Origin of the sequence: Streptomyces sp. NBC_00510 (genome assembly GCA_036013505.1) — a bacterium.
Lineage (GTDB): Bacteria > Actinomycetota > Actinomycetes > Streptomycetales > Streptomycetaceae > Actinacidiphila.
The window spans coordinates 1,207,482-1,320,593 of record CP107851.1 but is presented as its reverse complement, the minus strand read 5'-3'; the positions used below and the strand labels follow the sequence as shown (position 1 = coordinate 1,320,593).

Sequence of the window (113,112 nt, the reverse complement as noted above, 5' to 3'; positions counted from 1 at the left end):
GATCCCCGTCCGGGCCGGAACCGCCGATGATCCGCAGAAGTACCTCAAGGCCTGGCGGGCCAGCGACATGGGCGTGGACACCAAGAAGTCCATGGAAGAGGTCTTCTCCCCGCAGCTGCTCGACGAACTCGCCGCCGGCGTCGGCAACATGAAGCGCTGGGGCATCACCCAGGGCCAGGGCGCACTCGTGGGCGCCACCATCGGCGAACTGCCCATCCCCAAGGCGGTGGGTGACATGACCACCGGCCAGACCTCCCCCCAGGAGGCGGCCGAGGAGGCCGACGAGGAAGTCGCGTCCCTGCAGAAGTCCCTCCAGTGAGCCGCCCCCGGCCTCGTCCTTCAAGGAAGCAGTGATGAGCACCGCACAGAGCACACAGCAGCGGAGAACGCCGGAGGCGGACACCGCGAACACCAAGTCCCAGCGCCCGCTGACCCTGGCCCAGCGGGAGAACCGCGCCGGACTCGCCTTCGTCTCGCCCACCCTCCTGGTGGTCCTGGTCGTCGTGGTCCTGCCGATCGCCTGGACCGTCCTGCTGGCCTTCCAGCACGCCCGGCTGGTCGACATCCAGGGCATGGGCTTCCTGTCCAACTGGACCTGGGGCAACTTCGGCGAGGTCTTCACCTCGCCCGGCTTCTGGACCTCGCTGTGGACCACCCTGGTCTACACCGTCGGCGCCACCGCCGGCTCCATCGTCCTCGGCCTGATCGCGGCGCTCGCGCTGCGCCGCCCCTTCCGCGGCCGGGCCCTGCTGCGCGGCACCATGCTGCTGCCCTACGTCGCGCCCGTCGTCGCCGTGACCTTCGTCTGGGAGATCGCGCTCAGCCCGCAGTTCGGCATCGTGAACGAGGTCGGCACCAAGCTGTTCGGCTGGGACGAGCCGGTCGCCTTCCTGTCCACCAGGTCCCAGGAGATCTCGCTCCTCGGGTGGCACGTGCACGTGCCGCTGGCCCTGCTCACCGTGATCGCCTTCGAGACCTGGCGCTACTTCCCGTTCGCGTTCCTGTTCCTGATGGCCCGTCTGCAGGCGGTCCCGGAGGGGCTGGAGGAGGCCGCCGTCGTCGACGGTGCCACCATCACGCAGCGGTTCCGCCACATCCTCCTGCCCCAGCTGATGCCGGTCATCGCCCTGCTGTCGGTGCTGCGCTTCATCCTCACCTTCAACAAGTTCGACGACATCTACCTGCTCACGGGCGGCGGCTCGGGCACCGACGTGGTCGCGGTACGCGTCTACGACTTCCTCACCGCCCGCTACGACGTGGGCGCCGCCGCGGCCCAAGCCCTCGTCCTCGCCGCGATCCTCGCCGTGCTGCTCGGCATCTACTTCAAGTTCTTCGCCAAGAAGGTTCAGGAGGAGGCGTGATGGCCAGTCGCGCACAGATCGAGGACCGCACCTTCGGGGTCCTTCGCTGGGTGGTGATCGCCGGACTCGCGGTCATCACGATCTTCCCCTTCTACTACATGCTGCTGCTCTCGGTGAAGCCGATCGACCAGCTGCTGCTCGACCCCGGCAAGCTCTGGGTCGGCACCTCCGAGCTCACGCTCGACACCTACCGCACCGTCCTCAAGTCGGTCGACGACGGTGGCCAGGGCTTCCTGCGGATGCTCGGCAACTCCGCCCTGGTGGCGCTCGGCACCATGCTGCTGACCCTGCTGGTGTCGGTCCCGGGCGCCTACGCCATCACCCGCCTGAAGTTCTTCGGCGGCCGGCAGGTGAGCGCGCTGTTCCTGGCCGTCTACCTCTTCCCGGCGACGCTGCTCGCGGTGCCGCTGTTCGTCATCTTCGCCCGGATCGGCCTGCAGGGCAGCCTGTTCGGCCTCGCGATCGTCTACATCGCGCAGACCGTGCCGGTGTCCATCTACATGCTGAAGAACTACTTCATCACCATCCCGGAGAGCATCGAGGAGGCCGCCGCCCTCGACGGCGCCTCGCGGCTGCAGACCGTGCGCAAGGTCGTCCTGCCGCTGGCCGCCCCGTCGTTGATGGCCACCGGGCTGTACGTCTTCATGATCGCCTGGAACGAGTTCCTCTTCGCGCTGCTGTTCCTCGCCGCCGAACCCGGTAAGTGGACGGTCTCCCTGGGACTGCAGCAACTGGCCAACGGCATCGAGGTGCCGAAGACCGTCCTCATGGCAGGCTCCGTCGTGCTGACGCTTCCCGTGGTACTCCTTTTCTACGCGGCCGAACGGCTCCTCACCGAGGGCCTGACCAGCGGCGCGGACAAGAGCTGAGCACCATGGCCCGACACGAGGGGGAGCGAGGACGGATGGCTACGCCCTGGAGCACCGCCGGACACCTGCTGGAACTGATCAGGACCGGGCAGGCGACCACCCGTGGGGAACTCCAGCGCGTGACGGGCCTGTCCCGCTCCACCGTCGGCCAGCGGCTGGACCAGCTCTTCGCCGCGGGCTGGCTGCGCACCGTACCCGGCGGGCAGTCCACCGGCGGACGGCCCTCCACGCACCTGCAGTTCGACTCCGGGCACGCCGCCGTGCTCGCCGCCGACCTGGACACCACCAGCGCCCGCGCCGCGGTGCTGGACCTGTCCGGCCGGGTACTCGCCGAGCACACCGGGGAGTTGCTGCTCGACCAGGGCCCGGAGCGGGTGCTGGACGAACTCGGCCGGTGGTTCGCCAAGCTCCTCGTGGCCGCCGGCGTCCCGGCGGCCACGGTGTGCGGCGTCGGCCTGTCGGTGCCCGGCCCCGTCGACTGGACCACCGGCGTGGTGGTCCGGCCGCCGATCATGCCCGGCTGGGACGGCTACCCCGTCCCGGCCCGGATGCAGGAGGCGCTCGCCCGCCACGCCGGACTGCCCGCCTCGGTGCCGGTCCTCGTCGACAACGACGCCAACCTGATGGCCCTGGGCGAGCAGCGCGACTCCTGGCGCGACTGCTCGGCCTTCGTCCTGGTCAAGGTGTCCACCGGCATCGGCGCGGGCGTCGTCATCGACGGCAGCGCCTTTCGCGGGATCGACGGCGGCGCGGGCGACCTCGGGCACATCCGCCTGCACGACGCGTCCGACGCCCTGTGCATGTGCGGCTCCCACGGCTGCCTCGCCGCCGTCGCCAGCGGCCGCGCGCTGGCCGGGCAGCTCAGCGCCCTCGGCGTGCCGGCCGGCTCCGCCGCGCAGGTACGCGAGCACCTCGACGCCGGCCACCCCGGCGCGGTGCGCCTGGCCCGCGAGGCCGGCCGGCGCTGCGGCGAGGTGCTGGTCACGGTCGTGACCCTGCTCAACCCCGGGGTCCTGATGATCGCCGGAGACCTCGCCGAGACCCACTTCGTCACCGGGGTGCGCGAACTGCTCTACCAGCGCGCGCTGCCCCGGGCCACCCGCAACCTGCAGGTCGTGACCTCCCGGCTCGGTGACCGCGCCGCCCTCGCCGGCGCCACCGCCATGGTGGTCGAGCACCTCTACGCCCCGGACCAGGCCAACGAACGCCTGACCGCCGCGGCCCCCAACTGACCCTGGAGCACCACCGTGAACACCCCTGCCCCCGTCGAGGTCGGGCTCATCGGCGCCGGCCCCTGGGCCCGCGCCATGCACGCGCGGATCCTGGCCGCCGGGCCCGAGACGCGGCTCACCGCCGTCTGGGCCCGCCGGACCGAGGCCGCCCGCGAGATCGCCGACACCTACGGCGCGGCGACGGCCGGCAGCCCGGAGGAACTCTTCGACCGCTGCGAGGCCGTGGCCTTCGCCGTGCCGCCCGCCGTCCAGGCCGAACTGGCCGTACGGGCCGCCAAGGCCGGCAAGGCCCTGCTGCTGGAGAAGCCGCTCGGGCCCGACCTGGCCTCGGCACGCGCGGTCGCCGAAGCCGTCGCCGAGGCCGGTGTCGTCTCCCAGATGGTGCTGACCAAGCGCTACCAGGCCGAGACCCGCGCCTTCCTGCGGCGCGCACGGGAGGCCGAGGTCACCGGCGCCCGGTCCTGCTACCTGCACGGGGCCTTCCTCGGTGGGGAGTTCGCCACCGGCTGGCGCCTGGAACAGGGCGCCCTGCTCGACCTCGGTCCGCACCTCATCGACCTCCTCGACGCGGCCGTCGGCCCCATCACCTCGATCCGCGCCACCGGCGACCCCCGGCGATGGGTCGAGGTCACCTGCGAGCACGAGAACGGGGCGGTCAGCCAGGCCTCCCTCTCCGGCAGCGTCCGGCTGGCCAAGCCGCGCACCCGGATCGAACTCCTCGGCCCCGGCGGAGAGCTCGTCTACGACACCTCCGCCATCGACCACGAGGAGGGCTGGCCCGTCCTGCGCGCCGAGTTCGCCGCCGCCGTGCGCTCCGGCCGCGCGGGCGAGCTCGACGCGCGACGGGGACTGCGCCTGCAGGAGCTCATCGACGCCGCCCTGCGCTGATACCCGGGGGGTATCACAGGGCGGGGAACAGGTCTTGGACGCGGTGCCCGCCCCGCCCGAAGACTCGGAGGTGTCACAGGACACCACGAGAGAGGCGAGCGTCATGAAGGTCTTCCTCACCGGAGGCTCCGGTTACATCGGACGGGCCACCATCGAGGCCCTGGTGCGCCGGGGGATCCAGGTCGTCGCCCTGGTGCGCAGCGAGGACTCGTCCCGGGTCGTCGGCGACCTCGGGGCCGCCCCCGTGCGGGGGGAGCTGACCGATACGGACGTGCTGCGGGCCGCCGCGCGCGCCGCCGACGGGGTCATCCACCTGGGTCAGCACTACGGTCCCGGCACCGCCGAGGTCGACCGGGCGGCGGCCGAGGCGCTGCAGGACGGCGCCGGGCCTCGGCCCTACGTGCACACCGGCGGGGCGTGGGTATACGGCGACACCGACGGCGTGGCCGACGAGGACGCCCCGCTGTCCCCGCCGCGCCTGACCGCCTGGCGGCTGGAGAACGAGAAGCGCGTCCTGGCCCGGGCCGCGACCGGCGAACGGCCGGTCGTGGTCATGCCCGGCCTGGTCCACGGCCGCGGCGGCGGACTGGTCGAGGCCTTCTACGCGGCTCCGGGCCGGGAGACCGGCTCCGTGCCCTGCGTGGGCGACGGCGCCAACCACTGGTCGACCGTGCACGTCGACGACGTCGCCGAGCTCTACGCGCTGGCGCTGAACGCCGCGCCCGGCTCGGTGTACGCCGGGGTCGGCGACCTCCACCCGACCCAGGCGGAGATCGCCCACGCGGTGAGCCGGGCGATCGGCCACCCCGGGTCGGTCCGGCACCTGACCGAGGCGGAGGCCGAGGAGCGGATGGGCCCCATCGCGGAGGCCTTCGCCCTCGACCAGCGGCTCACCGGCGCCCGGGCCCGCCGGGAGCTGGGCTGGCGTCCCTCCCGGCTCGACCTCGCGGCCGACCTCGCCCGCCCCTGAGCCTCCCCGCTGAGGAGTGCGGGCCGGGCGGATACGCTCGGATGTGTCCGTCCCGGTGAGCAGGCGAGGAGGGGCCGTGGATCTGGATCTGCGCAAGCTGCGGTACTTCGTCGCGGTGGCCGAGGAGTTGCACTTCGGGAGGGCGGCGCAGCGCCTGCACATCGCGCAGCCCGTGCTGTCGCGGCAGATCAGGGCGCTGGAGAACGAACTCAAGGTGCGGTTGTTCTCCCGCGACCGCCGCAGCACCGAGCTCACCCCGGCCGGCACGCAACTCCTCGCCGACGCCGGACCGCTCCTGGCGGCCGCCGACGCCACCCGCCGGCGCGCCGTCCGGGCGGCCCGCGGCCTCGCCTCCTTCACCGTGGGCTTCATGCCCGGACTGATCGTCACGAGTGCCGTGCGGGAACTCTCCCGCCGGCACCCGGACCTTTCGGTCGACGTCGTCAGGACGAATTGGGACGACCAGACGGAGGTGATCCTCGACGGACGCGTCGACATCGGCTACGTCAGGATGCCCGTCGACACCCGCGGCCTGGCGACCCGCAGCCTCCTCGCCGAACCCCGCGTCGCCGTCCTGCCCGCGGACCACCCCTACGCGGGCAAACCCGCCCTGCGCATCGCGGACCTCGCCGGCGAGCACCTCCTCCAGGACCCCGCCGCCGTCCCCGAGTGGCGGGACATCGCGCGCGAGCTCGCCGACCCGCAGCAGCGGTCGGCCGTCTCGGGCTTCCGTTCCGTCGAGGAGAAGCTGGAGAGCGTGGCGGCGGGCCGCGGCCTCGTCGTGCTGCCGCTCTCCACCGCGACGTACTACACCCGCGCCGACATCGCCCACGTCGCGATCGAGGACATCGGTCCCAACCGCGTGTTCCTGGCGTGGGACGGCACCCGGCACGACCCGCTCATCGAGGAGTTCGCCGACATCGCCGTCGCCCGCGCCGACTCGTCCGCCTGACCGCTGAACGGTTTCCGCACCCGCTCCGTACTGAGGGCACGGGGACGAGAGGAGAAGCCCCGCGCGAAGGCGCGACAGGGCGGCGGAGCGGGAGAGAGACGCCGATGAAGCTTGACGTGGTGGGGGAGCCGGGGCCGACGGGCCTCGCGGGCGAGTCCGACGTCTGGGTGGAGAACTGGGGAGCGCAGGCCATGTGCCGGATGGAGGACCCGGACGTGCTGTTCGTCCAGGGCGCCGCCCAAAAGCGCGTCAAGGCCGTGTGCGGCGGATGCCCCGTGCGCACCGAATGCCTGGCCGACGCCCTCGACAACCGTACCGAGTTCGGGATCTGGGGCGGTATGACGGAGCGTGAGCGCCGCGCCCTGCTGCGCCGCCGCCCCACCGTGACCTCCTGGCGCACCCTGCTGCGGACGGCGCGGCAGGCCTACGAGCGGGGTCCGCAGCAGGCCTCGGCCTGAACACCGGAGCAGGGGGGCCGGGCCCGTCGGGCTCGGCCCGTCGGCCTCGCGGCGACCGGAGGGCCGCCCCTCAGGCCGGAGCCCCGTCGCCCTTGGTCGCCGCGGTGACGGGCCGGTCCTCGACGTAGGCGTCGAACCCGACGATCCTGCCCTCCTCGACGGTGAAGACGTGCACGACCGCGGAGTCGAAGGCCTGGCCGGTGTCGCGTCCGGTGCCCTGGGTCCGCCCCACGGCGACGACCTGGCCGCCGGCATCGAAGAGCCGCTCGATCTCGATGCGGCTCTCGATCAGGTCGAAGGTCTTCCTGAAGAACGCGGCGAAACCGGCGAGTCCGGAATACGTGCCGCCGTAGGGCAGGGCCTCGGTCACCCGGATCCGGATCTCGGGGGAGGCGATGGCCGTCAGCGTGTCGCGGTCGGAGCGCAGCATCGCGTCGTACATCGCCTCGGCGACCTCGCGTGGGGCCGAGGTCCCGGATCCGGGTGTCTCGGGCATGGCGATCTCCTGAGGTGATTCAAGGATCAACTGTTGGGAAGGTTGTCGGATCGTAGGCGAGCATAGGGGAGTCGTGGACCCGCTCGCCGGGCTGTCCGCGGACTGTCCAACGGCGCGGGCCTCAGAGGGTCTTGATCAGGCCGCCGTCGATGGTGAAGTCCGCTCCCGTGACGTTCCCGGTGCGGTCGCTGGCGAGCATGAGGACGAGGTCCGCCACCTCCTCCGGCGTGGTGAGGCGTCCCGTGGCGAGACCGCCGAGGCCCGCGAGGAGTTCCGCGACCGCGCTGTCGAGGTCCTTGCCCATGGCCTGGGCCACCTGGTCGGCCATCCCGTTCTCGCCGGTCCAGATGTCGGTGGACACCGGCCCCGGGGCGATCGAGTTGACCCGGACCCCGAGCGGGCCGACCTCCTTGGACAGCGCCTTGGAGAAGTTGGTCAGGGCCGCCTTGGACGCGGTGTAGTCGATCACGCCGGGGTCGGGCAGGAAGGCGTTCACCGAGCTGACCGTGACGACGGCCCCGCGGGATTCCAGCAGTCCGGGCAGCGCGGCGCGGCAGGCCCGCACCGCGCTCATGAGGTTGAGGTTCATGGTCGCCAGCCACTCCTCGTCGGTGACCGACAGGAAGCCGCCGAGCCGCGGCTGGACGGCGCCGACGTTGTTGACCAGGACGTCGATCCCGCCGAACCGCTCCACCGCGGTCGCGACCAGCCGCTGGACGCCTTCCTGGGTCGCGAGGTCCCCGGCCACCGGCACGACGTCGTACGACCCGGCGAGCTGGGCCAGGCCCGCCCCCGGCGTGCGGGCGCCGGCGACCACGCGCGCGCCCTCCTCCGCGAAGGCGCGGACGGTGGCGAGCCCGATGCCCCGGCTGGCTCCGGTGACGACGACGGTCTTGTCCTTGAGGTGCAGGTCCATGGCGAGCCTTTCTTGATTGATTGATACAGATCTCGGGCCCGGTCGCGGGTGGTGCGTTCCGGGTCGCTGGTTGAAGGCTAAACCAATCTGGATTGTCCGATCAAGTAATTCCCGCCCGGCGTGACGCGCCCCACGTGGACGTCAGCTCGGGGCGTGCCACAGGTCCGGACCGAACACCTCGTAGCGGATCGCCGCGGGGGCCACCCCGGCGTGCACCAGCCTCGGCCGCAGTGTCCTGGTGAAGGACGTCGGTCCGCACAGGTAGGCGCGCGTTCCGGGCGCCACCTCCACCTGCGACAGGTCGGGCGCCCCCTGGCGGGCGTGGGGCAGTGCCCCCGCCGGGTCCTCGTACCAGACGTGCAGACGGCCGCCGAGCCGCCGTACGCACTCCTCCACCTCGAAGCGCAGTGGATGCGTCCACGGTGTGCGGTCGTGGTGGAGCACGGTGACCGGACGGCGCGATCCGGTGGCGCTCAGTTGCCGCAGCATGCTGACCAGCGGCGTGACGCCGATGCCGGAGGAGGCGAGGAGGAGCGGGGCGTCGGATGCGTCCAGGACCACCTCGCCGTACGGCGGCGACACCTGGACGGTGGCCCCGAGGCCCAGGTGCTCGTGGAGGAAGGTCGACACCTCTCCGGCCGGGCGCGCCCCGTCGCCGCGGTGCCTGCGCACCGTGATCCGCCACAGGGGGTCCTGCGGCGCCGACGACAGGCTGAACTGGCGCAGTTGGAAGGCCCCGTCCGGCAGCGCCGCGGCCACGGTGACGTACTGCCCGGCCAGGAACGGCTCGGCGGGGGCGCCGTCCACCGGCTGCAGGTGCAGGGAGACGACGTCGAAGGCCTCCTCGGCGCGCTTGACGACCTGCCAGTACCGCCACGCCTCGCCCGGTTCGGCGCCCACCGACGCGTAGAGCTCCCGCTCGGCGCCCGCGAGGCCCGTTCGCCATCAGCCAGTACGCCTCCTCCCAGGCCGCCGCGGCCTCGGGGGAGAGCGCGCCGCCGAGCACGTCGGAGAAGGCCCGCATCAGGTGGTGGTGCACCAGCGCGTACTGCTCCGGTGTGACCCCCACCGAGGCGTGCTTGTGCGCGATCCTCCGTACGACGTCCTCGGGCCGGATGTACGGCCGGTGCGCCAGCAGCGACGCGAAGCCGACGAGGGCGGAGGCGACGGCGTTCTGCTGCTCCCCGTTCGCCTGGTTGCCGCGGTTGAACATGCGGTGCAGGAGGTCGGGGTGCTCGTCGAAGAGCGACCGGTAGAAGTGCCGGGTGATGTCGGTGATGACCGGGCCCACCGACGGCAGGCTCTCGGCGGTCAGGTCGCGGGACCGCTCGGACAGCATGGGGTTCCCCAACTCGGACGTGGTGCGGGCATGCCGCGGCGAACCGGCGTCGCGTCGCGCTGCGCGCGGGGCGGCACGACGCAAGCGGCTTAACTTGCATCCGATACTTATCGCGTGCAGGGGTGACGCACCGGGCCGCCCGCTCCCGTCAGGCGGGCCGCGTCATCCGAGCCCGTCGAGGAAGGCGGTCATCGCCTGGCGCAGCGCGTCAGGGCGCTCCAGATGGAGGTCGTGGCCCGTCCCGGGAACGCCGACGGCCACCGCCCGCGGCTGCCGACGGCACATCTCCTCGGCCTCCTCGGCCCCGATGATCCCCTTCTCGGCCAGGACGACCAGCGTCGGGCACCGCAGCGCCTCCCACTCCGCCCAGAAGTCCCGCTCCGCGTTCTCCCGCAGGGACGCGACCATGACGTCCCGCTCGAAGCGCGGCCACCAGCCGTCCTCGCGCCGCTCCAGGCCCTCCGCCCAGCCCCTGCCGACCGGGCCTCCGCCGAGGAAGGCCGCGGCGGACTCCACCGAGGGGAACGGCACCGGCCAGGAATCCAGCCACGCTCCGATGTCCCCGGGAACGTCCGGGTTCGGGCCGCCGGGACCCGCCTCGACCAGCACCAGGGCCCGGACCAGGTCCGGACGGGCCGCGGCGGTCAGCATGGCGGTGTGGCCGCCGAGCGACTGGCCCACCAGGATCGCCGGCCCGGTCCCCGACTCCGCGATGACGGCGGCGGTGTCGGCGACGTAGGCCGCGCGGGAGACGTCCCCGGGATGCCGCTCGGAGGCGCCGTGCCCCCGCTGGTCCACGGCGACCACGCGATGACGGTGGCTCAGCCACTGCGCCGTGTGGTCCCATTCGCCCGCATGGCCGGCCAGGCCGTGCAGCAGGACCGCCGACGGCCCCGGACCGGGCAGGTCCCGGCACTCCAGCCGTACGCCGTCACGGACCACGGTCATCCGGGACCACGTCATCACGAACCCCTTCCCCCTCCCGGCGCGGGCAGCCGCGCCGCGTGCTGTCGCCCCGCACCCTGCCGGACGCGGCGGGCGCCCGCAAACAGCCCCCCCCGGTGCGCCCGGAGAAGCGGCCTCCGGGTGCCTTTCGGCGGTTTCTTCCCGGCCGCCCACCCCGGTGGTACGGTCCGGTCCAGTCGTGGCCCCGTCCGGAGGGTGACGAGACGCACCCGAGGATGACCGGCGAGGGAGAGGCGCGACGTGAGACGGATGACGGCCCGTCCGGCGAACGGGCACCAGGCGCGAGTACTGCGCCTGTTGCGCGACGCGGGCCCGCAGTCGCGGGCCGTACTCGGCGACCAGGTGGAACTCTCCCGGTCCAAGCTGGCGGTCGAGGTCGACCGCCTCCTGGAGACGGGCCTCGTGGTCCCCGACGGCCTCGCCGCCTCCCGCGGCGGACGGCCCTCCCACAACGTGCGCCTCGCGCCCTCGCTGCGCTTCCTGGGCGTGGACATCGGCGCCACCTCGGTCGACGTCGCCGTCACCAACGCCGAGCTGGAGGTGCTCGGCCACCGTGCCGCGCGGTTCGACGTGCGCGAGGGGCCGGTCGCCGTGTTCGAGCAGGTGCTGGCGATGGCGGCCGAGCTGCGCGCCACCGGCGCCGCGGAGAGCTTCGACGGGGCGGGGATCGGGGTGCCCGGGCCGGTGCGGTTCCCCGACGGCGTGCCGGTCGCCCCGCCGATCATGCCCGGCTGGGACGGGTTCCCCGTCCGTGAGGCCATGAGCCAGGAACTCGGCTGTCCCGTCCTGGTCGACAACGACGTGAACCTCATGGCGCTGGGGGAGCAGCACGCCGGGGTCGCCCGCTCCGTGCGGGACTTCCTCTTCGTCAAGATCGGGACCGGCATCGGCTGCGGCATCGTCGTGGGCGGGCAGGTCTACCGCGGGGTCACCGGCAGCGCCGGGGACATCGGTCACATCCAGGTGGTGCCGGGCGGCATCTCGTGCGCCTGCGGCAACCACGGCTGTCTCGAGGCCTACTTCGGCGGGAGTGCCCTGGCCCGGGACGCGGCCGCCACGGCGGCCGCCGGGGAATCCGCGGCGCTCGCCGGCCGGCTGGCCGCTGCGGGGAAGCTCACCTCCGCCGACGTGGCGGCCGCCGCGGCGGGCGGGGACGGTGCGGCGCTCGACCTCATCCGGCAGGGCGGCAACCGCACGGGCCAGGTCATCGCCGGCCTGGTGAGCTTCTTCAACCCCGGACTCGTCGTGATCGGCGGCGGTCTCACCGGTCTGGGGCACACCCTCCTGGCGAGCATCCGCAGCCAGGTGTACGGCCAGTCGCTGCCGCTGGCCACCGGCAACCTGCCGATCGTCCTCAGTGAACTCGGCCCGACCGCGGGCGTGGTCGGGGCCACCCGCCTGATCAGCGACCACGTCTTCTCGCCGGTGTGACCCACGGCTGGCACCGCCCGCCGTGGCGGACCCGCCCCTCCCCCCGGTTCGCCACGTCGCCTCCATGCGTGCCGTTCCGGGCGCGCCCACGCCCCCTGCCCCGCAGGTGAGTTGACCTCTTCCGGACTTTGTCCTGGAACCGGAAAAAGACCTTGCTGATTCCTGCGCAACTTCTTCCCCCGCTGGGCAGGCGCTGCTACTTTCCCATCGAAAGCCTGACGGAGCGGGACCGGCCGACGCCGGTCCGGTATCCCCATGCCGACGGCCGGGGGAGGTGAGGGGCACATGAGACGCATGACAGCTCGACCCGCCAACGCGCATCAGGCGCGGCTCCTGCGGCTGCTCCGTGACGGCGGTCCCAACTCCCGTGCCCAGATGGGGGACCAGATCGACCTGTCCCGTTCCAAGCTCGCCGTCGAGGTCGACCGGCTGCTGGAGACGGGTCTGGTCGTCGCGGACGGCCTGGCCGCATCGCGCGGCGGGCGGCGTTCGCACAACATCAGGCTCGCCCCGGGCCTGCGCTTCCTCGGCGTCGACATCGGCGCCACCTCGGTCGACGTCGCCGTCACCAACGCCGAGCTGGAGGTGCTCGGCCACCTCAACCACCCGATGGACGTCCGTGAGGGACCGGTCGCCGTATTCGAGCGGATCCTCGAAATGGCCGCCAAACTCAAGGCCGCCGGCCTCGCCGAGGGCTTCGACGGCGCGGGCATCGGGGTACCGGGACCGGTGCGGTTCCCCGAGGGCGTCCCCGTCGCGCCGCCGATCATGCCCGGCTGGGACGGCTTCCCGGTCCGCGAGGCACTCAGCCAGGAACTGGGCTGCCCCGTCATGGTCGACAACGACGTGAACCTGATGGCGATGGGGGAGCAGCACGCCGGGGTCGCCCGCTCCGTCGGTGACTTCCTCTGCGTCAAGATCGGCACCGGCATCGGCTGCGGCATCGTCGTCGGCGGAGAGGTGCACCGCGGTGTGACGGGCAGCGCCGGCGACATCGGCCACATCCGGGTCGAGGCCGACGGACGCGCCTGCGCCTGCGGCAACAAGGGCTGCCTGGAAGCCCACTTCAGCGGCGCCGCGCTCGTCCAGGACGCCCTGGAGGCGGCCAGGTCAGGCCGGTCCGCCGCCCTCGCTGCCCGGCTCGAGGCGGTCGGTCGGCTGTCCGCCGTCGACGTCGCCGCGGCGGCCGCGGTCGGTGACGCGGCGGCACTCGAACTCATCCGCGAGGGGGGCAACCGCGTCGGGCAGGTCATCGCCGGGCTCGTCAGCTTCTTCAACCCCGCACTGGTCGTGATCGGCGGCGGCGTCACCGGCCTCGGCCACACGCTGCTCGCCAGCATCCGCAGCCAGGTCTACCGCCAGTCGCTGCCCCTGGCGACCGGCAACCTCCCCATCGTCCTGGGTGAACTGGGCCCCACCGCCGGCGTGATCGGCGCGGCCCGGCTCATCAGCGACCACGTGTTCTCCCCGGCCTGATCCCCCCACCGGCCAAGGCTCCACCGACACCACGGCACCACCGGCTCCACTGCACGCTCCGCACGCGCACGTGTCACCCGCACCCGCCGAGGGGATCGTCATGGCACCACAACCACCGGCACCGCCGCCCCCGACAGCAGCGCCGCTGCTCACCATGTCCGGCATCACCAAGTCCTTCCCCGGCGTCCGCGCCCTGGACGGCGTCGACCTGGACGTCCAGGCCGGCGAGGTGCACTGCCTCCTCGGCCAGAACGGCGCGGGGAAGTCCACCCTCATCAAGGTGCTCGCCGGGGCCCACCAGCCCGACGGCGGGGAGATCACCTGGCGCGGGGAACCGGTGTCGCTGAAGTCGCCGATCGCCGCCATGAGGCTCGGCATCGCGACCATCTACCAGGAACTCGACCTGGTCGAGGGGCTGTCCGTGGCCGAGAACGTCTTCCTCGGCCACGAACCGACCACCGCCGGCTTCGTCGTGCGCGGACGCGACGCGCGCCGCGAGGCGGCCGTCCTGCTGCGCCGGCTCGGCCACCCCGAGGTCGACCCCGCCCGCCGCGTCGGTGACCTTTCGGCCGCACAGCAGCAGATCGTCTCGATGGCCCGGGCGCTCTCCCACGACGTGCGCCTCATCGTCATGGACGAGCCGTCCGCCGCGCTGGACCCCGAGGAGACCGACAACCTGCTGCGCATCGTCGGGCAGTTGACCGCCGACGGCGTCGCGGTCGTCTACATCTCCCACCGGCTGGAGGAGATCCGCCGCGTCGGTGACCGGGTCACCGTCCTGAAGGACGGCCGCGCCGTCGCCGGCGGACTCCCCGCCAAGTCCATGCCCACGCGCGACATCGTCGCCCTCATGACGGGCCGTGACGTCGAGTACGTCTTCCCGCCGCGTCCTGCGGGACCGCGCTCCGGCGACCCCGTCCTGCGGGTCGAAGGGCTCGCCCGCGACGGCGAGTTCGCCGCCGTGGACCTGGAAGTGCGCCCGGGGGAGATCGTCGGGCTCGCCGGACTCGTGGGCTCCGGACGGTCGGAGATCCTCGAGACGCTCTACGGCGCCAGGAAGCCCACCGCCGGCCGGGTGACCGTCGACGGCCGGCCCCTCAAACCCGGCAGCGTCCGCTCCGCCGTCCGCGCCGGTCTGGGACTGGCGCCGGAGGAGCGCAAGGCGCAGGCACTGCTGATGCTGGAGTCCGTCACGCGCAACGTGTCGGTGTCCACGCTCGCCCGCTTCTCCCGGGCCGGCTGGCTCGACCGCAGGGAGGAACGACGGGCCGCCCGGGAGTCCACCCGGTCGCTGTCGCTGCGGCCCGACAACCCCGACGCACGGGTGCGCACCCTGTCCGGCGGCAACCAGCAGAAGGCCGTCCTGGCCCGCTGGCTGCTGCGCGGCTGCCGCGTCCTGCTGCTGGACGAGCCGACCCGCGGCGTCGACGTGGGCGCCCGCGCCGAGCTGTACGCGGTGATCCGCCGGCTCGCCGACGACGGGCTCGCCGTACTCCTCGTCTCCAGCGAGGTCCCCGAAGTCCTGGGGCTCGCGGACCGGGTGCTGGTGCTCCGTGAGGGACGCGTCGTGCACACGGCGCCCGCGACGGAGCTGGACGAACACCGCGTACTCGACCTCGTCATGGAAGGGAGCCCGAGCTGATGACACAGCCCGCTTCCCAGGCCCCGCAGGCACCGACGCCGCCCGCGGACGCGTCCCCCGTCACGAAGGGCGGCGGCCGGCGTCCGGCGCTGGGGCTCCACGCCGACGTCCGCAACCTGTCCCTGCTCGGCGTCCTCGCCGCCCTCGTCCTCGTCGGGGGCATCACGCAGCCCGACGCCTTCCTGGACGTCTCCAACCTCCAACTGGTGCTCACCCAGGCGTCCGTCATCGGTGTCGTCACCGTCGGCATGACCTTCGTGATCACCAGCGGCGGCATCGACCTGTCCGTCGGCGCGATCGTCGCGCTCTCCTCCGTATGGGCGACGACCCTCGCCACCCAGGAATACGGCTTCGCGGGCATCCTCTTCACCGCGGTCGTCGTCGGCGTCGGCTGCGGGCTGGTCAACGGGGTGCTCATCGCCTACGGCGGCATGGTGCCGTTCATCGCGACCCTCGCCATGCTCGCCTCGGCACGCGGGCTCGCCCTGTACCTCACCGACGGCAAGACGCAGATCGTCACCGTGAACTCGGTGCTCGACCTCGGCCTTCCCGCCAGCTACGTCCTCGGCATCCCGCCGCTGGTGCTGGTCTTCGCCGGGGTCACCGTCATCGGCTGGCTGGTGCTGAACCGGACGACGTTCGGGCGCCGGACCGTGGCCGTCGGCGGCAACGCGGAGGCGGCCCGCCTCGCCGGCATCGACGTCCGCCGGCAGCGGCTCTACCTCTACCTGCTGTCCGGGCTGTGCTGCGGCATCGCGGCCTTCATGCTGATCATCCTGTCCGGCTCGGGCCAGAACACCAACGGCAACCTCTACGAGCTCGACGCCATCGCCGCGGCGATCATCGGCGGCACGCTGCTCAGCGGCGGCCGCGGCACGATCGTCGGCTCCGTCCTGGGCGTCCTGGTGTTCATCACCATCCAGAACATCTTCGCCCTCAACAACCTGGAGAGCGCCGTCCAGCAGATCGCCAAGGGAGCGATCATCGTGGCCGCCGTCCTGGTCCAGCGCAGCACCGTGCGCAACGGCGACGGCTGACACAGCCCGTCGCCCCCGCTCCACCCGACAACCCGCACGCGCCCCGCACCGCCCTATCCCGGAGGGTTTCACCGCCATGCCACGAATCCCGGTCACCAGCCGCAGAGGACTGCTCTTCGGCGCCGCCGCCGTCTCCGCCGGAGCGGCCCTCACCGCCTGCACCAGCAACGAGCCGAAGAAGGCCGGCACGGCCGCCACCACGGCGGCCGCCGCCGACGACAAGCCCGGCACGCCGGTCACGATCGGCTTCGCCGGCCCGCAGGCCGACCACGGCTGGCTCAACGCCATCAACCAGAACGCCAAGGACCGCGCCGCGAAGTACTCCGAGGTGACGCTGGAGATCACCGAGGGCTCCAACGACACCGCCGCCCAGATCGGGCAGATCCAGACGCTGATCAACAAGAAGGTCGACGTCCTGGTCATCCTGCCGGCCGACGGCAAGGCCCTCACCCAGGTGGGCCTGCAGGCCATGAAGGCCGGCATCCCGGTGATCAACCTGGACCGGGTCTTCGCCTCCCCGCAGGCGTACCGCTGCTGGATCGGCGGCGACAACTACGGCATGGGGCTCAACGCCGGCCGCTACATCGGCGAGCAGCTCAAGGACAAGCCGGACGCCAAGGTCGTCGAGCTCGCCGGCATCGACAACCTGGAGCTGACCCGGCAGCGTACCCAGGGCTTCGACGACGCCCTGAAGAACTACCCCAACATCAGGAAGGTGGCCCGGCAGGCCGCCGAGTTCACCGTCGAGACCGGCCAGGCCAAGATGGCCCAGCTGCTGCAGGCGCAGAAGCAGTTCGACGCGCTGTGGAACCACGACGACGACCAGGGTGTCGGTGCCCTGCGCGCGATCGCGCAGGCGGGCCGTGACGAGTTCTTCATGGTCGGCGGTGCCGGGTCCAAGTCGGCGATGGACGCCATCAAGGCCGACAACGGCGTGCTGAAGGCGACCGTCCTGTACCCGCCCACCATGGCCGCCTCCGCCATCGACCTGGCCCGTGCGCTCGGACAGAAGAAGGGCGTCGGCGGGTTGTCGGAGCTGGAGATCCCCGCGTCGATCACCCTGTACTCGGCCGTCGTCACCAAGGAGAACGTCGACGAGTACCTGCCGACGGGCTTCATCTAACAGATCCGCCCCGCCCGTCCGAACCGAGCAACCGACGAGGAGCAACGGCATGGCTGATATGGCCGGCAAGGAAGACAGTGAGGCAGGGGCCGCTTCGCCGGCGCTCGGCATCGGCATGGTCGGCTACGCCTTCATGGGCGCCACCCACTCCCACGCGTGGCGCACCGTGGGCCGCGTGTTCGACCTGCCGATGAGGCCCGTCCTGGCCGCGATCGGCGGCCGGGACGAGGGGGCGGTGCGGGCCGCGGCCGCCCGGCACGGCTGGGCCGCCGCGGAGACGGACTGGCGGGCACTGGTGGACCGGGACGACGTCCAGCTGGTGGACGTGTGCACCCCCGGGGACAGCCACGCCGAGATCGCCGTCGCGGCGCTCGAGGCGGGCAAGCACGTCCTGTGCGAGAAGCCGCTGGCCAACTCGGTCGCCGAGGCAGAGGCCATGGCCGCGGCGGCCGAGCGGGCCGCCGCCCGCGGCCAGGTGGCCATGGTCGGCTTCAACTACCGGCGGGTGCCGGCGGTCGCCTACGCCCGCCGGCTCATCGCGGACGGGAGGGTGGGCACCATCCGCCACGTGCGGGTGACCTACCTCCAGGACTGGCTCGTCGACCCCGACTTCCCGCTGACCTGGCGGCTGAAGCGCGAGTACGCGGGCTCCGGGGCGCTCGGTGACCTCGGCGCGCACGCCGTCGACCTCGCGCAGTACCTGGCGGGGGAGCCCCTGGTGGGCGTCTCGGCGCTCACCGAGACGTTCGTACGGGAGCGGCCCGAGCTGGCCGGCACGTCGTCGGGGCTGTCGGGCTCCGGGAGCACGCGGCGGGGGCCGGTCACCGTCGACGACGCGGCGCTGTTCACCGGGCGGCTGGCCTCGGGGGCGCTCGCCTCCTTCGAGGCCACCCGGATGGCCTCGGGGCGCAAGAACGCCCTGCGGCTGGAGATCAACGGCGAGCGCGGCTCACTCGCCTTCGACCTGGAGCGGCTGAACGAGCTGTCGTTCCACGACCACACCGAACCCGCCGACTCGGCCGGCTTCCGGCGGATCCTGGTGACCGAGCCGGGCCATCCGTACCTGGAGGCGTGGTGGCCGCCCGGCCACGCGCTCGGCTACGAGCACACCTTCACCCACCAGGCGCGCGACCTCGTCCTCGGGATCGCCGAAGGGGTCACCCCGGCACCGTCGTTCGCCGACGGCCTGCAGGTGCAGCGGGTCCTGGCGGCGGTGGAGGAGAGCGCCGAGAAGAACGCCGTCTACACCCCCGTCCCCGCCTGACCACGCCCGTATCGAGGAGGCCCTCGCCGTGCCACGACCCTTCACCCTCTTCACCGGCCAGTGGGCCGACCTGCCCCTGGAGGAGGTCTGCCGGCTCGCCCGCGACTTCGGTTACGACGGGCTCGAACTCGCCTGCTGGGGCGACCACTTCGAGGTCGACAAGGCCCTGGCCGACCCCGCCTACCTGGACGGGCGGCGGGCGCTGCTCGACAAGTACGGCCTGAAGTGCTGGGCGGTCTCCAACCACCTGGTCGGACAGGCCGTCTGCGACAACCCGATCGACGAGCGCCACAAAGGGATCCTGCCCGCCCGGATCTGGGGCGACGGTGAGCCGGAGGGCGTGCGGCAGCGGGCCGCGCGCGAGCTGGCCGACACCGCGCGCGCCGCGGCCGCCTTCGGGGTGCGCACCGTCATCGGCTTCACCGGCTCGTCGATCTGGCACCTGGTCGCCATGTTCCCGCCGGTCCCGGAGCGGATGATCGAGCGCGGCTTCGAGGACTTCGCCGAGCGGTGGAACCCGATCCTGGACGTCTACGACGCCGAGGGGGTCCGCTTCGCCCACGAGGTCCACCCGGCCGAGATCGCCTACGACTACTGGACCACGCACCGCGCGCTGGAGGCCGTCGGCCACCGGCCGGCCTTCGGGCTGAACTTCGACCCGAGCCACTTCGTGTGGCAGGACCTCGACCCCGTCGGGTTCCTGTGGGACTTCAAGGACCGCATCTACCACGTCGACTGCAAGGAGGCCCGCAAGCGCCTCGACGGCCGCAACGGGCGCATGGGCTCCCACCTGCCGTGGGGCGACCCGCGGCGCGGCTGGGACTTCGTCTCGGCCGGGCACGGCGACGTGCCGTGGGAGGACGTGTTCCGGATGCTCCGGTCGATCGGATACGACGGCCCGATCTCCGTCGAGTGGGAGGACGCCGGGATGGACCGCCTCGCGGGCGCCCCGGAAGCGCTTTCCCTCCTGAAGCGGTACGACTTCGACCCGCCTGCGGCGTCCTTCGACGCCGCGTTCGGAGGCAACGACTAGGCGTCACCGCAGGTCACAGCGCACATCCCGCAGCCCGGCGGCCACCGCCGCCGGGCCCGTCGGGCTGCCCGGGCCCAGCTTTGTCCTGACGCTGGAGAAAGTTCAACTTATTCACCGCGCAAGGCCTTTCGGTCCCGGACGAACCCGGCTACCGTCCCTGAGGTGTACAGGACACAGGCCGGAAACACGAGGCCGGTCCTGAGCGGCACCCGACCAGCGTGACGGCGCACGCCGGTCCCCGGATCTTCCGCACGGCAGCTGCATCCGCCCGTACGACCTTCCCGGAGGACACACGTGCACAGAAAACGGCCCGGAGCATCCAGAACCCGATTCCGGCAGGGACTCGCGCTCCTCACCGGCGGCCTCCTCGCCGCCACGTCCCTCGTCATCTCCGCCCCCTTAGGTGCCTCGGCCCGGCCCCTCGATACGGAGCCCGCGGCCGCGGCGGCGGAGGAGTTCCAGCAGGTCACCCTCGCTAAGGGGGAGCCCGAGACGGGCGAGCCCATGTCCCTCGCGGTCCTGCCCGACCGCAGCGTGCTGCACACCTCGCGCGACGGCGAGCTGCGCAGGACCGACGCCGCCGGCACCACCACCGTGATCGGCACGGTCCCCGTCTACACGCACGACGAGGAGGGCCTCCAGGGCGTCGGCATCGACCCGGACTTCAGCGAGAACCGGGCGATCTTCCTCTACTACGCTCCCCCGCTCGACACCCCCGCAGGCGACGCCCCCGACCAGGGGACGGCCGAGGACTTCGCCAAGTTCGACGGCGTCAACCGGCTCTCGCGCTTCACGCTGAACGCCGACTGGACCCTCGACAACGCCAGCGAGAAGAAGGTCCTCGACGTCGCCACGACCCGCGGCATCTGCTGCCACGTCGGCGGTGACATCGACTTCGACGCCCAGGGCAACCTGTACCTGTCGACCGGCGACGACTCCAACCCCTTCGCCTCCGACGGCTACGCGCCCATCGACGACCGCCCGGGCCGCAACCCCGCCTACGACGCCCGCCGCACCTCCGGCAACACCAACGACCTGCGCGGCAAGCTGCTGCGGATCAAGGTCGCCGGCGACGGTTCGTACACGATCCCCGAGGGCAACCTCTTCGCCCCGGGCACGGACAGGACCCGGCCCGAGATCTACGCCATGGGCTTCCGCAACCCGTTCCGCTTCAGCGTCGACAAGAAGACCGGCATCGCCTACGTCGGCGACTACGGACCCGACGCCGGCGCGGCCGACCCCAAGCGCGGCCCCGGCGGCCAGGTCGAGTTCGCCCGTGTGACGAAGGCCGGCAACTTCGGCTGGCCCTTCTGCACTGGCGACAACGACCCTTATGTCGACTACGACTTCGCGACCGGGCAGTCCGGCGCGACCTTCGACTGCGCCGCGCCGAAGAACGAGTCGCCGTACAACACGGGCCTGACCGACCTGCCGCCCGCGCAGGCCGCGTGGATCCCCTACGACGGCGGTTCCGTGCCCGAGTTCGGCTCCGGCTCCGAGTCCCCGATGGGCGGCCCGGTCTACCGGTACGACCCCGAACTGGACTCGCCAGTGAAGTTCCCCGAGGCCTACGACGGCGACTTCTTCGCCGGCGAGTTCGGGCGCCGCTGGATCAAGCGCATCGACCAGGGCGAGGACGGCACGGTCCAGTCCATCAACGACGTGCCCTGGACCGGCACGCAGATCATGGACATGGCCTTCGGCCCGGACGGCGCGCTGTACGTCCTCGACTACGGCACGGCCTGGTTCGGCGGTGACGAGCACTCAGCCCTCTACCGGATCGAGAACGCCACCGACGGCCGCTCCCCGAGCGCCGAGGCGTCCGCGAACAAGACCTCGGGCACCGCACCGCTTAAGGTCACCTTCTCCTCGGCCGGCACCACCGACCCCGACGGCGACACGCTCGCCTACAGCTGGGACTTCGGGGACGGCGGCACCTCCACCGCGGCCGACCCCGCGCACACCTACCGCACGAACGGCACCTACACCGCGACCCTCAACGTGAAGGACCCGACCGGCCGCACCGCGTCCGCGAGCGTCCAGGTCGTCGTCGGCAACACCGCGCCCAAGGTGACCCTGGACCTGCCCGCCGAGGGAGCCCTGTTCAGCTTCGGCGACGACATCCCGTTCAAGGTGACCGTCACCGACCCCGAGGACGGGACCGTCGACTGCTCCAAGGTCAAGGTCACCTACATCCTCGGCCACGACAGCCACGGCCACCCCGTGACCTCGGTCAACGGCTGCTCCGGCACGATCAAGACCTCCGCCGACGGCGGCCACGACCCCAACGCCAACATCTTCGGCGTCATCGACGCCGAATACACCGACGGCGGGGGCGGCGGCCAGGAGCCGCTCGCCGGCCACGACCAGGCGCAGCTGCAGCCGCGCCACCGGCAGGCCGAGCACTTCACGGGCTCGTCCGGGGTCGACCTGTTCGACAAGGCCGAGGCCCACGGCGGCCGCACCGTCGGCAACATCGACGACAGCGACTGGATCTCCTTCAAGCCCTACAACCTCACCGGCTCCGTCCGGCTGACCGCCCGCGTCTCCTCCGGCGGCTCCGGCGGCTTCCTCGAGGTGCGCACCGGCTCGGCGACCGGCCCGATCCTGGGCTCCGCCCCCGTCCCGGTGACCGGCAGCTGGGAGACCTTCCAGGAGATCGACGTACCGCTGCGCGCCGTGCCGAAGAAGACCACCGAGCTGTTCCTGGTCTTCAAGGGCGGCTCCGGGGCGCTCTACGACCTCGACGACTTCGAGCTCTCCAACGTGCCGGCCGACCGCGCCGCCAAGCGCGTCCTGGTTTTCTCCAGGACCGCAGGGTTCCGCCACGACTCCATCCCCACCGGCGTCGCCGCGCTGAAGGAGCTCGGTGCCACCGCCAACATCACCGTCGACGCCACCGAGGAGCCGCGTCAGTTCACCAGCAACAACCTGGCGCGCTACGACGCGGTGGTGTTCCTGTCGACCACCGGTGACGTCCTCAACGCCGATCAGCAGCAGGCGTTCGAGAACTACGTCAAGGGCGGGGGCGCCTACATGGGCGTCCACGCCGCCGCCGACACCGAGTACGACTGGCCCTTCTACGGCGGCCTCGTCGGCGCCTACTTCCAGGGGCACCCGCAGATCCAGAAGGCCACCGTCCGTGCCGAGGACCACACGCACCCCGCCACCGCGCACCTCGACGAGGCCGGCTGGGAGCGCACCGACGAGTGGTACAACTACCGCACCAACCCGCGCGGCCAGGCCCGCGTCCTCGCCACCCTGGACGAGACCACCTACCAGGGCGGCACGATGAAGGGCGACCACCCGATCGCGTGGTGCCAGACCTACCAGTCCGGCCGCTCTTTCTACACCGGTCTCGGGCACACCAAGGAGTCCTACGCCGAGCCGGCCTTCCGCCAGCACCTCCTGGGCGGACTGCGCTACGCCGTCGGACAGGTCAAGGCCGACTGCAAGCCGCAGACGGGCTACCGCGACCTGTTCAACGGGCACACCTCGGAGGGCTGGAAGCAGGCGGGCCCCGGCAAGTTCAACGTCGTCGACGGTGAACTGCGCACCGAGGGCGGCATGGGCCTGCTGTGGTACCAGGCCAAGCAGTACGGCGCGTACTCCCTGAAGCTCGACTGGAAGATGGACGGCGACGACAACTCCGGTGTCTTCGTGGGCTTCCCGGCCTCCGACGACCCCTGGTCCGCGGTCGACAAGGGCTACGAGATCCAGATCGACGCATCCGACGCCCCCGACCGCACCACCGGCTCCGTCTACAGCTTCAAGTCGGCCAACCTCAAGGCCCGCGACCAGGTGCTGCGTCCCCCGGGCCAGTGGAACAGCTACGAGATCAAGGTCCAGGGTGAACGGCTCCAGGTCTTCCTCAACGGAGTCAAGATCAACGACTTCACCAACACCGACCCCGCCCGCAGCCTGAAGGACGGCTACATCGGCCTGCAGAACCACGGGGCCGACGACCAGGTGTCCTTCCGGAACGTACAGATCAAGGAACTTCCCTCCTCGTAGGGCAGTCCCTGCCGGCACCCACGAGCCGGCGGCGGGCGGGGAGACGCCGTGCCCCCGCCCGCCGCCCCCACCACTCGCACCAGGGAGGCAGCCGTGACGAACCCCCCGGCACCGGCACCGGCATCGGACCACCAGTCACCCGCGCGCACCGGAGTGTGGCTCATCGGAGCCCGCGGCTCCGTCGCCACCACCGCCGTCGCGGGATGCGCGGCGATCACCGCCGGGCTCCACCCCGCGACGGGCATGGTGAGCGAGACCGCTCCCTTCGCCGCGGCCGGCCTCCCACCGCTTCCTTCCCTGGTCTTCGGCGGCCACGACACGGCCGCCTGCCCGCTGGGCAAGCGGGCCGAACAGCTCGCGGAGGGCGGCGTGCTGCCGTACGGCCTGCCGGCCGCGCTCCGCGCCGAACTCGCCGCCGCCGACGCCGAGATCCGCACCGGCGGCCCGCTCCCCGGCGACACCCGCGGTGACGAGGAGCTGATCGCGGCGTTCGCGGCGGACATCACCGCCTTCACCCACCGCCACGACCTGGCGCGGACCGTCGTCGTCAACGTCGCCTCCACCGAGCCCGTTCCCGAGCCCGGGAGCGACCGCCTTCCGGCGAGCTCCCTCTACGCGGCGGCGGCGATCGAGGCCGGATGCGCCTACGTGAACTTCACCCCCTCCACCGGGATACGGACCCGGGACCTCGCCGAGGCGGCCTCCGCCCGCGGCCTGCCTCACGCGGGACGGGACGGCAAGACGGGGCAGACCCTGCTCCGCTCCGTCCTCGCCCCGATGTTCGTGCAACGCGCCCTGTCGGTGCGGGCCTGGTCCGGCACCAACCTGCTCGGCGGCGGCGACGGGGCGGTCCTCGCCGACCCCGCGGCGGCCGCGGCGAAGAACGCCGGCAAGGAGCGCGTCCTCGCCGACGCCCTCGGTGCCGCCCCCGAGGGCGAGGTGCACATCGACGACGTCCCCGCCCTCGGCGACTGGAAGACGGCCTGGGACCACATCGCCTTCGACGGCTTCCTCGGCACCCGCATGGTCCTCCAGACCACCTGGCAGGGATGCGACTCCGCGCTGGCCGCCCCGCTCGTCCTCGACCTCGCCCGCTTCGCGGCCCGCGCCCAGGAGGCCGGTCTGAGCGGACCCCTCCCCGAGCTGGGCTTCTACTTCAAGGACCCCGACCCGGGCGCCCCCGCGGCGCTCTCCGAGCAGTACGGGGAGCTGCTGGCCCTCGCCGTGAGGCTGGGGGAGTCCCGGTGAGGGCACCGGGAGCGGGGCGGCTGCGGACCCTGGCCTTCGTGGCGGCCCTCGGCGTCGTGACGGCGTTCGCCGCGCGCCGCCCACCGCGCGGCACGGTGCACGACACCGTCCCGCGGGCCGGGGCGGCGCGCGGCACCCACCGGCCCGGGGCGGAGGAGGGGGCCGCCCCGGGCGGGTGCGGCGACGTCCGGCCCGCCGGGCCCGGGAAGGCCGACGGCGCCGAGGCCGGACGGCCCGCACCGGCCGCACGGCTGTGGGACTGGGCCGAACTCCTGCGCGTCTCCGCCCTGTTCACCGTCCCGGGCGACGCCCTCGCGGGCGCCGCCGCGACCGGACGCGGTCCCCGTCGCGGCACGTTCCTCGCCATCGGCAGCTCGCTGTGCCTCTACCACGCGGGCATGGCGCTCAACGACTGGGCCGACCGCGACGAGGACGCCGTCGACCGCCCCCACCGCCCCCTCCCCTCGGGCCGGATCAGCCCGGCCGCCGCCCTGACGGCCGCCGGGGCGCTCACCGCGGCCGGCCTGGCGCTCGCGGCCCGCGCGGGACGCGCCCCACTCGCCCTCGCCACCACCCTCGCGGCGACGGTCTGGGCCTACGACCTGCGCCTGAAGCACACGGCGGCGGGACCGGCCGCCATGGCCACGGCACGCGCCCTCGACCTCGTGCTCGGCGCGACGGCCACCCGTCCCCGGGCGCTCGCCGCCGCGCTGCCCCACGCCGCCCTGCTCGGCGCGCACACCTACGCGGTCACCACCGTCTCCCGCAACGAGACGCGGGGCGGCTCCAGCGGGGCACCGCTCGCCGCGCTGGTCACGACCACGGCGATCGCCGCCGTCACGGCCGACGCCGCCCGGACGCTGCACCGGCTGCGCGCCTCGGCACGCCCGCCGTCGGCCACCGCCCGGCACGGGGCGGGCGGTGGCCGACGCGGGCGACCGGCCCCGAGGACGGAGCAACCACCGTCCCTGCCCCCCGTCATGACGGCACTGGCCTCCGCCGCCTACGCCGGCACCGCGCTCACCCCCTTCCTGCACGCGGCTCTCAACCCGTCACCACAGCTCACCCAGCGCGCGGTCGGCGGCGGGATCCGCGCCATGATCCCGTTGCAGGCCGCCCTGGCGGCCCGCTCCGGTTCGGGAGCGTCCGCGGCGGCCGTCCTCGCACTCGGCCCCGTCGCCCGCCGGGTCGCCAGGAAGGTGAGCCCCACATGAGCCTGCGCCTCGGCTACGGAACCAACGGCCTCACCGACCTCCGCCTCGACGACGCCCTCGCACTCCTCGCCGACCTGGGCTACGACGGCGTCGGACTCACCCTCGACCACATGCACCTCGACCCGCTGGCACCCGACCTCGCCGCCCGCACCCGCCGCCTCGCGGGACGGCTGACCGCCCTCGGCCTCGAGGTCACCGTCGAGACCGGCGCCCGCTACGTCCTCGACCCGCGGCGCAAGCACGGTCCCTCCCTCCTCGACCCGGACCCCGACGCCCGCGCCGCCCGTACCCGGCTGCTCATCCGCGCCCTCCAGGTCGCCGCCGACCTCGGGGCCCATGCCGTGCACTGCTTCAGCGGGATCACGCCCGCCGGCACGTCGTCCGCCGCCGCCTGGCAGCGGCTCGAAGGCGCCCTCGCACCCGTCCTGGACGCGGCGTCCACCGCCGGGATCCCGCTCGCGGTCGAGCCCGAGCCCGGTCACCTCCTCGCGTGCCTCGACGACTTCCACCACCTGCGCGGCCTGCTCGGCGACCCCGAACCCCTCGGGCTCACCCTCGACATCGGCCACTGCCAGTGCCTGGAACCGGCGCCCCCCGCCGACTGCGTCAAGCAGGCCGCCCCCTGGCTCCGCCACGTCCAGATCGAGGACATGCGCCGCGGCGTCCACGAACACCTCCCCTTCGGCGACGGGGAGATCGACTTCCCGCCCGTCCTCCAGGCCCTGGCGGACACCGGCTACGAGGGCCTGACCGTCGTCGAACTTCCCCGCCACTCCCACGCCGGACCCGAACTCGCCCGCACCTCCCTCGACTTCCTGCGCTCCCACACCCCCACGAACGGAGCCACGGCATGACGACACCCACCCGCGAGGGCCTCCACGGCCGGCTCGGCGACGCCGCCGGTGCCTGGCTCGACACGGCCCTCGCCGAAGCCGGAGCCGCCCGCGACGGCGCCGCGGACGACGACACCCCCACCACACCCTCCTCCGTGCCCGCCTGGGAACAGCGCTTCGCCTCCGCGGGCCGCCACTGCGGCCAGGAGCACGCCGACGCCGCCCGCGTGCTGCTCCTACGGGAGGCCCGCGCCGACGCCGCCACCCTGACCCGCCTGTACCGGCAGGGCACCGCCGCGGAGCGCCGCGCCGTCCTCCTCGTGCTGCCGCACCTCGCGCCGGCCCCCGCCGACGGGGTGCCCCTCGTCGAGGACGCCCTGCGCACCAACGACACGCGGCTCGTCGCCGCCGCCGTCGGCCCCTACGCCGCGGAGCACCTCGACCCGCACACCTGGCGCCACGCCCTCCTCAAGTGCCTGTTCACCGGGGTGCCGGTGGACGCGGCCGCCCGGCTCGAGCACCGGGCACGCGGCGACGCGGAACTGGCCCGCATGCTCGGCGACTACGCGGCCGAACGCACCGCCGCGGGCCGGCCCGTCCCCGCGGACCTCCACCGTGTCCTCGCCCTGACGTCCCGGACGGAGGAGTCCTGATGCGCATCTTCGACCCCCACATCCACATGACCTCCCGCACCACGGACGACTACGAGGCCATGTACGCCGCCGGTGTCCGCGCCCTGGTCGAACCCTCCTTCTGGCTCGGTCAGCCCCGCACCTGCCCCGAGTCCTTCTTCGACTACTTCGACTCCCTCCTGGGGTGGGAACCCTTCCGCGCCGCGCAGTACGGCATCGCCCACCACTGCACCGTCGCCCTGAACCCCAAGGAGGCGAACGACCCGCGCTGCCTCCCCGTCCTCGACGCGCTGCCCCGCTTCCTCGTCAAGGACAACGTCGTCGCCGTCGGCGAGATCGGGTACGACTCGATGACCCCCGCCGAGGACACCGCCCTCGCCACCCAGCTCCAGCTCGCCGCCGACCACGGACTGCCCGCCCTCGTCCACACCCCGCACCGCGACAAGCTCACCGGGATGCGCCGCACCATCGACGTCGTCCGCGAGTCCGCGCTCGACCCCGAGCACGTCCTGCTCGACCACCTGAACGAGACCACGGTGAAGGAGGCCGCCGACAGCGGCTGCTGGCTGGGCTTCTCCATCTACCCCGACACCAAGATGGACGAGGACCGCATGGTCGCCGTGCTGAAGGCCTACGGCACCGAGAAGACACTGGTCAACTCCGCGGCCGACTGGGGGAAGAGCGACCCCCTCAAGACCCGCAGGACCGCGGACGCGATGCTCGCCGCCGGCTTCACCGACGACGACGTCGACCAGGTCCTGTGGCGCAACCCCGTCGCCTTCTACGGCCGCAGCGGCAAGCTGCAGCTCGACGTCCCCGCCCCCGCGGACCTGCACGAGGGCAACTCCATCCTCCGCGGCGGGGAATGAGGAGGCGGTACCCATGCGCTTCCGGCACCCCGACGGCTCCGTCGTCCACCTGGCCTACTGCACCAACGTCCATCCCGCGGAGACGCTCGACGGAGTCCTCTCGCAGCTCCGCGACCACTGCGAACCCGTCCGCAAACGGCTGGGCCGGGACCGCCTCGGCATCGGTCTGTGGCTCGCCAAGGACGCCGCGCGCGCCCTCCACACCGATCCGGCGGCCCTGCGCGGGCTGCGCACCGCACTCGACCGCCGCGGCCTCGAGGTCGTCACCCTCAACGGCTTCCCCTACCAGGGCTTCGGCGCCGCCGAGGTCAAGTACCGGGTCTACCGGCCGGACTGGACCGAGCCCGAGCGGCTCGCCTACACCAGCGGCCTCGCCGACCTCCTCGCCGCCCTGCTCCCCGCCGACGTCACCGAAGGATCGATCTCCACCCTCCCGCTCGCCTGGCGCACCCTCTGGGACGACCGCGCCGCACGGAGCGCCAGGACCGCCCTCACCACCCTCGCCGGACGGCTCGACGCGCTGGCCGAACTCACCGGCAAGTCCATCAGGATCGCCCTGGAACCCGAACCGGGTTGCATCGTCGAGACCACCGCGGACGCGATAGAGCCCCTCACGGCGATCGCCCACCCCCGCATCGGCGTGTGCGTCGACACCTGCCATCTCGCCACCTCCTTCGAAGAGCCCGCCGCCGCGCTGGACGCGCTGACCGCGGCGGGCATCACCATCCCCAAGGTCCAACTCTCCGCCGCCCTGCACGCCGAACACCCGCACCTGCAGGACGTACGCGACGCGCTCGCCGCCTTCTCCGAACCCCGTTTCCTCCACCAGACGCGCGCCCGCACCGCCGGCGGCCTGCACGGCACCGACGACCTCCACCAGGCGCTCACCGAGGGGCCGCTCCCCACCGGCGCACCCTGGCGCGCCCACTTCCACGTGCCGCTGCACGCACCGCCGGCGCCTCCGCTCACCTCCACCGTCCCCGTCCTGAAGGACGCCCTCGCCCGCCTCGTCGGCGGCCCGTCCCCGCTGACCCACCACCTCGAGGTCGAGACCTACACCTGGCAGGCCCTCCCCGCCGAGCTGCGCCCACGCACCCGCGCCCAGCTCGCCGACGGCATCGCCGCGGAACTCGGTCTGGCCCGCGACCTCCTCCACGACCTCGGCCTGAAGGAACTCCCATGACCGACACCGCCGGGCCGGCCCCCCTCCTCGTCCTCGACGTCGTCGGCCTCACCCCCCGGCTCCTGGATCACATGCCGCATCTGAAGCGGCTCGCCGACAGCGGCTCACAGGCCCCGCTCGGCACCGTCCTGCCCGCCGTGACCTGCGCCGCCCAGTCCACCTTCCTCACCGGTGCGCCGCCCGCCGGGCACGGCATCGTCGGCAACGGCTGGTACTTCCGCGAACTCGGCGACGTCCTGCTGTGGCGCCAGCACAACGGTCTCGTCGCGGGCGACAAGCTGTGGGACGCCGCCCGCCGTGCCCACCCGGGCTACACCGTGGCCAACATCTGCTGGTGGTACGCCATGGGCGCCGACACCGATGTCACGGTCACCCCACGCCCCGTCTACTACGCGGACGGCCGCAAGGAGCCCGACTGCTACACCCGGCCCCCCGAGCTCCACGACGAGCTCACCGACGCCTTCGGAACCTTCCCCCTCTTCCACTTCTGGGGCCCCGGCGCCGACATCGTTTCCAGCCGCTGGATCATCGACGCCACCCGGCACATCCTGCGCACCCGCACACCCGACCTCGCCCTCTGCTACCTCCCGCACCTCGACTACGACCTGCAGCGGTTCGGCCCGGACGACCCCCGCTCCCGCCGTGCGGCCACCGAGCTGGACGAGGCCCTGGCCCCGCTCCTCGACGACGCACGCCAGGAGGGCCGCACGGTGGTGGCGCTCTCCGAGTACGCCATCACGCCGGTCAGCCGGCCCGTCGACATCAACCGCGAGCTGCGGCGCGCCGGGCTGCTGGAGGTCCACACCCAGGACGGGATGGAGTACCTCGACGCGATGGCCTCCCGCGCGTTCGCGGTCGCCGACCATCAGATCGCCCACGTGTACGTGCGCCGTCCCGAGGACCTCGAAGCCACCCGCAAGGTCCTCGCCGCCCTGCCGGGCGTCGCCGAACTCCTCGACGACGAGGGCAAGAAGCGCCACGGTCTGGACCATCCGCGCTCCGGCGAGCTCGTCGCCGTGGCGGACCCGGACGCCTGGTTCACGTACTACTACTGGCTCGACGACGACAGGGCACCCGACTTCGCCCGGCTCGTCGAGATCCACCGCAAACCCGGCTACGACCCCGTCGAGCTGTTCATGGACCCCGCGGACCCCTACGTCCGCGTCAAGGCTGCCACCGCACTGGCCCGCAAGAAGCTCGGCATGCGCTACCGCATGGCGGTCGTGCCGCTCGACCCCTCGCCTATTCGCGGCAGCCACGGCCGCCTCCCGACGAGCGACGAAGAAGGTCCGCTCATCCTCTGCTCCATCCCCCGTGCCGTCGACGGCCGCGTCGCGGCCACCGAAGTGAAGTCCCTGCTCCTGCGCCTGGCAGGACTCCACTGAACCACACATCACCGACGCCAAGGAGTTATCCACAATGACCAGCACGCGTCGTAACAGCACCCCCGACCCGGAGCTCAGCCGCAAGCTCAGCAGACGCGGCATGCTCGGCGTCGCCGCGGGGGCCACCGCCGCCGCGCTGCTCGGCGTGACCGCCCCCACGGCCGGCGCCCACGACAAGGCACACGACAAGGCACACGGCAAGGGCCACGGCCGCCCCGTCCTGCCTCCGGGCCGCCTCGGCATCCAGCTGTACTCGCTGCGCGACAAGGTCTCCACCCTCGGCTTCGCCCCCGTTTTCGCCGAACTCCAGAAGTACGGGTACGACGAGATCGAGTACGCCGGCTACACCCAGGGCTCCGCGGGCGCCATCACGCTCGCCCAGCTGCGCCGGCTCGCCCGTGACCACGGACTGCGCGCCATCGGCAGCCATGTCGGCTACTACAACGACGGCGACCCGGGCGCCTACACCTTCGCCCAGAACCTGACCAAGGTCCTCGACGACGCCGAGGCCCTCGGGTTGAAGCACATCGGCACCGCCTCCGGCCCCTGGCGGTACGGCAGCACCGTCGACGGCTGGAAGCGCTGCGCCGAGGAGTTCAACGCGTACGGCGCCGCCGCCAAGGCCCGCGGCATGAAGTTCTACCAGCACAACCACGCGGACGAGTTCTCCTTCGCGACCGACCGCCCGAACGTGCGGCTGTACGACGTCCTGCTCGCCGAGACCGACCCCGACCTGGTCTACCTGGAGATGGACATCTACTGGGCCTACGCCGGCCAGTTCCGCTTCTCCAAGCGGGCCGACGGCACCCCCGCCCCCTTCGACCCGCTGCGCTACGTCCTCAAGCAGCCCGACCGCTACCCGCTCTTCCACGTCAAGGACGGTGAGCGCGACGACACCGTCGGCGACGGCTACCGCATGGTCGACGTCGGCGACGGCGACATCGACTACCAGCGGTTCATCTCGGCGGTGACGCGCACGCACGGCGGCCGTCTCGACCACCACTGGCAGACGGAGCACGACACGCCGGCCGATTCCTTCAGCTTCGCCCGCAGGTCGAGCGCGTACCTGCACTCGCTGCGCGAGAAGGACTGCTGACGTCGCGTCGGTCCCGATCTGACGCTCCGTCTGGGTCCCGTGCCCGCCGCCCGGGCGGGCCGGGGCCCTTCGTCTTCCGGCGAGGGGCCGGGCTTGCGCGTCGCCGCGACTTCGGGCAGTCCCGCGGCGGCAGCGGCGCGCGAGCCTGTGACCAGGGACGGAGCGGTTCCCTACCGCTCCGTCCCCGCTGTCGGCGCGGTCGCCCCGGAGGGCGGGTGGCCGTGTTGGCGTACGTTGTCGGTGACGAGGATTCACCCGTCGGGAGGTCCGGACGTGACGGTTCGTGATTACGGTGCGTGGTGGAACGGTTGAGGTCCCGTCGGACCCGTGATCATCAGGCATTCGGCGTTGTGCGCGCTGTCCCGTGTCCACCGTTCGCCGTACCTGACGCCGCGTCGCGTGACGGAGCGTGACGGAATTCCGTCGTGCGGCGCGGATGTCCTCGACGCAGGCTCTTCCATGTCGGAACCCTGCGGACACCGCCCCGGTGCCCGCCGAGACAGGAGAGTCAGTATGCGCGTTTCCCGTTTTGTGGCCGCTGTCGGCGTGGCCTCTGTCGTTCTGCTGGGTGGTGCCACTGCTGCCGGCGCCGCCACCCCGGACCTCGCCAGCACCAAGGGAACCCACGTCACGGGCGACCACGGTCGCGGCGGCTACGACCGTGGTCACGGCGGCCGCGGCCACCACCGTGACTCCTACCGCTTCGACCGCGGCTTCTTCGGCTCGTACCTCTTCGGGCCCTACCTCTTCGACCCCTTCTTCTTCGGTGGTCGCTACCGCTGACCTCCGGTCGGCCTGAACGCCCACGCGTGACGGCCGTCGGTTCTCCGGGCCGCCGCCCCCGCACAGGGGCGGCGGCCCCCGTGCGTGTGGGGCGGTGCACGGCCGAGGACTCCCATGTGAACGGCGATAACAAGTCGGCGTTATCGCCGCTTGCGTTTCCGTCGATAACGTGGCACTGTTATCAGCGGAAGCGGGGCGACGGAAGGAGTCGCCCCCCTCTCGTGATCAGGAGACCGCCATGACCGAGACCACCACCACCCGCCGCGTCGCGATCGTCACGGGCGGCTCCCGCGGCATCGGCCGAGAGGTCGCGCTGCGCCTGGCCGCCGACGGCCAGGCGGTCGTCGTCGCCTACGCCGGCAACCAGGCCGACGCCGACGCGACCGTCACCCAGATCGCGGCCATCGGCGGTTCCGGTCTCGCGGTACGGGCCGACGTCGCCGACGAGAAGGCGGTCCAGGAGCTCTTCGACGCCGCGGAGCGGGAGTTCGGCGGTGTGGACGTCGTGGTCAACTCGGCCGGCCTCATGATCCTTAACACGGTGGCGGACTTCGACCTCGACGCCCTCGACCGCATGCACCGCACCAACATCCGCGGCACCTTCGTGGTCAACCAGCAGGCCGCCCGCAGGCTCCGCGAGGGCGGCGCCGTGATCAACGTGTCCTCGTCCCAGACCCGGATCGCCACGCCGACCTACGCGGCGTACGCCGCGTCGAAGGGGGCGGTCGAGGCCATCAGCCTGATCCTGGCCCGGGAGCTGCGCGGCCGCGACATCACCGTGAACGCCGTCGCGCCCGGCCCGGTCGCCACCGACCTGTTCCTCAACGGCAAGGACGAGGCGACGATAGAGCGGTTCGCGAAGCTGAACCCCCTCGAGCGCCTCGGCTCCCCGCAGGACATCGCCGAGATCGTCTCCTTCCTGGCCGGCCCCGGTCGCTGGATCAACGGTCAGACGATCTTCGCCAACGGCGGAGCGGCCTGACCCGCCGGCAGCGCCCCTGCGCGCGGCCCCTCCGGGCACCGCACCGCGGGTCCGTCCGCCGGACGCCGGGTCCTCGACCCGCCCGGGACCCCGCACCTCGACCGCATCCTGCCCCCGGCAGATCCCCACCTCGCGCCACCCCACCCCGACCCGGGACCCGGACGCCACAGCCGCCGGGACCGGTCCCCATCAGCCCAAGGAGATCCGTCATGTCCCCCGTGTCCTCCGTCGTCCTGGTCACCGGTGCGAGCTCCGGATTCGGCGCGCTGGCCGCCCACGCACTGGCCTCCGCGGGCCACACGGTCTACGCGAGCATGCGCGACATATCCGGCCGCAACGCCGAGCGTGCGGCGGAGGTACGTGAACGGGCCGCCCGCGAGGGCATCGACCTGCGGATCGTCGAACTCGACGTGCTGTCCCAGGACAGCGCGGACCGCGCCGTCGCCACCGTCCTGAGCGAGGCCGGCCGGCTGGACGTCCTGGTCCACAACGCGGGCCACATGGTGCTCGGCCCCACCGAGGCCTTCACCCCGGAGGAGATGGCCGCGGTCTACGACACCAATGTGCTGGGCACCCAGCGGGTGAACCGCGCCGCACTACCCCACCTGCGGGCGCAGGGACACGGTCTGCTGCTCTGGGTCGGATCCAGCAGCACCCGCGGCGGCACTCCGCCCTACCTGGCCCCGTACTTCGCAGCGAAGGCCGCCATGGACGCCGTCGCCGTCAGCTACGCCGCCGAGGTCGCCCGCTTCGGCATCGACACCTCCATCGTCGTCCCCGGCGCCTTCACCTCCGGCACGAACCACTTCGCCAACGCGGGCCACCCCGCCGACACCGGCACCGTCGCGGCCTACGAGACACGCTACGAGGGCCTGACCGAGCAGGTCGGCCGCGCCCTGGCCGCCATCACCCCGGCCGACGCCGACGTGGCGGAGGTGGCGCGCGAGATCGTCCGCGTCGTCGGGCTCCCCGCCGGCAAGCGGCCGTTCCGTACCCACATCGACCCCGCCGACGACGGCTCGGAGGCCGTCTCCGTGGTCGCCGACCGCATCCGCCAGGACTTCTACCACCGGATCGGCCTGGACGATCTGCTCAGCCCCCGCGCCGAAGCCTGACGGCCCCGCAGTCGACCGGCCCCACAGTCGACCGATCCCGCAGCCACCCGCCCCGGCCTCCCGGCGCACCGGACCCTTCGGGGGCCGGTGCGCCGGGAGGTACCGAGAAGGAGAACCGTCATGACCACCTCCGAGTTTCCCGAGCTTCCCGAGCCCGTTCGGCGTGCCGTCGCCGCGGCGAACGCCCATGACACCGAGGCCTTCCTCGACCAGTTCACCGAGCACGGCGCGGTGGACGACTGGGGCCGCCGCTTCGAGGGCCGTGAAGCGGTCGAGGGATGGAGCGACCGCGAGTTCATCGGCGTCAAGGTCTCCCTGAAGGTCACCGCGGTGACCCGGCGGGGGGACCAGGTGATCGTCTCCGCCCAGGTCGGCGGCGACGGATTCAATGGCCCGTCGGACTTCGCCTTCACCGTCGAGGACGACAGGGTCGCCCTGATGAGGATCACCGGCTGACCGGCAGGTGCCGGCTCGCGCGAACGCCCGGTGGGGAACCGTCATCTGACGGTTCCCCACCGGGCGTTCCCCTGCAGCGGGACCGGCCGCGGCGGCCTGAGCCGCCGCGCAAGGCGGCTCAGGCGGAGTGCGTGATGCGGTCCAGCAGCTCGTTCAGCAGGATGCGTTCACCGGGCGTGAGGATCTCCCCGATCTCGGGGAGCACGGCCTTGAAGGCGACGGTACGGGTGATCGACCGGCGCTCCTCCTCGGCGGCCTCCTCGGGCTCCGCGGTGGTGATGGCGGCGAGTATGGCCTCCCGCGTCCGGGGCGACAGCTCCGGGTCGCGAGCCTCGGGCACCGTGGCGATCAGCGTCAGGACGACCCCGCAGCCGGCCGAGTGGATCATCAGCATGGCGCGTTCCACGTCGACGCTCAGCCGGCCCGCCTCGGCGACCCGGGTCACCAGGCCGCGGAGGACGTTGAAGGACTCCGTCACGGCCGCCGGCTCGGCCCCGGGCCTGGGCTGACCGAACATCAGCTGGTATATCTCCGGGTTGGCCACACCGAAATCGATGTGCAGGTCCCAGCCCCAGCGCAGGTCCTCGACCGGGTCGGTGGCCCGCACCCGGTCGGTCTTGCGGTGCAGGTAGTCGGCGAAGCCCTCCGCCGCGACGGCGTCGAGCAGGCCCTGCATGTCGCCGAACTGCCGGTAGATGGTCGGCGGCTGAACGGCCGCCGCCTTGCTGACCGACCGGGTCGAGACCGCGTCGCGGCCGCCCTCGGCGAGCAGGGCAGCGGCGGCGGACATGATCCGCTCTCGGGTGGTCGCCCTTTCATCCATGAATCGATGATAACAGAAATTTGTTACCAAGGGAAACTTCTCGGCCGAAAGGCCGTGAAGGGGCGGCCGGGTGCCGGCCGCCCCTCCCCCTCCCCGTCCCGCGTGCCGGGAGGGTCACTTGGCGGGGCCGGAGTCCTCCCCGTGCAGCGCCTCGCGCAGCGCCGTGGTGGCCTCGGCCACCGCCTTCTTGTTGGACTCGGTGCCGCGCAGGGCGTTGAGCATCATGAAGTCGTGCGTGATCTCGGGGTAGTGCGTGAGCTGCACGGGCACACCGGCCTTCCGCAGCTTCTCCGCGTACGCGGTGCCCTCGTCGTGGAGCACGTCGGAATCCGTGATCATCAGCGCCGGCGGCAGGCCGCGCAGCTCGTCGACCGTGGCGCGCAGCGGGGCGGCCAGTGGGTTCTGCCGGTCCTTGAGGCGGGGGGCGTACGCGTCCCAGAACCACTTCATCGCGGGCTTGGTGAGCCAGCAGTTCTCCGCGAAGCGGTTGTACGAGGCGGTGTCGAAGTTCGCGTCCGTGACCGGGTACAGCATCACCTGGCGGCGGAAGTCGGGTCCGCCGCGCTGCTTGGCCATCATCGCCACGGCGGCGGTCATGTCACCGCCCACGGAGTCGCCGGCGACGGCCAGCCGCGAGGGGTCCACACCGATCTGGCCGCCGTGGTCGGCGACCCATTTGGCCACGGTGTACGCCTGCTCGATCGGCACGGGGAACTGGGCCTCGGGCGAGGGGGTGTAGTCGACGAAGACCACCGCCGCCTGCGCGCCGTTGGCGAGCTCGCGCACCAGGCGCTCGTGGGTCTTGAAGTTGCCCAGCACCCACCCGCCACCGTGGATGTAGACGATCCCGGGCAGGTCCCCCTTGGCGCCCTCGGGCCGTACGACGTGCACGGACACCGGGCCGGTCGGTCCGCCGGGCACGGTCCGCTCGCTGATCTGCGCAGGGAGCATGTCCACCGGGCCCGCCTGCAGCTTGTTCAGCACGTCCCGGGCGGCCGTGTAGGAGAGCGTGTACAGCGGCGGGCCGTCCGCCGCCGCCAGCTGGTCGAGGAAGTCCTGGTCCTGCGGGTCCAGCCGCACCGGCGGGTTGCCGCACGGCACCTTCGGCGCGGGCGTGTCGGCGGGCACCGCGTGGTCGACGCGCAGGGCGTTCGTCGCCCTCTCACCGCAGGCTGTGAGGCTCGCGGCCGCCGCGAGGAGGACTGCGACGGCGTAGCGTGCCTTGCGTCGCGTTATGGACCGGACGTGCGGACAGGTCATTGCGGTCTCCGAACCGTGGTCGGTCGATGGCCCCCACGTGAGCAGCCTGCGGAGGCGGTACGGTCCGGACAACCGGGGATGGGCCGGGGGAGTGGCCCGTGGGCGTCGGCGCCACGCGGCCTTCCCGGGCCCGGAGGGTCAGACCACGACGAGGTCCCAGGCGGTCATCGCGTCGGCGAGCCGCAGGTGGGGGGCCGCTTCGGCGAGCCGGCCCTGACGCTCCAGCGTGCGGCCGAGGAGGAGGTGCGCGTGCGCGTCCTGTGGCTCGGCACGCAGGAGGTCGCGCAGCTCCGCCTCGGCCCGCGACAGCTGCGCGGAGAAGTAGTACGACCGGGCCAGCAGCATGCGCACCGCCATGTTGCGGGGCGCCACGTCCACGATGGACGCGAGCGTCCGGGCCGCGGCGGCGTAGCGCTGCCGGTTGAAGAAGAGCACGGCGCGCTTGAACGTCTCCGTGGTCGGACTGCTCATGTCGGTGCCCACTGCTGCATCACCTCGGTCGAACGACGATCTCCTTGGTATGCCTTCCAACCGGGGCAAGTGTCTGATTTGTTCCACTCCGCCCCCTTGATCTGCCGGAATCTTTGCGTACCCGGCCGGTCACCGTACGTGTCGTCCGGAGTCGGAGGCGGCCCGGCCGGGTTGCGCGCCTCACCCTCCTGGAGGAACGTGACTTCGAGGCCGCATCGCCGCGCATCCGAGGATCTCCCGCCGTCCTCCGCCCCCCTCCGCTCCCGTTCTCCGCCGCACAGCGGCCCTGCTCGGGACGCCGGCAACCGTGCCCCCCCCGCATCCCGCGTCCCCCAGCGGCAACTCCGGACCGCAATCCTCGCCCACGACCGCCACCACCCCCGGCAGCGGCCAGGAAGGCAGACCGACATGCCACTCCTCCGCACCCTCGTCCTGACCGCCATGTCCGCCGCCCTCGCGACCGTGGTCGCGGCCGCCCCGGCCACGGCCGCCGCCGGCGCCCCGACCTCCCGGGCAGTCCCTGGCGGCGCCGCCCCGACCTACGCCACGGTGCTCGTCACCTGCTTCGGCCGGGGACTGGTCATGCCCCCGGACTTCCTCCTGGCCTGCGGGGACGGGAACGACCGGCTGGGCGGCCTGTACTGGTCGCACTGGGGCAGCGACTCGGCCGTGGGCACCGGTTACGAGGAGGCCAACGACTGCGACCCGTACTGTGCGGCGGGCCACTTCCACACCTTCCCGGTCAAGGTCAGGCTCTCCGAGAGCGAGCCCTGGCCCAAGGACCCGCACCTGCGGCACTTCACCAAGCTCACGATCACCTACCCCGACACCGAACCCTCCTGGCCGCACGACCCGATCCGCGAACTGTGGGACTGAGCGGGCGCGCGACGACGCAGGACGCGCCGACGGCCCCCGCGTCGCGGGGGCCGTCGGTCGTTCCTCGATGATCTTCAGTGGATGTGGCTCTCAGCGGTAGAAGCCTCCGTAGAAGCCGGTCCCGTAGAAGCCGGGGTAGAAGCCGTAGTAGCCGCCGTAGCCGCCATAACCCCCGTAGCCGCCCCAGCCGCCGTAACCGCCGTAACCGTAGCCGTTCCCCCAGCCCCAGCCGCCGTGGCCGCCGCCGTGGCCGCCGCCGTGTCCGCCGCCCCAGCCGCCGCCGTGGTCGACGACGGACTGCGCGGTGGTGGGTGCTGTCTGTGGCGTCGCCGCGCTGGCCGCGGTGGCTCCGGCGAAGGCGAGCAGGGGCGCCACCGCGGCGGCGGCGGCGATCCTGCGGATGGTAAGCGTGCGCATGACTCCCCCTTCGGGGATCTGGACTTCGGGTCGCGGTCCGCGTGGAGCGGACCGCCGTCGCGCCGGATCGTGCGCGTGATCCCGGCGCAGATGGGGGTGCGGGCGTCTGGTGCGGACGCACCTCACGGACGTGGAACGCCGGAACAGACATCTGTAGTTGAAGACGTCCCTATATGAACGGTAGGCGCGTTTTGTGCCGCCCGTCAAAGGGATCCGACAAAAAGTGCATATTGGTATCTTTTGCTCTGCCGTGACGCCCTTTCAACCGTGCGTACCGCACAGCTTCCGTTGCGTCAGCGGCCACCCAACGGGTCGTCGGAGCAGGCTGGTTGAGGCCGCGAGGCGACCCCTGCCGCAGCGAGTCCCCCGTGACCACAGGGGCTGATGTGACAAATGTGGCGGAAGGGGCGAGTGATGCCACTGGGGTGTAGGGGAAATTCACGCCGAAATCCGGAAGAGGTGAATCCGATTCGCTGTCAAGCGCTTCCGCCCCTCCGTCGACACCGCTGCGTCCCCATGTGGTCACTCCGGGCATCCGTCGCATGTCGCGCAGCTGTTGCGCGTCGGTAACGCTTCAAAAATCGCTGGTCGGCGATTTGTTAACACCATTGACATATCCGCGATCGCTGCATACGGTCCTGCGTCGAAGCGCTTCGACGCGTCGCATCGAAACCATTCGATGGACGCCTCACTCGTTCGGCCCAGGTGGAGGTCACTTCAATGTTGAAGGTGCGCAGACCGCTGGCTCTCGCAGCAGCTGCCCTTGCGGGCGCCATGCTCATCACTTCGTGCGGAAGCTCGGACGGGGGTGCGGAGGGCGACGGCAAGACGCTGAAGCTCTGGCACTACGAAGCCCCGAACAGTGCCATGGGCATCGCCTGGAACCAGGCGATAGAGGAGTTCAAGAAGACCCACCCGGGCGTCAAGGTCGAGTTCGAGGCCAAGGGCTTCGAGCAGATCCAGAAGACCGCCTCGATGGTGCTCAACTCCAGCAACGCCCCTGACCTCATGGAGTACAACAAGGGCAACGCCACGGCCGGCCTGCTGGCCAAGCAGGGCCTGCTGACCGACCTCACCCCGCAGGTCACCAAGTACGGCTGGGACAAGCTGCTCAGCCCCAGCGTCACCACCACCAGCCGCTACGACGCCAAGGGCGTCATGGGCTCCGGTAACTGGTACGGCATCCCGAACTTCGGTGAGTACACGATGGTGTACTACAACAAGGACCTCTTCGCGAAGAACGGCGTGAAGGTCCCGACCACGTTCAACGAGTTCGAGCAGGCGCTCGCCGCCTTCAAGGCCAAGGGCATCACCCCGCTCGCCAATGGCGGCGCCGAGTACCCGGCCCACCAGTACCTGTACCAGCTGGCCCTGACCAAGGCCGACCGCAGCTGGGTCGACTCCTTCGAGCTCTACAAGGGCAAGGCGGACTTCCACGACGCCGCCTGGACGTACGCCGCCAACACCCTGTCGGACTGGGTGAAGAAGGGCTACATCGCCAAGACGAGCAGCGGCGCCAAGGCCGAGGATGCCGGCGTCTCCTTCATCGGCGGCAAGTCCCCGATCTTCTTCTCGGGCAGCTGGTGGTACGGCCGCTTCCGTGACGAGAACAAGTTCCAGTGGGGCTCGTTCCTCTTCCCTGAGTCCAAGATGACCCTCGGCTCGGGCGGCAACCTCTGGGTCGTCCCGAAGAACGCCAAGAACAAGCAGCTGGCCTACGACTTCATCGACATCACGATGAAGAAGGGGATCCAGAACACCCTCGGCAACAACGGCGGCGTGCCCGTCGCGGCCGAGCCCTCGGCGATCACCGACCCCAGCTCCAAGGAGCTGATCGAGAACTTCAACAAGGTCTCGGACCAGGACGGTCTCGCCTTCTACCCCGACTGGCCGGTCCCCGGCTTCTACGACGTGCTGGTCTCGGCCACCCAGAAGCTGATCACCGGCAGCGGCACCCCGGACCAGGTCCTGGACGAGCTGCAGAAGGCCTATGACGCGGGTGCGCCCACGTCATGAGTGCCCGACCCCTCCGGCTGCGCAATCCCTACGCGCTGTACTTGATCCCGGGTGTCATCGCCTTCCTGGCGGTCGTGATCGTGCCGTTCGCGATGAACATCTACTTCAGCTTCACGCACTGGCAGGGCGTCGGCTCGCCCACCTGGGCGGGGCTGGAGAACTACCGGGAGCTGATGAAGGACTCGCGGTTCTGGGAGTCCTTCCGGCACAGCGTCGCCATGGTCCTGGCGATGGCGGTGATCCCCACCGCCGTCGGCCTGGTGGTGGCCGCGGCGCTGTTCGACTTCATCGGCAAGCACTTCGGTTCGAAGCTGGCCAGCGTGCTGCGGGCCTGCTTCTACCTCCCGCAGGTCCTGCCCATCACCGTGGCGGGCATCGTCTGGAGCTGGATCCTGGCCCCCGAGAACGGCTCGCTCAACGAGCTGCTGAAGGCGGTCGGCCTGGGCTCGCTCCAGCAGGACTGGCTGGGTGACCCGAAGTTCGCGCTCTACAGCGTGATGGCCGTCATGGTCTGGGTGCAGCTGGGGTTCCCCGTCGTGATCTTCATGGCGGGACTCCAGCGGGTCGATCCCTCGCTCTACGAGGCGGCCGAGCTGGACGGGACGAACTGGTGGCAGCGTTTCTGGCACGTGACGCTGCCCCAGATCCGCCCCGAGATCTACGTGGTGATGCTGTGGTGCACCATCGCGGCCCTCAAGGTCTTCGGCGCGGTCTACGTCCTCACCAAGGGCGGACCCGCCGACTCGACCATCGTCCCGTCCTACTTCTCCTTCTCGACCTTCTTCGAGAAGACCGACGTGGGCTACGGCTCGGCGATCGCGACGGTCCTCACCCTGATCATCCTGGCGCTGACCACGGTCGGCCTGCGCTTCCAGACCCGATCGGAGGACGCACAGTGAAGGCGCTCAAGCGCTACCCCGTGCTGGTGGCCATGATCCTCGGCGCGATCTTCATGGTGCTGCCGCTCCTGATCGTGCTCATCAACGCGCTGAAGTCGCCCGCCGACTACTCCGCGCACGGCCCGCTCTCGCTGCCCCACGGCCTCCACCTGGACGGCCTGACGGACTTCTGGACCCGGGTCAACTTCGGGCACACGCTGCTCAACTCGATCGTGATCTCGGGTTCGGTGGCCGTGTTCGGCGTCGTCCTCTCGGTGCTGAACGCCTACGCGATCGGCATCGGGAGGATCAAGGGCAAGGCGTACTTCCTCGCATTCTTCGTGCTGGCCAACGTGCTGCCGCAGGAGGCCCTGGTCTACCCGCTGTACTACCTGTCCAAGCAGGTGGGTCTGTACGACACCAGGCTGAGCCTGATCATCGTCTTCAGCGTCGTGCAGGCGGCGTTCGGCACCTACCTCCTCTCCTCCGTGCTCGGGGCCTTCCCGAAGGAGATCATCGAGGCGGCCAGGATCGACGGCGCCAACAGCTGGCAGATCCTGTGGCGGATGGTGGTCCCGGTCAGCCGGCCCACCCTGGGCGTCCTGCTGGTGTTCTTCTTCATCTGGACCTGGAACGAGTTCCTGCTGCCCCTGGTCATGCTGCCGTCGAACGACAACCAGACCGTCTCGGTCGCGCTCGGCGTGCTCCAGGGCCAGCGTCTGATGGACGCGACGATGACCAACGCGGCCGGCCTGCTCGGCGCGCTGCCCGCGATCGTCTTCTTCCTGCTCTTCCAGCGGACCCTCACCCGCGGCATCGCCGTCGGCGCCGTGAAGTGATCCGCGCCCGGACCACCGTGTCCGCGGCCCTCCACCTGGGCGGATGACCTCCCCGCGTCCCGCCCGCGGCTCTGCCTCCCCGCTTCGCGGCTGGAGGCAGAGCCGGCCCCACCTGCTCCCACACGTACCGAGAACGCCGGTGGCCGCCCACCGGGAAAGGCATCGACCATGAAGTTCACCAACGGGTACTGGCTGCTGCGCGAGGGCGTCACGGCGGCGTATCCGGCCGAGGTCCTCGATGCCGTCCCGGGCCCCGGAACGCTGCGGGTCCACGCGCCCACCCAGCACATCCGGCACCGCGGCGACCTGCTCAAGGGCCCGCTCGTCACGGTCGACTGCACCGCGCCCATGCCCGGTGTCATCGGTGTGCGCATCACCCACTTCGAGGGCGACGTCGAGACCGGGCCCCAGTTCGAGCTGCACCACGAGCCGCACGAGCCCGTCGTGACGGTCGACGAGGAGCAGGCCGTCCTGACCTCCGGCGATCTGAGCGTCCGCTTCCGCCTCGACGGCGAGTGGCGGATGGAGTTCCAGGCCGACGGACGCACCCTCACCAGCAGCGACGTCAAGGCCATGGCGCTGATGGAGACCGCCGAGGGCGAGCACCACGTCCGCGAGCAGCTCCGGCTGGCCGTCGGCACCTCCGTCTACGGGCTCGGCGAGCGCTTCGGCCCGCTGGTCAAGAACGGCCAGACCGTCGACATCTGGAACGCCGACGGCGGCACCAGCAGCGAGCAGTCCTACAAGAACATCCCGTTCTACCTGACCGACGCCGGCTACGGCGTCTTCGTCGACGACCCCGGCAAGGTCTCCTTCGAGGTCGCCTCCGAGCAGGTCTCGCGCGTCCAGTTCAGCGCCGAGCGGCAGCAGCTGCAGTACTACGTCATCCACGGCCCCACGCCGAAGGAGATCCTGCGCAAGTACACCGCGCTCACCGGCCGCCCGGCCCTGCCGCCCGCCTGGTCCTTCGGGCTGTGGCTGACCACGTCGTTCACCACCTCCTACGACGAGCAGACCGTCACCGGATTCGTCGAGGGCATGGCCGAGCGCGACCTGCCGCTGTCGGCCTTCCACTTCGACTGCTTCTGGATGCGCGAGTTCAACTGGTGCGACTTCGAGTGGGACCCGCGCGTCTTCCCCGACCCCGAGGGGATGCTGCGCCGGCTGAAGGAGCGCGACCTCCACATCTGCGTGTGGATCAACCCCTACATCGCCCAGCGCTCACCGCTGTTCGCCGAGGGCAAGGCGGCCGGCTACCTCCTCAAGCGCCCTGACGGCGGCGTGTGGCAGTGGGACCTGTGGCAGCCCGGCATGGCCCTGGTCGACTTCACCAACCCCGACGCCTGCGCCTGGTACGCGTCCAAGCTCGAGGCCCTCCTCGACATGGGCGTCGACTGCTTCAAGACCGACTTCGGCGAGCGCGTGCCCACCGACGTCGCCTGGTTCGACGGCTCCGACCCGGAGCGCATGCACAACTACTACACGCAGCTGTACAACAAGACCGTCTTCGACGTGCTGCGCAAGCACCGCGGCGAGGGCGAGGCCGTGCTCTTCGCGCGCTCGGCCACGGCCGGCGGCCAGCAGTTCCCCGTGCACTGGGGCGGCGACTGCGAGTCCACGTACGAGTCGATGGCCGAGTCGCTGCGCGGCGGCCTGTCGCTCGGCCTGTCCGGCTTCGGCTACTGGAGCCACGACATCGGCGGCTTCGAGGGGCTGCCCGACGCGGGACTGTTCAAGCGCTGGACCGCCTTCGGCATGCTCTCCTCGCACAGCCGGCTGCACGGTTCCTCGTCCTACCGCGTGCCGTGGCTGTTCGACGAGGAGGCGGTGGACGTCCTCCGCCACTTCACCAAGCTCAAGCTGAGCCTCATGCCCTACCTCTACGGTGCCGCGCACCAGGCGCACACCGAGGGCGTCCCGATGATGCGGGCCATGGTGCTGGAGTTCCCGGACGACCCGGGCTGCGCCTCGCTGGAGCGCCAGTACATGCTCGGCGGGGACCTGCTCGTCGCGCCGGTGTTCTCCGAGGACGGCGAGGTGTCGTACTACGTGCCCGAGGGCACCTGGACCCACTTCACGACCGGGGAGAAGGTCACCGGACCGCGCTGGGTGCGCGAGACCCACGACTACCTGAGCGTCCCGCTGCTGGCCCGGCCCGGCTCCGCGATCCCGGTCGGCGCGGTCACCGACCGCCCCGACTACGCGTGGGCGGACGACGTCACCGTCCGGGTCTTCGAGCCCGCCGACGGCTCCCGCACCACCGTGCGGATCCCCGGCGAGGACGGGACGGCCGCGGCCGAGATCACCGTCGTGCGCGAGGGCTCCACGCTGCGGGCCGAGACCTCCGACGCGTCCCTCCCGTGGGGCGTCGAGGTGGCCGGCGGACCCTCCGTGCGTGCGGCGGCCGGTACCGCCGTCCTCACGCTGGAGCTCGCCGGCTCCTGAGGGCGGTCCGCTTCAGCACGCACGTACGGGAAGGGAGTTGCATGGTCAAGATCACTGACGTCGCGCGGCACGCCAACGTGTCGCCGAGCACCGTCAGCTACGCCCTCAGCGGCAAGCGGCCGATCTCCCCGGAGACCCGGCGGCGCATCGAGGACAGCATCCGTGAACTGGGCTACCGGCCGCACGCCGGAGCCCGGTCCCTGGCCAGCAGCAGGTCACGGGTGCTCGGTCTCGTGCTGCCCCTCCGGAAGGGCATCCACGTTCCCGTGGTCATGCAATTCGCCACGTCCGTGCTGACCGCGGCCCGGGAGCACGACCACGATGTCCTCCTCCTCACGCAGAGCGAGGGGGAGGAGGGCATCATCCGGGTCGCCCAGAGCGCCATGGCGGACGCCTTCATCATTATGGACGTCGAGATGGACGACCGCCGGCTGCCGTTGCTGCGCACCATGGACCGGCCGTCCGTGCTGATCGGTTTCCCCTCCGACCCGGCCGGGCTGACCTGCGTCGACCTGGACTTCGCGGGTGCCGGCGAGGCGTGCGTCGAGCACCTCGCCTCGCTCGGCCACCGGACCGTGGCCCTGGTCGGCTCACCCCCCGAGGTCTACGTCCGCGGCACCGGCTTCGCCCGCCGGGTCGCGGCGGGGTTCACGGCCGCCGCCGACCGGCTCGGCCTGCGCTCGTCCGTCCACCCCTGCCCGGAGACCCCGGCCGCCGCGCGAGCCATGGCCGAGCAACTGCTGCGCGAGCAGCCGGGGCTGTCCGGGATCGTCGTCCACAACGAGCCGATCACCCAGCCCCTGATCTCCGCCTTCCAGGCCATGGGCCTGCGGGTACCGGAGGACCTGTCGGTCGCCGCGATCTGCCCCGACGAGACCGCCGAGCAGGCATCGGTGCCCATCACCTCCGTGTCGATCCCCTCGGCCGAGATCGGCACCCGCGCGGTGGACCTCCTGTTGGCCAAGCTCGCCGGCCGTGACGACGTGCCGGAGACCACCGTGCTCTCCGCGCTCCTGACGCCCCGGGCCACGACCGCCCCGCCGGCGGCCGTGGCCCCGTGACCGGCCCCGTCGCCGTCACTCCGTGCGCAGGCCGTCCGGTCGCATCATGCGGACCAGGGCAGGGAGGCTGAGCGCGGTCACCAGCAGGACGACGGCCGCGCTGACGCCGGTCATGGCGCCCACGTCGGGCCAGTCGACGGTGACGGGCGCACCGACCATGCGGAGCAGCACCGCGCCCAAGGTCAGGCCCACCGCGCACGCGAGGCTGAGGCCGAGGCCGACGGGGAGGGCGGTCTGCCACAGCACCGACAGGCTGAGGGTGCTGCGGCGGGTGCCGAAGGCGACCAGGGTGGACAGCAGCTTCTTCCGCTCGCGCAACTGCTCCAGCTGGGAGACGAGCAGGCTCGCCCCGATCAGCAGCAGGACGCAGCAGGTGCCGACGAACAACCCGGTGCGGATCGAGGAGAAACGCGCGGACTCGGTCCGGGTGACGTACTCGCGCGCGTCGGCGAGCGGGTCGATCGAGGCCACCGTGTTGCGGACGACCTCGGGCGCGTCCGGGACGGAGCGGTCGATCGAGACGTAGACCCTGCCCGTGACCGTCCCGGCGGCGGACGGGGGGAGCGCCCCGGGGGTGACGAGGACGCCGCCGCGCTCGTAGCCGCTGGGGTCGGCGCGGGTGTGGGCCTCCTTCAGGCCGGCCGGTAGGTGCCAGGCGAGTCCGCGTCCCGGCGCGCCGGCGTAGCCCGGGTCCACGTAGACGACGTGTCCGGGCCTGGCCGTGCGGATGGTGTCGTCGTCGTACTCCCGGTCCCGGACGACGAAGACGTCGCCGTCGCGGCACGCGGGGACCCTCGCCACCACGCGCAGCGCGTCGCAGGTGCCCACGGTCAGTTCGACGTACCGCTGCGGGTCCTCGGCGCGTTCGCCGAGCATCCCCACCGACAGCGGGGTCGCTTCGCGCACGGCGTCGCCCGCGGTGAGCCGCCGGGCGGCGTCCGCGGGCGAGTCGGCGGCCGGGAGGTAGACCTCCATCTGGGCCCGGGAGAGGTCGTTCCCGGTACTGCGGGTGTACGAGCCGTCGACGCCCGCGAAGAGCATCTGGAGCGCGATCGCCCCGGCGACGGCGACGGCGATGCCGTTGACCGTGCGGGCCGCGGTGCCGCTGTTCAGCTGGAGCCTGCGGACCGCGAGCTGCCAGGAGGGAGCGCCGGTGCCGAGCCGGCCGACGGCGGCCTCGACGATCCACGGCAGCAGTGCCGTGACGCCCATCAGCAGCAGGACCGTGCCGCCGACGACCAGCGCCTCGTTGAAGTTCCCCCGGTCGCGGCCCTGTCCGACCATCGGGTACAGGAGGGCGAGCCCGCCGAGCGGCAGCAGCAGCCGCCACCACAGCCGGCGGCGCGGCGGCTTGCTCGCGCGGACGACCCCGAGCGGCTCGATGACCACGCCGCGCAGCGCGAGCAGCGTCACGGCCACCGAGGCGGCCGGGACGGCGACGGCGACCAGGGCGGTGAGCGCGGGCGCGGGCGTGAGGTCGCCCGGGAAGACGCTGACGCGGTAGAAGCCGACCTGGCCCGCCAGGGCGCGCCCGGCCGCGAACAGCACGGCGCCGACGGCGAGTCCGCACACGGCGCCGGCGAGGGCCTCGCCCGCGGCGACGCGTCGCGTGGTCCCGGCGTCCGCGCCGAGCAGGCGCAACGCGGCGAGCCGGCGGTCGCGGCGGTCCCCGCCGAAGCGGACGGCGGCCGCGATGAACACGCCGACCGGCATCAGCAGCGCCACGAAGACGATGAGGACGAGCAGCACGAGGACCGGGTCCGTCGTGCTGCCCTGGTCCACCGAGCCGAAGGCTTGGATGCGCTCGACGCGGACGGTCTGCCCGGCCCCGGCGCCGGCGGTGAGCCCGGAGGTCCCCGCGTAGTAGGCGAGGTCGTCCGGTCCCACCAGCCCGTCCTGCCCGATGGTGCCCGCGACGCGGTACGGCAGCCGCTCGCTCAGCAGCCGGCCCTCCGGGGAGGCGAGCAGCCGCCGCAGGGCGGGGGAGACCACCATCGTCCCGCGGCCGGGCAGCCGGCCGACGCCGGGCGGCAGCGGTGGACGCCGGCCCTCGGGCTGCAGCAGGCGGCCCCGTACCTCCTGGTCGCGGTAGGTGGTGTCCACCGTGGCGATCAGCATGGTGTCGTCGGCCCGGTGCTTGACGACCGAGGTGTACGTCATGTCGTTGCGGGCGCGTTCACGGTCGTGACGCTGCGTCAGGGCGTTCGGCAGGGCGGCGGTGAGCAGCAGCAGGGCCACTCCCAGGCCGACCCCGACGGCGGTCAGGAGGGTGCGCACCCAGCCCTCGCGGCCACCGGTGACGGCGAACCGGACACCCATCGCCAGGTCCTGGATCCGGCTCCCGCGGGTGGTGCCGGGGGTGTCACCCGAGCTCATGCCACGCGCGCCGTGTCGCGGGCCTTCCCGTCGCGTACGACGACCTCGCGGTCGGAGTACGCGGCGACCCTCGCCTCGTGGGTGACCAGGACGACCGCGGCGTCGGTCTCGCGGGCGGCGGAGCTGAGCAACTGCATCACGCGTTCGCCGTTGAGGGAGTCCAGCGCTCCGGTTGGTTCGTCGGCGAACAGCACGCGGGGGCCGGTGACCAGGGCACGGGCGACGGCCACCCGCTGCCCCTGCCCGCCGGAGATCGCCCCGGGCCGCTGGCCGGCGACGTCCTCTACCTCCAGCCTGCGCAGCCACTCCAGGGCGGTGCGCGTCGCCTCCTTGCGGGAGGTGCCGCCCAGCCGGAGCGGCAGCGCCACGTTCTCCGCGCAGGTGAGCTCGGGGACGAGCTGCCCGAACTGGAAGACGAAGCCGAACTCGCTGCGCCGCAGGGCGCTGCGTCGGGCGTCGTTCATCGCGGACAGCTCACGACCGCGGTAGGTGATGGTGCCGGCGTCCGGGACGACGATCCCGGCGAGGCAGTGCAGCAGGGTGGACTTGCCGGAGCCGGAGGGGCCCATCACGGCGACGACCTCGCCGGGGCGTATGGAGAAGTCCGCGCCGTCGAGGGCCGGCGTCCGGCCGTAGCTCTTGTGCAGGCCGTCGGCGGTGAGCAGGGGCTCGGCGGGCGTCACGCGCTCACCTCCCGGGCGAGCCCGTCGAGCCGCGCCGCGGTCAGCTCCAGCCAGCGCAGGTCGGCTTCGAGGTGGAACAGGGCGTGGTCGCAGATCAACTGGTCGGCCAGGTCCCCGGTGCGCTTGCGTTCGGTCAGGTCGCGCATCAGCCGCAGGTGCTCGGCGCGCTGCACGTCCAGGATGTCGGCCGCGTCGCGCCGGGTGAGCAGCGCGAGGACGACCTTGGTGTAGAGCGTCGACTGCAGGTACGGCTCGGGCTTCTCCGGGGTCGCGAGCCACCGTGCGACGTCGGTGACGCCGGCCTCCGTGATGGCGTACCGCTTCCGCTCGGGGCCTTCGCCGGGCTCTATGGCCTCGACCTCGACCAGACCGTGCTTCAGCAGCCTCGACATCGTGGAGTAGACCTGCCCGTAGTGCAGCGGCCGGTCGTGGCCGAATCGCTCGTCGAAGGCGCGCTTGAGGTCGTAGCCGTGGCGCGGCCCGGATTCGAGGAGGCCCAGGAGGGTGTGACCGATGGACATGCGCGTCAATATACACATGAGGTATACACGTCATGTAGACGCGATGTCGTGATCGTGTGCAGCCGAGGGCACCCCCGCTATGAATTGCGTGTATACCCCCTGTGTAGAGTCGCGGCCATGCGAACTACCCGGCTCCGAAGCCTCCTGCCCGCCCGACGTGACGCCGCCTCCGCCCGGACCGCCCGCGGATGGGCGGTGCTTCCCGCGGCCGCCCTGGCCCTCGCGCTCGCGCTCACCGGTTGCACCCGCGTGGAGACCACCTCCCCGGGCACCGTGCGGCAGGAGGCCGGCAAGACCGGCACGGGCACCTTCGGCAGCGTCGACTGCCGCAAGGCCAAGTGCATCGCGCTCACCTTCGACGCGGGGCCGAGCAAGCACACGGCGCAGCTGCTGGACGTCCTCAAGGAGAAGCAGGTGCCCGCCACCTTCTTCCTCCTCGGCCGGAAGCACATCGACCGCTACCCGGACATGGTCAAGCGCATGGTCGCCGAGGGGCACGAGGTCGCCAGCCACACCTGGACGCACAAGATCCTCACGCAGATCGAGCCCGAGGAGATACGCGAGGAGCTGAGCCGTCCCAACGAGGCGATAGAGCGGATAACGGGCCGCCGCCCCACCCTCATGCGCCCGCCGCAGGGACGCACCAACGACACCGTCCAGGGCATCGCCCGTGAGATGGGCCTCTCCGAGGTGCTGTGGAGCGTCACGGCCAAGGACTACGAGACCAACGACCCCGACCTGATCACCAAGCGCGTCCTGGACCAGGCCGACCGTGACGGCATCATCCTGCTCCACGACGTCGTCCCCGGCCCGGCCGCCAAGGGCTACCGGGGCACCCTGCCGGCCGTGCCCGGCATCATCGACGCGCTCAAGAAGCGGGGCTTCACCTTCGTGACCGTTCCGCAGCTGCTCGCCCCCGGCACCCCGCAGCCCGGGGCGGTCTACCGCCCCTGACCGGATCCGAGGGGGACGCGGCCGGATGGAGGTGGCCCCGCCGGCGGCTTCGGCGGCACCGTGGATGACCGGAGCAGGGAGCGCGTGGCGGGAGCGAGACATGACGGACACCCACCCTCACAACGGTGACGAGGACGGTGTGGTCTGGCTGGTCGGGCTGCGTCATCGCGGCGGTTCGGGGGCGCTGGTCCGCCACTACTACGTGGTGGCCGGGACGGTCGCCGGGATCGACGCGCTGCGCCACGCCCGCTGGTGCGCGGCCCGGCCCACGGAGCGCCTGCTGCGCGGCGACGCGGCGGTCGACGGCACGTGGGCCGAGGTGCGCCGGCTGATGCAGGACACCCTCGGCCGGTTCCGTCTGGCGGGCCGGGCGGCCTGAGCGCGCGCGGTGCTCCCGCCCGTCACTCCCCGGGCACCGGGCCCACCAGCAGCAGGGCGATGTCGTCGCGGCCCCCGGAGGTCCGCCGGGCCTCCCGCAGGAGATCGTCGGCCAGGTCGTCCAGCGAACGGACGGGCGCGGCGGCGAGCCGGCCGGCGAGTTCCCCGAGCGCCGTCTCCAGATCGGTGCCGGGACGTTCGATCAGGCCGTCGGTGAACAGGGTGAGCACGCATCCCGGCGGCATGGACACCTCCGCGGCCCGGTAGTCCGCGGCCACGTCGACCCCGAGCAGGAGCCCGGGCGGTACGTCGAGGATCTCCGTGCGACCGGACCGGTGGCGCAGCAGCGCCGGCAGATGGCCGGCGCTCGCCAGCAGCGCGCGGTGCCCGGGCACGTCCAGCTGTGCGTAGAGGCAACTGGTGAACAGGTCGGTGTCGAGGTCGTTGAACAGGCGGTTGATCCGGGTCAGCACGTCGTCCGGGGCCGCGCCCGTGCTCGCGTGGGTGTGCACCGCCGTGCGGATCTGGCCCATCAGCGCCGCCGCGTTGACGCTGTGCCCCTGGACGTCGCCGATGACCGCGGCCGCCGCCCCGGCGCCGTCGAGGCGGATCAGGTCGTAGAAGTCACCGCCGATGTCCATGCCGCTGGTCGCCGGGAGGTAGCGGGCGGCGACGCGCAGGCCGGGCACGTGCGGCAGGGAGTGCGGCAGCAGCGCGGTCTGGAGGGTGCGGGCGACCTGGCTCTTGGTGTCGAACAGCCGGGCACGTTCCAATGCCTGGGCGATCATGCCGGCCAGCGAGGTCAGGGCGGCACGCTCGTCGGGCGGGAAGGCGCGGGGGAGGGCGAAGGCCAGGACGCAGCAGCCGATCGTGCGGCCCGAGGCGTTCAGCGGGAGGAACGCCCAGGCGCCCATCCGCGTGTAGGGGGTGACGAGGGGGAAGGCCTGCCGTATCGCGTCGACGTCGCTGAAGAAGAGCGGCGCACCCGTGGCGACGGCGCGGGAGCCCGCGGTGTCGACCGTCAGCGACAGACCGCGGAAGAAGTCCTTGTGGGTCCGGGGGAAGCCACGGGAGGCGACGTCCTGGAACCGCCCCTCGTCCGCGATCAGCAACGACAGGCCGTCGGCCCCGAGGACGGGCATGATCTGCTCGGTGACGGCGGTCGCCACGTCCTGGACGCCGACCGCCTCGGTGAGGGACGAGGCGATGTACAGCAGGTGGTACAGCGCGCCGGCGCGGGTCGGCGCGGTCCCGGAGGGTGTGGCGGGCGGGAGCCGGTCGCCCGCCGGGGCCGGGGCGGTCCGCAGCCGGATGCTGATCCCGGTGGTGTCGGGGTAGAGCCGGAAGGAAAGCCAGTCGTCCGGGGGGCGCAGCGCGGTGAAGTCCGTGGGGAGCCGGCTGAACAGCGCGGCCAGGTACGGGTCTTCGTAGGCCGGGTCGATCAGCCAGGGCAGGGACTCCCAGAGGCGGGTGTGCATCAGCTCGGCCTTGCCGCGGCCGAGCAGCTCGGCGGCCGTGGCGTTCAGGAAGGTCACCCGCCCCTCCAGGTCCAGCGCGAGCACCCCGTCGTCCAGGCGCTCCGTCAGTTCCGCCGCGGCTTGGGCCTCGGCGGGCGGCAGGGGCGGCGGAGGGTCCGGCGCGAGCACCCGGGGCATGGCGCCCGGCCGCAGCGGCCTCCCCCGGGCGGCGGCCCGGGTGAGCAGCGCGCTCATCCGGTCGGCGGCGTGGGTCACGGCGGCCCGTTCCTCCTGGGCGAGCCGGTCGGGACGGGTGTCGGGCCACAGCAGTTGCAGCACGCCCGACACCGTGGTGCCCGTGTGCAACGGCACGACGTACATCGCCAGCCGGTAGGGCAGCGCGAAGGCGGTGCGCGGGAACCGGCGGGCGAGCTCGTCGTGGCCGTGCACCCAGACCGGACGCCCATCGCGCGCGACCGTGGAGACGGGCGCGGGCGTCGCGAGCGCCAGCCGCGACCACGGCCGCACCACTCCGGCCGACAGGCCCGTCACCACCGCCAGGCGCAGCGCCTGGGCGTGCGGCACCAGCAGGAAGACACCTGCAGCGTGGGACGCGGTGATTCTCGCCACCTCCGCCAGAGCCTGGTCGAGTGCGGCCTCTTCCTCCGGCGCGGCGCCGGGCGCTGCGCTCCCGCTCATCACCCACCGGCCCCGCGCGGTGCCCAACGGGCCGTTCGCCGCCGGGGAACGCCGTTTCGGCGCGGCCGGGGCGCTCCCATATGTGGACGATAGTCCCCGCCGACAGGTGGGGGCATCTCGGCCGGGGCCGCCCCGGGCCCGGTCCGGGTCACGATCCCGGATTCCCCACGGGGGCGGGAAGGGCTCGCCGACGTCTGGTTTAAAGTTGAAACCACTTGCCCGCCGCGCCCCTCTGCGGCGCCGGACCCCCGAGGAGAAGCACCGCATGCAGTCGGCCGTACTCGACGCACCCGTGACCGTCACGCCCCCGGACGACTCGTCGGGGCCCGCGCACGCCGCAGCCGGGGACGGCGGAGGCGCCCGGCGCGCCACCCACATCGCAATGATGTCGGTCTCCCTCGGCACGGCGGGTCTGGGCGGGCTCTGGCAGTCGGCATCGGCCACGGTGGCCGCGCCCATCGGGGTCAGCGACGCCCTGTTCGTGGTCAGCGGACTGCTGTGGGTGGTGCTGCTGGCGCAGTACGTGCGGCACGGCGGAGCACGCCGGCGCAACGTCCTGGAGGACCTCCACCACCCCGGTCAGGGCTTCGCGCTCGCGTACGTCCCGATCATCGGCATGCTGGCCACCGGCCACTTCGCCCGCTTCGGGGTCGACGGCGCCCGCTGGTTCTACGCGCTGTTCGCCCTCGCCTCCGCCGTCCTCGCCGCCCGGCTGCTCGCCCACTGGGTGACCGGCGGCCTCGGCTCGGCCCCGCTGCACCCCGGCTACCTGCTGCCGGTGGTCTCCGGACCCTTCATCGCCAGCACCACCGGCACCGCGGTCGCGCTCCCCCACGCGGCCTCGGCCGCCTTCGCGGTGGGCGTCCTGTACTGGCTCGCCTTCGGCACCGTGGTCCTCGGCCGCCTCGTCGCGGACGGCCTGCCCGCACCCGCGCGCCCCACGCTGACCGTCCTCACGATCCCGCCGGCCGTCGGCGGCCTCGCCTGGACCGCCGCGCACGGCGGACGGGTCGACGCCGTGGGGTACGGCTTCGCCGGGCTGGTGCTCTTCACCGTCCTGATCGTCCTGTTCCTGGTGCCGCACGTCCGCCAGAAGGGGTTCCACACCGGCTACTGGGTCTTCTCCTTCCCCGCGGCGGCCACCGGCAACTTCCTCGTCCGCTGGCTGCACGGCGCCGCCGTCCCCGGTTGGCAGGGCCTGACCTGGCTGGTGATCGTCCTGGTCGGCGGGGCATTCCTCGTCCTGTACGCGGCGACCGTCCGGTACGCCGTCCGCGCCGTGGGCCGGCACCGGGCGGTCGCGGGAGCGTAGCGACGGCGGGCCCGCCACGAGGTCAGGTGAAGGGGACGTCGCTGTCGAGGAAGCGGGCGACGTGGGCGCAGAACAGCCGGGGGTACTGGAAGAGCGCCCCGTGGCCCGCGTCCGGGTAGATGACGAGCTGCGCGTGGGGGATGTGCTGCGCGAGGATCCACGAATTGAGGGTCGGGACCATGATGTCGTTGCTGCCGTTGACGACGAGCGTCGGCTGGGTGATGCGCCGCAGCTCCGCGAACCGCTCGCCCCGTCCGGTGTTCCAGTCGGCGCGCAGCGCCTGCTGTGCGCGGACGCTGTCGGGGCCGGATTCGGCGTCGGCGTCCACGGTCCGCTCGTGGCGGCGCAGCCAGAACTCCCGGCCGGCCCGGCGTCCGCCGGGGGAGCCGTCGAAGAAGAGGTACAGGTAGTCCTCCTCGGTGAGGACCTCGTGTGCGGCCACCTCCGCGACCCGTTCGCCGACGCCCGCCATCTCGCCGGCGCGCGGCTTCGTCCCGACCAGGACAAGGCGGCGCACCCGTTCGGGATGGGCCAGGACGAGGGCCTGGCTGACGTACCCGCCCACCGAGAAGCCCAGCAGGTCGACCTCGGGAACGCCGAGCGCCCGCAGGAACGCGACGGCGTTCTCGGCGAAACCCTCCGCCGATTCCGGCGTCCGGCCGCCCGAGTTCCCCACCCCGGCGTTGTCGAAGAGGATCACCGGCCGGTTCTCGGCGAGGCCGTCCGTGACGAGCGGATCCCAGTGGTCCATGCCCGCGCGGAAATGCGGGAGCATCAGGAGCGGCGTCCCGGAATCCGCCCCGAAACGGCGATGGGCGTAACGGTCGCCGTCCACCTCGATGTACCGGGTCGGTGCCGTGCTGTGCGCGTACGAAGGCATGATGCCGTCCTGCGATGGGTGAGCCCCCGCCGTCGACGGTGTGCGTTCCGCCTTTGTCAATATTGTCCGGCAATGTTCGGTTCGGCTCACAAGGCGACGGCGACGGCAGGGCCTCACCGGGCCCACCACCGGACGGTGGCCGGCACCTCTGAGTTCCTGATGCGGCTGCGCATGCTCCTCGCGCTCCTCGCGGCGGAACAGCTCACGGAGTCCGAGCAGCCGGTCGCCGCCGTCGCCGCCGTGGGATACCCGGTCAGCGGCGACGCCGCAGGCGGCGGACCCACGTGCGCGGCCCCCGCGCGGAGCGTACGGCCGGGCGGGCCGGGACCGTCGCGCGGGCCGGGCGCCAGGGCTCGTCCGGCGACTCGAAGGGCAGCCTGCGTCCGGCCTGGGTGCGGATCTCCTGGTGCGCCTCGTAGGACGTGACGCGGAACGCCTCCTCATAGGAGGCCAGGGCGGCGGCGACCGCATGGCCGGCGACACCACGGCGCCGGATCACCCGCGCCAGCCAGGCGAACGCGCCCATGACCCCGGCCAGTACGGCAGCGAGGATCAGACAGCCCATGAGGTCGGTCACGGACCACACCCTACGGCGGACGTCCCGCCGGGCGCCTCGGTGTCCACGGGCCGCTTTATCGGCCGATAAAGTCCGTCGTTACGGGCTTGGAACGGGTCCGGGGCCGGACGGAGCGGCGGAGGGAGGGCCGGAGATGCTGGCGGTGGACGTACGGCGGGCACTGCGCGACGGGCGCACCGTCGAGGAGAGCGCGGCCCGTGCCTGGCGCTTCTCGGCCCGGACGGTCGCCCGGCACGGGGACTTCCTGCTGGCGTTCGTCGACGGCGGGGTCTGCGTCGGCGCGTTCGAGATCCGCGGCAGCCGGGCCGACGACGCCGGCGGCGGGAAGTACGTGTTCGACCTGGCACCCGCACGGCGCTTCCGGTGGGCGCTGGGCCGCCGGCTTCCGCTGCCCCCGGGGCGCAACCCGGCCCGTATCCTCACGGGGCAGCACCTGCGCGAGTTCCTCGACACGGAACCCCGTTGTGCCCCCGGAACCGGCCAGGACCGAGCAGCGAAGGAGCCCACGCCGCATGGCCAGCACGTCCGATCCCGTCGACGCCCTCCTGAAGCCGGGGCCGCGGCGGACCCGCCTGCCCGAGCCCGCCGAACGCTCCCGGCTGCGCACCGAGTACGGCCTGACCCAGGCTGAGGTCGCCGAGGCGCTCGACGTGACCCGGACGACCGTGGCCGGCTGGGAGGCCGGCCGCAGCGAGCCGCAGGGTGCCACCCGCGCCGCGTACGCCAAGCTCCTGGACGGCATCGCCGCCCAACTCGGCGCCACTGAAACCGAGCCCGCGGCCGTTTCGGTTCCCGCCCCCGCCTCCACCCCCGCCGTCCCGGCCCCCGGACCCGCACCCGCTGCCGCGCCTGCCGCCGTCACCGCGCCCGCTGCCCGTCCCGCGCGGCCGGCGCCCGCCCGCGCGCGGAAGGAAGCGGAGCCCGTGCCCGCCGCGGCGGATCCGCGTTTCGCCCACGGTCCGCTCGCCGTGCTGGACGGCGACGGCACCGCCTACTGCGCCGGCGGCCTCGTGCTGCCCTGCCCGGCGACCGATGTCCCCTCGCTCGTCGCGTGGACGCTCACCGAAGCGCGGCTCGGCGCGCCGCGCCTGCACCGCAACGGCAAGGACGCGGACCCGTTGGTCGTCCTCACCGCCGCGGCCGCCGAACGCCTCGGCCTGCCCGCCGTCCTGGAGGACCGCAGGGCCCTGCGCCTGCCCCCCGACCACAAGGTCGTCCGGCAGATCACCCGCGCCAAGTGGCAGCTCACCCGCCGCGGGTTCGGCCCCTGGGCCCGCGTGTACCGCCCGGCGCAGGACGGCAGGCGTCAGTGCGTACAACTCGCCGTCCTGCCGTGGGGCGCCCTCGACAGCCGCTCCTGGGGCGACGCCGAGCACCTGCCGCCCCCCGAGCTCGCCCAACTGCTCGCGGACTACGCCCAACGCGTCATCACCCCGCGCGGCTCCACCGCCGTGAGCGGCCTGGAGCTGATGACCGCCCTGCGCCCGCCGACCCGCGCCGTCAAGGACCAGGCGACCGGCGCCTGGGTCCCGGCTCCGAACCCCGGTGCCCTCACGCAGCCCGTGGACCCGGCACCTCCCGAGTCTCCCGACGAACACCCCGTCGTGGCCGCGCTGTTCGCGCGCGGGCACCGCCGTACCCCGGAAGAGGTCCTCGACGAGGAGGCCTTCGAGTGGACCCGGGACCCGCAACTGCTCACCGACGACGAGTGCGCGCGGAAGCACGCCGTCGGGATCGACGTCAACATGGCGTTCGCCGCCGCCGCGAACCGCCTGAACGTGGGCCTCGGCGCCGCCGTCCACGTCCACGCCCCGGAGTTCGACAAGGCGCTGCCCGGGTCCTGGCTCGTCGACCTCTCGCACATCGACGTCGACCCGCGCCTGCCGAACCCGTTCACCCCCGACGGCACCCGCCCCGAGGGCCCCGCCTGGTACGCCACCCCCACCGTGGCGTACGCGGTCGAACTCGGCCACGACGTGCGCCCGACCGAGGCCTACGTCCGCCCCGAGCACGGCGCGTACCTCGACGCCTGGTACGGCCGCCTGCGCGACGCCTACCTGACCACCATGGCCGAACTCGGCGTCGTCTCCGGCATGCCGGAGGCCGAATTCCTCGCCGCGATGGAACACCACAAGGAGGCCGACCCGGCCCGCGCCGACCTCCTCTCGGCCGTCAAGGCCACCGTCAAGGGCGGCATCGGCAAGCTCCGCGAACGCCCCCAGGGCGCCGGCTACCGTCCGGGGGAGCGCTGGCCCGCCCTCGACCGGCCCACGTGGCGCCCCGACATCCGCGCCGCCGTCATCGCCACGGCGCGCGTCAACATGCACCGCAAGATGGTCAGGTTCGCGGCGGTGGGCCTCTTCCCGGTGGCCGTGCTCTCCGACTGCGCCGTGTACCTGTCCGACGGCCCCGGCCCGCTGGACTTCCTGCCGCGCACGCCCGAGGGCAAGCCGCTGCCCGGCGGTTTCCGGCTCGGGGTCTCGCCCGGGATGGTCAAGCACGAGGGCACCCAATCCCTCATGTGGGCCGTGGAGTTGCTCGAGGACGGCCACAACCCCGCCCGCCACATCAAGGGCGGCGACGCCGCACTCGACGGAGAGTAGGAGAGCCCGGTGGGCATGCTCGGCGACGGCCTCGACAAGGCCACGGCGAAGACCCTCACACGGCCCGTGCCCAAGTCGGCGCAGGCCCAGATGCGGTTCCTGGTGAAGCAGGAGAAGGGCACCAGGGCCGTCGCCGCCCTGCTCGGCGTCTCGCAGCGCACCGTCGAGCGCTACCTCACAGGCGAGATCAAACGTCCCCGCAAGGACCTGGCCGGCCGTCTCGAGGAGGAGGTCCGCAGACGGTGGCAGCCCCGCGTACGTGAACGCGCCCGCCGTCACGCGGCCACCACCGGCGGCATCGTGATCGAGACCCGCGCCCGCTTCGGCTTCACGGCCGCCCCGGGCTCCACCGACGACGCCCGCGTCCGCCTCGTCACCCAGGCCCTGCCCCCCGACTACGCCGCCCGTCTCTTCACCGCCCGTTCCGCGGGCGCCGGCGAGGACCAACTGCGCGCCATCGCGGCGGAGGGCCTCCAGGAGATCTACTTCAAGGACCGCGGCCGCCGCGCGCAGGGACTGCAGGTCGACTTCACCGACATCGACTACGTCGAGTTCGAGTTCTGAGTGTCGATGGCCGGGTCCGTGCGCGCTGCACCTCAGCCCTTGAGGGCCTGCGCGATCTGCTGGGCGGCCTGGGCGGGCGTGAGGTGCGTGGTGTCGACGACCTCGGCCTCGCCATGCAACCAGGTGCGGGCCGCCTCGGCGTAGGGCTCGAGGTACTGGAGACGGAACGGGGAGTCGGGGCCGAGAACCGTGTCGCCCGCGATGCGCGCGCGGAGGGTGTCCTGGTCGGCATGCAGGACGAAGTGCCGGACCGGGATGGCATGCCGGGCAAGGCCCGAGCTGATCTCGCGCCAGTACCGCTCGACCAGGACGGTCATGGGCATCACCAGAGTGCCGCCGGTGTAGTCGAGTACGTGGCGGGCGGTCTCGACGACGAGCGGTCGCCACGGCGGCCAGTGCTGGAAGTTGTCCGTCGCGGGCAGCCCGGGCGTGATGTCCATGAGCGTCTCGCCGACCTTCTCGGCGTCGAACACCCGTGAATCCGGGATCAGCGGCTGCAAGAGCGCACTGGTCGTCGTCTTGCCCGCGCCGTGGGTGCCGTTGAGCCATACGATCATGGGTCCCGATGCTAGCGCTGCGCGGGCGGCGGCAACGCTGCGCGTCCGGCGCTGCCGGCACGCCCGATACAGGCCAGACCCTGGGGCCGGCGAAGGAAGCCCTCGGCCACAGGACGATCAGCGCACCAGACGCGCCATCGCCGCCGACGGCAGGGACGGATTGGCGACCGCCGCCTCCACCACCTGCCCGTCCTCGTCCGCGAGCAGTTCGGCGATCACCGAGGGCGGCAGGGCCGGGTGGGCCGCGGCCAGGGACCTTGCCCGTACGTCGTCGAGGCAGGGGATCAGCGCCGCGGCCGTCGCGTGCCGGTGCCGGGCGATCTCGCGCAGCGCCTTCCGGACGGGGGGCCGGATGTGCGCCAGCCGCTCCAGCAGGGCCGCAGTCGCGTCCGGGTTGGCCGCCACCCGGGCGGCGACATGTGCGCCATGCCGGTCGATCATCGACGACAACTGGGCTTCTCCCAGGCCGGGATGGGACGCGAGGGCGGCCACCACCTTCGCGTCCGAATCGCGGACCAGGGCGTCACGGATGTCGTCCGGCAGATCGGTTCGCCGGGCCAGGAGCATCCGTAGGACGGGGTTCGGCGAGGCGGCGAGCCCGGCGATCTCGTCGGGAGTGGCCGAGGCGATGCGCGGCAGCGGCGTGGGACCGATCCGGACGGTGGAGGCGAGCCGGCTTAGGACGTCCAGCGGCACCGCCGGGTGGTGCGCGAGCCGTCGCCGGACGTCGTGGCCGAGGTCGACAGCCAGGGTCCGGATCAGTTCCTCGCCGATCGCCGGGTTGTCCGCGAGTTGCGCCCTGACCCAGGGGACGGGGTCGGTTGCGAGCCGCGCGTACACCTGCGGCGGCAGGTCGATCCGCCCGGCCAGTTCCTGGCGCAGCAGCAGCGACGGATGGTCGACGAAGGCCGCGGCGGCGGCCGCGGGCGTGGCCGGATTGCCCAGGGCCGCCTGCAGCGTCGCGTGCACGGTGGACTCGTGCGCACCCTGGCAGTGCTCTCCGGGCGGCGTCGGCTCATGCTCGCAGACCCGGCAGGACCGTGCCGGAGGCCATGCTTCGCCGTTGAGGAGTGCCGCCAGCACATCAGGTGGGGTCGCCTCGTTGACCGCGACCGCGCGACGCACCTCGGCATGCGGGTGCTCCGCCAAGCGGGTGGCGAGATCGGACGTCGTCCACAGCGCGAGCTCCGCGACCACCCCGACCTCGGGGTCCGCCGCGAGTGCGCGCGCCACATCCTCGGGGAGACCGGGGCAGGCGGCCAGCTTCTCCCGCTGCTCGGCGGACCCCGTGGTGGCCAGCAGACGCGCCCACTCCGGCGGTCCCGCGCCCCCATCCAGCAGGGCGAGCGCGACGAACGGCCGGTCGACGGGATCGACATCGGCCGCGGCGAGACGTCCCCCGTACGCCAGGCTCAGGGCGGCGCCCTCGTCGCGCGCGGCCAGGGCCACCACCTGTGCACGGGTGAGGTCGGGACGGTCGGCGAGCGCACCGGCGACATCGGCGTCGGCGGTCTCGATCAGACGGTCGACCAACTCGGGCGGCAGCGAGGGATTGCCGGCCAGGCCGTACAGGAGGTCGTTCACAGGGCACCATCGTGGCGCAGGCCCGGCTGGCCGGGCGATGCCGGGGGGCGTTGCCCGGCGCGGGCGGGACCGGAACGGCGAGCGGGGCAAGGCCGCCGGGGGATGCGATGGGTCACGTCGGCATGGAGAAGCGTCGGCACACGTGCACGCGGCTGAACTCCGCGCGCATGCGGGCCTCGTCCTCGAGCTTCGCGTGCAGGAAGGCGGCCATGAGCCGCAGGCCGGGGCGCGGGGTGAGGATCGCGCGGTCCGGTTCGCCGGGAGCGGTGTACTGGTGGGCGTACACGTGCAGGTAGTGGTCGCTCTCCGCGAAGCCCACGGCGCGATACCAGGCGAGGGTGTCCGGGTCGTCGCGGGTCCAGGCGTCGAGGGTCGTCGCGCCGCGCTCACGGACCTCGGCGCGTGTGCGGTGCAGGAGGGCCCGGCCGAGACCGCGGTGCTGGTGGTCGGGGTGGACCGCGACGGTGTCGATGGTCGCCAGGGCGGTGTCGACGACGGTGTCCATGATGCCGACGACCGTCCCCGACGCGTCGACGGCGACGAGTTCCAGGCCGGGGGCCGGGATCGGCGGCTTGGCGCGGTCGACGTCGTCGTAGTAGGCGGTGCCCAGGAACGAGAGCACCCTGCAGCGCAGCCAGGACGCCTCGTCCGCCGGGGTGTACGCACGCAGCGTGTAGGTCACGGAGGTGATGTTGTCCGGGCGGGGAGAGGCCGCGCAACGCGATTTCCGCCTCCGGCGTGCGCCGTCCCCGCCGTACGACGGTACGACGGGGACGGGGGTTACGACCGTCAGGCGCGGTGGTACTGGACGGGGGTGGTGACCTTCCCGCCCAGCGCGGTGGCCGCGTGGCGCGCCCAGTAGGGGTCGCGCAGCAGCTCGCGGCCGAGGAGGACGGCGTCCGCACCACCGGAGCCGACGATGGCTTGCGCCTGGTCGGGTTCGGTGATCATGCCGACGGCCGCCACGGGCATACCGGTCTCGTTGCGGACGCGCTCGGCGAACGGCACCTGGTACCCGGGAGCCGCGACGATCCTGGCGTTGGGGGCGTTGCCGCCCGTGGAGACGTCCATCAGGTCCACGCCCCGGGCCTGCAGCTCCTTGGCGAGGCGGACGGTGTCGTCGGCGGTCCAGCCCTCGCGGTCGTCGTCGGCGTTCTCGCTCAGCCAGTCGGTCGCGGAGATCCTGAAGAAGACCGGCAGGTCGGCAGGCCAGACGGCGCGTACGGCGTCGACGACCTCGAGGGCGAAGCGGGTGCGGCCGGCGAAGTCTCCGCCGTAGCCGTCGGTGCGGCGGTTGCTGTGCGGGGAAAGGAACTGGTTGATGAGGTATCCGTGGGCCCCGTGGATCTCGGCGACCTGGAACCCGGCGTCCAGGGCGCGCCGGGCGGCCGCGGCGAAGTCCGCCACGATCCGGCCGATCTGCTCGGTGCTGAGCTCCTCCGGTGTGGTGGAGCCGGTGTCGAACGGGACGGCGCTGGGGCCGGCGGGTGTCCAGCCGTGCTGGGTGTCGGGGGTGATGGGGGCGCCGCGGTCGACCCAGGTGCGTTCGGTGGAGGCCTTGCGGCCGGCGTGGGCGAGCTGGATGCCGGGCACGGTGCCCTGGGACTTCAGGAAGGCGGTGATCCGGCGGAAGGCCTCGACCTGGGTGTCGTTCCAGATGCCGAGGTCGTACGGGCTGATCCGGCCCTCGGGGCTGACCGCGGTGGCCTCGGTGATGATCAGGCCGGTGCCGCCGGTGGCCCGGGCCGCCAGGTGCGTGAAGTGCCAGTCGTTCGGCACGCCCGCCTGCTCGCCGTCCGGCGCGGCGCTGTACTGGCACATCGCGGCCATCCAGATCCGGTTCGGAATGGTCAGCGACCGGAGGGTGAAAGGCTCGAACAAGGTGGTGGTCACGAAGCTGTCTCCTCTGGGGGCGGTCGGGGCCGGGTCACGCGGCGACGCGTCGGTGCATCGCTCATGTGTATGCGCCCTACAGGCTCCCTCAATAATTGCACGCGCTGATTAATTCCCGCATCCCGCGCGCAGTGCTCGATCGCCCACAAGTGGATGACGCAGATAACAAGCGTTTGCATTAGTCCGCGCCTGCAAGTACTGTCGATCCTCGTAAGGCGCCCGGCGTGGTGCACGCCCCGTCCGAGCGCACCTCCGGCCGATGCCGGCTCCCGGCACCCCGGAGGCAATCCCCTCACCTCCCGGCCCCGCGGCGGGTACCTCGCCCCCGCGCACGGCCGTCGAAAGGCACCATCATGTCGCTCAAGGAACTCATCCCCGGCCGTCTCGGCTTCGGTACCGCCCCCCTCGGCAACATGTTCCGCGCCATCCCCGAAGAGGAGGTGAGCGCGACCCTGGAGGCCGCCTGGGACCAGGGCGTCCGCTTCTACGACACGGCCCCCTTCTACGGCGCGGGTCTCGCGGAGCTGCGGCTCGGCGAGCTGCTCTCGCGGCGGCCCCGCGACGAGTACGTGCTGGCCACCAAGGTCGGGCGCGTCATCCTGGACGAGCCCGAGCCGGGCGCCCGCGACCTCGGCGAGAAGGGCGGCCTGTTCGAGCACGGCCGTCCGAACGCGATGCTCCACGAATGGACCGCCGACGCCACCGAGCGGTCGATCGAGGGAAGCCTGAAGCGTCTCGGCGTCGACCGCGTGGACATCGTCTGGGTGCACGACATCGCCCAGGACTTCCACGGCGACCTGTGGCTGAGCAAGTTCGAGGAGGCCCGCACCGGTGCCTTTCGCGTGCTGTCCCGGCTCCGCGACGAAGGCGTCATCAAGGCTTGGGGCCTCGGCGTGAACCGGGTCGAGCCCATCGAGCTGACGCTCGACCTGGACGAGCCGCAGCCCGACGGCTTCCTGCTCGCCGGCCGCTACACCCTGCTGGACCACGCGCGCCCGCTGGAGCGGCTGCTGCCCAAGGCGCAGGAACAGGGCGTCTGCATGGTCGTCGGCGGCCCCTACAGCTCAGGGGTCCTCGCCGGCGGCACCCACTTCGAGTACCAGGACGCGCCCCCGGAGGTCGTCGAGCGCGTACGGCGCATCAAGGAGATCACGGCCCGCCACGGGGTGAGCGTCAAGGCGGCGGCCCTGCAGTTCTCGCTCGCGCACCCGGTGGCCGTCGCCGCCGTCCCCGGCTCGACCAAGCCGGGCCGCATCGCCGAGGACATCGCCGCGCTCGACGAGGACGTCCCGGCCGCCTTCTGGTCCGATCTGCGCGCCTCCGGCCTCGTCAGCCCCGCCGCGCCGCTCCCGAACGGCGCCTGAACGCCCTCACCCCCCACAAGCCAAGGAGGAAGACCATGGCGTCCACCTCGGTCAGCCGAGTCGTGCCCGCGTCGCCCGAACGCGTCTGGGACCTGATCGGCGGCTTCCACGCGCTGCCCGACTGGCTCCCGTTCATCCCGGAGAGCACCCCACTGGAGGGCGGGCGGGCGCGCAGGCTCCGCAACCCCGACGGCGAGGTGATCGTCGAGCGCATGGTGGCCTTCAACGAAGCCGAGCGCCACTATGCGTACGCGATCCTTCAGGCGCCCTTCCCCGTGACCGGGTACGTCTCCGACCTGCGGGTCCACGCCGTACCTGGGCAGCCGGAGGTCGCGGAGGTCGTGTGGAGCGGCCGGTTCGTCCCCGACGGGGCCGGCGAGGCGGAGGTGGTCGAGCTGTTCACCGGCATCTACCGCGACGGCCTCGAAGCGCTCCACGCCACGCTCGCGGGCTGAACCCGCGCCGACGCTCCCCCGTCACGTCCGGTGGCGGGGGAGCGTCGTGGTGACGGCGGGCGCCTCAGCCGGTGGGGCCGATGGTGACCCGGACGCTCTTCATCAGCGGCTGGTCGCTCTGGGTGCTGTAGTCGTTCGCGGCGATGAGCACGTTCATCTCCGGCATGTAGCCGGCCGCGCAGTCGCGGGGCATGTCGTAGGGCAGCGCGCGGTAGCCGGTGAGCGTGCGCCGGCTGCCGTCCTTGGCCGTCGCCGTGATGTCGACGAGGGTGCCGGGCTCGATGTCCCGGGCCCGCATGTCGGCCGGGTTCATCAGGACGAGGGTGCGCAGGTTCTTCACGCCGCGGTAGCGGTCGTCGTCCGAGTAGATGGTGGTGTTCCACTGGTCGTGGGAGCGCATCGTCTGCAGTACGAGCATCCCGTCGCGGGGCACCACGTCCGGCAGTGGCGCGCTGGAGAACTCGGCACGCCCGGAGGGCGTGAAGAAGACCAGTTCGCGCGCGGGCTGGCGGATCCGGAAGCCCAGGGGGAGCCGGACACGACGGTTGAAGTCCTCGAACCCGTCCAGGACCTTGGCCATGGTGTCGCGGATCCGGTCGTAGTCCTCGACGTAGTGCTCCCACGGCGTGGAACTGCCGGGGAGGGCGGCGCGCGCCATCCCGGCGATGATGGCCGGTTCGGACAGCAGGCGGGACGAGGCGGGACGCTTCATGCCGACGGACAGGTGGACCATGCTCATGGAGTCCTCGACGGACGTGGCCTGGAGTCCGCGCCGCTGCTCGTCCTTCTCGGTGCGGCCCAGGCACGGCAGGATCAGGGCCTGCCTGCCGTGGACGAGATGGCTCCGGTTGAGCTTGGTGCTCACGTGCGTGGTCAGGGCGCACTTGGCCAGGCCCTGGGCCGTGTACGGGGTGTCGGGCGCGGCGAGCACGAAGTTGCCGCCCATCCCGACGAACACCTTGATCCTGCCCTCGTGCATGGCGGCGACGGTGCCCACCGTGTCCAGGCCGTGCTCCCGCGGCGGGTCGATGCCGCAGACCGCGGCGAGCCGGTCCAGGAAGGCCTCGGCCGGCCGGTGGTCGATGCCGCACGTGCGGTTGCCCTGGACGTTGCTGTGCCCGCGCACGGGGGAGGGGCCGGCGCCCTCGCGCCCCAGGTTGCCGCGGAGCAGCAGGACGTTGACGATCTCGCGGACGGTGTCCACGCCGTGCTCGTGCTGGCTGACGCCGAGGCACCAGCTGATCAGGGTGCGGTCCGAACGCGAGTAGACGGCCGCGGCCTTGAGGATGTCGGCGCGGGTCAGCCCGGACTGGCGCTCCAGTTCCTCCCAGGGCGTGGCCTCGCACAGGGCGCGGTACTCCTCGAAGCCGGACGTGTAGCGCTCGATGAACTCCCGGTCCAGCGCCTTGGGGTCGCCGACCGACTGCTCCAGCACGGCCTTGGCCATGCCCCGCAGGAGCGCCATGTCGCCGCCGGCGCGGACCTGCAGGTTGAGCGTGCTGGTCCGGGTCGACTTGAACAGGGCCATGTCCGTCATCTCGTGCGGCACGATCGTCCGGGTCGCCGCCGCCTCGATCAGCGGGTTGACGTGCACGATCTGGGCGCCACGCCGGTAGGCGTCGGCGAGTGCGGTCAGCATCCGCGGCGCGTTGGAGGCCGCGTTGACGCCCATGATGAACAGCGCCTCGGCGGACTCCCAGTCCTTCAGGTCGGCGGTGCCCTTGCCGGTGCCCAGGGACGCCTGCAACGCCCGGCCCGACGCCTCGTGGCACATGTTGGAACAGTCCGGCAGGTTGTTCGTGCCGAATTCCCGGGCCATCAGCTGGTAGAGGAAGGTGGCCTCGTTGCCGAGCCTGCCGGAGGTGTAGAAGGCGGCCTCGTGGGGGCTGTCCAGGGCACGGAGTTCACGGCCGACGAGATCGAAGGCGGCCTGCCAGGAAATGGGCACGTAGTGGTCGGTGCCGGGGTCGTACACCATGGGTTCCGTGAGCCGGCCCTGGTCCTCGAGCGCGAAGTCGGTCCAGGTCGACAGCTCCGTGACGGTGTGGGCGGCGAAGAAGTCCCGTGTCACGCGCTTGGGCGTCATCTCCCAGGTGACGTGCTTGATGCCGTTCTCGCAGATGTCGAGCTTGAGTCCCTTGGTGTCGTCGGGCCACGCGCACCCGGGACAGTCGAAGCCGCCGTTCTCGTGGTTCATCTTGAAGATCGCCCGGGGGCCGTCGACCAGTGCGCGTTCCCGCAGCAGTACCCGGGTGACGCTCTTGGCGGCGCCCCACCCCGCGGCGGGGTGGTGGTAGCCGTGCTGGGAGGGCCGCTTGTCGTCGGCGGGACCCTCACCGCCGGTCGGCGGCACCTCGGGCCGGCCGTCGCCGGGTGCCATCGGCTCGTTCACGCCCTGGACGCTCATACCGATCACCTTCGGAGCAAATGTGGCATTTAATGATGATCTTTATCCTATGGGGGTATACGGGGCGCTGTCCTCCCCGGAGGCGCACCAGGAGGGCGGTTCTGCGTGCGGCCGGCCACGTCAGGGGACGATGGCGTCGACGTAGCCCCCGTCGACCCGCAGCGCGCCGCCGGTGGTGGCCGAGGCCAGGTCGGAGCTGAGGTACACCACCATGTTGGCGATCTCCTCCGGCTCGATGAGGCGCTGCAGCAGGGACTGCGGGCGGTGCTCGCGCATGAAGGCCCGCTGCGCCTGGTCCCAGGGGAGGCCGGGGTCCACGAGCTGGCGGACGAAGTCCTCCACGCCCGCCGTATGGGTGGGGCCGGCGATCACCGAGTTGACGGTGACACCGGTGCCCGCGGCCTTCTTGGCGAAGCCGCGGCCGAGGGCGAGCAGCGCGGTCTTGGACATGCCGTAGTGGATCATCTCGGCCGGCGTGACGACCGCCGAGTCGCTGGCGATGTACTGGACGCGGCCCCAGTTCCGTTCGAGCATCCGGGGGAGGTACATCCTCGTGAGGCGGGCCGCGGAGAGCACGTTCACCTCGAAGTAGCGGCGCCATTCGTCGTCGTCGATGTCGAGGGCGTCCATGGCGCCGTAGACGCCCAGGTTGTTGACGAGGACGTCCACGTCCGGCATCCGCTCGTACGCGCGGGCGGCGCCCTCCTGCGAGGCGACGTCGGCACCGACGGCGAGGAAGTCGCCTTCCGGGACCTCGCCGCGCAGTCGGGCGACGGCCTCGTCCACCCTTCCCGGGTCGCGGCCGTTGACCCCGACCCGGGCGCCGGCCCGTGCGAGGCCCGCCGCGATGGCCGCTCCGATGCCCTGCGTCGACCCCGTCACCAAGGCGGTCCGTCCGGTGAGATCGATGCGCATGTACCGCTCCTTCGGCTGTCCCGGTCTCCGGTGGGCGACCGCGGTGCGATCGTCCGCCTCCCACCCTCGCCGGGCGGGGCCGATGCGCCTGATGGGCGCGCCGTACGGGGGTGGCGGTGCCACCACCGGACGCTTTGCCGGGGTGCGTGCGGGGGACGTGACGGCGTGCCCCCGCCCGCGCGCACCCGGCGGTGTATTAGCTGGGCGCAAACATCGGCGTCAGCGAGGAGAGGGCATGGCGACGGCAACGGCGCAGGGGCCGGTGGAGGAGTTCCGCCGGCTCAGTGACGGCGACGCGGAGCTGAGGGCGCACGGGGCGTACTTCAGCTGCGCCTATCTGCTGGACATGGAACGGCACGCCTTCCTGGTGCGCATGCACCGCGGCCGGGTGGAGGACCTCGTCGTCGATCCCGAGCCGCTCACGGCCTACGACTTCGCCATCAGGGCCAGTGCCGCGACCTGGCGGGAGTTCTGCTCGCCGGTGCCGAAGCCGATGTACCACGGCATCTGGGCGGCGAGCTTCCAACGGGACATGCGGCTGGAGGGCGACCTGCTGGTCCTCATGCAGAACCTGCGCTGCCTCACCCGTCAGCTGGAACTGCTCCGCCTCACCGGCCCGCTGGGCTGAACCACCGTTCCGCCCCGCACCGCCGAAAGGACCCCTCGATGAGCACCGCCTCCCGCATCTCCCCGGTGACCGGCCACTACGTCACGATCGACGTGGAGGACGTCCAGTACAAGGTCTTCTACCTGGAGAACGGCCAGGGGCAGCCGCTGGTGTGCCAGCACACGGCGGGCTGCCACAACCACCAGTGGCGCGGCCTCCTGGAGGACGAGGAGATCACCGCGAACCACCGCGTCATCGCCTACGACCTCGCCCGCCACGGCAAGTCCGACCCGCCGCTGAACAAGGAGTGGTGGAAGGAGGAGTACAAGCTCACCGCCGACCACTACGTCGCCTTCATCACCGCGTTCTGCGACGCACTCGGCCTGGAGGACCCGATCTTCATGGGCTCCTCCTTCGGCGGGAACGTGGCCCTGCAGCTGGCGCTGCGGCACCCGGACCGCTTCAAGGCGGTCATCCCCGTGGAGGGGGCGGACTACTCTCCCGGCTTCTACCTCGACTGGTGGCAGCATCCCCACGCCAACGCGGCGCAGGTCTGCGCCAGCGGGGTGTGGGACCTCATGGCCCCGCAGTCGCCCGACGCGGACCGCTGGGCGACCTGGTTCTACTACAGCCAGGGCTCGGAGGCGTTCAAGGGCGACCTGTACTTCTACTCCGTCGACCACGACCTCCGGGGCAGGCTGGGGGAGATCGACGGGGAGCGCTGCCCGGTCGTCATGCTCACCGGCGAGTACGACTACCTGACCACCCCCGAGGACGGGGCCCGTACCGCGGAGCAGATCCGCGGGGCCGAGTTCATCGAGATGAAGGAGATCGGGCACTTCCCGATGAGCGAGAACTACCCGCGCTTCGCCGGGTACCTCAAGCAGGCGCTGCGGCGGATCGAGGAGCGCACCGCTTCCTGAGGCACGCGCCGTACGGTGCCGCCCGCCGGGCCGCGGGGTGCCCCCGCGGCCCGTGGCCGGGCGATCAGTTGAAGGCGTCGGGGTCCGGGCCGATGCGGGTGCCGTTGTCGAGGGCGGTGATCGCCGCGACGTCGGCGTCGGAGAGCACGAAGTCGAAGACGTCGAGGTTCTCGCGGATCCGCTCGGGGGTCACCGACTTGGGGATGACCACGTTGCCGAGCTGCAGGTGCCAGCGCAGGATCACCTGGGCCGGGGTCCTGCCCAGGCGGCCGGCGATGCCGGTGATGACCGGGTCCTTCAGGACGGCGCCCTGGGCGAGCGGGCTCCATGCCTCCGTGGCGATGCCGTGCCGGGCGTGGAAGGCGCGCAGCTCGGCCTGCTGCAGCTGGGGGTGCAGCTCCACCTGGTTGACGGCGGGCACGACGTCGCTGTTGTCGATGAGCCGCTGCAGGTGCGCGGGCTGGAAGTTCGAGACGCCGATGGCGCGGGCCCGGCCCTCGGCGTGGATCTTCTCGAAGGCGCGCCAGGTGTCCAGGTAGGTGTCGCGGGCCGGGGCCGGCCAGTGGATCAGGTACAGGTCCACATGGTCGAGGCCGAGCTTGGCGAGGGAGGCGTCGAAGGCGGCGAGGGTGCTGTCGTAGCCCTGGTCGCCGTTCCACAGCTTGGTGGTGACGAACAGTTCGTCACGGGCGATGCCCGAGGCGGCGAGGGCCTGGCCGACACCGGCCTCGTTGCCGTAGATCGCCGCGGTGTCGATGCTGCGGTAGCCGCTCTCCAGGGCCGAGGTGACGGCGGCGGCGGTGTCGGCGTCGGGCACCTGGAAGACGCCGAAGCCGAGCTGCGGCATGGTGACGCCGTTGTTCAGCGTGATGTCCGGGGTGGAGGTGGTCATGGTGCAGATCCTTTCGCGTCGCGGCCGGCGGTGGGTGCCGGTGCGAGTGCGGATGGGTGAACGTCCCGGGAGGGGGCGGGGGACGCGCCCTTCCCGTGCTCCATGACCAGGTTAGTTGCGCACGCGGTTAATTGCAAACGCTGAATAAGTTCGTACGCGGAATGGTCGGGTCAGGAAGCCGGGACCTTCGCGCCCTGCAGGTCCTCCACCGCCTTGACCAGGGGCGCGAGCTCCGGGACGAGCGCCGCGTCGTCCATCGCCGCGCGCAGTGCAGCGTTGTTCGTCGGCCGGGCCTCCTCCAGCAGTTTCAGTCCGGCCTCCGTCACGTCCGTGTAGATGCCGCGCCGGTCGGTGGGGCAGAGGTAGCGGGCCAGCAGGCCGCGGTCCTCCAGTCGGGTGACCAGGCGGGTCGTCGCCGACTGGCTCAGCACGACGGCGTCGGCGACCTGGCGCATCTGCAGGTGGCCGCCCTCCCCGTCGTGCTGACGGCTGAGGACGTCGAGCAGGGAGTACTCGCGCACGCTCAGGTCGTGGTGAACCTGGAGCTGCTTCTCGATCCGCCCCTCGATCCGTCCGTGCAGGAGCGACAGGGCGTGCCACCCCTGGGCGAGGGCGGTCAGGGCCGGATCGGTGGCGGTCATCGAGGTCCCCTTTGTGCGGCGGCTGCGGGTGAAGGCTGTTCGTCGTCACTGGCCATGGTAAGCCGCCGCCCGAAGATGTCCAGCGTTTGACGTTATAGCGCGCTTGCAATTATTGTTGCCGCTCGTTAGGTGCCACTGCAACATCTGGAAGGTCTCCGCCATGCCTCTCGCGCTCCTGGCCCTCGCCATCGGGGCTTTCGGGATCGGAACCACCGAATTCGTGATCATGGGCCTGCTGCCCGAGGTCGCCTCCGACTTCGGGGTCTCCGTCCCCACCGCCGGCCTGCTCGTGACCGGCTACGGACTCGGCGTCATGATCGGCGCGCCGATCATGACGGTGCTCGGCACCAAGGTGTCCCGCAAGAACATGCTCATGCTGCTCATGGGCCTGTTCGTGCTCGGCAACCTGGTCTCCGCCCTGGCACCCTCCTTCGGCGTGATGATGGCCGGGCGCATCCTCGCCTCCTTCACGCACGGCGCCTTCTTCGGCATCGGCTCGGTCGTCGCCGCCGACCTGGTGGCCCCGGAGAAGAAGGCGCGGGCGATCTCGATGATGTTCGCCGGCCTCACCGTGGCCAACGTGATCGGCGTGCCGCTGGGCACCTTCATCGGTCAGAACGCCGGCTGGCGCGTGACCTTCTTCGTCGTCGCGGGCCTCGGCGTTGTCGGCTTGGCCGGCGTCCTCAAGCTGGTGCCCGACATGCCGAAGCCGCAGGGCGTGCGCCTCCGCCACGAACTGGGCGCCTTCCGCAACGTCCAGGTCCTGCTGGCCATGGCGATGACCGTGCTCGGCTTCGGCGGCGTCTTCGCGGCCATCACCTACATCGCGCCCATGATGACCGAGGTCACCGGGTTCGCCGACTCCTCCATCACCTGGCTGCTGGTCCTGTTCGGCGCGGGCATGGTCGTCGGCAACCTGGTCGGCGGCAAGTACGCCGACCGCGCCCTGATGCCGATGCTGTACACGGCGCTGGGCTCGCTGGCCGCCGTGCTGGCGCTGTTCACCCTCACCGCTCACAACGAGGTCACCGCCGGCGTGACGATCCTCCTCATCGGCGCCCTGGGCTTCGCGACGGTGCCGCCGCTGCAGAAGCGGGTCCTGGACCAGGCGTCCGGCGCCCCCACCCTGGCCTCGGCCGTCAACATCGGCGCCTTCAACCTCGGCAACGCGTTGTCCGCCTGGCTCGGCGGGGTCGTCATCGCCGCGGGCTTCGGCTACACCTCGCCGAACCTCGTCGGGGCGGTCCTCACCATCTCCGCCCTCGTGCTCGCGGTCGTCTCCGCGGCACTGGAGAAGGGCCGCGGCCGCCGGAACGGCCGGGTCGTCACCGGGGCCGCGCCCGCCGAGCAGCCGGCCCTCACCTCCCGGCACTGACCGCGGGGGCCGGGACCACAGGCACCGCCGGTCCCGGCTCCGACACCGCACCCGACGAAGGCCCGCACCATGACCAGCACCGCCCTCACCCGCCTCACCGGCCCGTACCAGCGGCTCACCCTCGGACTCGAACTGCCCCTGGACAACGACTGGGGAGCCGGCCGGCGCGCCGCCGACCAGCAGGCCGGCCGCCCCTTCGGGGTGCCGGACCTGAGCGGTCACGCCGACCTCGCCCGGCTCGCCGACCGCCTCGGCTTCAGCGCCCTGTGGCTGCGCGACGTACCCGTGTACGACCCGCTCGCCTTCGGCGACGCCGGATCCGTCTTCGACGTCTTCGCGTACCTTGGGCACCTTGCCGCGCTGACCGAACACGTCGTGCTCGGCACCGCCGCCGTCGTCCTGCCGCTGCGCGGCCCGCTGCACGTGGCCAAGGCCGCCGCCACCGTCGACGTGCTCTCCGGGGGACGTCTCGTCCTGGGCCTGGCCAGCGGGGACCGCCCGGTGGAGTACCCGCTGTTCGGTGCCGACTTCGACGGCCGCGGACAGGCCTTCCGCGACGGCGTGCGGACCCTGCGCGCCGCCTGGGCGACCCCCGCTCCCGGGCTCGGGCTGACCCTGCCCGGCACCGGGCTCCGGGCCGAGCGGCGGATCGACGTCCTGCCGAAGCCCGTGGGCGGGGACATCCCGATCGCGGTGGCGGGCAGCGCCCGTCAGACCCCGGAGTGGATCGCCGGGCACGCCGACGCGGGCCTGAACTACCCCCGGCCCCTCGACGCCCTGCGCGACGACGTCCAGCGGTGGCGGGAGCTCACCGGCGGGCGGTCCAAGCCCTACCTCACGCCCATGCTGCTCGACCTGGTCGCGGACCCCGCGGCCCGGCCGGAGCCGATCCGCCTCGGCCTGCGTACCGGTCGCACCGCCCTCGTCGACCACCTGGGCGCGATGGCGGACCTGGGTGTCGCCCACGTCTCCCTCAACCTCCGTCCGGGGGACCGCCCGGTCGCGGAGGTACTGCACGAACTCGCCGAGGAGGTCCTGCCCCACTTTCCCGGGCGCTGACCCGGCGCCGGGCCCCCTCGGGGGACCGGCGCCGGCGCACCCGCCGCGCACGCGGGGAGGTCAGCGGCGCCGGGGACTGCGGCTCGGCGGCTGCTCCGGCGCCTGACGCGTGCGCAGGGGCGGCACCTTGCGCGTCTGCGGGCGGTCGACGGTGAGCGTGAACCCGTCGTCGTAGTGGTAGAGCTCCAGCGGCTCCCCGTCCAGCAGGGTGTACGTCGCCGCGGCGCCGGTGATCTCGACCCTCAGCCGCCGCCCCCGCACCTGCAGGGTGAAGGCGAGCCGCCGCAGCTTCTCCGGCAGCCGGGGTGCGAAGGCGGCGCAGCCGTCCCGGTACCGCATCCCGCCGAAGCCGCCGACCAGCGCGGCCCAGGTGCCGGCGAGGGAGGCGATGTGCAGGCCGTCGCGGGTGTTGTTCTCCAGGTCGTGCAGGTCCATCAGCGCCGCCTCGCCCAGGTAGTCGTAGGCGAGGCGCAGATGACCGACCTCGGCGGCCATGATCGCCTGCGTCGACGCCGACAGGGACGAGTCCCGCACCGTCATCGGCTCGTAGTAGGCGAAGTTCCGGGCCTTCTGCTCGTCGTCGAAGGCCTCCGGTTGCTTGACCATCGCCAGTACCAGGTCCGCCTGCTTGACCACCTGCCTGCGGTACAGGTCGAAGTAGGGGAAGTGCAGCATCAGCGGGTACTGGTCGGGCCGGGTGGAGGAGAAGTCCCACATCTGGTGCCGGGTGAAGCCCGCCGACTGCTCGTGGACGCCGAGCGCGCTGTCGTAGGGCACGGTCATGGCCGCGGCCGCGTCCCGCCAGGCGGCCGTCTCCTCGTCGTCGACGCCGAGGGCCACGCCCTCCTTGGTGTGGCGTTCGACGACGTCGGCGGCGGCGCGCAGGTTCGCCTGGGCCATCAGGTTGGTGTAGACGTTGTCGTCCGCGATGGCGCTGTACTCGTCGGGCCCGGTGACCCCGTCGATGTGGAAGTTCCCGTGGGGGTCGTGGTGACCGAGGGAGTGCCACATGCGCGCGGTCTCCACCAGGAGCTCCACACCCGTTTCGCGCTCGAAGTCCTCGTCGCCGGTGAGGGAGACGTAGCGGACGACGGCGTCGGCGATGTCCGCGTTGATGTGGAACGCGGCCGTTCCCGCCGGCCAGTAGCCCGAGCCCTCCGAGCCGTCGATCGTGCGCCACGGGAAGGCGGCGCCCTCGAGACCGAGCTGGTAGGCGCGCTCCCGGGCGGCGGGCAGGGTGGCACGGCGCCAGCGCAGGGCCTCCGCGACGGACTCCGGCGAGGTCAGGGTGAGCAGCGGAAGGACGAAGGTCTCCGTGTCCCAGAAGGAGTGCCCGTCGTAGCCCGAGCCCGTCAGGCCCTTCGACGGGATCGCCCGCTGCTCGGCGCGCGCACCCGCCTGAAGGACGTGGAACATGGCGAAACGGACCGCCTGCTGGATCTCGGCGTCGCCGTCGATCTCCACGTCCGCCCGCGCCCAGAACGCGTCGAGGTAGTCGCGCTGCTCATCGCACAACCCCTGCCAGCCGGTGCTGCGGGCGCCCGCGAGCGCCGCCTCCACCTGGTCGCGCACGGCGGGCAGCGAACGGACCTGGGACCAGCCGTAGGAGACCATCTTCTCCAGGCGCAGCTTCTCCCCGGCCGCCAGGGAGGAGGTGACGGTGAGCCGGCTGGTGTCGTCGTTGCTCTCGCTGAAGCTACGGGTGGACGGCGGTCCCTCCACGGCGTGGTCGGCCGCCACCGCGACCCGCAGCCCGGTGACCGAGGTCGAGTGCACCAGGCGCAGACGGTTGTCCAGGGCCAGGTTCTCCTCCGGTTGCAAGGGGGAGTCCAGCACGGCGGAGACCCGGGGGTCGCCCGAGGTCCTCGGCAGCTGCTCGTTGGCCACCAGCTCGGACTGGACGACCAGGCGCACGTCGTCCACGGCCTCGACCTCGTACACCACCGCGGCGATGGACCGCTGGGTGAGCGAGATCAGGCGGGTCGAGGTCACCCGGATGGTGCAGCCGGCCGGGGAGGTCCATTCGCAGGTGCGGCGCAGATGCCCGGCGCGCAGGTCGAGGACGCGTTCGTGCGAGACGAGCCGCCCGTAGCGCACGTCGAACGGTTCGTCGTTGACGAGCAGCCGGATGATCTTGCCGTTGGTGACGTTGATGACGGTCTGGCCGGCCTCCGGGTAGCCGTAACCCGCCTCCGCGTAGGGCAGCGGGTGCCGTTCGTGGACACCGTTCAGATAGGAGCCGGGCAGCCCGTGCGGCTCGCCCTCGTCGAGGTTGCCGCGCCAGCCGACGTGGCCGTTGGAGAGGGCGAACACCGACTCGCTTTGGGCGAGCACGTCGAGGTCCAGCGCGGTCTCACGCAGGCACCACGGCTCGACGACGTAGGAGGAGTGGCTGATCACGCGTCCGCCTCCAGCAGCTCGGCGAGGTCCCGCACGACGATGTCGGCGCCGTGTGCGCGCAGGGCGTCGGCCTGGCCGACCCGGTCCACCCCCACGACGTACCCGAAGTGGCCGGAGCGGCCGGCGTCCATGCCGGCCAGCGCGTCCTCGAAGACCACCGCCGCCTTCGCCTCCACCCCGAACTCGCGCGCCGCCTCCAGGAAGGTGTCGGGGTGTGGTTTCCCGGGGAGCTTGCGCTCGGCGGCCACCACACCGTCGATGCGCACGTCGAAGAGGTCCTCGATGCCGACCGCGACCAGCACGTCGCGGCAGTTGGCGCTGGACGACACCACGGCCGTCCGCAGGCCGGCGGCCCGTACGGCCTTCACGTAGCGGACCGAGCCCGGATAGGCCTCGACGCCCTCGGTGCGGATCTTCTCCAGCAGGATCTCGTTCTTGCGGTTGCCCACCCCGTGCACCGTGTCGCGCTCGGGCGGGTCGTCCGCGGAGCCCTCGGGCAGTTCGATGCCGCGCGAGGCCAGGAAGGCCCGCACGCCGTCCGCGCGTGGGCGGCCGTCGACGTACTCGTCGTAGTCGGTCACCTTGTCGAAGGGGCGGAAGTCCGCACCCTCCCGGTGCCGCAGGAAGTCGTCGAACACCTCCTTCCAGGCGGCGGCGTGCACGACCGCGGTCTTGGTCAGCACTCCGTCGAGATCGAACAGGCAGGCCCGGATGCCCTCCGGGAGACCGGTCTTCGTCATGCAACGCGCTTCCCCGCAGAGGGCCGCGGACATGCCTTCCGCGGCCGCGGACCACCGGGACGCGGGAACAATCCGGGCCGGGGCACGGTTCTACAAGATGCGGGTGCCGTGAGTGGGCCAGTGACCCCGGGCCTCATCCCTTCGCCCGTGGGGACGATCGTTCGGCTGAAGCCCCACGGAGCCCCTCGCCGGGGGCGACCGCCACCGCGGCCCCGCAACGTAGACCGGCGCCGGTCAGGTTCCCCCGTCCTGACCGGCGTCTTCGCGCTGCTGGGGGACGGGCCTGATCACGGGCTCCCGGTACGGCACCAGGGCCTCGCTGACGACGGCGAGCGCACGCCGAGGGGCGGGGCGGACGGCCTGAAGGGCCGTCACGTAGGCCAGGGCGTCGGCGGGGGTGAGCGCCGGTATCCGTTCCCGCAGCTCGACCATGGCGAACACACGGCCGCGGGCGGCCACCGACGTGCGTATCCCGTCGTCCAGGTCGTCCACCGCGGTCCGTACGGGCAGTCCGCGGACACGGGCCCGGTACTCGCCCTCCCATCCGCCCATGAGGTAGTCCACGGGGCCGATCGCGTGCATGCGGCCGTCGGCACGGTCCACCAGGTACGGTCCGTTGCCGGCCAGGAGTTGCTTCGCGTCGCCGCTCCTGACGTACTCCGCGGACTGGTAGACGACGACCCACACCAGTTCGTGCTCCTCGGCCTCCACCACCGCCATGCGCCCCGGGAAGCACCGGTCCAGGTGCTCCTGGACCCTCCGGACCGCGTCCTCGCGCTCGATCATGCGGGGAGCATCCCGCAACCGGCGCAGACCGGGCCAGTCGTCCCTTGGTCCTAGGTCCCCGGCCTGCACGAGGCCCTGCTCTCCTGCGCGGCGGCCTTCAGCATGCGGAGTATGTCCTCGTGGCCCCTGCGGAGCCGTGCGCTGTCGTAGAACAGCGTGAGGAGCGGCCCGGAGAGCGACTCCTCGATCGTGACGACCGTCCGGCCGTCGTCCGTGGGTGCCATCCGCATCCGGTCGACCGCCTTCATCCAGCCCATCGCCAGCCCGGTCCACGACAGCTCCCGCTCGGGCGCCACCACGGCGAAGGAGGACGTGATGGGCGTCCCCCGCAGCTTCCAGCGGAAGCGTGCGTCCGGTACCACGGCCCCGAGCTCGACGACGCGGGCGTCGGAGCGCCACGTGTTCCAGGCGCGCAGGTCGCTGACGAGCCGCCACACCGCGGCGACCGGTGCGTCAACGGTGACCGAACTGGTCGACCTGACCGGCGCGCGCTCGTCCAGCCGGCCCTTCTTCGCGTACTCCTCGTGCAGTTCCCCGAGCGGCGGGCCCGCGGAGAACAGCTTCATCCCCATCCCCCGTCGAGAGCAGTGCTTATCAATGAGAGCAATGCTCTCTCATGGGCATGGGTGCGGTCAAGACCCGCCGGCGGCATGCGCCGGCGGGCCCGATGTTCCGCTGGTCGGGAAAGGGGCGGGTGCGCGTGCCCTACGGCGACGTCGTGGGGTCGGCGATCTCCAGGCGCGCGGGCGGCGGTTCCGGCAGGGGCCCGGAGTCGGTGGCGCGCAGCCCGTCGAAGGCCAGCGCGAGGTAGCGGCGCCACGCCTGCGGCTGGATGGGGAGCAGCGGTGCCGCCGTCTGGTGGATCCCGCCGAGCAGCAGGACGACGTCGGTCCCCGTGATGTCGCCGCGCACGGCGCCTTGCTCGCGCGCCCGGGCCGTGAGCGCCTCGGCGGCGTCGCAGAGTAGGGCGATGCGGTCGCGGACCTCGGCGTGCTGCAGCGACGGGCGGCCGATCACCTCGCAGAACGCACGGTCGGTGGCGAGCGCCTCGACGCCGTCGGTCATGAACTCGCGCAGCGCCGCCCCCGCGTCGTCGGCCTCCAGGAGGCGGCCGGCCGAGCCGATGAGCTGGTCGAGCAACTGGAACATGATCGCCGCGAGGAGGTCCTCCTTCGAGGCGAAGTGCCGGAAGACCGTGCCCTTGGCCAGGCCTGCCCGCTGGGCGATCTCACCGATCGGCACGTCGACCCCGCGCTCGGCGAACGCCGCCGTCGCCGCCTCGAGCAGCAGGCGTCGGTTGCGCACCATGTCCGCCCGCTGGCCCGGAGTGGCTGTCGTCCCGCTCATTCCTGCCTCCTCCCAGGTGTGGAGCATATCACCAACGTGACCGGAGGGTCAGGTTAGCTGTTACGCTCAACATGACCCGGCGGTCATATTCTGCCCGGGTCGCGAACCACGAACACGAACTCCTGGGAGAACAACGTGAGCGGCACCCTGGAAGGCAAGGTCGTCCTCGTCACCGGCGCGTCCTCGGGCATCGGCCGGGCCACGGCCATCGCCCTGTCGAAGGCCGGCGCCCTGGTCGCGGTCGGGGCCCGGCGGGCCGACCGGCTGAAGGACCTCGTGCAGGACGCCCCTGGCGAGATGCTCGCCCTCGATCTGGACGTCACCGACCACACATCGGTGCGCGACGCGGTCGCGGCGACCGTCGAGCGCTTCGGAGGCCTCGACATCCTGGTCAACAACGCGGGCGTCATGCTCAGCGGCCCGATCCTCGGCGCGGACACCACCGAGTGGACGCGCATGGTCGAGACCAACCTGCTCGGCTCGATGTACGCGGTCCACGCCGCCCTGCCCCACCTGCTGGAGCGCAAGGGGGCCGTGGTCCAGGTCTCCTCGACCTCGGGGCGTACGGCGACGGCCGCGAGCGGCGTGTACTCGGCCACCAAGTTCGGCGTCACCGCCTTCGCGGAGTCGCTCCGTCAGGAGGTCACCGAACAGGGCGTCCGGGTCGTCCTCGTCGAACCCGGCTTCGTCTCCACCGAGCTGACCAGCCACATCACCGACCCGGCGATCCAGGCCATGGCGAAGAGCATGGCCGAGTCCATGCGGACCCTGCAGCCCGAGGACATCGCCGCCGCCGTCCTGTACGCGGTCACCCAGCCCGACCACGTCGCGGTGAACGAGATCCTGATCCGGCCCACCGACCAGGCCCGCTGACGCGGCCGGCCGCCGCGGACCGAGGACGCTTTCCGCGGCGGCCCGCCCTGCTCACGGCGACTCCAGCGCCTCCAGCATGATGCGCTGCGTCCCGGCGAGGTACGCCTGGGCCGCCGTGCGGGCCGTGGTCGCGGCACCGTCGATGACGGCGGTGACGAGGGGTTCCAGGCGGGCGGCGGCCTCCGCCGGGTCGCGGAAGGGAGCGACGAGGCGGGCGCGCAGCGGCAGGTAGGCGGCGAAGAGGGTGTTGGTGAGGAGCACGTAGACGCGGTTTCCGGTGGCCTGGGCGAGGGCGCGGTGCACCTCGGCGTCGGCCAGTTGGACGGCGTCGGGGTCGGCGGCGGTGCCGACGGCGTCCAGGAGGGTGCGCAGCCGGGCGCGTTGCGGGGGAGTGGCCTTGACGGCGGCGCGTTCGGCGATCAACGTGCCGACACCGGCACGGACTTCGAAGATGTCGGCCAGCCATCCGGGGTTGTGCCGTACGAGCATGGGCAGCAGGTCCGCACCGCCGAGGCGCAGGTAGTCGCGGACCCGGGTGCCGACGCCGTGGCGGGTCTCCAGGAGACCGGCCTGGGTGAGCCGGCCGAAGGCGTGCTTCACCGTGGTACGGGTGACGCCGTAGCCCTCGGCGAGGCGGTGTTCCGGGGGCAGCAGGGTGCCGGCGGGGTGGGTGCCGCCCAGGATGTCCTCCTGCAGGCGGCGTTCCAGCACGTCGACGATGGTCTCGCGGGGCAGTGGCTCCACCGTGGTCGTCCTCTCGAAGCGGTCCGGTCCAAGCCCACCGAGCAACGGGGCGCCGCGTCAACATACTCAGGCAGTGGATGAGCCACTCATTCAATGAGTCTATGTGCAACCTCTTGCCCTGACGTCGCGTCAGCGGCATCCTGCGTGGTGCCCAGGCCCCGTACGCCCCGTCCCCACGACCGCCGGAGTCTGCCCATGCCCCGCTTCCGCCGTTCCTCACGCCTGCTGACCCTGGCCGCGGCCGTCCTGTTCGCGGCGACCGTCACCGCCCCCGCCTCGGCCAACGCTCCCGACCCGTACTCCGAGCCGCCGTTCGCCGCCGCCTGCGACTGGCACACGTACGGGGAGGGCGAGACCCCCGACCCGTGGCTCTGGCTGTCCGACCCGGTGTGCGTGGAGTACTCCAAGCGCGACATCACCCTCGACAACGGCGGCGCCGTCCGCTTCCTGCTCGCCGAACCCGCGCGCTTCGCGCTCGCCCTCCCCGTGTGCCGCTACTACCAGCGCGACCACTGGAGCGTGCAGTCCACCACCGGCGCGGTCCCGTACGTCTCCTGGGACGGCCGCTACTGGTTCGACAAGCGCAACCGGCGTGCGGCGATGCTCCTGACGAACTTCCGGCTCAACGGGGTCACCGTGGGCATCGGCGACCTGGTGGCCGCGCTGCGTCCGCAACTGCCCGAGGTCGCGGACGTCCTGGACGCGTACGGGGACGAGGCCGGCGAGAGCGGGCTCTCCGTCACGCTGCCCTTCAGCCTCCTGTGCGCGGGGTGGTAGCCGATGGAGCCGCTCCCCGGCATCGACCGGCGCGCCATGCTGCGCGGTCTGGCCGCCGCCGTTGCCGCCCTGCCCGCACTGGGCACGATGGCGGCTCCCGCCGCGGCCGCTCCCGCCGCGGCCGCCACGCTCGGCTCCTGGCCGGTCTCCACCCTGGAGGCCTTCGCCGACACCCTCGTGCCGGGGGAACGACGTTCCCCCTCCGACCGCGCCATCGCCGGTGCCGCCTCCGGCCCGGGCGCCGTACAGGCCGGCGTCATCACCCTGCTCACCTCGCCCGACCTCCCGCTGAACCCGCTCCTGCCGGGCATCGCGGCGCTGCTGGACGCCCGCGCCACCGCCTACGCGATCAGCCGGCTCATCCTGCTCCCGCTCGACCGCCCGCCTTTCGTCGGCCTCTCCTTCGACCACCGCACCACCCTGGTCACCGGGCTCTTCCGGGCCGACGACCTGGACCGCCCGATCTGGCAACTGCTCGCCTTCCTCGTCGGCCTGGCCTTCGACACCGCCGCCCACCGCCACACCGCGCAGGCCCTCGCAGAGGGCCACCCCGGTCTGGTCTGGACCGGCTTCCCGCAGCCCGACGCCGACGGCCTGTGGCGCTACCCGTCCCACTCCTACGGCACGGCCCTCGCCGAGCCGCACCCCGCGACCACCCCCTCCGGGAGCCCCGCATGAGCCCCCAGACCACCGATGTCCTCGTCATCGGCAGCGGCTTCGGCGGCGCGATACCCGCCTACCACCTCGCCGCCGCGGGAGCCCGGGTCACCGTCCTCGAACGCGGACCGCGACTGGCCACCGAGGACTTCACCCACGACCTCGACCTGGGCGCGTATCCCCGCATCGTCGACGTGATCAAGGGCGACGGCATCTCGGTCGTCGCGGGCAACTGCGTGGGCGGCGGCAGCGTCGTCTACTTCGCCGCGTCGCTGCGCGCGCCGTCCTTCGTCTTCGACCGGCGCGACGCGTCCGGACGGCGGCTGTGGCCCGCCTCCCTCAGCCGCGCCGCCCTCGACCCCTGGTACGAGCAGGTCGAGCAGGCCCTGCCCGTGACGAAGCTCGACTGGCCCGACGTCTCGTACGCGGGCGGCGTGCTGGCCGCCGCCTGCGACCGCGCCGGGCACACCTGCAACCCGGTGCCCGTCGCCGTCGACCGGGCCCGCTGCACCGACTGCAACTGGATGCTCTCGGGCTGCCGCTTCGGCGCCAAGCGCTCCATGCTGCTCAACTACCTGCCGGCCGCGGAGGCCCACGGCGCCGAGATCCGCCCCCTGCACGAGGTGCAGCTGATCCGCCCGTCCACGGTGCCCGGATACCGCTACGCCGTCGACTACACCACCGTCGACCCGGCGGACTACACCTGCCCCACCGGCGCGGGCACCCTCCACACCAAGGTCTTGGTACTGGCCGCGGGCGCGGTCGGCACACCGGTCCTGCTGCAGCGCTCGGCGCTCGCCCTGGGGGGAGTCCCGCCGGCCGTCGGCGGCTACTTCTCCGGCAACGGCGACCGGGTCAGCGTCGCGGAGCTGGACGAGGGCAAGGTCCGCTCCCTGCTCGGGCTGGCGCGCAGCGCGACGGTGGCGTACGAGGCGCTGCACATAGGGATGCCGATCACCGCGGCGTCCTTCGACCGCCTCGACGCCCGGGCGCCGGAGTTCTCCCGCTTCACCCTCCAGCAGATCTACTTCCCGACCGTCACCAACTCCCTCGCGCAGACCGCCGGTGGGCGCTGGTCGGGCGTCGCCAAGAAGCAGATGCGGGCCCGCTGGCGCTCCTGGCTCACCGTGCTCGCCATGACCGAGGACGAGGCCGAGGGCAGCTTCGGCGTGCCGCCCCTCACCGGCAGTTTCACCCGTCTGGCCAACGGGCTGGGCCTCGGCACCATGCGGTTCGCACCGACGGCCGGCACGCGGCGCGGCTGGTCCGAGGCCGACACCCACGCGCGGGCGGTGCTGGAACGGGACGGCCTCGCCACCGTCCGCCCGTGGAGCGAGGACGTGGCGGGCACGGTGACCGCCCACCCCCTCGCCTCCTGCCGGCTCGGCGACTCCGCCGCGATCTCCGCGCTGACCGAGCTCAACGAGCTGCGCACCCACCCCGGCCTCTTCGTGACGGACGGTGCGGCCGTCCCCACCTCCCTCACCGTCAACCCCTCCCTGACCATCGCGGCCCTCGCGGAACGTGCCTGCCCCGCCATCGCCGCCCGCTGCGCCCAGTACGGCGTCGCCGTGCGCTACGCGCCGAGCGATCCGCTCACCGGCGCGACCCGCGGGGGCGACATCGCGGCGGCGGCCCGTGCCGTCGCGGCCCGCGCGGGGGCTTGAGCCTCCCCAAAGGGAGACGGAAGAGAAGCGTATGCACGGGTGTGCGCTGTCGCGTCACCCGGGATCAGAGCGGTTCTTCACTGCGCGATGCGCTGTTGGCGATCTTGAGAGGCGCGTCGTGGGCCGATCCGGCGATGTGTACCTAGGAGCTGGACCGCCGGTCGGGAGGTGTCCTTTGGCGGAGTCCGGAAACGACGTGGCAAGCAGGAGAAGAGGAGGCGACGGTTCGTGCGGGTGTTCTGATCGATATCGGAGTTGTGTAGCGTGATCGGGGTGCAGCTTCGGTACAGCTTCCGTCTGTACCCGAGTGCCGGTCAGTGCGTCGCGTTGGCACGGGCGTTCGGGTGTGCGCGGGTGGTCTACAACGACGCACTGCGGGCTCGGGAGACTGCTCGTAGTGAGGGGCTGCCGTTCCCGAAGACCGGGGACCTGTCGAAGGCGCTGATCACCGAGGCGAAGAACACCCCGAATCGGGCGTGGCTCGGCGAGGTTTCGGCGGTCGTGCTGCAGCAGTCTCTGCGGGACCTGGATGCGGCGTACCGGAACTTCTTCGATGGGTTGAAGGGCAAACGTCCCCGCATGGGCGCGCCCCGTTTCAAGTCGCGGAAGGACACCCGGCAGGCTGTCCGGTTTACCGCGAACGCCCGTTGGTCCATCACGGCGGGCGGGAAATTGCGGCTGCCGAAGATCGGCGATCTCAAGGTGAAGTGGTCGCGGCCGCTGCCTTCGGTGCCGTCCTCGGTGACGGTGGTTAAGGACAGTGCGGGCCGGTACTTCGCGTCGTTCGTGGTGGAGACCGGCCCGTCGGAGATGCTGCCGGAGGCGACGCCCGAGGTCGGGATCGATCTGGGGCTGGGACACTTTGCGGTCCTGTCCGACGGCACGAAGATCGACAGCCCGCGCTTCCTGCGCCGGGCCGAGAAGCGCCTGAAGAAGGCGCAGCGCGCCCTGTCCCGCAAGGAGAAGGGCAGCAAGAACCGAGACAAGGCCAGGATCCGCGTCGCACGGGCACACGCCTGTGAAGCCGACGCGCGCCGCGAGTTCCACCACCAGCTCTCCACGAGGCTGATCCGCGAGAACCAAGCGGTGGCCGTGGAGGACCTGGCGGTCAAGGGACTCGCCCGCACGCGCCTGGCCAAGTCCGTCCACGACGCCGGATGGTCGGCGTTCGTGGCGATGCTGGAGTACAAGGCCGTCCGGTACGGGCGCACCTTCATCCGGATCGGCCGCTTCGAGCCCACGTCTCAGGTGTGCTCGCAGTGCGGCGTCAAGGACGGCCCCAAACCGCTGCACGTCCGCATCTGGACCTGCGGGGCATGTGGGGCGGTTCTGGACCGGGATGTGAACGCGGCGGTCAACGTCGCCAAGGCGGCCGGACTGGCCGTGTCAGCCCGTGGAGCGCAGATAAGACCAGGACTCGTCCCGGCACCGCGCAACGAAGCGGGAACCCACCCGACACCACAGCCCATCACGGCACGGTAGGCGGGAATCGTCGTCTCCGGGACGGCGAGGACGCCAATCGATCGGTGACCTGGCCCGGCGCACCGGGCTGACGGTCAAGACCATCCGCTTCTACTCCGACCGGGGGATCGTGACACCGGCCGGCCGCAGTCCGGCCGGCTACCGTCGCTACGGCGACGAGGCCCTGGCCTGGCTGGAACTCGTGCGGACCCTGCGAGAGCTGGGACTCGACCTGGCCACGATCCGGCGGGTCGTGGACCGGGAGCTGTCCCTGCCCGAGGTCGCGGCGGCCCACGCCGCGGCCCTGGAGGCGCAGATCCGCACGTTGCGGCTGCGGCGCGCGGTGCTGACGGCCGTGGCCCGGCGCGGGTCCACCCCGGAGGAGACGGAGCTCATGCACGAACTGGCCAGGCTGTCCGCGGCGGAACGCGGACGGCTCATCGACGACTTCCTCGACGCCGTCCTCGGCGGACCCGGTGACTTCGCCGACGCCCCCGCGCTCGCGGGCCTGCGCCGCTCCCTCACCCCGGCGCTGCCCGAGGACCCCGAGCCGGACCAGGTCCAGGCGTGGGTGGAGCTCGCCGAACTGTCGCGGGACCCCGGCTTCCGGGCCACGATGCGCCGGATGGCCGGGGAGCACGCGGCCGACCGTGCCCGAGCCGGGACCACGTCGCCGCGCCGCGACGTCGTCGCGTCGGTCGGCGAGCGGGTCGGCTCCGCCGTGGCCGCCGGTGTCGACCCCGCCTCCGACCGGGCGCGTACGGTCGTCGCGGCCGTCGCCGCGGAGTACGCGGACCTCCTCGGCGCCGCGGACGGCACCGAGCTCCGGCGACGGCTGCTGACCCGTCTGCGGACGGCGTCCGACCCGCGCCGGGAGCGGTACGCCCGGCTGCTCGCGGTGGTCAACGGCTGGCCCGTCCTGGAGAGCCGCGGGCCCGTCCTCGACTGGGTCGTCCGCGCCCTGGAGGCCGCCGCCGTGTGACCGGACGGCTCGCCGGGCCCGCCACTCCGGTGCGCCGGGCCCACGTCCCGTCAGGTAGCGGGGGTGGATCACCGGCAGTAACTTGGGCGGCGGGTTCGCCCCGCACCCCCGGCCGTGCCGCGAAGCCGCCGGGGACGGGCCTCGGCCTTTCGGAGGGCGCGATGAGGGTAAGCCGATGACTGCCCCCTCCGGGCTGTCACGTTTCCGGCCGGCCGTGGTCATCGTCCTGCTCCTGGCGGTGGGCGCGGGGCTGTTCGCCGGTTCGTACAGCTTCGCCATGGCGCATCCGACACCGCATCACGTCCCGATCGGCGTCGTGGACGACTCCCCCCAGCTGCAGAAGTTCGTGGCGGGCATGGACTCGGGCCTGAGCACCGAACTGGTGCAGCGCCGCTTCGCCACGCGGGCGGCCGCCGTCGACGCCGTCGACCGGCAGCATGTGTTCGCCGTGGCGCAGACCAAGGCCGGGGGCGGCGCCGTCTCGTTCGACCTGGTGCCGGCCGCGGGGGCCTCGGTGGCGCGCGTGCTGGCGGCGGCCGCCCCGGTGGCGGCCGCGCAGGCCGGGGTGCGGCTGAGCCTCGGCGACCTCAGACCGCTGCAGCCCGGCGACCCGCAGGGACTCGCGATCTTCTACATCACGCTCGCCGCGGTCATCGTGGGCTTCCTCGGCGCGGTGCAGCTGACCGTGCACGCGTCGGAGCTCAGGCCGCTGGAGCGTTTCCTGACGATCGTCGCGTATTCCGTGCTCGGAAGCCTGTCCATCGTCGCGGTGGTGGACTGGGGGCTGCACGTGCTGCGGCTGCCCTTCCTCCAGTCCTGGGCGATCCTGACCCTCACGATGGTGACCTCGGGGCTGGTGTTCACGGCGTTCTACATGCTGTTCGGCAAGTGGGCGATCCTGCCGACGTGGTTGCTCATGGTGCTGCTCGGCAACCCGTCCTCGGGTGGGGCGGTGTCCTGGCTGCTGCTGCCCGAGCCGCTGGGGGCCGTCGGCCGCTGGCTGCCGCCCGGGGCCTCGGTCAACGCCCAGCACAACGCGATCTACTTCGCCGAGAACCAGTACGCCTTCCCGTACCTGGTGCTCTTCGGCTGGGCGGCGGCGGCCGCCGCGGTGGCGTGGACCTGGCGGCGGCGCCGGTACCCGCAGATGTGAACCGCCCGGTCGTGCCGCGCGGTGCCGCACCCGTACGGCGGCCGCGCCGTCCGGCAGCGGCGCGCACGTTTCCGGCCTGCGGCGGACGGCCGCTCAGCGGCGGTGTCGTTGCGCGGTCACGATGTCCCGCGTCGCACGCTCGGCGGATCCGCTGAGCCGCTGGACGCGGGCGGCGAACACCGGGAACTGTCCGGCGACGGCGCTGAGCAGGCGCAGCTCGGGCGGGGCCACGTTCACCTCGCCGAGGTTGCGTTCGACGGCCCGGACGACCCCCGCCGTGACCTGGCGCGGGGTCACGGTACGTGCCCCGGCGGGCGCCTTGGCACCGGTGTCGGCGAACATGCCCGCGTCCCGGACGAATCCGGGCTGGACCAGTGACACCCCGACACCGGTGCCGTGCAGGTCCTCGCGGAAGCCGTGGGCGAAGCCGCGGAGGCCGAACTTGGTCGCGCTGTACAGGGAGGTGGACCGCGAGGCGGCCTTGCCGGACAGCGAGCCGATGAGGACGATGTGGCCCCGCCCGGCCTCGACCATGGCCGGCGCCAGCAGCCGCGCCAGCAGGACCGGTGCCCGCAGGTTCACCATCAGGGCGCGGTCGAGCTGGTCGGGGGAGTAGTCCAGCAGCTCGCCGCTGCTCGGCAGGGCGGCGTTGGCCACGAGGACGTCGACGCCGGCGCACTCGGCGGCCAGCCGCTCCACGTCGGCGCGGTCCGCGAGGTCGGCGGGGACGGCCCTCGCGTCCAGGCTCTTGGCCAGGGGTTCGAGGACGTCGGCGCGGCGCCCGCTGAGGGTCAACCGCGCGCCCCTGGCGGCGAGTTCGCGTGCCATGTCCTGGCCGAGCCCACCCGTGGCACCGGTGAGCAGAACAGTTGCACCGGCGATGCGCATCCGTCTAACCTCCCGTCTCGTTCGTTCGAACGAACAATAGGGAGAGGGGGCGGCCGTGTCCACTGCCCGTACCGAGGGTCTGGCGGCGCAGGCCCGGGCGCTGCGCGAAGGCGAAGTCACCGCGGCGGAGCTGGTGCGCGTGACGCTCGACCGCATCGACGCCACCCAGCCGACCGTCAACGCCTTCCGCCGCGTTCGCGCCGAGGCCGCCCTGGCGGAGGCCGAGGAGGCCGACCGGCGGCTGGAGCGGGGCGAGCGGCTGCCGCTGCTGGGCGTCCCCGTCGCGATCAAGGACGACACGGACCTGGCGGGCGAACCGACCGCGTTCGGCTGCGCCGGGGTCTTCCCGGCCAAGTCCGAGGACGGCGAGGCGGTACGGCGGCTGCGCGCGGCCGGCGCGATCGTCGTCGGCAAGACCAACACCTGTGAGCTGGGGCAGTGGCCGTTCACCGAGGGCCCCGCCTTCGGCGCCACCCGCAACCCGTGGGACCTCGGGCACACGCCCGGGGGTTCCTCCGGCGGCGCCGCGGCGGCGGTGGCCGCCGGGGTGGTGGCCGGGGCGCTGGGCTCGGACGGGGCGGGTTCGGTCCGCATCCCCGCGGCGTGGACGCGTCTGGTGGGCATCAAGCCGCAGCGTGGCCGGGTCTCCACCTGGCCCGACGCCGAGTCCTTCCACGGACTGACCGTCAACGGCCCGCTCGCCCGCACCGTTGGCGACGCGGCGCTGCTGCTGGACGCCGCCGCCGGACAGCACCCGGGCGACCTCCACCGGCCCCCGGTCATCGCCGCCGTCGAGGCGGCCGGGCGCGAACCGGGCCGGCTGCGGATCGCGGTGTCCTGGCGGCCCCCGTTCGTCGCCGCCCGCGCCCCGCTCCACCCGTCCGTGCGCCGCGCGCTCGGGGACCTGGCCGACGCCCTCGCCCGGCTGGGCCACGACGTGGAGGAGGCCGAGCCGCGCTACGGCCTGATCGGACTGAGCTTCCTGCCCCGCGCGTTCGCCGGCATCAGCCAGTGGAGCGAACGTGTCCCGGACCGTACGCTTCTCGACCCCCGCACCCTGACCGCCTCCCGGAACGGGCGCCTGCTCGCCGGGACCGCCCTGCGCCGCGCCCGCCGCGCGGAGGGCGGCCAGCACCGCAGGATCGGGGAGATCTTCTCCCGCTTCGACGTGCTCCTCACCCCCGCCACCGCCACCCCGCCCCCGGCCGTCGGCGCCATGACGGGGCTGTCCGGGCGGCGGACCGACCAGGCGGTGATCGCGGCCTGTCCGTACGCCTGGCCGTGGAACGTGCTCGGCTGGCCCGGCATCAGCGTCCCGGCGGGCTTCGGCGACGGCCTGCCGGTGGGCGCCCAGCTCCTCGGTCCGGCCCACAGCGAGCCCCTGCTGATCTCGCTCGCCGCTCAGCTGGAGAGCGATCAGCGCTGGTACGAGCAGCGCGCCCCCGCCGCGGTGACAGAATGACGGGCATGCCCAACCCGGCCGGCACCCGCCAGAACATCATCAGCGCCGTCCTGCGGATCATCGGTCAGGACGGTGTCGCCGCGGTCACCAACCGGCGCATCGCCCAGGAGGCCGGGGTGTCCCTCGGCTCGGTGACCTACCACTTCGCCACGCAGCACGACCTGCTGCGGGAGAGCCTGCTGCACTTCGTGGAGGAGGAGACCGGCCGCTTCACCGAACTGGCCGCCCGGGGGCAGCAGGAGGGCATCGACCTCAAGGGCGCCGCCGCGCTGGTGGGGCAGGTCGCCGAGGGGACGGGCTTCGACAGCACCCACCTCGCGCCCTTCGAGCTGTACGTCCAGGCCGGCCGTGACCCCGCCCTGCGGGAGGCCGCGGCCGAGTGCTTCGCCGCCTACGACCGGCTCGCCGCGTCCGTGCTGACCGCCCTCGGCGTGCCGGACGCCGAGGAGGCCGCCTCGACGGTCGTGGCCCTGGTGTTCGGGATGCAGCTGCGCCGCCTGGCCACCGGCAGCTCGGCCGAGAGCCTGGTCGACGCGCTGCTCCTGCTGGCACGGGGCGCCTCGGGCGCCCGCTGACCCGGGCCCGCCGGACTACGCGCGCGCCTGCCCGGCCGCCTCGGCGGCGAGCTTCGTGACCTCGTCGGCGGCCCGCTTGGCGCGTCCGGAGACCTTCCAGGCGACCATGCGCAGCGCCACGGCCGGCGACGGGGGGAAGACGCCGAGCTGGCCCAGCATCGTGACGTCGTCGCGCAGCGCCTCGTGCCGGACGACCTTGCCGTCGCGGAGGTCGAGCAGGTGCACCTGCTCGAAGTCGACCTCGCGCCCCGTGGGAGGGATCGCCTGGTCGAGGACGCCGTCCCGGAAGCGTACGAACGGACCGGTGTGCCGTCCCTGCATGCGCAGCCGGATCCAGACCTGATCGTCGTTGCGGGCGATGCCCAGCACCGGGAAGCGCAGCCCGCTGAAGGCCGAGCGGAGCCACGCGCCAGAGGCCAGCGTCCCCGCCGGGCCGGGTGTCGAACAGGCCGGGGGCGAGACGGCCGCCTCCCGGTTGTGGTTGTCGGTGCCCACGACCTCGGCGGCCAGCGCCGCGTCGCCCGTCTCCAGGATCCGGAAGAGCCCTTCGGCCAGGTCCTTGGCGTCCATCGCCATCGTTCCCACCTTTCGCCCGCCCGTCCTGCGGGCCGGTCTCACCAGATGCGCGAGCCGCGCATCCGATATTGAGGTTATAGAGGACCGATTGGATAGGTCAAAGCGGCATCGATAGTAGGATGACGCCATGGTCACCAAGCGCGCTTACGTCTCCCCGCTCCGTGAACAGGCCGCGGCGCGGACGCGTGCGGTGATCCTTGAACAGGCGGAGCAGCTCTTCGCCGAACGCGGCTACGGGCGGGTGACCGTCGCGGACATCGCGGCGGCGGCCGGGGTCGCGTCGAAGACGGTCTTCGCGAGCGTCGGCAGCAAATCGGACATCCTGGACCGGATCGTCGACAAGGCCGTCGTGGGGTCCGGCTACGAGGGGGCCGTCGCCCGCATCCTGGCCGTACGGACGCCCGAGGGCGTCCTCCGGGCGCTCGCCGGCGGCACCCGGGCGGGCAACGAGAGCCAGTTCAAGGCGCACGAGGCGATTCAGAAGGCGCTGCCCGTGCACGAGAACGGCGAGGCGCTGTGGGAAAGGGCGACGGCGGACTACCGGGAGGCGCTGCGCGCGGTCGCCCGGCATTTCCTGGCGGTGAGCGCATCCGCCGCGCGCTACTCGCCGGAGGAGACCGCCGACCTGCTCTGGTTCTGGTTCGGCCCGACCGGCTGGCGCACGCTCGTGGTGGAGAACGGCTGGTCGTGGGACCGGGCCGAGGAGGTCCTGTACCGCACGGCGATGGCCGCCCTCGTGTGAAACCGCGGCTCCCCGAGCGTGGGGGAATGCGGGGGGAATGGCGTGATGACGCGTCACAAACCCGGTCTGGGTGTCACTCGTTAAGGCGATCCGTGGATTGACGGGCGTTCACCGGGGAATGCGTTCTGGCGAAAGGGAGTGATTCTTCATGGATTTGAAGATTCGCAGGCTCGTTTTCGGTGCGGGAATGCTGGGAGTCGTGCTGGGCACCGTGGTCGGGGTGTTCTCGACGGGCACGGTCTACAGCGTCGTCGTCGGCGCGTTGCTGTGCGCGACGGCCGGTGTCGTCGCGGTCCTCTACTGGGGCGAGCACGGAGGCGCCCGGCGCCGCCGGGCCCGGTGGGCCCAGCGGCCGGAGCAGATCCCGCACCCGCGGCGGTTCGGGCGGCTCGACGGCCCCGACGCCTTCCGCTACTGACCCGACGGGGCGCGGCGCCCGGGCTGGAACCGGGACGCGGGAGCGCCGGTTTCCCGGGCGGCCCCATACAACGCCCGAAGCGGGGAAGGCGGGCATCCGACGCCGCAGTGGAGGTGCCCATGTCGCCCGTGTCCCACCGTGTCCACGACCGCAGCCACCCGTCCGACGCCCTCGCCCGCCGCCGGCGAACGTCCCTGCCGGACGCGGAGGATCTGCGATGATCGCCGCATTGGTGCTCGGGCTGCCGGTGTTCCTGCTCGGGCTGATGCTCGTCCTGTCCGCAGTGGAGGACCGGATCGTGAGTCCTCCCCCCACCCAGTCGTCGGCAGGCCCCAACGCGCCCGGCACGCAAGCGCCGTAGGGCGACCGCCCACCACGCGCCTCGGCGGTCCGGCGGCGGAGGAGGCACGTTGCCCGAAGCCGACGCAACCACCGATGCCGGGGCAGCCACCGAAGCCGGGCCCGGCGGCCTCATCGTCTTCCTCAACGGGACGTCCAGTTCGGGCAAGTCGAGCATCGCCAGGGAACTGCTGCTCACCCTGGACGGGACCTACTTCCACATGCCGGTGGACGCGTTCCACGCCATGCGGTCCCGTCGCGAGGTGGGCCCGGAGGAACTGCCGGGCGTACTGCGGCGCACCTGGCGGGGATTCCACCGCGCGGTCGCCGGCATGGCCGCCGGGGGCAACAACGTGGTGGTCGACCACGTCCTCAGCGAGCCCTGGCGCCTGCGGGACTGCCTCGGGCTGTTCCCCCCGAGGGACGTCGTCCTGGTGGGGGTGCACTGCTCGCCCGGGGAACTCCGGCGGCGCGAGCGCGAGCGCGGGGACCGCCCCGAAGGCCTGGCGGCCCGTCAGTCCGGACTCGTCCACGCCCACGGCCTCTACGACGTCGAGTGCGACACGACCGAGGCCTCGGCGGCGGAGTGTGCCCGCCGCATCCGTGACTTCCTGCCCCGCAGGCCGTTCCCGACCGCGTTCGAGCGACTGGCGGCCGTCACCCGGTGAGTTCCTGGGTGCCGAGCACGGTGAGCAGCGCCAGGCGGTCGGCGTCCTCGGTGCCGGGTTCGGCGGTGTAGACCATGATGCGCAGGTCGCTGCCCGTCACGGTGAGCACGTCGCAGTCGAGGGTCAGCGGGCCCACGCGCGGGTGGTCGAGCGTCTTGCGGGCCGCCTCGTGGCGGCCGACCGCGCCGGCGTCCCACAGCCCGGCGAACCGCTCGCTGTGCGCGCGCAGGTCGGCGACGAGCCTGCGGACCCGCTGGTCGGCCGGGTAGCGGTCGGCGGCCGCGCGGAGGTCGGCGACGAGCGCCGATTCGAAGGCGGGCAGGTACTCCGGGGTGCGCCGGACCCGCCCGCCCCCGTCGACGAAGTGCTGCCACACCCCGTTGCGCTGGTTCCCGCGCCATCCGGACGGATCGCCCATGAGCGCCGCGTACGGGGGATTGGCCACCAGCAGCGTCCAGGACGCGTCGTAGACGGCGACCGGGGTGCCGGTCAGCCGGTCGAGCAGACGCTGGACGCTGGGCGTGATGTACGCGGGGACGGTGTCCGGCCCCGGGGGCGCCAGACCGGCCAGCTGGAACAGGTGCCCGCGCTCGTCCGGGGACAGCCGCAGCGCCCTGGTCAGGGCTTCCACGACCTGCGCCGAGGGATGGGAGGCCCGGCCCTGTTCGAGCCGGGTGACGTAGTCGACGGAGATCCCCGCCAGCTGGGCGAGTTCCTCCCGGCGCAGTCCCGGGGCACGCCGGTGCCCGCCGACCGGCAGCCCGGCGGCCTCGGGGGCCACCCGTTCCCGCCACCGCCGCACCGCTCTGCCGAATTCCGTCGCCGCCATGCCCCCAGTGTGCTGCGCGGGCCGGGTGGCTGCCTGGTACCCGGAGTGCCAGGAAGTACGGCGACGGTGGCGCGGGGCCGGCATGGGGCGACGGCCGACATTTGACTCAGTCCAAACTGAGATTTACGTTGGAGGCACGAGGGGACGGAGTCCGGGTCCGCTGGGACGTGCGTCATCCCGGGATCCGTCCTCTCGCACCGGCGGTGCGGCCGGCGCCGACAGTTGGCCCCGGCGCCCGGACGCGCCGCCGGACTCAGGCGGTGACCATGCGCGACAGACGGTGCAGGCTGTCGTCCAAGGCCTGGTCCACGACGTCCTCCGGCGGCGCGATGCTCTCGTCGAAGAACGACAGGTGGATGGTCACCTCGCTGGTCCGCTCGTCGGTCCGGTCCACCTGCAGCCAGCCCGCGTAGCGGTCGTCCTCGCTGGTGCCCCACTCCAGCCGTTTGTGCGCGCGGTCGGCCCGGAAGAGCGCGGCCGCGTCCCGTCCGGTGTCGTCGTCGTGCACGGTGACGGCGGGCGGTTCGGCGGCGCGGACGTGCAGCTCGTCGGGGAGCCAGGACTCGATGCGGCCGAGGTCCTCCGCCCGGTCGAAGACGCGGTCGGCGGAGGCCGTCATGTTCATGGAGCGCTCGAACTCACTCACGGCGATCCCACCTCCTCAGGGGGAGACTTCAAGTGTCCCTTCGCCCCGTGGAGGCAGCCACCGCGCGCCCTTCCGCCCTTCCGGAGCGGCGGGCCGCCCGGCAGCGCCCACAATGGACTCCACCGGCGTCCGGAACGCCGGTCACCGCCGCCGTCAGACCCTGGAGCGCAGCCGATGCCCGGCAAGATCACGCTGTCCGCCTGGCCCACCCCCGTCGAGCCCATGCCGCGCCTGGCCGCCGCCCTCGGCCTGGGCGCGGACGACCTGTGGATCAAGCGGGACGACCTCACCGGGCTGGGCGGCGGCGGCAACAAGGTCCGCAAGCTGGAGTGGACGGTCGGCGAGGCGCTCGACGCGGGCGCGGACACCCTGGTGACGGTCGGCGCGGCGCAGAGCAACCACGCCCGCCTCACCGCCGCGGCCGGCGCGCGCCTCGGGCTCGACGTCGTCCTCGTCTTCCCCGGCAAGGAACCCGAAGCCGGGTCCGGCACCGGCAACCTCGTCCTCGACGGCCTCTTCGGCGCCAGGGTCGTCTGGGCCGGCGACGTTGAGCCCGCCGACCTCGCGGGCGTCGCCGAGGAGGTGTGCGGGCAACTGCGCCGCGAGGGCGCGCTGCCCCACCTCATCCCCTTCGGCGGTTCCAGCCCGACCGGTGCCCGCGGCTACGTCGAGGCCGGCGAGGAGCTCCACGCCCAACTGCCCGACGTCGCCCACGTGGTGGTGGCCCTCGGCTCCGGCGGCACCATGGCCGGTCTCGTCGCCGCACTGGGTGAGGAACGGGTCCTGGGCGTCCACTGCGGCGCCGTGACCGGACCCGCCGCCATCGTGGCGGACCTGGTGGGGGCGGTCGCCCACCGTGCCGTCGCCGCGGACTCGCTGCGCATCCGCACCGACCAGGTCGGCGCCGGCTACGCGACGCTCCACGAACCGGTGCTGGAGGCGATGCGTACGGCGGCGGCCACCGAGGGCATCGCGCTGGACCCCACCTACACCGGCCGCGCCATGGCCGGTCTGGCCGCGGCGGTGCGCGACGGCGACATCCGCCGCGGCCGGCGCACCGTCTTCCTGCACACCGGCGGCCTGCCCGGGCTGTTCGGGCACGCCGAGGCCGTACGCCGCTCGGTCGCCGCGCTGCGGCCGTACGAACGGGGCTGACGGGCCCGGACGTTCACGCCCCGTCGCGCAGGACGGCGTCGACGAAGCGGCCGCGCGGCTCCGGGTTGCCGGTGAACCACAGGGCGAGCCGGTGCTCCGCGTCCGGGTAGGTGAGCCGGATGAAGCGCGCGCGGGAGCCCCCGAGCGCGGTGGCGACGGCCTCGGTGACGGCGGGCGGGATCACCGTGTCGGCGGCCGGGGTCGCCAGGACCGCCCGGCCGGAGAGGGAACGGAAGACGTCGAGGGCGGGCGAGTTCCGCCAGCTCTCCGGCGTCCGGATGATCTCGGTGAAGCCCGCCCCGAAGGGCACGGTCCACGCGTCGGCCGCGTACACGGCAGGAGCGCACAGGCCGACGGACGCCACCCGTGCACCGTAGTGCCGCGCCAGGTCGGCGACGGTCTGCCCGCTCATGCTGAAGCCGATCACGGCCAGGCGGTGCCGGGCCGGGACATGCCCGTCGATGACGGCCCGGGCCTGGAGGAACCGCCGCCTCAGGCTGGAGTCCGCGAGCAGGCCGGTGCTCTCGCCGTGCCCCGAGAAGTCGAAGGCGAGCGCGTGGTGACCCCGGGCGGCGACGTCGCCGAGCAGGCCGGTGAGCCGCTGCCTGTCGCTGGTTCCCGCGCCGTGCAGGACGACGGCCGTCAGCGGCCCGGCCGTACCCCGGCCGTCCGTGACCGGGCGCGCCGCCGTGCACTTGAGGGTCTCCCCGTCGCAGTCCACGGTGAACGACTCGATCGTGGCGGGGCTCCCGCCGGTGTGTTCCGTGCCGGTCATGCCGTCGAGACCTCCTGGTGCGCCGGGGCGGTGCGCGCGGGCGGCCGAAGGATGCCGGCCGCCGCGGCCGCGACGGCACAGCATGCCACGGGCAGCAGGAAGGTGATGTTGAGCGGCATCAGATGGGTCAGCGGCCCGATGACCGCCGGGCCGGCGAGCATGCCGAGGTAGCCGAGCCCGGCGACGCGGGAGACGTTGGCGCCCGCGGCGGCGGGGTCGGCGTGGCCCGCCGCGCTGAACAACTGGGGCACGCAGCCGGACAGTCCGGCGCCGAACACGGCCCAGCCGGCCACCGCCAGGGACACCCAGGGGGAGAGGGCCGCCGTGAGGAGCCCGGCCGCGGCCACCGAGGCGCCGCCCCGCAGGACGGCCAGGGGGCCGAGCCGCGTCGCCACGCGGTCCACGACGAACCGGCCGGCCGTCATGGCGGTGGAGAAGGCCCCGTAGGCGAGGGCGGCGGTGGCGGCCGGCGCGTCCAGCACGGTGCTCAGGTGGAGCGTGCTCCAGTCGTTGGCCACCCCTTCGCACATCATGATCATCAACGCGAGTACGGCGAGTGCCCAGATGCGCCGTGGCGTCCGCCGGCGGACCGGAGCCTTCGCATCCTCCGTACCGGGGGCGCGGGTTGCGGACCGCAGCAGGGCGGGTGCCGCCGCGACCGCGACGACGACGCCCAGCGCCGCGACGCTCCCGAGCGTCCACGCCGGGCTCCAGCCGCTGCTGAGCGTGCGCGCGCCCGCCAGCGCGGCCAGGACACCGCCGATGGAGAAGGTGGCGTGGAAGGCCGACATGACGGGCCGTCCGTAGCCGTGCTCGACCTGGACGGCGTGGGCGTTCATGCCGACGTCCAGGCTGCCGTTGCCGATGCCGAGCAGCAGGAGGGCGGCCCCCAGGGTCCAGGCGTCGCCGGCCAGACCCGGCAGGACGACGGTGGCGCTGCACAGCGCCGCGCTGACGGGCACGACCGTACGGGCACCGAGGCGGTCGGTGAGCGGGCCGACGATCTGCATGCCCGCGAAGGCCCCGGCGCCGAGCAGCAGCAGGAGCCAGCCGAGCGTGGCATGGCCGATCCCCGTGCGGTGCTCGATCTCCGGGATGTGCACGATCCACATTCCCAGCACGAAGCCGTTCAGCACGAAGTAGGCGAAGGTGGCCATCCGGGCGGCCCGAGGTGCGGTGTTCACGCTTTGAACATAGCGAACATCGATTACTTTCGAAACCTTGCCTTTTGAACATGGCTTCTGTTCAATGCGGTCATGGCTGGTACCGACCGACTCAGGCAGATCACCGAGGCCGTGCAGGAGGCGGGGCGCGTCGGCGTCGCCGAACTGGCCGCCCTCACCGGCGCCTCGGAGATGACCGTCCGCCGCGACCTGGAGGTGCTGGCCGCCCAAGGGGTCCTGGAGCGCTACCGGGGCGGCGCCCGGAGCCTGCTGTTGCGTGGCGAGGAACCGCCCTTCGGGCTCCGGTCCCAGGAGGGGCAGGAAGGCAAGCGGCGCATCGCCGCCGAGGTCGCCGGGCTGATCGCCGACGGTGAGGCCGTCGTCCTGGACAGCGGTACGACCTGCCTTGAGGTGGCCCGGGCGCTCGAACACCGCCGGCTGACGGTGATGCCCCTGTCCCTGCACTCGGTGAACGCCCTGACCGGTGCCCCGTCCCTGACCCTGCTCGTCCCGGGCGGCCGGCCGCGGCCCGGCGAACTGGCGCTCACCGGCCCGCTGACCGAGGCGTCGCTGGCCGCGCTGCGCTTCGACACCGCGGTGATCGGCTGCTGCGGGCTCAACGCCGCCAACGGCCTCACGGCCTACGACCTGGACGACGCCGCCGTGAAGCGGGCCGCCATCGGCTCCGCCCGCCGCGTCATCGCGGTGACGGAGGGGGCCAAGCTCTCCCGCACCGCCCTCGCCTTCGTCGCTCCGGCCACCGCGTTGCACGCCGTCGTCACGGACGACTCCGCGCCGCAAGACGCGGTCGGCGCACTGACCGCGGCGGGTGTCATGGTCCGGCAGGTGTGACCACGCGTCCGTCGTCCGACGTCGTCAGGGTGTCCTGCCCGCACGGAATGTGACGACAGGTCAGACGTGGGCGAGGCGGTCGCGCAGCATCCAGGCGTGCTTCTCCACGCACTGCAGCGTGGTGTTGACCAGGTCCCCGGTGGCCGGGTCCTCGCCGCCCGTGGCGCTGGACGCCGCGCGCAGCACGCATCCGACGGTGTTGAGGCGGCCGAGGACGAGGGTCGCGGCGCGGCTGTCCTCGATACGGCCCGCGGGGAACTCGGGGAGCGTCGTGGTCCGTGCCACGGTGTCGCTCCTGCCGTCGGGGGTGGCGCAGACGGCGCGCATCCGCTCGGCGATCTCGTCCGCCGCTTCACGGGCGGTTGCGGCGATCTCGTCCAGTTCCAGGTGCAGACCGCGGAAGCCGCGGCCGACGACGTTCCAGTGCGCCTGCTTGGTCTGTGCGTGCAGTTCCAGCAGGTCGACGAGGACGTCCTGGAGGCTGGCGGCCAGCGGCGCCGAGGCGGTGAACGGGGCGGCGTCGAAAGCGCGGCGCCGGTTGGTGGGGGAGGCGTGCAGGGTCGTGGTCACGATGGACTCCGTTCCCATGGGCGAGCGGTGTGCGGTGCGTGCCGCGAGGTCCGCGTCCGGCGGCGAGGTGGGAGGGGTGTGATGGGGCCGGTGACGGCCTTCGTCCTGGTGCGCTTCCCACACTACGCCTAGATTAGACCCGGTCAAATCTAGGCGCCGGTGGTGGCCTTCTGGCACTCGGCGCACAGGCCCCACCAGGTGATCTCGGCCTCGTCGATGACGAAGCCCTTGTCCTCCACGGGGTCCAGGCAGGGGGCCGCGCCGACCGTGCAGTCGACGTCCTCGACGCGCCCGCAGTTGCGGCACACCAGGTGGTGGTGGTTGTCGCCGACGCGCAGCTCGTAGCGCGCGGCGGAACCGGCGGGCTCGATGCAGCGGATCAACTGCACCCTGGTGAGGTCGTCGAGCACGTTGTAGAGGCCCTGCTTGGACAGTCCGCCCGCGCCCGGGGAGCCGACGCCGATCCTCGCCTCGAGCTCGGAGGCGGTGGAGTGGGGATGGCCCTGCAGGGCGCCGAGGAGGGCGCGGCGCTGTGCCGTACTGCGCAGCCCCTTGCTCTTGAGCAGGTCGCCCACTGACTGCTCCATGGCGGCGTCACGCTCCTTCGCGCACGAGATTTGACACAGTCAATTTTAGTGCACGTGCCGCCGTGGCCGTGCTCACTCGGCGGTCTCGGCCGTATGGCAGGTGGCGCAGACGACGCGGCGAGCGGGCAGGCGGCTGGTCGCCCGGCCGAGCCCCCGGGGCTGGTGGACGGGGAGGCGGGCGACGTGGGAGTGGTCCGCGCAGGTGAACAGGCCGCAACGGGTGCAGACGCCGATGCCTTCGCTGTCGTGGCGGGCTTCCTGGACACAGTCGTAGCACTTCACGCGGGTTCGCTCCGTGGGGTGGGGGAGGGGCGCGGCTCTCGTCGCCCCGCCCCTCGAACGTAAAGGCGAGAATTGACCGAGTCAAATCTGGGACCGTTCGCGTTCCGCCGTACGGGAGGACTCAGGCCTCCGGGCGGCGGTAGGTGCCGTGCCACTGCGACTCGGCCAGGTCGCGGGCCACGGCCTCGTCCCGGGCCGGGTCGCCGATCGCCACCTGACGCGCGATGACCTGCTCACCGCCCCAGGCCAGCACCTGCGCCGCGGCCGTCGCGTCCACCCCCCGGTGGAGGCGGCCGGCCTCCTGCTCCTCCTCGATCAGCCGGGTCATGTGCCGGGTGAACCGGTCGATCTCCCGCACCCTCGCCTCGCGCATCTCGGCGTCGTAGGCCGCCACTTCGGCGATGGCGGCGAGCAGTGGACCGCGCTCGCGGTAGTAGCGCAGCTGCTCCACGTAGATCGCCGCCAGGCCGTCGGGGCCGCCGTCCGGCCCGGTCGGGCGCCAGTCGCCGCCGATCCGGAACAGCTCCTCCTTCATGTGGGCGGTCAGTCGGACGAGCAGGTCGGTCTTGTCCCGGAAGCACAGGTAGAAGGTCGACCGGGCCACGCCCGCCTCCGCGGCGATCCGCTGGACGCCGAGCTCGGTGAAGGTGGCGCCGGCCTGGAGGAGCCGCTCGGTGGCGGCGAGGACCGCCGCCTCGGAGTCCGCGCGGCGCCTGGTCTGGCGGGTCGGGCGGGTGATCGATGCCATGTGTGCTGCTCCCTGGTTGACCGGACGCCCATTCTCTTCGTCCCGTAGGGTCACCGTACTGTCTCGGACGCTATGTCCGACACCATGTCGTGCATACTGTCCGATGTGCCCCGTGAACGGTGCACCGCTGTCCGGTCCGCGAGGCAGTGACACGCAAAGGCAAGGCAGACGACGACATGCGCTACACGCGACTTGGCAACACCGGACTCCTGGTGTCCCGGCTCGGCCTGGGCACCATGTCCTTCGGCGGAGGCGACCACGACTTCTGGAAGGTGCTCGGGGGCCTCGGCGACACCGAGTCCGGCAATATGCTGGACGCCGCGCTCGACGCCGGCGTGAACCTGATCGACACCGCGAACATCTACTCCGACGGCGAGTCGGAGGAGGTGCTCGGCCGGATACTCGGCGGGCGGCGCGACGACGTCGTCCTCGCCACGAAGGTCTACGGCCGGATGGGCGCCGGCCCCAACGACATGGGCCTGTCGCGCCTGCACGTCATGCGCCAGCTGGAGGACAGCCTGCGGCGGCTGGGCACGGACCGGATCGACCTCTACCAGATCCACAGCTTCGACCCGCTGACGCCGCTGGAGGAGACCCTCCGCACGCTCGACGACGCGGTCCGCCAGGGCAAGGTGCGCTACATCGGCGCCTCCAACCTCGCGGCGTGGCAGCTGATGAAGGCGCTGGGCGTCTCGGCCCTGCACGACCTGGAGCGCTTCGCCTCCCTGCAGGCCTACTACTCCCTCGTCGGCCGGGACATCGAGCGCGAGATCCTCCCCGCCGTGCGCGACCAGGGGCTCGGCCTGCTGGTCTACAGCCCCCTCGCGGGCGGTTTCCTGAGCGGCAAGTTCCGCCGGGGAGCGGAGCGCGACCGGTCGACGCGCTGGGGCAAGGGCTCGAACCCGCCGGTCGACGAGGCACGCGGATACGACGTCGTCGACCGCCTCGACGAGATCGCCGGGCGGCACGGCGCGACGGTCGCGCAGGTGGCCCTCGCCTGGGTGATGCAGCAGCCCGGGGTCAGCAGCGTGCTGGTCGGCGCGAGCCGCATGGACCAGCTGCAGGGCAACCTCGCCGCGGCCGGGCTCACGCTCACCGAGGACGACCTCGCCGCGCTCGACGAGGTCAGCCGGCTCGCCCCGGAGTACATCGAGCGGGTGCAGTCCGGCCCGGGGGCCCAGCGGGACCCGAACGGCTGAGCCCGCCGCAACGGGAGGGACGCGGCCCGGCCGTCACGAACGGCGGGCCGCGCCCCTTCGCGTACGGTCGTGGCTCACTGCCGCGGGCCGGGGCGGACCGGGTGCTTGCTCAGGATGGAGACCCGGTTGAAGGAGTTGATCGTGATCGCCACCCAGATCAGGGCCGAGAGCTCGTCGTCGCCGAAGACCTCGCGTGCGGCCTGGTAGGCCTCTTCCTGGGCGGCGGCGTCGGTGGGGTCCGTGGTCACCTCGGCCACCGCGAGCGCGGCGCGCTCGCGCGCGGTGAACAGCTCGGTGTCGCGCCAGGCCGGCAGCACGGTCAGCCGCTGCGGGGTCTCGCCGGCGTTGAGGGCGGTCCTGGTGTGCCGGTCGAGGCAGAAGGCGCAGCCGTTCAGCTGCGACACGCGGATGTTCACCAGCTCCACCAGGTCGTGTTCGAGCCCGGCCTCGGTGGCCACGGCCCGTACGGTCTCGGCGGCCGCCAGCATCGCCTTGTAGGCCCGCGGGCTCTGCTTGTCGATGAAGATCCGCCTGCTCCGCCGAACCACCGTGGTGTCGCTCACCAGCACTCCTTCGCCGGGCCGTCTCCGGCCGCTGTGGGATGCACCGTCGTCCGTCGGGGGCATCGCCGTATCATCGACTCCATGATTGTTGAAATTCGAAGCAGTCGTTGTGTGAGAAGCGCGACATGAGCGAGACCCAGCCCGAGGGCACCGTGGAGATCCTGTCCGCCCGTGACGTCCCGCTCGGCGGACCCCGCGCGATGACGGTGCGGCGCACCCTGCCGCAGCGGAACCGCTCGCTCATCGGCGCCTGGTGCTTCGCCGACCACTACGGGCCGGACGACGTCTCCGACACCGGAGGCATGGACGTCGCGCCCCACCCGCACACCGGGCTGCAGACCGTGAGCTGGCTCTTCAGCGGCGAGATCGAGCACCGCGACAGCCTCGGGACGCACGCCTACGTACGGCCCGGCGAACTCAACCTCATGACCGGCGGGCACGGCATCAGCCACTCGGAGGTCTCCACCGAGCGCACCACGGTCCTGCACGGCGTCCAGCTGTGGGTCGTGCTCCCCGAGCGGCACCGTGACACCGCCCCCGCCTTCCAGCACTACGTCCCGGAGCCCGTGGCGCTCGGCGGGGGCGTGGTACGGGTGTTCCTGGGGTCCCTGGCCGGCGACACCTCGCCGGTGCCGACCTTCACCCCGCTGCTCGGCGCCGAACTCGCCCTCGATCCCGGTGCGACCGTCACCCTGGCGATCGACCCGGCCTACGAGCACGGCCTGCTCGTCGACGCCGGCGACGTGGAGATGGCCGGCACCCGGCTGAGCCCGGCCGAACTCGGCTACCTGGCCCCCGGCGGCGACACCCTGACCCTGACCAACCACGCCGACGTCCCCGCCCGGGCGGTGCTGCTCGGGGGGCCTCCCCTCGGCGAGCGGATCATCATGTGGTGGAACTTCATCGGCCGCACGCAGGAGGACATCGAACAGGCCCGCTCCGACTGGATGACGGGTACCCGGTTCGGTGAGGTGAAGGGCTACGACGGCGACGCGCTGCCCGCGCCGGAACTGCCGCGGGTGCCCCTGAAATCGCGGGGGAACACGCACTGACCGGCGCGGTCCGGCGGCGGCCACCCGGGTCCGCCGCCGGACCGGTCCGCGTCACTCAGACCGGGACCGACTCCGGAGCCTCGACGGGGGCGGGCCCGCCGGCGGGCCTCCCCGGCCTGCCGCGGCCCACGAACGCGTACGCCGCGCCGACCAGCAGTCCGCCGCCGACGAGGTTGCCGAGGCCCACCAGCAGCAGGTTGCGCGCGAAGCCGGCGGCCGTCGCGTCCGGCACGTGCTCCAGCAACCCGAGCGAGTAGTACGTCATGTTGGCCACGACGTGCTCGAAGCCGGAGCCGACGAACGCCAGCAGGGCCCAGAAGATCAGCGCGATCTTGGCGCCGTCCGACCGGGTCCGCGCGGCCATCCAGACGCCCAGGCAGACCAGGAAGTTGCAGAGCACACCGCGGAAGAACAGCGCCCCGCCGGACTCCGCCGCCTTCGTCTTGAGCAGGGTGGTGAGCAGGGCGAGGGCCGGCGCGGTGTGCCCGGGAGCGGCGCCCGCGGTGATGACCCCGCTGCCGTGCACCAGCAGCGCGAACAGGGCGGACCCGATGAGGTTGCCCACGAACGAACCCACGACCAGGGCCACCGCGTTGGCGCCGCTGATGCTGCGGACGACGACGCCCTGGACCGTCGTCATCATGTTGCCGGTGGTGAGTTCGGCGCCGGCGAAGACCACCAGGGTGAGCGCCACGGCGAACAGCAGGCCCTGGACGAGTTTCGTGGACGGCGACCCCGCGGCCGCCAGCGGTCCGGTGACCGTGAGCAGCAGCACCGCCGCGACCCCGACGAACGCTCCGGCCAGCAGGGAGCTGACCAGGTAGCGGCCCGGACTGCGGAGGCCGGCGGCCTTCTCGGCGGCCGTCCGCCCCTGCTCGTCAAGGGCCTGGGACACGGGGATCGGCATGGTGTCACCTCTTCACTGATGTACCGGAATGTCCGTCCTGGTTTTCCCGATGCTAGGTCCGTGGAGGCGTCGTGAAGGAAAAGGAGTTGCACGTCACAGGGGAAATGACGCGCTATGTCATCGGCATGCAATCCGCAATGCAAGAACGGGTCAACGGAAATTCGGCCATGGGTAAAGTCGCGCTGCACGGCGGGTGGAGCCGCAGGAAGAAGCCGATCACCGGGCCGCCGCGGCGGGGATTGCCGAATGCGGCACGACCTCGCTTTGCCTGATGCGTGGCACCGGAAATCATCGCCCGGGTGTCATTGCCGGCGGAATGCGGGCCTTTCCTGTCGTGGCGGCCGTGGCCGGGTGCCGCCAAGGCCGCGTCGGCGGCGGACGATCGTCCGTATAATGGCCGCCGAGAGGATGCCCGTGCGGTTCGGTGCCCGCGAAGGGGAACGGACGCAGGCGCGACGCCGTCTGCGGGCGGTCCGCCCTGCGGTCACCGGTGGGCCGGGCATCGCCGTCGTGGACGTGGGAGGCATCGGATGGCAGGGCGCGGAAGCGGTCCGGACTTCGTGGAGGCGCTGGCCCGCGGGCTGGACGTGCTCGGCTGCTTCGACGCCCGGCACCGCCGGCTGACGCTGAGCGAGATCGCCGCCGCGACGGGGCTGGCGCGGCCGACGGCGCGCCGACTGCTGCTGACGCTGGAGGAGCTCGGCTACGTCCGCGCCGACCAGGGCGCGTTCACCCTCACGCCGCGCGTGCTGCGCCTGGGCATGTCCTACGTGGGCTCGCTCGGCCTGTGGGACGTGGCCCGCCCCCACATGGAGGCGCTGGTCACGCGGACCGGGGAGTCGTCCTCGATGGCGCAGCTGGACGGCTCCGACATCGTCTACATGGCCCGCGTCTCCGTACCGAAGATCATCGCGCTGCGGGTGGACATCGGCACCCGGTTCCCCGCCCCGCAGACCTCCCAGGGCAAGGTGCTGCTGGCCGCCCTGGGGGCGCAGGAGCTGGAGGCCGTCCTGGCCGAGCCCAGCCGCTCCGGGCTGCCGGAGTCCCCGCGACGGACGCCCGAGGAGTTCGCCGCGGAGCTGCGCACCGTCCGGGCCCGCGGCTGGGCGCTGGCCGACGAGGAACTCGCCCCCGGCGTACGGTCGGTCGCCGTGCCCGTACGGGACGGCGACGGGGTGGTCCGGGCGGCGATGAACGTCACCGTGCACGCCGCCGAGACCAGTGTGGACGTGCTCACCGGCACGTACCTGCCCCTGCTGCTGCGCGCGGCCGGGGACGTCTCGGCGGACTGGGCGCTGTGGCAGAGCCGGCCGCACGGCGAGGTGCGCCCCGCCGGCTGAGGCCCTGCCGGAACAGGGCACCGCGCCATGGCGGCGGTGACGCACCGCACCTGCGGCCGACGCCGCGTCAGCGGGGCTGCAGGACGAAGTCGTACTCGGCGAGCAGGTACGGCACGTCGACAGCCGTTCCGTCGGGGGCCGGTCCCGCCGGTTGTCCGGTGAACCGGACCACCAGCGCTTCCTTCGTGCCGAAGACGACGTCGCTGTCCAGGTAGTCGCTGCCCTCCTGGAACAGATGGGTGATCAGCTTCTCGTACCCCGGTTCGTCGACGAGGAAGTGGACGTGCGCGGGGCGGAAGTGGCTGATGTCGGTGGTGCTGATCAGGTCGCCGACCGGGCCGTCCATCGGGATGGCGTAGCCGCGTGGCGCGATGGTGCGGACGCAGTAGGTGCCGTCCTCGCGGGCCCGGTACTTCGCGCGCAGCCGCGCCTCGTCGATCTCGGGGAGCTGCGCCTCGTAGGCGCCGTCGGCGTCCGCCTGCCACACGTCGAGGACGGCCCCGGGCACGGGCTTGCCGTCCAGGTCGGTGACCTTGCCGGTGATGAACAACAGCGTTCCGGGAATGCCGTCGGACATGTCGAAGCCGTACGGGGCGGCGGGGGACCCGTCGATGTGGAAGGGTCCGAGGACGGTGGCGGGGGTGGCCCGCGGCGCGAACCTGTTGTTCAGCTGCACCACGAGCGTGCTCAGCCCGAACACGTCGGAGGCGAGGATCAGTTCCTGACGCTTGGCGTCGCTGATCCGGCCCGCCTCGGTCAGCCACTGGATCGCGGCCATCCATTCGTCCTCGGTGAGTTCCACCTCGCGCGCGAACGCGTGGAGGTGGCGGACCAGTGCGGACAGGAGCTCGGCCTGGCGCGGGGCGTGCGCGGTCGCCCAGCGCCGGGCCGCCAGTTCGGTGAGGTTGTCCTCGTTGACAAACACGGTCACTCCTTGGTGTTCCCTGCGGATTCGGTGTCCGGCCGCGGCGGGACGGGCCGGTTGTTCAGGTCGACGGAGAGGAAGATGTCGTTCGCGACCGGATCGCGCATCTCCTCGGCGAGCTGGCCGATGAGCCCGGCGGTGCGCGCGAGCAGGGCGAAGCCGCGCAGCAGCGGCAGCGGCAGCCCGAGGTCGGCGAGTGCGGCTCCGCACACGCCGGCGCCGTTGAGCGGCAGGGTCCTGCGCAGGACCTCGGGGTGCACGCGGCCGATGGCCGCGAACAGCGACAGGTGCGGGCCGAACAGGCCCTCCTCGGCGGCGATGGCCATCAGCCGGGGCGTGCGCGGGTCACCGTCCTTGTGCACGTGGTGGCCGAGGCCCGGGACGAAGCGGCCGGCCGCCCGCTGCTCGCGCACCAGGCGCAGCGCCAGTTCGTCCCAGCCGGAGTCGTCGTGGGGCGGTTCGCCGTGTGCGGCGAGGGCCTCGTGCAGGAACGTCCCGGTGTCCTCGGTGACGCCGAGGAAGCGCGAGCCGCCGCCGAGCAGCCCCGCGGCGAGCGCGCCCTGGACGGAGTCCGGCGCGGACAGGTACGTCAGCCGGGTGACGATGGCCGTGGGTGTGAAGCCGTGGTCGGCCAGGGCCGCGAGCACGGCTTCGAAGACCCGGGTCTCGCCGCGGCTCGGCCGGCGCTGCGTCGCCAGCCAGAAGGCGAGTTCGCCGAAGCCGACCGTGCCCATGATGTCCTCGGCGAGGTCCTGGCCGAGCAGGGTGATGCTCTTGCGGTCCGAGGCGCCCAGCGCGGTGGGGTAGCCGCCGGACGCGGACGGGTCAGTCACGGGTGTCCTCCGCGTCCTGGGCCAGCCATGCGCGCAGTTCGGCGCCGTGCTCGTCGAGTTCGGGCGGCGGCAGCCGGTACACGGCGGGAGTGGCCGAGAAGGTGACAGGGTGGCGGGTCGTGGGCACCGCGCGATCACCCTCGCCGACGGTGACGACCGGGTCCAGGCCGAACCGCTCGGCCATGGCGAAGCCGCCGTCGATGGTGTTGATCGGCCCGCTCGGCACACCGGCCTCGACCAGCAGCTCGAACCATTCGTTCGCGCCGCGCTTGGCCAGTTGCTCCACGAGCAGCGGCCGCAGCTCCTCCCGGTTCGCGGTGCGGTCGGCGTTGCGCGCGAAGCGCGGGTCGTCGGGGACCCCGGGGATGCCGAGGACCTCGCACAGCTTGCGGAACTGGCCGTCGTTGGCGGCGGTCACGATCAGGTCGTTGTCGGCCGTGGGGAAGGGCTCGTAGGGGAACACGCTCGGGTGCGCGTTGCCCATCCTGTACGGGACCGCACCCCCTGCCACGTAGGCCGAGCTGTGGTTGACCAGTCCGGTCAGCGCCGACGACAGCAGGTTGACCTCGACGTGCTGGCCCTCGCCGGTGGCGTCGCGGTGCCGCAGCGCGGCGAGGATGCCGATGGCCGCGTGGTTGCCCGCCATGACGTCGAAGACCGAGATCCCGGCCCGGTACGGCGGGCCGTCGGGCTCCCCGGTGAGGCTCATCAGCCCGGAGACGGCCTGCACCATCAGGTCGTAGCCGGGCACCTTGCGCCCGGCGCCGGAACCGAAACCGCTGATGGAGGCGTAGACGACGGCCGGGTTCCCGGTCCGCACCGACGCGTAGTCCAGCCCGTACTTGACCAGGCCGCCGGGCCGGAAGTTCTCGATGACGACGTCCGCCCGGTGCGCGAGTTCGCGCGCCGCCTCCAGGTCGGCCTCGTCGTGCAGGTCGAGTGCGATGGAACGCTTCCCGCGGTTGATGCCGAGGTAGTAGGTGGACACCTCGCCGCGCACCGGGGGCGTCCAGCTGCGGGTGTCGTCCCCGCGCGGGCCCTCGACCTTGACGACGTCCGCACCGAGGTCCGCCAGCAGCATCGTGGCGTAGGGCCCGGCGAGGATGCGGGAGAAGTCGGCCACCAGCAGCCCGGACAGCGGGCCCGCCGGGCCCGGTCGCGCAGGCGCGGTGCTCTCTGACATCCAGTGTCACCTTTCATCTGACCGCAGGACGGACAGCCGTCCGTCTATGTGATTCTGTTGCGGAAAGCCGGGGGCGTCAAGGGTGATCGTCACCGCAGTGGCCGGTCAGAGGCCTGCCGGCACTGCGGTGTCTCGTTTTGCTACAGGGTCGGGGTCCGTCCGCGGGCGTGTGCACTCCGAACTGCGTCGCGAGGCTAGCGCTCGACCCATTGGCCGAATAGCGTACCTGTGTCCGTCAAGCGGCCAAGGGAGTTCAACGATGGATAAGGTCGAGGCATTTACCCCGGGGCGGCCCATTGTCCTGCGGGGTGGGACCGTGTTGCCCGTCAACCGTGAGCGCGAGGTCCTCGTGGACACCGACGTGCTCGTCGTCGACGACCGGATCGCGGCGGTCGGTCCGCGACTGGCGGTCCCCGACGGGACGGCGGAGATCGACGCCACGGGCGGCATCGTGATGCCGGGCATGATCGACACGCACCGCCACATGTGGCAGACCGCGATGCGCGGCTACGGCGCCGACTGGACCCTCACCCAGTACTTCGTCTGGTACTACCTGGAACACGGCAGGAAGTTCCGTCCCGAGGACGTCCACGCCGGCAACCGGCTCGCCGCCGTGGAAGCCCTCGACGCCGGTGTCACCACCGTCGTCGACTGGTCGCACGGCCTGCAGACCGTGGACCACGCCGACGCTGCCGTGGACGCCCTGCGGTCCGTGCCCGGCCGCTTCGTCCTGGCCTACGGCAACATCCAGCAGGCCCCTGCGGAATGGACCGCCGCGCCGGAGTTCCGCGACTTCGTCGCCCGCCGCATCGACGGCGACGACATGCTCGGGTTCCAGCTCGCCTTCGACGTCACGGGCGACCCCGCCTTCCCCGAGAAGCCCGCCTTCGAGGTGGCCCGCGAACTGGGGGTCGCCGTCACCACCCACGCCGGGGTGTGGGGCGCCACCAACGACGACGGCATCCGCCTCATGTACGAGAACGGCTTCATGACCCCGCAGACCGTGTACGTCCACGCCTCGACGCTCAGCGCCGACTCCTACCACCGCATCGCGGCCACCGGCGGCTCGGTCTCGGTGTCGACGGAGAGCGAACAGAGCGCCGGCCAGGGCTACCCGACGACCTGGGCCATCCGCTCGCACGACATCCCCGTCTCCCTGTCGATGGACACCAGCGTGTGGTGGAGCGGCGACCTGTTCTCCGCCATGCGCACCACCCTCGGCGCCGACCGCGCCCGCGCGCACCTGGAGGCGCACGCCAAGGGCGACACCGTCACCCACTGCGCCCTGCGCGCCGACCAGGTGGTGGAGTGGGCCACCCTCGGCGGGGCCCGGGCCCTCGGCCGCGAGCGGGACCTGGGCAGCCTGGAGGCCGGCAAGAAGGCCGACATCGTCCTGCTGAAGAACGACCACTCGCCGGTCTCCTTCCCGCTGCTCAACCCGTACGGCCAGGTGGCCTTCCAGGCGCAGCGCGGCGACGTCCACACCGTGCTCGTCGACGGACGGGTCGTCAAGCACGAGCACCGCCTGGTCGGCGTCGACCTGGCCGCCGTACGGCGCGAGGTCGAGGAGACCGTCGACCACCTGCGGTCCGCCATGGGCGAGGAGGAGTGGCGCAAGGGGATGAACCCCGACGTCCCCGAGACGAAGGTGCTCGACAACCCCTACACGTACACCGACTACCGCAGCGCCTCGACGCACGGCCGGTGACAGCGACGGCACGGCCGGCACGGGTGACACGAGCGACACGAAGGAGAACCGAGAGATGAGCATGGGGCTGCTGCTGCTCCGACTGCTGCTCGCCGCCCTGCTCTTCGGCCATGCCACGCAGAAGCTGCGCGGCTGGTTCGGCGGAGCGGGTCTGACGGGTACCGGCGCCGTCTTCGAGCGCTACGGCATCGTCCCCGGGCCGCGGATGGCCCTGGTCGCCGGGGCGGCCGAGCTGACGGGCGCGGCGTCGGTCGCGGCCGGACTGCTGACGCCCGGCGGGTGCGCGGTCGTCGTCGGGACGATGACGGTGGCCGCCGTCTCGACGGCGCCGGGCGGCTTCTGGGCGCTGAAGGGCGGCTGCGAGGTGCCGTTCCTCTACGGCGCGGTCGCCGGGTGCCTGGGCTTCACCGGGCCGGGGGAGTGGTCGCTCGACCACGTCCTCGGCCTGAGCTGGCGGCCGGCCCCCGCCTGGGGCGCGGCCGCGCTCGCGGCCGGACTCCTCGCGGCGACGGTGCCGCTCGCCGGCCGCGCCAAGGTGCGCAGGAGCAGGAGGGAGTCCCCCGAGTCCCACGGGAACGCGTAGTCACTCCGGATAAGCCGCCTCCGGCCGGGCATACGGCTGGAGTACGCCACGCGACGCCGCGGCCGGACGGGCCGCGGCGGTACCGGAACCGGGGGGCACGACGGCATGGGCGCTTCGCTGGAGGAGACCGACCGCACCGACGGAGACCGGCCGGAGCGCTCCGTCGCCGACCGCAAGCAGGAACTGCGCCGCCGCCTGGAACGGCTCATCGGCATCGCCGCGACCGAGGGCAACTGCCTGCAGGCCCTGCGGAACGGGGACGAGATCTTCCCCGCGATGCTGGACGCGATCCGCGCGGCGAAGCACACCGTCGACATGACCACCTTCGTCTACTGGCGCGGCCAGATCGCGCGTGACTTCGCGCACGCGCTGGCCGCCAAGGCGGCGGAGGGGGTGCGGGTACGGCTGCTGCTGGACGGCTTCGGCGGGCGGCTGATCGAGCAGGAACTGCTGGACGGCATGGACCGGGCCGGCGTGGACGTCGCCTGGTTCCGCAAGCCCGTGCGGCTGTCGCCGTTCAAACAGAACCACCGCTGCCACCGCAAGGTCCTGGTGGTCGACGCCGAGGTGGCCTTCACCGGCGGCGTCGGCATCGCCGAGGAGTGGTGCGGCGACGCCCGGCACCCCGGCGAATGGCGGGACACCCACGTCCGGGTCACCGGGCCGGCCGTGGACGGCCTGGCCGCGGCGTTCGCGCAGAACTGGGCGGAGTGCCGGCGCAACGGGCTGTTCGACGACCGTGACCGCTTCGGCGAGCACGAGCAGAGCGGAGGCGCGATCGTCCAGGTCGTCCGGGGCTCGGCGAGCGTCGGCTGGCAGGACATGCGCACCCTGCTCCGGGTGGTGATCGCCTCCGCGGAGCAGCGCATCCGGCTCGCGACCGCGTACTTCGCGCCCGACCCGTACTTCGTCGGCCTGCTCTGCCACGCGGCGGCGCGCGGGGTGGAGGTCGAGATCCTGCTGCCCGGCCCGTACACCGACAAGCGCGTCTGCCAGCTGGCCGGGCAGCGCTACTACCAGCGGCTCCTCGACTGCGGCGTGCGGATCTGGCACTACCTGCCGACCATGATGCACGCCAAGGTGATCACCATGGACGGGGTCGCCACCCTGATCGGCTCGACCAACTTCAACCGCCGCTCCCTCGACCACGACGAGGAGGTGATGCTGGCGGTGCTCGACGAGAACTTCACGTCCGTCCTCGACGCCCACTTCGACGAGGACCTGCTGCGCAGCGACCCCGTCGACGGCACGCGGTGGCGCACCCGTTCCTCACTGGAGCGGGCCCAGGAGGTGGCGACCGCGCCCATCCGCCGCTTCCTGTGAGCATCATGGTGTCGCCCCACGAGACGGCCGCGGGGGCGTACGGACACCGGGCGCGTCAGCGCACCGCTCACCCTGGAGGGCGACATCGACGTCAACACCGGCCCCGAACCGGCAACGACAGGCAGCCGGACCGACGCCGCCGACGCGGCGCCGCACGAACCGTTCCCCGCCGACCTGGAGGTCGCGACGGTCGCCGAGCTGACCGCCCTGATGGCCTCGGGGCGCATCACGAGCGTCTCCCTCACCCACGCCTACCTGCGGCGCATCGAGGAGCTGGACGTCGGCGGACCGGCCCTGAACGCGGTGCGCTGCGTCAATCCCGCCGCCCTGGAGGAGGCCGCCGCGGCCGACGCGCGCAGGGCGGGCGGCGACGCCGGCGGGCCGCTGCTGGGCATACCGGTGCTCGTGAAGGACAACGTCGACGTCCTCGGCATGCCGACCACCGCCTGCTCGGTGGTGCTCGCCGACTCCCACCCCGCGCAGGACGCCCCGCTGGTGACCCGGCTGCGCGAGGCGGGTGCGGTGATCCTCGGCAAGGCGAACCTCACGGAGTTCGCCAACTACCTCACCGTCGGCATGCCCAGCGGTTACAGCTCGCTGGCCGGTCAG

Annotated in this window: 111 protein-coding genes and 1 pseudogene (2 of these 112 running past the window's edge); 69 read left to right on the top strand and 43 right to left on the bottom strand. The window is 72.4% G+C overall.

The window, feature by feature from the left end; all coding sequences use genetic code 11:
• The 8 genes from OG937_05910 to OG937_05875 all read left to right on the top strand — a co-directional run.
• Positions 1–319: the 3' portion of an extracellular solute-binding protein gene (locus OG937_05910; protein WUD71256.1), read on the top strand. Its footprint begins 1,082 nt before the window's first position; 319 of the gene's 1,401 nt are visible here — the last part of the coding sequence; the start codon falls outside the window, past its left edge; the stop codon is at positions 317–319.
• Between the two features lie 34 nt (positions 320–353).
• Positions 354–1,361, top strand: a complete 1,008-nt coding sequence (locus OG937_05905; GenBank protein ID WUD71255.1) for a sugar ABC transporter permease — start codon at positions 354–356, stop codon at positions 1,359–1,361.
• The gene (locus tag OG937_05900; GenBank protein ID WUD71254.1) at positions 1,361–2,230 is read left to right on the top strand and encodes a carbohydrate ABC transporter permease; all 870 of its coding nucleotides are present in this window, start codon (positions 1,361–1,363) and stop codon (positions 2,228–2,230) included. Before OG937_05905 ends, OG937_05900 begins: the two co-directional genes overlap by 1 nt.
• 35 nt (positions 2,231–2,265) lie before the next feature.
• Positions 2,266–3,462 carry an ROK family protein gene (locus OG937_05895; GenBank protein WUD71253.1) on the top strand — a complete coding sequence of 399 codons (1,197 nt, stop codon included), beginning with the start codon at positions 2,266–2,268 and terminating at the stop codon, positions 3,460–3,462.
• A gap of 15 nt (positions 3,463–3,477) precedes the next feature.
• Entirely contained in the window at positions 3,478–4,350 is an 873-nt protein-coding gene (locus tag OG937_05890; GenBank protein ID WUD71252.1) for a Gfo/Idh/MocA family oxidoreductase, read from the top strand.
• Positions 4,351–4,453: 103 nt separating this feature from the next.
• Entirely contained in the window at positions 4,454–5,320 is an 867-nt protein-coding gene (locus OG937_05885) for an NAD-dependent epimerase/dehydratase family protein (protein ID WUD71251.1), read from the top strand.
• Positions 5,321–5,396: 76 nt separating this feature from the next.
• Positions 5,397–6,272: a LysR substrate-binding domain-containing protein gene (locus OG937_05880; protein ID WUD71250.1), complete on the top strand. Its 876-nt coding sequence runs from the start codon at positions 5,397–5,399 to the stop codon at positions 6,270–6,272.
• 104 nt (positions 6,273–6,376) lie between these two features.
• Entirely contained in the window at positions 6,377–6,730 is a 354-nt protein-coding gene (locus tag OG937_05875; protein WUD71249.1) for a WhiB family transcriptional regulator, read from the top strand.
• 70 nt (positions 6,731–6,800) lie between these two features.
• On the opposite strand, the gene OG937_05870 is transcribed toward OG937_05875, so the two are convergent.
• The 4 genes and pseudogenes from OG937_05870 to OG937_05855 form a co-directional block, all read right to left on the bottom strand.
• The gene (locus OG937_05870; protein WUD71248.1) at positions 6,801–7,226 is read right to left on the bottom strand and encodes a nuclear transport factor 2 family protein; all 426 of its coding nucleotides are present in this window, start codon (positions 7,224–7,226) and stop codon (positions 6,801–6,803) included.
• Positions 7,227–7,347: 121 nt separating this feature from the next.
• Positions 7,348–8,142: an oxidoreductase gene (locus OG937_05865; GenBank protein WUD71247.1), complete on the bottom strand. Its 795-nt coding sequence runs from the start codon at positions 8,140–8,142 to the stop codon at positions 7,348–7,350.
• Between the two features lie 141 nt (positions 8,143–8,283).
• Positions 8,284–9,481, bottom strand: a pseudogene (locus OG937_05860) (hemin transporter).
• A gap of 162 nt (positions 9,482–9,643) precedes the next feature.
• The gene (locus OG937_05855; GenBank protein WUD71246.1) at positions 9,644–10,444 is read right to left on the bottom strand and encodes an alpha/beta hydrolase; all 801 of its coding nucleotides are present in this window, start codon (positions 10,442–10,444) and stop codon (positions 9,644–9,646) included.
• A 252-nt stretch (positions 10,445–10,696) separates the two neighbouring features.
• On the opposite strand from OG937_05855, the gene OG937_05850 reads away from it, so the two are divergent.
• The 20 genes from OG937_05850 to OG937_05755 all read left to right on the top strand — a co-directional run bounded on the left by OG937_05850 (position 10,697) and on the right by OG937_05755 (position 35,263).
• Positions 10,697–11,878 carry an ROK family transcriptional regulator gene (locus OG937_05850; protein ID WUD78640.1) on the top strand — a complete coding sequence of 394 codons (1,182 nt, stop codon included), beginning with the start codon at positions 10,697–10,699 and terminating at the stop codon, positions 11,876–11,878.
• 294 nt (positions 11,879–12,172) lie between these two features.
• Entirely contained in the window at positions 12,173–13,354 is a 1,182-nt protein-coding gene (locus OG937_05845) for an ROK family transcriptional regulator (protein ID WUD71245.1), read from the top strand.
• A 100-nt stretch (positions 13,355–13,454) separates the two neighbouring features.
• A complete protein-coding gene (locus OG937_05840) occupies positions 13,455–14,996 on the top strand; it encodes a sugar ABC transporter ATP-binding protein (protein ID WUD71244.1) in 1,542 nt (513 codons plus the stop codon).
• Positions 14,996–16,033: an ABC transporter permease gene (locus OG937_05835; GenBank protein ID WUD71243.1), complete on the top strand. Its 1,038-nt coding sequence runs from the start codon at positions 14,996–14,998 to the stop codon at positions 16,031–16,033. Before OG937_05840 ends, OG937_05835 begins: the two co-directional genes overlap by 1 nt.
• 76 nt (positions 16,034–16,109) lie before the next feature.
• Positions 16,110–17,156 (top strand): substrate-binding domain-containing protein, encoded by a 1,047-nt coding sequence (locus tag OG937_05830; GenBank protein WUD71242.1) that lies wholly within the window; start codon positions 16,110–16,112, stop codon positions 17,154–17,156.
• A 58-nt stretch (positions 17,157–17,214) separates the two neighbouring features.
• The gene (locus tag OG937_05825) at positions 17,215–18,420 is read left to right on the top strand and encodes a Gfo/Idh/MocA family oxidoreductase (GenBank protein ID WUD78639.1); all 1,206 of its coding nucleotides are present in this window, start codon (positions 17,215–17,217) and stop codon (positions 18,418–18,420) included.
• Positions 18,421–18,448: 28 nt separating this feature from the next.
• Complete coding sequence (locus OG937_05820) at positions 18,449–19,453, top strand: sugar phosphate isomerase/epimerase (protein ID WUD71241.1); 1,005 nt, start codon at positions 18,449–18,451, stop codon at positions 19,451–19,453.
• A gap of 294 nt (positions 19,454–19,747) precedes the next feature.
• A complete protein-coding gene (locus tag OG937_05815; protein WUD71240.1) occupies positions 19,748–23,467 on the top strand; it encodes a ThuA domain-containing protein in 3,720 nt (1,239 codons plus the stop codon).
• Between the two features lie 93 nt (positions 23,468–23,560).
• Positions 23,561–24,715, top strand: coding sequence for an inositol-3-phosphate synthase (locus tag OG937_05810; protein WUD71239.1), 1,155 nt, complete (start codon positions 23,561–23,563; stop codon positions 24,713–24,715).
• Positions 24,712–25,929, top strand: a complete 1,218-nt coding sequence (locus tag OG937_05805; protein WUD71238.1) for a UbiA family prenyltransferase — start codon at positions 24,712–24,714, stop codon at positions 25,927–25,929. The genes OG937_05810 and OG937_05805 overlap by 4 nt, the downstream gene beginning before the upstream one ends.
• Positions 25,926–26,783, top strand: a complete 858-nt coding sequence (locus OG937_05800) for a sugar phosphate isomerase/epimerase (GenBank protein ID WUD71237.1) — start codon at positions 25,926–25,928, stop codon at positions 26,781–26,783. Before OG937_05805 ends, OG937_05800 begins: the two co-directional genes overlap by 4 nt.
• The gene (locus OG937_05795; GenBank protein ID WUD71236.1) at positions 26,780–27,415 is read left to right on the top strand and encodes an EboA domain-containing protein; all 636 of its coding nucleotides are present in this window, start codon (positions 26,780–26,782) and stop codon (positions 27,413–27,415) included. The genes OG937_05800 and OG937_05795 overlap by 4 nt, the downstream gene beginning before the upstream one ends.
• Positions 27,415–28,263, top strand: a complete 849-nt coding sequence (locus OG937_05790) for a TatD family hydrolase (protein WUD71235.1) — start codon at positions 27,415–27,417, stop codon at positions 28,261–28,263. The genes OG937_05795 and OG937_05790 overlap by 1 nt, the downstream gene beginning before the upstream one ends.
• A gap of 13 nt (positions 28,264–28,276) precedes the next feature.
• Positions 28,277–29,446 (top strand): metabolite traffic protein EboE, encoded by a 1,170-nt coding sequence (gene eboE / locus OG937_05785; GenBank protein ID WUD71234.1) that lies wholly within the window; start codon positions 28,277–28,279, stop codon positions 29,444–29,446.
• Positions 29,443–30,831, top strand: coding sequence for an alkaline phosphatase family protein (locus OG937_05780; protein ID WUD71233.1), 1,389 nt, complete (start codon positions 29,443–29,445; stop codon positions 30,829–30,831). The genes eboE and OG937_05780 overlap by 4 nt, the downstream gene beginning before the upstream one ends.
• A 34-nt stretch (positions 30,832–30,865) precedes the next feature.
• On the top strand, positions 30,866–31,927 hold the full coding sequence (locus tag OG937_05775; GenBank protein WUD71232.1) for a sugar phosphate isomerase/epimerase: 1,062 nt from the start codon (positions 30,866–30,868) through the stop codon (positions 31,925–31,927).
• Positions 31,928–32,473: 546 nt separating this feature from the next.
• Positions 32,474–32,710, top strand: coding sequence for a hypothetical protein (locus OG937_05770; GenBank protein ID WUD71231.1), 237 nt, complete (start codon positions 32,474–32,476; stop codon positions 32,708–32,710).
• Positions 32,711–32,948: 238 nt separating this feature from the next.
• On the top strand, positions 32,949–33,692 hold the full coding sequence (locus OG937_05765; protein WUD71230.1) for an SDR family oxidoreductase: 744 nt from the start codon (positions 32,949–32,951) through the stop codon (positions 33,690–33,692).
• A gap of 209 nt (positions 33,693–33,901) precedes the next feature.
• The gene (locus OG937_05760) at positions 33,902–34,807 is read left to right on the top strand and encodes an SDR family NAD(P)-dependent oxidoreductase (protein ID WUD71229.1); all 906 of its coding nucleotides are present in this window, start codon (positions 33,902–33,904) and stop codon (positions 34,805–34,807) included.
• 120 nt (positions 34,808–34,927) lie between these two features.
• The gene (locus OG937_05755; protein WUD71228.1) at positions 34,928–35,263 is read left to right on the top strand and encodes a nuclear transport factor 2 family protein; all 336 of its coding nucleotides are present in this window, start codon (positions 34,928–34,930) and stop codon (positions 35,261–35,263) included.
• A 118-nt stretch (positions 35,264–35,381) separates the two neighbouring features.
• On the opposite strand, the gene OG937_05750 is transcribed toward OG937_05755, so the two are convergent.
• From OG937_05750 to OG937_05740, 3 genes are all read right to left on the bottom strand, one after another.
• Positions 35,382–36,086: a TetR/AcrR family transcriptional regulator gene (locus tag OG937_05750; protein ID WUD71227.1), complete on the bottom strand. Its 705-nt coding sequence runs from the start codon at positions 36,084–36,086 to the stop codon at positions 35,382–35,384.
• Between the two features lie 114 nt (positions 36,087–36,200).
• On the bottom strand, positions 36,201–37,346 hold the full coding sequence (locus tag OG937_05745) for an alpha/beta hydrolase (GenBank protein ID WUD71226.1): 1,146 nt from the start codon (positions 37,344–37,346) through the stop codon (positions 36,201–36,203).
• 138 nt (positions 37,347–37,484) lie between these two features.
• Entirely contained in the window at positions 37,485–37,817 is a 333-nt protein-coding gene (locus OG937_05740) for a tetratricopeptide repeat protein (GenBank protein ID WUD71225.1), read from the bottom strand.
• A 408-nt stretch (positions 37,818–38,225) separates the two neighbouring features.
• Here OG937_05740 and OG937_05735 point away from each other — a divergent pair, with 408 nt between their 5' ends.
• A complete protein-coding gene (locus tag OG937_05735) occupies positions 38,226–38,693 on the top strand; it encodes a hypothetical protein (GenBank protein WUD71224.1) in 468 nt (155 codons plus the stop codon).
• A gap of 90 nt (positions 38,694–38,783) precedes the next feature.
• Here the strand turns inward: OG937_05735 and OG937_05730 are convergent, their stop codons facing one another.
• Entirely contained in the window at positions 38,784–39,110 is a 327-nt protein-coding gene (locus OG937_05730; protein WUD71223.1) for a hypothetical protein, read from the bottom strand.
• Positions 39,111–39,830: 720 nt separating this feature from the next.
• Here OG937_05730 and OG937_05725 point away from each other — a divergent pair.
• The 5 genes from OG937_05725 to OG937_05705 all read left to right on the top strand — a co-directional run bounded on the left by OG937_05725 (position 39,831) and on the right by OG937_05705 (position 46,349).
• Positions 39,831–41,126 (top strand): extracellular solute-binding protein, encoded by a 1,296-nt coding sequence (locus OG937_05725; GenBank protein WUD71222.1) that lies wholly within the window; start codon positions 39,831–39,833, stop codon positions 41,124–41,126.
• On the top strand, positions 41,123–42,025 hold the full coding sequence (locus OG937_05720) for a sugar ABC transporter permease (GenBank protein WUD71221.1): 903 nt from the start codon (positions 41,123–41,125) through the stop codon (positions 42,023–42,025). Before OG937_05725 ends, OG937_05720 begins: the two co-directional genes overlap by 4 nt.
• Positions 42,026–42,057: 32 nt before the next feature.
• A complete protein-coding gene (locus OG937_05715; protein WUD78638.1) occupies positions 42,058–42,843 on the top strand; it encodes a carbohydrate ABC transporter permease in 786 nt (261 codons plus the stop codon).
• Between the two features lie 168 nt (positions 42,844–43,011).
• The gene (gene yicI / locus OG937_05710; GenBank protein WUD71220.1) at positions 43,012–45,288 is read left to right on the top strand and encodes an alpha-xylosidase; all 2,277 of its coding nucleotides are present in this window, start codon (positions 43,012–43,014) and stop codon (positions 45,286–45,288) included.
• A gap of 41 nt (positions 45,289–45,329) precedes the next feature.
• Positions 45,330–46,349: a LacI family transcriptional regulator gene (locus OG937_05705; protein ID WUD71219.1), complete on the top strand. Its 1,020-nt coding sequence runs from the start codon at positions 45,330–45,332 to the stop codon at positions 46,347–46,349.
• A gap of 15 nt (positions 46,350–46,364) precedes the next feature.
• On the opposite strand, the gene OG937_05700 is transcribed toward OG937_05705, so the two are convergent.
• The 3 genes from OG937_05700 to OG937_05690 are packed head-to-tail and all read right to left on the bottom strand — an operon-like array spanning position 46,365 to position 49,929.
• Positions 46,365–48,725, bottom strand: a complete 2,361-nt coding sequence (locus OG937_05700; protein WUD71218.1) for an ABC transporter permease — start codon at positions 48,723–48,725, stop codon at positions 46,365–46,367.
• Entirely contained in the window at positions 48,722–49,408 is a 687-nt protein-coding gene (locus tag OG937_05695) for an ABC transporter ATP-binding protein (protein ID WUD71217.1), read from the bottom strand. The genes OG937_05700 and OG937_05695 overlap by 4 nt, the downstream gene beginning before the upstream one ends.
• Positions 49,405–49,929, bottom strand: a complete 525-nt coding sequence (locus OG937_05690; GenBank protein ID WUD71216.1) for a PadR family transcriptional regulator — start codon at positions 49,927–49,929, stop codon at positions 49,405–49,407. Before OG937_05690 ends, OG937_05695 begins: the two co-directional genes overlap by 4 nt.
• A gap of 117 nt (positions 49,930–50,046) precedes the next feature.
• On the opposite strand from OG937_05690, the gene OG937_05685 reads away from it, so the two are divergent.
• On the top strand, positions 50,047–50,883 hold the full coding sequence (locus OG937_05685) for a polysaccharide deacetylase family protein (GenBank protein ID WUD71215.1): 837 nt from the start codon (positions 50,047–50,049) through the stop codon (positions 50,881–50,883).
• 100 nt (positions 50,884–50,983) lie between these two features.
• Positions 50,984–51,262, top strand: a complete 279-nt coding sequence (locus OG937_05680; protein ID WUD71214.1) for a hypothetical protein — start codon at positions 50,984–50,986, stop codon at positions 51,260–51,262.
• Between the two features lie 22 nt (positions 51,263–51,284).
• Here OG937_05680 and OG937_05675 read toward each other — a convergent pair whose 3' ends face one another.
• Positions 51,285–53,417: a SpoIIE family protein phosphatase gene (locus OG937_05675; protein ID WUD71213.1), complete on the bottom strand. Its 2,133-nt coding sequence runs from the start codon at positions 53,415–53,417 to the stop codon at positions 51,285–51,287.
• Positions 53,418–53,682: 265 nt separating this feature from the next.
• On the opposite strand from OG937_05675, the gene OG937_05670 reads away from it, so the two are divergent.
• A complete protein-coding gene (locus OG937_05670) occupies positions 53,683–54,729 on the top strand; it encodes a hypothetical protein (GenBank protein WUD71212.1) in 1,047 nt (348 codons plus the stop codon).
• Between the two features lie 22 nt (positions 54,730–54,751).
• On the opposite strand, the gene OG937_05665 is transcribed toward OG937_05670, so the two are convergent.
• Both OG937_05665 and OG937_05660 read right to left on the bottom strand, forming a co-directional pair.
• On the bottom strand, positions 54,752–55,609 hold the full coding sequence (locus OG937_05665; GenBank protein ID WUD71211.1) for an alpha/beta hydrolase: 858 nt from the start codon (positions 55,607–55,609) through the stop codon (positions 54,752–54,754).
• A 253-nt stretch (positions 55,610–55,862) separates the two neighbouring features.
• Positions 55,863–56,186, bottom strand: coding sequence for a hypothetical protein (locus OG937_05660; protein WUD71210.1), 324 nt, complete (start codon positions 56,184–56,186; stop codon positions 55,863–55,865).
• 133 nt (positions 56,187–56,319) lie between these two features.
• Between OG937_05660 and OG937_05655 the strand changes: the two genes are divergently transcribed.
• Genes OG937_05655 through OG937_05645 form a run of 3 tightly spaced genes read left to right on the top strand, consistent with a single transcriptional unit; the run spans position 56,320 to position 59,353 of the window.
• Positions 56,320–56,817, top strand: a complete 498-nt coding sequence (locus tag OG937_05655) for a hypothetical protein (protein WUD71209.1) — start codon at positions 56,320–56,322, stop codon at positions 56,815–56,817.
• Positions 56,699–58,789, top strand: a complete 2,091-nt coding sequence (locus OG937_05650) for a helix-turn-helix domain-containing protein (protein WUD71208.1) — start codon at positions 56,699–56,701, stop codon at positions 58,787–58,789. Before OG937_05655 ends, OG937_05650 begins: the two co-directional genes overlap by 119 nt.
• A gap of 9 nt (positions 58,790–58,798) precedes the next feature.
• A complete protein-coding gene (locus OG937_05645; GenBank protein ID WUD71207.1) occupies positions 58,799–59,353 on the top strand; it encodes an XRE family transcriptional regulator in 555 nt (184 codons plus the stop codon).
• A gap of 32 nt (positions 59,354–59,385) precedes the next feature.
• On the opposite strand, the gene OG937_05640 is transcribed toward OG937_05645, so the two are convergent.
• The 4 genes from OG937_05640 to OG937_05625 form a co-directional block, all read right to left on the bottom strand.
• The gene (locus tag OG937_05640) at positions 59,386–59,910 is read right to left on the bottom strand and encodes an AAA family ATPase (GenBank protein WUD71206.1); all 525 of its coding nucleotides are present in this window, start codon (positions 59,908–59,910) and stop codon (positions 59,386–59,388) included.
• Positions 59,911–60,027: 117 nt separating this feature from the next.
• Positions 60,028–61,494, bottom strand: coding sequence for a hypothetical protein (locus OG937_05635; GenBank protein WUD71205.1), 1,467 nt, complete (start codon positions 61,492–61,494; stop codon positions 60,028–60,030).
• Positions 61,495–61,606: 112 nt separating this feature from the next.
• Positions 61,607–62,176 carry a GNAT family N-acetyltransferase gene (locus OG937_05630; GenBank protein WUD71204.1) on the bottom strand — a complete coding sequence of 190 codons (570 nt, stop codon included), beginning with the start codon at positions 62,174–62,176 and terminating at the stop codon, positions 61,607–61,609.
• A 107-nt stretch (positions 62,177–62,283) separates the two neighbouring features.
• Complete coding sequence (locus tag OG937_05625) at positions 62,284–63,387, bottom strand: NADH:flavin oxidoreductase/NADH oxidase (protein WUD71203.1); 1,104 nt, start codon at positions 63,385–63,387, stop codon at positions 62,284–62,286.
• Between the two features lie 353 nt (positions 63,388–63,740).
• Here OG937_05625 and OG937_05620 point away from each other — a divergent pair, with 353 nt between their 5' ends.
• Both OG937_05620 and OG937_05615 read left to right on the top strand, forming a co-directional pair.
• Positions 63,741–64,751: an aldo/keto reductase gene (locus OG937_05620; protein WUD71202.1), complete on the top strand. Its 1,011-nt coding sequence runs from the start codon at positions 63,741–63,743 to the stop codon at positions 64,749–64,751.
• A 35-nt stretch (positions 64,752–64,786) separates the two neighbouring features.
• Positions 64,787–65,206 (top strand): SRPBCC family protein, encoded by a 420-nt coding sequence (locus OG937_05615; GenBank protein ID WUD71201.1) that lies wholly within the window; start codon positions 64,787–64,789, stop codon positions 65,204–65,206.
• 64 nt (positions 65,207–65,270) lie between these two features.
• Here OG937_05615 and OG937_05610 read toward each other — a convergent pair whose 3' ends face one another.
• The gene (locus tag OG937_05610; protein ID WUD78637.1) at positions 65,271–67,586 is read right to left on the bottom strand and encodes an FdhF/YdeP family oxidoreductase; all 2,316 of its coding nucleotides are present in this window, start codon (positions 67,584–67,586) and stop codon (positions 65,271–65,273) included.
• Positions 67,587–67,733: 147 nt separating this feature from the next.
• Positions 67,734–68,528 carry an SDR family oxidoreductase gene (locus OG937_05605; GenBank protein ID WUD71200.1) on the bottom strand — a complete coding sequence of 265 codons (795 nt, stop codon included), beginning with the start codon at positions 68,526–68,528 and terminating at the stop codon, positions 67,734–67,736.
• Positions 68,529–68,763: 235 nt separating this feature from the next.
• Between OG937_05605 and OG937_05600 the strand changes: the two genes are divergently transcribed.
• Positions 68,764–69,156, top strand: coding sequence for a hypothetical protein (locus tag OG937_05600; protein WUD71199.1), 393 nt, complete (start codon positions 68,764–68,766; stop codon positions 69,154–69,156).
• Positions 69,157–69,194: 38 nt separating this feature from the next.
• Positions 69,195–70,058, top strand: coding sequence for an alpha/beta hydrolase (locus OG937_05595; protein WUD71198.1), 864 nt, complete (start codon positions 69,195–69,197; stop codon positions 70,056–70,058).
• A 64-nt stretch (positions 70,059–70,122) separates the two neighbouring features.
• Here the strand turns inward: OG937_05595 and OG937_05590 are convergent, their stop codons facing one another.
• Both OG937_05590 and OG937_05585 read right to left on the bottom strand, forming a co-directional pair.
• Positions 70,123–70,950 carry an aldo/keto reductase gene (locus OG937_05590; protein WUD71197.1) on the bottom strand — a complete coding sequence of 276 codons (828 nt, stop codon included), beginning with the start codon at positions 70,948–70,950 and terminating at the stop codon, positions 70,123–70,125.
• Positions 70,951–71,120: 170 nt separating this feature from the next.
• Positions 71,121–71,591, bottom strand: coding sequence for a MarR family transcriptional regulator (locus OG937_05585; protein WUD71196.1), 471 nt, complete (start codon positions 71,589–71,591; stop codon positions 71,121–71,123).
• 160 nt (positions 71,592–71,751) lie between these two features.
• Between OG937_05585 and OG937_05580 the strand changes: the two genes are divergently transcribed.
• Positions 71,752–72,966: an MFS transporter gene (locus OG937_05580; GenBank protein WUD71195.1), complete on the top strand. Its 1,215-nt coding sequence runs from the start codon at positions 71,752–71,754 to the stop codon at positions 72,964–72,966.
• A gap of 69 nt (positions 72,967–73,035) precedes the next feature.
• Positions 73,036–74,025, top strand: a complete 990-nt coding sequence (locus OG937_05575) for an LLM class oxidoreductase (protein WUD71194.1) — start codon at positions 73,036–73,038, stop codon at positions 74,023–74,025.
• Positions 74,026–74,085: 60 nt separating this feature from the next.
• On the opposite strand, the gene OG937_05570 is transcribed toward OG937_05575, so the two are convergent.
• The 5 genes from OG937_05570 to OG937_05550 all read right to left on the bottom strand — a co-directional run bounded on the left by OG937_05570 (position 74,086) and on the right by OG937_05550 (position 79,298).
• Positions 74,086–76,425 carry a family 65 glycosyl hydrolase gene (locus OG937_05570; GenBank protein ID WUD71193.1) on the bottom strand — a complete coding sequence of 780 codons (2,340 nt, stop codon included), beginning with the start codon at positions 76,423–76,425 and terminating at the stop codon, positions 74,086–74,088.
• Positions 76,422–77,165, bottom strand: a complete 744-nt coding sequence (locus OG937_05565; protein WUD71192.1) for a beta-phosphoglucomutase family hydrolase — start codon at positions 77,163–77,165, stop codon at positions 76,422–76,424. The genes OG937_05570 and OG937_05565 overlap by 4 nt, the downstream gene beginning before the upstream one ends.
• Positions 77,166–77,399: 234 nt before the next feature.
• Positions 77,400–77,951 (bottom strand): YrhB family protein, encoded by a 552-nt coding sequence (locus OG937_05560; GenBank protein ID WUD71191.1) that lies wholly within the window; start codon positions 77,949–77,951, stop codon positions 77,400–77,402.
• 50 nt (positions 77,952–78,001) lie between these two features.
• The gene (locus OG937_05555) at positions 78,002–78,517 is read right to left on the bottom strand and encodes an SRPBCC family protein (GenBank protein WUD71190.1); all 516 of its coding nucleotides are present in this window, start codon (positions 78,515–78,517) and stop codon (positions 78,002–78,004) included.
• Between the two features lie 139 nt (positions 78,518–78,656).
• Positions 78,657–79,298 carry a TetR/AcrR family transcriptional regulator gene (locus OG937_05550; protein ID WUD71189.1) on the bottom strand — a complete coding sequence of 214 codons (642 nt, stop codon included), beginning with the start codon at positions 79,296–79,298 and terminating at the stop codon, positions 78,657–78,659.
• 135 nt (positions 79,299–79,433) lie between these two features.
• On the opposite strand from OG937_05550, the gene OG937_05545 reads away from it, so the two are divergent.
• Entirely contained in the window at positions 79,434–80,171 is a 738-nt protein-coding gene (locus tag OG937_05545; protein ID WUD71188.1) for an SDR family NAD(P)-dependent oxidoreductase, read from the top strand.
• 51 nt (positions 80,172–80,222) lie between these two features.
• Here the strand turns inward: OG937_05545 and OG937_05540 are convergent, their stop codons facing one another.
• The gene (locus tag OG937_05540) at positions 80,223–80,915 is read right to left on the bottom strand and encodes a GntR family transcriptional regulator (GenBank protein WUD71187.1); all 693 of its coding nucleotides are present in this window, start codon (positions 80,913–80,915) and stop codon (positions 80,223–80,225) included.
• Between the two features lie 195 nt (positions 80,916–81,110).
• Between OG937_05540 and OG937_05535 the strand changes: the two genes are divergently transcribed.
• The 6 genes from OG937_05535 (at position 81,111) to OG937_05510 (ending at position 87,612) form a co-directional block, all read left to right on the top strand.
• Positions 81,111–81,692, top strand: a complete 582-nt coding sequence (locus tag OG937_05535; GenBank protein ID WUD71186.1) for a hypothetical protein — start codon at positions 81,111–81,113, stop codon at positions 81,690–81,692.
• Between the two features lie 3 nt (positions 81,693–81,695).
• Positions 81,696–82,370, top strand: a complete 675-nt coding sequence (locus OG937_05530) for a DUF5987 family protein (GenBank protein ID WUD71185.1) — start codon at positions 81,696–81,698, stop codon at positions 82,368–82,370.
• The gene (locus OG937_05525; protein ID WUD71184.1) at positions 82,367–84,016 is read left to right on the top strand and encodes a GMC family oxidoreductase; all 1,650 of its coding nucleotides are present in this window, start codon (positions 82,367–82,369) and stop codon (positions 84,014–84,016) included. Before OG937_05530 ends, OG937_05525 begins: the two co-directional genes overlap by 4 nt.
• 273 nt (positions 84,017–84,289) lie before the next feature.
• Entirely contained in the window at positions 84,290–85,498 is a 1,209-nt protein-coding gene (locus tag OG937_05520) for a transposase (protein ID WUD78636.1), read from the top strand.
• Positions 85,499–85,538: 40 nt separating this feature from the next.
• Complete coding sequence (locus OG937_05515) at positions 85,539–86,459, top strand: MerR family transcriptional regulator (GenBank protein WUD78635.1); 921 nt, start codon at positions 85,539–85,541, stop codon at positions 86,457–86,459.
• Positions 86,460–86,634: 175 nt separating this feature from the next.
• Complete coding sequence (locus OG937_05510) at positions 86,635–87,612, top strand: ABC transporter permease (GenBank protein WUD71183.1); 978 nt, start codon at positions 86,635–86,637, stop codon at positions 87,610–87,612.
• A 93-nt stretch (positions 87,613–87,705) separates the two neighbouring features.
• On the opposite strand, the gene OG937_05505 is transcribed toward OG937_05510, so the two are convergent.
• Complete coding sequence (locus OG937_05505; protein ID WUD71182.1) at positions 87,706–88,500, bottom strand: SDR family NAD(P)-dependent oxidoreductase; 795 nt, start codon at positions 88,498–88,500, stop codon at positions 87,706–87,708.
• A 55-nt stretch (positions 88,501–88,555) separates the two neighbouring features.
• On the opposite strand from OG937_05505, the gene OG937_05500 reads away from it, so the two are divergent.
• Both OG937_05500 and OG937_05495 read left to right on the top strand, forming a co-directional pair.
• Entirely contained in the window at positions 88,556–89,962 is a 1,407-nt protein-coding gene (locus OG937_05500; GenBank protein ID WUD71181.1) for an amidase, read from the top strand.
• 5 nt (positions 89,963–89,967) lie between these two features.
• On the top strand, positions 89,968–90,537 hold the full coding sequence (locus OG937_05495) for a TetR/AcrR family transcriptional regulator (GenBank protein ID WUD71180.1): 570 nt from the start codon (positions 89,968–89,970) through the stop codon (positions 90,535–90,537).
• A 15-nt stretch (positions 90,538–90,552) separates the two neighbouring features.
• Here the strand turns inward: OG937_05495 and OG937_05490 are convergent, their stop codons facing one another.
• The gene (locus OG937_05490) at positions 90,553–91,113 is read right to left on the bottom strand and encodes an ester cyclase (GenBank protein WUD71179.1); all 561 of its coding nucleotides are present in this window, start codon (positions 91,111–91,113) and stop codon (positions 90,553–90,555) included.
• A gap of 127 nt (positions 91,114–91,240) precedes the next feature.
• Between OG937_05490 and OG937_05485 the strand changes: the two genes are divergently transcribed.
• The 4 genes from OG937_05485 to OG937_05470 all read left to right on the top strand — a co-directional run bounded on the left by OG937_05485 (position 91,241) and on the right by OG937_05470 (position 93,280).
• Complete coding sequence (locus OG937_05485) at positions 91,241–91,855, top strand: TetR family transcriptional regulator (protein ID WUD71178.1); 615 nt, start codon at positions 91,241–91,243, stop codon at positions 91,853–91,855.
• Positions 91,856–92,003: 148 nt separating this feature from the next.
• Positions 92,004–92,273 carry a hypothetical protein gene (locus OG937_05480; GenBank protein ID WUD71177.1) on the top strand — a complete coding sequence of 90 codons (270 nt, stop codon included), beginning with the start codon at positions 92,004–92,006 and terminating at the stop codon, positions 92,271–92,273.
• Positions 92,274–92,490: 217 nt separating this feature from the next.
• Entirely contained in the window at positions 92,491–92,634 is a 144-nt protein-coding gene (locus tag OG937_05475) for a hypothetical protein (GenBank protein ID WUD71176.1), read from the top strand.
• Positions 92,635–92,683: 49 nt separating this feature from the next.
• Positions 92,684–93,280: a chloramphenicol phosphotransferase CPT family protein gene (locus tag OG937_05470; protein WUD71175.1), complete on the top strand. Its 597-nt coding sequence runs from the start codon at positions 92,684–92,686 to the stop codon at positions 93,278–93,280.
• Here OG937_05470 and OG937_05465 read toward each other — a convergent pair.
• Entirely contained in the window at positions 93,270–94,109 is an 840-nt protein-coding gene (locus tag OG937_05465; GenBank protein WUD71174.1) for a helix-turn-helix transcriptional regulator, read from the bottom strand. The two genes, OG937_05470 and OG937_05465, sit on opposite strands and share 11 nt — an antisense overlap.
• A 253-nt stretch (positions 94,110–94,362) precedes the next feature.
• Complete coding sequence (locus tag OG937_05460) at positions 94,363–94,755, bottom strand: SRPBCC family protein (protein ID WUD71173.1); 393 nt, start codon at positions 94,753–94,755, stop codon at positions 94,363–94,365.
• Positions 94,756–94,929: 174 nt separating this feature from the next.
• On the opposite strand from OG937_05460, the gene OG937_05455 reads away from it, so the two are divergent.
• Positions 94,930–95,910, top strand: a complete 981-nt coding sequence (locus OG937_05455; GenBank protein ID WUD71172.1) for a D-cysteine desulfhydrase family protein — start codon at positions 94,930–94,932, stop codon at positions 95,908–95,910.
• A 13-nt stretch (positions 95,911–95,923) separates the two neighbouring features.
• On the opposite strand, the gene OG937_05450 is transcribed toward OG937_05455, so the two are convergent.
• Together OG937_05450 and OG937_05445 are read right to left on the bottom strand one after the other, a co-directional pair.
• A complete protein-coding gene (locus tag OG937_05450; GenBank protein ID WUD71171.1) occupies positions 95,924–96,685 on the bottom strand; it encodes an alpha/beta fold hydrolase in 762 nt (253 codons plus the stop codon).
• Positions 96,682–97,869: an MFS transporter gene (locus OG937_05445; GenBank protein WUD71170.1), complete on the bottom strand. Its 1,188-nt coding sequence runs from the start codon at positions 97,867–97,869 to the stop codon at positions 96,682–96,684. Before OG937_05445 ends, OG937_05450 begins: the two co-directional genes overlap by 4 nt.
• A gap of 72 nt (positions 97,870–97,941) precedes the next feature.
• Here OG937_05445 and OG937_05440 point away from each other — a divergent pair, with 72 nt between their 5' ends.
• Positions 97,942–98,700 carry a DeoR/GlpR family DNA-binding transcription regulator gene (locus OG937_05440; protein ID WUD71169.1) on the top strand — a complete coding sequence of 253 codons (759 nt, stop codon included), beginning with the start codon at positions 97,942–97,944 and terminating at the stop codon, positions 98,698–98,700.
• Between the two features lie 60 nt (positions 98,701–98,760).
• On the opposite strand, the gene OG937_05435 is transcribed toward OG937_05440, so the two are convergent.
• From OG937_05435 to OG937_05420, 4 genes are all read right to left on the bottom strand, one after another.
• Positions 98,761–99,270, bottom strand: a complete 510-nt coding sequence (locus tag OG937_05435; protein WUD71168.1) for a DNA starvation/stationary phase protection protein — start codon at positions 99,268–99,270, stop codon at positions 98,761–98,763.
• Between the two features lie 149 nt (positions 99,271–99,419).
• Positions 99,420–99,857, bottom strand: coding sequence for a transcriptional repressor (locus OG937_05430; protein ID WUD71167.1), 438 nt, complete (start codon positions 99,855–99,857; stop codon positions 99,420–99,422).
• Positions 99,858–99,929: 72 nt separating this feature from the next.
• The gene (locus OG937_05425) at positions 99,930–100,139 is read right to left on the bottom strand and encodes a DUF2180 family protein (GenBank protein ID WUD71166.1); all 210 of its coding nucleotides are present in this window, start codon (positions 100,137–100,139) and stop codon (positions 99,930–99,932) included.
• A 121-nt stretch (positions 100,140–100,260) separates the two neighbouring features.
• Positions 100,261–100,887, bottom strand: a complete 627-nt coding sequence (locus tag OG937_05420) for a TetR/AcrR family transcriptional regulator (GenBank protein WUD71165.1) — start codon at positions 100,885–100,887, stop codon at positions 100,261–100,263.
• A gap of 176 nt (positions 100,888–101,063) precedes the next feature.
• Between OG937_05420 and OG937_05415 the strand changes: the two genes are divergently transcribed.
• Positions 101,064–102,086, top strand: a complete 1,023-nt coding sequence (locus OG937_05415) for an aldo/keto reductase (protein WUD71164.1) — start codon at positions 101,064–101,066, stop codon at positions 102,084–102,086.
• A 74-nt stretch (positions 102,087–102,160) separates the two neighbouring features.
• On the opposite strand, the gene OG937_05410 is transcribed toward OG937_05415, so the two are convergent.
• A complete protein-coding gene (locus OG937_05410) occupies positions 102,161–102,649 on the bottom strand; it encodes a carboxymuconolactone decarboxylase family protein (protein ID WUD71163.1) in 489 nt (162 codons plus the stop codon).
• A 125-nt stretch (positions 102,650–102,774) separates the two neighbouring features.
• Here OG937_05410 and OG937_05405 point away from each other — a divergent pair, with 125 nt between their 5' ends.
• Positions 102,775–103,701, top strand: a complete 927-nt coding sequence (locus OG937_05405) for a pirin family protein (GenBank protein ID WUD71162.1) — start codon at positions 102,775–102,777, stop codon at positions 103,699–103,701.
• Between the two features lie 55 nt (positions 103,702–103,756).
• Here the strand turns inward: OG937_05405 and OG937_05400 are convergent, their stop codons facing one another.
• On the bottom strand, positions 103,757–104,608 hold the full coding sequence (locus OG937_05400; GenBank protein ID WUD71161.1) for a formate/nitrite transporter family protein: 852 nt from the start codon (positions 104,606–104,608) through the stop codon (positions 103,757–103,759).
• A gap of 71 nt (positions 104,609–104,679) precedes the next feature.
• Between OG937_05400 and OG937_05395 the strand changes: the two genes are divergently transcribed.
• Positions 104,680–104,880 (top strand): hypothetical protein, encoded by a 201-nt coding sequence (locus OG937_05395; protein ID WUD71160.1) that lies wholly within the window; start codon positions 104,680–104,682, stop codon positions 104,878–104,880.
• 258 nt (positions 104,881–105,138) lie between these two features.
• On the top strand, positions 105,139–105,948 hold the full coding sequence (locus tag OG937_05390) for a helix-turn-helix domain-containing protein (protein ID WUD71159.1): 810 nt from the start codon (positions 105,139–105,141) through the stop codon (positions 105,946–105,948).
• 67 nt (positions 105,949–106,015) lie between these two features.
• Here the strand turns inward: OG937_05390 and OG937_05385 are convergent, their stop codons facing one another.
• From OG937_05385 to OG937_05375, 3 genes are read right to left on the bottom strand one after another with little or no spacing between them, the layout of a single operon-like run.
• Positions 106,016–106,873 (bottom strand): catechol 1,2-dioxygenase, encoded by an 858-nt coding sequence (locus tag OG937_05385; protein ID WUD71158.1) that lies wholly within the window; start codon positions 106,871–106,873, stop codon positions 106,016–106,018.
• Positions 106,874–106,875: 2 nt separating this feature from the next.
• A complete protein-coding gene (locus tag OG937_05380; protein WUD71157.1) occupies positions 106,876–107,706 on the bottom strand; it encodes a citryl-CoA lyase in 831 nt (276 codons plus the stop codon).
• Positions 107,699–108,889 carry a CoA transferase gene (locus tag OG937_05375; GenBank protein WUD71156.1) on the bottom strand — a complete coding sequence of 397 codons (1,191 nt, stop codon included), beginning with the start codon at positions 108,887–108,889 and terminating at the stop codon, positions 107,699–107,701. Before OG937_05375 ends, OG937_05380 begins: the two co-directional genes overlap by 8 nt.
• A 316-nt stretch (positions 108,890–109,205) precedes the next feature.
• Here OG937_05375 and OG937_05370 point away from each other — a divergent pair, with 316 nt between their 5' ends.
• The 4 genes from OG937_05370 to OG937_05355 form a co-directional block, all read left to right on the top strand.
• Positions 109,206–110,597 (top strand): amidohydrolase family protein, encoded by a 1,392-nt coding sequence (locus tag OG937_05370; GenBank protein WUD71155.1) that lies wholly within the window; start codon positions 109,206–109,208, stop codon positions 110,595–110,597.
• 55 nt (positions 110,598–110,652) lie between these two features.
• Positions 110,653–111,180 (top strand): DoxX family protein, encoded by a 528-nt coding sequence (locus OG937_05365; GenBank protein ID WUD71154.1) that lies wholly within the window; start codon positions 110,653–110,655, stop codon positions 111,178–111,180.
• A 105-nt stretch (positions 111,181–111,285) separates the two neighbouring features.
• The gene (locus tag OG937_05360) at positions 111,286–112,503 is read left to right on the top strand and encodes a phospholipase D-like domain-containing protein (GenBank protein WUD71153.1); all 1,218 of its coding nucleotides are present in this window, start codon (positions 111,286–111,288) and stop codon (positions 112,501–112,503) included.
• 210 nt (positions 112,504–112,713) lie between these two features.
• Positions 112,714–113,112, top strand: partial view of an amidase family protein gene (locus tag OG937_05355; GenBank protein WUD71152.1) — the 5' portion only. The gene runs 1,065 nt beyond the window's last position; only the first 399 of its 1,464 coding nucleotides appear in the window; its start codon is at positions 112,714–112,716; its stop codon lies beyond the right edge, outside the window.

Excerpts from the sequence above, each read along its gene's own strand:
- OG937_05905 (WUD71255.1), top strand. The coding sequence starts at position 354 with ATGAGCACCGCACAGAGCACACAGCAGCGGAGAACGCCGGAGGCGGAC.
- OG937_05900 (WUD71254.1), top strand. The coding sequence starts at position 1,361 with ATGGCCAGTCGCGCACAGATCGAGGACCGCACCTTCGGGGTCCTTCGC.
- OG937_05895 (WUD71253.1), top strand. The coding sequence starts at position 2,266 with ATGGCTACGCCCTGGAGCACCGCCGGACACCTGCTGGAACTGATCAGG.
- OG937_05885 (WUD71251.1), top strand. The coding sequence starts at position 4,454 with ATGAAGGTCTTCCTCACCGGAGGCTCCGGTTACATCGGACGGGCCACC.
- OG937_05875 (WUD71249.1), top strand. The coding sequence starts at position 6,377 with ATGAAGCTTGACGTGGTGGGGGAGCCGGGGCCGACGGGCCTCGCGGGC.
- OG937_05870 (WUD71248.1), bottom strand. The coding sequence starts at position 7,226 with ATGCCCGAGACACCCGGATCCGGGACCTCGGCCCCACGCGAGGTCGCC.
- OG937_05865 (WUD71247.1), bottom strand. The coding sequence starts at position 8,142 with ATGGACCTGCACCTCAAGGACAAGACCGTCGTCGTCACCGGAGCCAGC.
- OG937_05855 (WUD71246.1), bottom strand. The coding sequence starts at position 10,444 with ATGACGTGGTCCCGGATGACCGTGGTCCGTGACGGCGTACGGCTGGAG.
- OG937_05850 (WUD78640.1), top strand. The coding sequence starts at position 10,697 with ATGACGGCCCGTCCGGCGAACGGGCACCAGGCGCGAGTACTGCGCCTG.
- OG937_05845 (WUD71245.1), top strand. The coding sequence starts at position 12,173 with ATGACAGCTCGACCCGCCAACGCGCATCAGGCGCGGCTCCTGCGGCTG.
- OG937_05840 (WUD71244.1), top strand. The coding sequence starts at position 13,455 with ATGGCACCACAACCACCGGCACCGCCGCCCCCGACAGCAGCGCCGCTG.
- OG937_05835 (WUD71243.1), top strand. The coding sequence starts at position 14,996 with ATGACACAGCCCGCTTCCCAGGCCCCGCAGGCACCGACGCCGCCCGCG.
- OG937_05830 (WUD71242.1), top strand. The coding sequence starts at position 16,110 with ATGCCACGAATCCCGGTCACCAGCCGCAGAGGACTGCTCTTCGGCGCC.
- OG937_05825 (WUD78639.1), top strand. The coding sequence starts at position 17,215 with ATGGCCGGCAAGGAAGACAGTGAGGCAGGGGCCGCTTCGCCGGCGCTC.
- OG937_05800 (WUD71237.1), top strand. The coding sequence starts at position 25,926 with ATGAGCCTGCGCCTCGGCTACGGAACCAACGGCCTCACCGACCTCCGC.
- OG937_05795 (WUD71236.1), top strand. The coding sequence starts at position 26,780 with ATGACGACACCCACCCGCGAGGGCCTCCACGGCCGGCTCGGCGACGCC.
- OG937_05790 (WUD71235.1), top strand. The coding sequence starts at position 27,415 with ATGCGCATCTTCGACCCCCACATCCACATGACCTCCCGCACCACGGAC.
- eboE (WUD71234.1), top strand. The coding sequence starts at position 28,277 with ATGCGCTTCCGGCACCCCGACGGCTCCGTCGTCCACCTGGCCTACTGC.
- OG937_05780 (WUD71233.1), top strand. The coding sequence starts at position 29,443 with ATGACCGACACCGCCGGGCCGGCCCCCCTCCTCGTCCTCGACGTCGTC.
- OG937_05775 (WUD71232.1), top strand. The coding sequence starts at position 30,866 with ATGACCAGCACGCGTCGTAACAGCACCCCCGACCCGGAGCTCAGCCGC.
- OG937_05765 (WUD71230.1), top strand. The coding sequence starts at position 32,949 with ATGACCGAGACCACCACCACCCGCCGCGTCGCGATCGTCACGGGCGGC.
- OG937_05760 (WUD71229.1), top strand. The coding sequence starts at position 33,902 with ATGTCCCCCGTGTCCTCCGTCGTCCTGGTCACCGGTGCGAGCTCCGGA.
- OG937_05755 (WUD71228.1), top strand. The coding sequence starts at position 34,928 with ATGACCACCTCCGAGTTTCCCGAGCTTCCCGAGCCCGTTCGGCGTGCC.
- OG937_05750 (WUD71227.1), bottom strand. The coding sequence starts at position 36,086 with ATGGATGAAAGGGCGACCACCCGAGAGCGGATCATGTCCGCCGCCGCT.
- OG937_05745 (WUD71226.1), bottom strand. The coding sequence starts at position 37,346 with ATGACCTGTCCGCACGTCCGGTCCATAACGCGACGCAAGGCACGCTAC.
- OG937_05740 (WUD71225.1), bottom strand. The coding sequence starts at position 37,817 with ATGAGCAGTCCGACCACGGAGACGTTCAAGCGCGCCGTGCTCTTCTTC.
- OG937_05735 (WUD71224.1), top strand. The coding sequence starts at position 38,226 with ATGCCACTCCTCCGCACCCTCGTCCTGACCGCCATGTCCGCCGCCCTC.
- OG937_05730 (WUD71223.1), bottom strand. The coding sequence starts at position 39,110 with ATGCGCACGCTTACCATCCGCAGGATCGCCGCCGCCGCCGCGGTGGCG.
- OG937_05725 (WUD71222.1), top strand. The coding sequence starts at position 39,831 with ATGTTGAAGGTGCGCAGACCGCTGGCTCTCGCAGCAGCTGCCCTTGCG.
- OG937_05720 (WUD71221.1), top strand. The coding sequence starts at position 41,123 with ATGAGTGCCCGACCCCTCCGGCTGCGCAATCCCTACGCGCTGTACTTG.
- OG937_05715 (WUD78638.1), top strand. The coding sequence starts at position 42,058 with ATGATCCTCGGCGCGATCTTCATGGTGCTGCCGCTCCTGATCGTGCTC.
- yicI (WUD71220.1), top strand. The coding sequence starts at position 43,012 with ATGAAGTTCACCAACGGGTACTGGCTGCTGCGCGAGGGCGTCACGGCG.
- OG937_05705 (WUD71219.1), top strand. The coding sequence starts at position 45,330 with ATGGTCAAGATCACTGACGTCGCGCGGCACGCCAACGTGTCGCCGAGC.
- OG937_05700 (WUD71218.1), bottom strand. The coding sequence starts at position 48,725 with ATGAGCTCGGGTGACACCCCCGGCACCACCCGCGGGAGCCGGATCCAG.
- OG937_05690 (WUD71216.1), bottom strand. The coding sequence starts at position 49,929 with ATGTCCATCGGTCACACCCTCCTGGGCCTCCTCGAATCCGGGCCGCGC.
- OG937_05685 (WUD71215.1), top strand. The coding sequence starts at position 50,047 with ATGCGAACTACCCGGCTCCGAAGCCTCCTGCCCGCCCGACGTGACGCC.
- OG937_05680 (WUD71214.1), top strand. The coding sequence starts at position 50,984 with ATGACGGACACCCACCCTCACAACGGTGACGAGGACGGTGTGGTCTGG.
- OG937_05675 (WUD71213.1), bottom strand. The coding sequence starts at position 53,417 with ATGAGCGGGAGCGCAGCGCCCGGCGCCGCGCCGGAGGAAGAGGCCGCA.
- OG937_05670 (WUD71212.1), top strand. The coding sequence starts at position 53,683 with ATGCAGTCGGCCGTACTCGACGCACCCGTGACCGTCACGCCCCCGGAC.
- OG937_05665 (WUD71211.1), bottom strand. The coding sequence starts at position 55,609 with ATGCCTTCGTACGCGCACAGCACGGCACCGACCCGGTACATCGAGGTG.
- OG937_05655 (WUD71209.1), top strand. The coding sequence starts at position 56,320 with ATGCTGGCGGTGGACGTACGGCGGGCACTGCGCGACGGGCGCACCGTC.
- OG937_05650 (WUD71208.1), top strand. The coding sequence starts at position 56,699 with ATGGCCAGCACGTCCGATCCCGTCGACGCCCTCCTGAAGCCGGGGCCG.
- OG937_05640 (WUD71206.1), bottom strand. The coding sequence starts at position 59,910 with ATGATCGTATGGCTCAACGGCACCCACGGCGCGGGCAAGACGACGACC.
- OG937_05620 (WUD71202.1), top strand. The coding sequence starts at position 63,741 with ATGTCGCTCAAGGAACTCATCCCCGGCCGTCTCGGCTTCGGTACCGCC.
- OG937_05615 (WUD71201.1), top strand. The coding sequence starts at position 64,787 with ATGGCGTCCACCTCGGTCAGCCGAGTCGTGCCCGCGTCGCCCGAACGC.
- OG937_05610 (WUD78637.1), bottom strand. The coding sequence starts at position 67,586 with ATGGCACCCGGCGACGGCCGGCCCGAGGTGCCGCCGACCGGCGGTGAG.
- OG937_05605 (WUD71200.1), bottom strand. The coding sequence starts at position 68,528 with ATGCGCATCGATCTCACCGGACGGACCGCCTTGGTGACGGGGTCGACG.
- OG937_05600 (WUD71199.1), top strand. The coding sequence starts at position 68,764 with ATGGCGACGGCAACGGCGCAGGGGCCGGTGGAGGAGTTCCGCCGGCTC.
- OG937_05595 (WUD71198.1), top strand. The coding sequence starts at position 69,195 with ATGAGCACCGCCTCCCGCATCTCCCCGGTGACCGGCCACTACGTCACG.
- OG937_05590 (WUD71197.1), bottom strand. The coding sequence starts at position 70,950 with ATGACCACCTCCACCCCGGACATCACGCTGAACAACGGCGTCACCATG.
- OG937_05585 (WUD71196.1), bottom strand. The coding sequence starts at position 71,591 with ATGACCGCCACCGATCCGGCCCTGACCGCCCTCGCCCAGGGGTGGCAC.
- OG937_05580 (WUD71195.1), top strand. The coding sequence starts at position 71,752 with ATGCCTCTCGCGCTCCTGGCCCTCGCCATCGGGGCTTTCGGGATCGGA.
- OG937_05575 (WUD71194.1), top strand. The coding sequence starts at position 73,036 with ATGACCAGCACCGCCCTCACCCGCCTCACCGGCCCGTACCAGCGGCTC.
- OG937_05565 (WUD71192.1), bottom strand. The coding sequence starts at position 77,165 with ATGACGAAGACCGGTCTCCCGGAGGGCATCCGGGCCTGCCTGTTCGAT.
- OG937_05560 (WUD71191.1), bottom strand. The coding sequence starts at position 77,951 with ATGATCGAGCGCGAGGACGCGGTCCGGAGGGTCCAGGAGCACCTGGAC.
- OG937_05555 (WUD71190.1), bottom strand. The coding sequence starts at position 78,517 with ATGAAGCTGTTCTCCGCGGGCCCGCCGCTCGGGGAACTGCACGAGGAG.
- OG937_05550 (WUD71189.1), bottom strand. The coding sequence starts at position 79,298 with ATGAGCGGGACGACAGCCACTCCGGGCCAGCGGGCGGACATGGTGCGC.
- OG937_05535 (WUD71186.1), top strand. The coding sequence starts at position 81,111 with ATGCCCCGCTTCCGCCGTTCCTCACGCCTGCTGACCCTGGCCGCGGCC.
- OG937_05530 (WUD71185.1), top strand. The coding sequence starts at position 81,696 with ATGGAGCCGCTCCCCGGCATCGACCGGCGCGCCATGCTGCGCGGTCTG.
- OG937_05525 (WUD71184.1), top strand. The coding sequence starts at position 82,367 with ATGAGCCCCCAGACCACCGATGTCCTCGTCATCGGCAGCGGCTTCGGC.
- OG937_05510 (WUD71183.1), top strand. The coding sequence starts at position 86,635 with ATGACTGCCCCCTCCGGGCTGTCACGTTTCCGGCCGGCCGTGGTCATC.
- OG937_05505 (WUD71182.1), bottom strand. The coding sequence starts at position 88,500 with ATGCGCATCGCCGGTGCAACTGTTCTGCTCACCGGTGCCACGGGTGGG.
- OG937_05495 (WUD71180.1), top strand. The coding sequence starts at position 89,968 with ATGCCCAACCCGGCCGGCACCCGCCAGAACATCATCAGCGCCGTCCTG.
- OG937_05490 (WUD71179.1), bottom strand. The coding sequence starts at position 91,113 with ATGGCGATGGACGCCAAGGACCTGGCCGAAGGGCTCTTCCGGATCCTG.
- OG937_05485 (WUD71178.1), top strand. The coding sequence starts at position 91,241 with ATGGTCACCAAGCGCGCTTACGTCTCCCCGCTCCGTGAACAGGCCGCG.
- OG937_05480 (WUD71177.1), top strand. The coding sequence starts at position 92,004 with ATGGATTTGAAGATTCGCAGGCTCGTTTTCGGTGCGGGAATGCTGGGA.
- OG937_05475 (WUD71176.1), top strand. The coding sequence starts at position 92,491 with ATGATCGCCGCATTGGTGCTCGGGCTGCCGGTGTTCCTGCTCGGGCTG.
- OG937_05465 (WUD71174.1), bottom strand. The coding sequence starts at position 94,109 with ATGGCGGCGACGGAATTCGGCAGAGCGGTGCGGCGGTGGCGGGAACGG.
- OG937_05455 (WUD71172.1), top strand. The coding sequence starts at position 94,930 with ATGCCCGGCAAGATCACGCTGTCCGCCTGGCCCACCCCCGTCGAGCCC.
- OG937_05450 (WUD71171.1), bottom strand. The coding sequence starts at position 96,685 with ATGACCGGCACGGAACACACCGGCGGGAGCCCCGCCACGATCGAGTCG.
- OG937_05440 (WUD71169.1), top strand. The coding sequence starts at position 97,942 with ATGGCTGGTACCGACCGACTCAGGCAGATCACCGAGGCCGTGCAGGAG.
- OG937_05430 (WUD71167.1), bottom strand. The coding sequence starts at position 99,857 with ATGGAGCAGTCAGTGGGCGACCTGCTCAAGAGCAAGGGGCTGCGCAGT.
- OG937_05420 (WUD71165.1), bottom strand. The coding sequence starts at position 100,887 with ATGGCATCGATCACCCGCCCGACCCGCCAGACCAGGCGCCGCGCGGAC.
- OG937_05415 (WUD71164.1), top strand. The coding sequence starts at position 101,064 with ATGCGCTACACGCGACTTGGCAACACCGGACTCCTGGTGTCCCGGCTC.
- OG937_05405 (WUD71162.1), top strand. The coding sequence starts at position 102,775 with ATGAGCGAGACCCAGCCCGAGGGCACCGTGGAGATCCTGTCCGCCCGT.
- OG937_05400 (WUD71161.1), bottom strand. The coding sequence starts at position 104,608 with ATGCCGATCCCCGTGTCCCAGGCCCTTGACGAGCAGGGGCGGACGGCC.
- OG937_05390 (WUD71159.1), top strand. The coding sequence starts at position 105,139 with ATGGCAGGGCGCGGAAGCGGTCCGGACTTCGTGGAGGCGCTGGCCCGC.
- OG937_05375 (WUD71156.1), bottom strand. The coding sequence starts at position 108,889 with ATGTCAGAGAGCACCGCGCCTGCGCGACCGGGCCCGGCGGGCCCGCTG.
- OG937_05365 (WUD71154.1), top strand. The coding sequence starts at position 110,653 with ATGAGCATGGGGCTGCTGCTGCTCCGACTGCTGCTCGCCGCCCTGCTC.
- OG937_05360 (WUD71153.1), top strand. The coding sequence starts at position 111,286 with ATGGGCGCTTCGCTGGAGGAGACCGACCGCACCGACGGAGACCGGCCG.